Source organism: Leucobacter faecis (assembly GCF_054456695.2).
The window spans coordinates 286,514-379,120 of sequence record NZ_JBTJER020000002.1 but is presented as its reverse complement, the minus strand read 5'-3'; the positions used below and the strand labels follow the sequence as shown (position 1 = coordinate 379,120).

85 protein-coding genes (1 of these 85 running past the window's edge) are annotated in these 92,607 nt (G+C 65.5%); 62 read left to right on the top strand and 23 right to left on the bottom strand.

Translation table 11 applies throughout. From position 1 onward, the window contains the following. Positions 1–778: 778 nt before the first annotated feature. From ACXR2W_RS03760 to ACXR2W_RS03750, 3 genes are all read left to right on the top strand, one after another. Entirely contained in the window at positions 779–1,198 is a 420-nt protein-coding gene (locus ACXR2W_RS03760; protein ID WP_458812183.1) for an MFS transporter, read from the top strand. Between the two features lie 117 nt (positions 1,199–1,315). After that, positions 1,316–2,593 (top strand): aspartate kinase, encoded by a 1,278-nt coding sequence (locus ACXR2W_RS03755; protein ID WP_458812180.1) that lies wholly within the window; start codon positions 1,316–1,318, stop codon positions 2,591–2,593. Positions 2,594–2,706: 113 nt separating this feature from the next. Then, on the top strand, positions 2,707–3,768 hold the full coding sequence (locus tag ACXR2W_RS03750) for an aspartate-semialdehyde dehydrogenase (RefSeq protein WP_458812177.1): 1,062 nt from the start codon (positions 2,707–2,709) through the stop codon (positions 3,766–3,768). A gap of 71 nt (positions 3,769–3,839) precedes the next feature. Here the strand turns inward: ACXR2W_RS03750 and ACXR2W_RS03745 are convergent, their stop codons facing one another. Beyond that, positions 3,840–4,766: a metallophosphoesterase gene (locus ACXR2W_RS03745; RefSeq protein WP_458812174.1), complete on the bottom strand. Its 927-nt coding sequence runs from the start codon at positions 4,764–4,766 to the stop codon at positions 3,840–3,842. A gap of 3 nt (positions 4,767–4,769) precedes the next feature. Continuing rightward, positions 4,770–7,403 (bottom strand): transglycosylase domain-containing protein, encoded by a 2,634-nt coding sequence (locus ACXR2W_RS03740; protein WP_458812171.1) that lies wholly within the window; start codon positions 7,401–7,403, stop codon positions 4,770–4,772. A 112-nt stretch (positions 7,404–7,515) separates the two neighbouring features. Between ACXR2W_RS03740 and sp36 the strand changes: the two genes are divergently transcribed. After that, on the top strand, positions 7,516–7,683 hold the full coding sequence (gene sp36, locus ACXR2W_RS03735; RefSeq protein ID WP_458812168.1) for a Sp36 family protein: 168 nt from the start codon (positions 7,516–7,518) through the stop codon (positions 7,681–7,683). A gap of 1 nt (position 7,684) precedes the next feature. Continuing rightward, positions 7,685–8,161 carry a RidA family protein gene (locus ACXR2W_RS03730; RefSeq protein WP_458812165.1) on the top strand — a complete coding sequence of 159 codons (477 nt, stop codon included), beginning with the start codon at positions 7,685–7,687 and terminating at the stop codon, positions 8,159–8,161. A gap of 65 nt (positions 8,162–8,226) precedes the next feature. Here the strand turns inward: ACXR2W_RS03730 and acs are convergent, their stop codons facing one another. Next, a complete protein-coding gene (gene acs, locus ACXR2W_RS03725) occupies positions 8,227–10,209 on the bottom strand; it encodes an acetate--CoA ligase (RefSeq protein WP_458812162.1) in 1,983 nt (660 codons plus the stop codon). A 197-nt stretch (positions 10,210–10,406) separates the two neighbouring features. Here acs and ACXR2W_RS03720 point away from each other — a divergent pair, with 197 nt between their 5' ends. The 7 genes from ACXR2W_RS03720 to tmk all read left to right on the top strand — a co-directional run bounded on the left by ACXR2W_RS03720 (position 10,407) and on the right by tmk (position 17,881). Continuing rightward, positions 10,407–11,456, top strand: coding sequence for a TadA family conjugal transfer-associated ATPase (locus ACXR2W_RS03720; RefSeq protein WP_458812159.1), 1,050 nt, complete (start codon positions 10,407–10,409; stop codon positions 11,454–11,456). After that, positions 11,449–12,345 (top strand): type II secretion system F family protein, encoded by an 897-nt coding sequence (locus tag ACXR2W_RS03715; protein WP_458812156.1) that lies wholly within the window; start codon positions 11,449–11,451, stop codon positions 12,343–12,345. Before ACXR2W_RS03720 ends, ACXR2W_RS03715 begins: the two co-directional genes overlap by 8 nt. 205 nt (positions 12,346–12,550) lie before the next feature. After that, complete coding sequence (locus tag ACXR2W_RS03710) at positions 12,551–12,871, top strand: DUF4244 domain-containing protein (protein ID WP_458812153.1); 321 nt, start codon at positions 12,551–12,553, stop codon at positions 12,869–12,871. A 43-nt stretch (positions 12,872–12,914) separates the two neighbouring features. After that, entirely contained in the window at positions 12,915–13,358 is a 444-nt protein-coding gene (locus tag ACXR2W_RS03705) for a TadE/TadG family type IV pilus assembly protein (RefSeq protein ID WP_458812150.1), read from the top strand. A gap of 91 nt (positions 13,359–13,449) precedes the next feature. Next, entirely contained in the window at positions 13,450–14,235 is a 786-nt protein-coding gene (locus ACXR2W_RS03700) for a M23 family metallopeptidase (RefSeq protein WP_458812147.1), read from the top strand. Positions 14,236–14,387: 152 nt separating this feature from the next. Continuing rightward, complete coding sequence (topA, locus tag ACXR2W_RS03695; RefSeq protein ID WP_458812144.1) at positions 14,388–17,231, top strand: type I DNA topoisomerase; 2,844 nt, start codon at positions 14,388–14,390, stop codon at positions 17,229–17,231. After that, positions 17,228–17,881: a dTMP kinase gene (gene tmk / locus ACXR2W_RS03690; RefSeq protein WP_458812141.1), complete on the top strand. Its 654-nt coding sequence runs from the start codon at positions 17,228–17,230 to the stop codon at positions 17,879–17,881. Before topA ends, tmk begins: the two co-directional genes overlap by 4 nt. An 83-nt stretch (positions 17,882–17,964) precedes the next feature. Here the strand turns inward: tmk and purL are convergent, their stop codons facing one another. Further along, positions 17,965–20,298, bottom strand: a complete 2,334-nt coding sequence (purL, locus tag ACXR2W_RS03685) for a phosphoribosylformylglycinamidine synthase subunit PurL (protein WP_458812138.1) — start codon at positions 20,296–20,298, stop codon at positions 17,965–17,967. A gap of 148 nt (positions 20,299–20,446) precedes the next feature. On the opposite strand from purL, the gene ACXR2W_RS03680 reads away from it, so the two are divergent. From ACXR2W_RS03680 to ACXR2W_RS03650, 7 genes are all read left to right on the top strand, one after another. Beyond that, the gene (locus ACXR2W_RS03680) at positions 20,447–21,481 is read left to right on the top strand and encodes a hypothetical protein (protein ID WP_458812135.1); all 1,035 of its coding nucleotides are present in this window, start codon (positions 20,447–20,449) and stop codon (positions 21,479–21,481) included. Further along, positions 21,478–22,065: a GNAT family N-acetyltransferase gene (locus tag ACXR2W_RS03675; RefSeq protein ID WP_458812132.1), complete on the top strand. Its 588-nt coding sequence runs from the start codon at positions 21,478–21,480 to the stop codon at positions 22,063–22,065. The genes ACXR2W_RS03680 and ACXR2W_RS03675 overlap by 4 nt, the downstream gene beginning before the upstream one ends. A gap of 196 nt (positions 22,066–22,261) precedes the next feature. After that, positions 22,262–23,284: an iron-siderophore ABC transporter substrate-binding protein gene (locus tag ACXR2W_RS03670; RefSeq protein WP_458812129.1), complete on the top strand. Its 1,023-nt coding sequence runs from the start codon at positions 22,262–22,264 to the stop codon at positions 23,282–23,284. Beyond that, on the top strand, positions 23,284–24,288 hold the full coding sequence (locus ACXR2W_RS03665) for a FecCD family ABC transporter permease (RefSeq protein WP_458812126.1): 1,005 nt from the start codon (positions 23,284–23,286) through the stop codon (positions 24,286–24,288). Before ACXR2W_RS03670 ends, ACXR2W_RS03665 begins: the two co-directional genes overlap by 1 nt. Next, positions 24,285–25,358, top strand: coding sequence for a FecCD family ABC transporter permease (locus ACXR2W_RS03660; protein WP_458812123.1), 1,074 nt, complete (start codon positions 24,285–24,287; stop codon positions 25,356–25,358). Before ACXR2W_RS03665 ends, ACXR2W_RS03660 begins: the two co-directional genes overlap by 4 nt. Beyond that, a complete protein-coding gene (locus ACXR2W_RS03655; RefSeq protein ID WP_458812120.1) occupies positions 25,355–26,170 on the top strand; it encodes an ABC transporter ATP-binding protein in 816 nt (271 codons plus the stop codon). Before ACXR2W_RS03660 ends, ACXR2W_RS03655 begins: the two co-directional genes overlap by 4 nt. 116 nt (positions 26,171–26,286) lie before the next feature. Beyond that, the gene (locus ACXR2W_RS03650) at positions 26,287–27,372 is read left to right on the top strand and encodes a siderophore-interacting protein (RefSeq protein WP_458812117.1); all 1,086 of its coding nucleotides are present in this window, start codon (positions 26,287–26,289) and stop codon (positions 27,370–27,372) included. On the opposite strand, the gene ACXR2W_RS03645 is transcribed toward ACXR2W_RS03650, so the two are convergent. After that, positions 27,335–28,768, bottom strand: a complete 1,434-nt coding sequence (locus ACXR2W_RS03645; RefSeq protein ID WP_458812115.1) for a glutamyl-tRNA reductase — start codon at positions 28,766–28,768, stop codon at positions 27,335–27,337. The genes ACXR2W_RS03650 and ACXR2W_RS03645 overlap by 38 nt on opposite strands. Positions 28,769–28,771: 3 nt before the next feature. Here ACXR2W_RS03645 and hemE point away from each other — a divergent pair, with 3 nt between their 5' ends. The 8 genes from hemE to ACXR2W_RS03605 all read left to right on the top strand — a co-directional run bounded on the left by hemE (position 28,772) and on the right by ACXR2W_RS03605 (position 37,891). After that, positions 28,772–29,920 carry a uroporphyrinogen decarboxylase gene (gene hemE / locus ACXR2W_RS03640; RefSeq protein WP_489945508.1) on the top strand — a complete coding sequence of 383 codons (1,149 nt, stop codon included), beginning with the start codon at positions 28,772–28,774 and terminating at the stop codon, positions 29,918–29,920. Positions 29,921–29,931: 11 nt separating this feature from the next. Beyond that, complete coding sequence (locus ACXR2W_RS03635; RefSeq protein WP_458812109.1) at positions 29,932–31,497, top strand: protoporphyrinogen/coproporphyrinogen oxidase; 1,566 nt, start codon at positions 29,932–29,934, stop codon at positions 31,495–31,497. Between the two features lie 9 nt (positions 31,498–31,506). Continuing rightward, positions 31,507–32,322 (top strand): hydrogen peroxide-dependent heme synthase, encoded by an 816-nt coding sequence (gene hemQ, locus ACXR2W_RS03630; RefSeq protein ID WP_458812106.1) that lies wholly within the window; start codon positions 31,507–31,509, stop codon positions 32,320–32,322. 26 nt (positions 32,323–32,348) lie between these two features. Beyond that, positions 32,349–33,572, top strand: coding sequence for a ferrochelatase (locus tag ACXR2W_RS03625; RefSeq protein WP_458812103.1), 1,224 nt, complete (start codon positions 32,349–32,351; stop codon positions 33,570–33,572). Then, the gene (gene hemC / locus ACXR2W_RS03620) at positions 33,569–34,612 is read left to right on the top strand and encodes a hydroxymethylbilane synthase (RefSeq protein ID WP_458812100.1); all 1,044 of its coding nucleotides are present in this window, start codon (positions 33,569–33,571) and stop codon (positions 34,610–34,612) included. The genes ACXR2W_RS03625 and hemC overlap by 4 nt, the downstream gene beginning before the upstream one ends. Beyond that, the gene (locus ACXR2W_RS03615; protein ID WP_458812097.1) at positions 34,609–35,442 is read left to right on the top strand and encodes a uroporphyrinogen-III synthase; all 834 of its coding nucleotides are present in this window, start codon (positions 34,609–34,611) and stop codon (positions 35,440–35,442) included. Before hemC ends, ACXR2W_RS03615 begins: the two co-directional genes overlap by 4 nt. A 143-nt stretch (positions 35,443–35,585) precedes the next feature. Next, on the top strand, positions 35,586–36,530 hold the full coding sequence (hemB, locus tag ACXR2W_RS03610; RefSeq protein WP_458812209.1) for a porphobilinogen synthase: 945 nt from the start codon (positions 35,586–35,588) through the stop codon (positions 36,528–36,530). Next, the gene (locus tag ACXR2W_RS03605) at positions 36,527–37,891 is read left to right on the top strand and encodes an aspartate aminotransferase family protein (RefSeq protein WP_458812094.1); all 1,365 of its coding nucleotides are present in this window, start codon (positions 36,527–36,529) and stop codon (positions 37,889–37,891) included. The genes hemB and ACXR2W_RS03605 overlap by 4 nt, the downstream gene beginning before the upstream one ends. Positions 37,892–38,065: 174 nt before the next feature. On the opposite strand, the gene purQ is transcribed toward ACXR2W_RS03605, so the two are convergent. From purQ to ACXR2W_RS03590, 3 genes are all read right to left on the bottom strand, one after another. Next, a complete protein-coding gene (purQ, locus tag ACXR2W_RS03600; RefSeq protein WP_458812091.1) occupies positions 38,066–38,770 on the bottom strand; it encodes a phosphoribosylformylglycinamidine synthase subunit PurQ in 705 nt (234 codons plus the stop codon). Beyond that, complete coding sequence (purS, locus tag ACXR2W_RS03595) at positions 38,770–39,039, bottom strand: phosphoribosylformylglycinamidine synthase subunit PurS (RefSeq protein ID WP_458812088.1); 270 nt, start codon at positions 39,037–39,039, stop codon at positions 38,770–38,772. The genes purQ and purS overlap by 1 nt, the downstream gene beginning before the upstream one ends. A 119-nt stretch (positions 39,040–39,158) precedes the next feature. Beyond that, on the bottom strand, positions 39,159–40,076 hold the full coding sequence (locus ACXR2W_RS03590; protein WP_458812085.1) for a phosphoribosylaminoimidazolesuccinocarboxamide synthase: 918 nt from the start codon (positions 40,074–40,076) through the stop codon (positions 39,159–39,161). 194 nt (positions 40,077–40,270) lie between these two features. On the opposite strand from ACXR2W_RS03590, the gene ACXR2W_RS03585 reads away from it, so the two are divergent. Then, entirely contained in the window at positions 40,271–41,743 is a 1,473-nt protein-coding gene (locus ACXR2W_RS03585) for an SRPBCC family protein (RefSeq protein WP_458812082.1), read from the top strand. A gap of 453 nt (positions 41,744–42,196) precedes the next feature. On the opposite strand, the gene purD is transcribed toward ACXR2W_RS03585, so the two are convergent. Further along, positions 42,197–43,453 (bottom strand): phosphoribosylamine--glycine ligase, encoded by a 1,257-nt coding sequence (purD, locus tag ACXR2W_RS03580; protein WP_458812079.1) that lies wholly within the window; start codon positions 43,451–43,453, stop codon positions 42,197–42,199. Positions 43,454–43,476: 23 nt separating this feature from the next. On the opposite strand from purD, the gene ACXR2W_RS03575 reads away from it, so the two are divergent. The 4 genes from ACXR2W_RS03575 to ACXR2W_RS03560 all read left to right on the top strand — a co-directional run bounded on the left by ACXR2W_RS03575 (position 43,477) and on the right by ACXR2W_RS03560 (position 45,083). Next, positions 43,477–43,890 (top strand): sterol carrier family protein, encoded by a 414-nt coding sequence (locus ACXR2W_RS03575; protein ID WP_458812076.1) that lies wholly within the window; start codon positions 43,477–43,479, stop codon positions 43,888–43,890. 132 nt (positions 43,891–44,022) lie between these two features. Then, positions 44,023–44,481, top strand: coding sequence for a hypothetical protein (locus ACXR2W_RS03570; protein WP_458812073.1), 459 nt, complete (start codon positions 44,023–44,025; stop codon positions 44,479–44,481). A gap of 52 nt (positions 44,482–44,533) precedes the next feature. Continuing rightward, the gene (locus ACXR2W_RS03565; RefSeq protein ID WP_458812070.1) at positions 44,534–44,701 is read left to right on the top strand and encodes a twin-arginine translocase TatA/TatE family subunit; all 168 of its coding nucleotides are present in this window, start codon (positions 44,534–44,536) and stop codon (positions 44,699–44,701) included. 64 nt (positions 44,702–44,765) lie between these two features. Next, complete coding sequence (locus ACXR2W_RS03560) at positions 44,766–45,083, top strand: twin-arginine translocase TatA/TatE family subunit (RefSeq protein ID WP_458812067.1); 318 nt, start codon at positions 44,766–44,768, stop codon at positions 45,081–45,083. A 66-nt stretch (positions 45,084–45,149) separates the two neighbouring features. On the opposite strand, the gene purF is transcribed toward ACXR2W_RS03560, so the two are convergent. Then, on the bottom strand, positions 45,150–46,610 hold the full coding sequence (gene purF, locus ACXR2W_RS03555) for an amidophosphoribosyltransferase (RefSeq protein ID WP_458812064.1): 1,461 nt from the start codon (positions 46,608–46,610) through the stop codon (positions 45,150–45,152). A gap of 133 nt (positions 46,611–46,743) precedes the next feature. On the opposite strand from purF, the gene purM reads away from it, so the two are divergent. Then, positions 46,744–47,853, top strand: coding sequence for a phosphoribosylformylglycinamidine cyclo-ligase (gene purM / locus ACXR2W_RS03550; RefSeq protein ID WP_458812061.1), 1,110 nt, complete (start codon positions 46,744–46,746; stop codon positions 47,851–47,853). A gap of 183 nt (positions 47,854–48,036) precedes the next feature. Here the strand turns inward: purM and ACXR2W_RS03545 are convergent, their stop codons facing one another. The 4 genes from ACXR2W_RS03545 to ACXR2W_RS03530 form a co-directional block, all read right to left on the bottom strand. Further along, positions 48,037–48,636 (bottom strand): CG0192-related protein, encoded by a 600-nt coding sequence (locus ACXR2W_RS03545; RefSeq protein WP_458812058.1) that lies wholly within the window; start codon positions 48,634–48,636, stop codon positions 48,037–48,039. A gap of 57 nt (positions 48,637–48,693) precedes the next feature. Next, positions 48,694–49,161 carry a 2-C-methyl-D-erythritol 2,4-cyclodiphosphate synthase gene (gene ispF, locus ACXR2W_RS03540; protein ID WP_458812055.1) on the bottom strand — a complete coding sequence of 156 codons (468 nt, stop codon included), beginning with the start codon at positions 49,159–49,161 and terminating at the stop codon, positions 48,694–48,696. Continuing rightward, complete coding sequence (ispD, locus tag ACXR2W_RS03535; protein ID WP_458812052.1) at positions 49,158–49,925, bottom strand: 2-C-methyl-D-erythritol 4-phosphate cytidylyltransferase; 768 nt, start codon at positions 49,923–49,925, stop codon at positions 49,158–49,160. The genes ispF and ispD overlap by 4 nt, the downstream gene beginning before the upstream one ends. Before the next feature lie 128 nt (positions 49,926–50,053). Beyond that, complete coding sequence (locus ACXR2W_RS03530; protein WP_458812049.1) at positions 50,054–50,539, bottom strand: CarD family transcriptional regulator; 486 nt, start codon at positions 50,537–50,539, stop codon at positions 50,054–50,056. Positions 50,540–50,705: 166 nt separating this feature from the next. Between ACXR2W_RS03530 and ACXR2W_RS03525 the strand changes: the two genes are divergently transcribed. Then, positions 50,706–51,296 carry a DNA modification methylase gene (locus ACXR2W_RS03525; RefSeq protein ID WP_458812046.1) on the top strand — a complete coding sequence of 197 codons (591 nt, stop codon included), beginning with the start codon at positions 50,706–50,708 and terminating at the stop codon, positions 51,294–51,296. Positions 51,297–51,375: 79 nt separating this feature from the next. Here the strand turns inward: ACXR2W_RS03525 and ACXR2W_RS03520 are convergent, their stop codons facing one another. Beyond that, the gene (locus ACXR2W_RS03520; protein WP_458812043.1) at positions 51,376–52,071 is read right to left on the bottom strand and encodes a winged helix-turn-helix domain-containing protein; all 696 of its coding nucleotides are present in this window, start codon (positions 52,069–52,071) and stop codon (positions 51,376–51,378) included. Beyond that, a complete protein-coding gene (locus tag ACXR2W_RS03515; protein ID WP_458812040.1) occupies positions 52,071–53,258 on the bottom strand; it encodes a sensor histidine kinase in 1,188 nt (395 codons plus the stop codon). The genes ACXR2W_RS03520 and ACXR2W_RS03515 overlap by 1 nt, the downstream gene beginning before the upstream one ends. Before the next feature lie 161 nt (positions 53,259–53,419). Between ACXR2W_RS03515 and phoU the strand changes: the two genes are divergently transcribed. The 3 genes from phoU to rlmB all read left to right on the top strand — a co-directional run bounded on the left by phoU (position 53,420) and on the right by rlmB (position 56,654). Continuing rightward, positions 53,420–54,061, top strand: coding sequence for a phosphate signaling complex protein PhoU (gene phoU, locus ACXR2W_RS03510; RefSeq protein ID WP_458812037.1), 642 nt, complete (start codon positions 53,420–53,422; stop codon positions 54,059–54,061). An 86-nt stretch (positions 54,062–54,147) separates the two neighbouring features. Further along, entirely contained in the window at positions 54,148–55,641 is a 1,494-nt protein-coding gene (gene cysS / locus ACXR2W_RS03505) for a cysteine--tRNA ligase (protein WP_458812034.1), read from the top strand. Further along, entirely contained in the window at positions 55,638–56,654 is a 1,017-nt protein-coding gene (rlmB, locus tag ACXR2W_RS03500) for a 23S rRNA (guanosine(2251)-2'-O)-methyltransferase RlmB (RefSeq protein ID WP_458812031.1), read from the top strand. The genes cysS and rlmB overlap by 4 nt, the downstream gene beginning before the upstream one ends. An 8-nt stretch (positions 56,655–56,662) precedes the next feature. On the opposite strand, the gene ACXR2W_RS03495 is transcribed toward rlmB, so the two are convergent. Continuing rightward, complete coding sequence (locus tag ACXR2W_RS03495; RefSeq protein WP_458812028.1) at positions 56,663–57,139, bottom strand: Rv3235 family protein; 477 nt, start codon at positions 57,137–57,139, stop codon at positions 56,663–56,665. Between the two features lie 398 nt (positions 57,140–57,537). Between ACXR2W_RS03495 and ACXR2W_RS03490 the strand changes: the two genes are divergently transcribed. Next, the gene (locus tag ACXR2W_RS03490) at positions 57,538–59,046 is read left to right on the top strand and encodes a sensor histidine kinase (RefSeq protein ID WP_458812025.1); all 1,509 of its coding nucleotides are present in this window, start codon (positions 57,538–57,540) and stop codon (positions 59,044–59,046) included. Between the two features lie 16 nt (positions 59,047–59,062). Here the strand turns inward: ACXR2W_RS03490 and ACXR2W_RS03485 are convergent, their stop codons facing one another. Together ACXR2W_RS03485 and ACXR2W_RS03480 are read right to left on the bottom strand one after the other, a co-directional pair. Further along, positions 59,063–59,323, bottom strand: coding sequence for a hypothetical protein (locus ACXR2W_RS03485; RefSeq protein WP_458812023.1), 261 nt, complete (start codon positions 59,321–59,323; stop codon positions 59,063–59,065). Further along, the gene (locus ACXR2W_RS03480) at positions 59,323–60,735 is read right to left on the bottom strand and encodes a PspC domain-containing protein (protein WP_458812020.1); all 1,413 of its coding nucleotides are present in this window, start codon (positions 60,733–60,735) and stop codon (positions 59,323–59,325) included. Before ACXR2W_RS03480 ends, ACXR2W_RS03485 begins: the two co-directional genes overlap by 1 nt. A gap of 113 nt (positions 60,736–60,848) precedes the next feature. On the opposite strand from ACXR2W_RS03480, the gene ACXR2W_RS03475 reads away from it, so the two are divergent. The 10 genes from ACXR2W_RS03475 (at position 60,849) to infB (ending at position 72,861) form a co-directional block, all read left to right on the top strand. Then, positions 60,849–62,144, top strand: coding sequence for an ATP-binding protein (locus tag ACXR2W_RS03475; RefSeq protein WP_458812017.1), 1,296 nt, complete (start codon positions 60,849–60,851; stop codon positions 62,142–62,144). Next, positions 62,141–62,818: a LuxR C-terminal-related transcriptional regulator gene (locus tag ACXR2W_RS03470; RefSeq protein WP_458812015.1), complete on the top strand. Its 678-nt coding sequence runs from the start codon at positions 62,141–62,143 to the stop codon at positions 62,816–62,818. Before ACXR2W_RS03475 ends, ACXR2W_RS03470 begins: the two co-directional genes overlap by 4 nt. Before the next feature lie 133 nt (positions 62,819–62,951). Next, the gene (locus ACXR2W_RS03465) at positions 62,952–64,742 is read left to right on the top strand and encodes a proline--tRNA ligase (RefSeq protein WP_458812012.1); all 1,791 of its coding nucleotides are present in this window, start codon (positions 62,952–62,954) and stop codon (positions 64,740–64,742) included. A 307-nt stretch (positions 64,743–65,049) separates the two neighbouring features. Then, positions 65,050–65,343: a WXG100 family type VII secretion target gene (locus ACXR2W_RS03460; protein ID WP_458812009.1), complete on the top strand. Its 294-nt coding sequence runs from the start codon at positions 65,050–65,052 to the stop codon at positions 65,341–65,343. Between the two features lie 78 nt (positions 65,344–65,421). Beyond that, complete coding sequence (locus ACXR2W_RS03455) at positions 65,422–65,748, top strand: hypothetical protein (RefSeq protein ID WP_458812006.1); 327 nt, start codon at positions 65,422–65,424, stop codon at positions 65,746–65,748. A 254-nt stretch (positions 65,749–66,002) separates the two neighbouring features. Further along, positions 66,003–67,586, top strand: coding sequence for an alpha/beta hydrolase (locus tag ACXR2W_RS03450; RefSeq protein ID WP_458812003.1), 1,584 nt, complete (start codon positions 66,003–66,005; stop codon positions 67,584–67,586). Further along, entirely contained in the window at positions 67,583–68,371 is a 789-nt protein-coding gene (locus ACXR2W_RS03445; protein WP_458812000.1) for a hypothetical protein, read from the top strand. The genes ACXR2W_RS03450 and ACXR2W_RS03445 overlap by 4 nt, the downstream gene beginning before the upstream one ends. 116 nt (positions 68,372–68,487) lie before the next feature. Next, entirely contained in the window at positions 68,488–69,483 is a 996-nt protein-coding gene (gene nusA, locus ACXR2W_RS03440; RefSeq protein ID WP_458811997.1) for a transcription termination factor NusA, read from the top strand. 148 nt (positions 69,484–69,631) lie between these two features. Continuing rightward, positions 69,632–69,931 carry a YlxR family protein gene (locus tag ACXR2W_RS03435; RefSeq protein ID WP_458812206.1) on the top strand — a complete coding sequence of 100 codons (300 nt, stop codon included), beginning with the start codon at positions 69,632–69,634 and terminating at the stop codon, positions 69,929–69,931. A gap of 74 nt (positions 69,932–70,005) precedes the next feature. Beyond that, complete coding sequence (gene infB / locus ACXR2W_RS03430) at positions 70,006–72,861, top strand: translation initiation factor IF-2 (RefSeq protein WP_458811994.1); 2,856 nt, start codon at positions 70,006–70,008, stop codon at positions 72,859–72,861. A gap of 485 nt (positions 72,862–73,346) precedes the next feature. Here the strand turns inward: infB and ACXR2W_RS03425 are convergent, their stop codons facing one another. Together ACXR2W_RS03425 and ACXR2W_RS03420 are read right to left on the bottom strand one after the other, a co-directional pair. Further along, positions 73,347–74,234, bottom strand: coding sequence for a DUF805 domain-containing protein (locus tag ACXR2W_RS03425; RefSeq protein WP_458811991.1), 888 nt, complete (start codon positions 74,232–74,234; stop codon positions 73,347–73,349). Between the two features lie 118 nt (positions 74,235–74,352). Further along, positions 74,353–74,991, bottom strand: a complete 639-nt coding sequence (locus tag ACXR2W_RS03420; RefSeq protein ID WP_458811988.1) for a DUF805 domain-containing protein — start codon at positions 74,989–74,991, stop codon at positions 74,353–74,355. A 159-nt stretch (positions 74,992–75,150) separates the two neighbouring features. Here ACXR2W_RS03420 and rbfA point away from each other — a divergent pair, with 159 nt between their 5' ends. Further along, a complete protein-coding gene (gene rbfA / locus ACXR2W_RS03415; RefSeq protein ID WP_458811985.1) occupies positions 75,151–75,585 on the top strand; it encodes a 30S ribosome-binding factor RbfA in 435 nt (144 codons plus the stop codon). A gap of 16 nt (positions 75,586–75,601) precedes the next feature. Here the strand turns inward: rbfA and ACXR2W_RS03410 are convergent, their stop codons facing one another. Both ACXR2W_RS03410 and ACXR2W_RS03405 read right to left on the bottom strand, forming a co-directional pair. Further along, the gene (locus tag ACXR2W_RS03410; protein ID WP_458811982.1) at positions 75,602–76,486 is read right to left on the bottom strand and encodes an HhH-GPD family protein; all 885 of its coding nucleotides are present in this window, start codon (positions 76,484–76,486) and stop codon (positions 75,602–75,604) included. A 10-nt stretch (positions 76,487–76,496) separates the two neighbouring features. Next, a complete protein-coding gene (locus tag ACXR2W_RS03405) occupies positions 76,497–76,952 on the bottom strand; it encodes a DUF2871 domain-containing protein (protein ID WP_458811979.1) in 456 nt (151 codons plus the stop codon). A gap of 91 nt (positions 76,953–77,043) precedes the next feature. On the opposite strand from ACXR2W_RS03405, the gene truB reads away from it, so the two are divergent. The 13 genes from truB to secA all read left to right on the top strand — a co-directional run. Next, positions 77,044–78,000, top strand: a complete 957-nt coding sequence (truB, locus tag ACXR2W_RS03400) for a tRNA pseudouridine(55) synthase TruB (RefSeq protein WP_458811976.1) — start codon at positions 77,044–77,046, stop codon at positions 77,998–78,000. Next, positions 77,997–78,353, top strand: coding sequence for a hypothetical protein (locus ACXR2W_RS03395; protein ID WP_458811973.1), 357 nt, complete (start codon positions 77,997–77,999; stop codon positions 78,351–78,353). The genes truB and ACXR2W_RS03395 overlap by 4 nt, the downstream gene beginning before the upstream one ends. Positions 78,354–78,507: 154 nt before the next feature. Further along, positions 78,508–78,816: a WhiB family transcriptional regulator gene (locus ACXR2W_RS03390; RefSeq protein ID WP_458811970.1), complete on the top strand. Its 309-nt coding sequence runs from the start codon at positions 78,508–78,510 to the stop codon at positions 78,814–78,816. 129 nt (positions 78,817–78,945) lie between these two features. Beyond that, a complete protein-coding gene (locus ACXR2W_RS03385) occupies positions 78,946–81,843 on the top strand; it encodes a glycosyltransferase (protein ID WP_458811967.1) in 2,898 nt (965 codons plus the stop codon). Then, a complete protein-coding gene (locus tag ACXR2W_RS03380; RefSeq protein WP_458811964.1) occupies positions 81,840–83,231 on the top strand; it encodes a DUF5719 family protein in 1,392 nt (463 codons plus the stop codon). The genes ACXR2W_RS03385 and ACXR2W_RS03380 overlap by 4 nt, the downstream gene beginning before the upstream one ends. Before the next feature lie 18 nt (positions 83,232–83,249). Continuing rightward, on the top strand, positions 83,250–83,702 hold the full coding sequence (locus tag ACXR2W_RS03375) for a metallopeptidase family protein (RefSeq protein WP_458811961.1): 453 nt from the start codon (positions 83,250–83,252) through the stop codon (positions 83,700–83,702). Between the two features lie 58 nt (positions 83,703–83,760). Next, positions 83,761–84,444: an MtrAB system response regulator MtrA gene (mtrA, locus tag ACXR2W_RS03370; RefSeq protein WP_458811958.1), complete on the top strand. Its 684-nt coding sequence runs from the start codon at positions 83,761–83,763 to the stop codon at positions 84,442–84,444. A 5-nt stretch (positions 84,445–84,449) separates the two neighbouring features. Further along, the gene (mtrB, locus tag ACXR2W_RS03365) at positions 84,450–86,138 is read left to right on the top strand and encodes an MtrAB system histidine kinase MtrB (protein ID WP_458811955.1); all 1,689 of its coding nucleotides are present in this window, start codon (positions 84,450–84,452) and stop codon (positions 86,136–86,138) included. Beyond that, positions 86,135–87,811: an LpqB family beta-propeller domain-containing protein gene (locus tag ACXR2W_RS03360; RefSeq protein ID WP_458811952.1), complete on the top strand. Its 1,677-nt coding sequence runs from the start codon at positions 86,135–86,137 to the stop codon at positions 87,809–87,811. Before mtrB ends, ACXR2W_RS03360 begins: the two co-directional genes overlap by 4 nt. Before the next feature lie 66 nt (positions 87,812–87,877). After that, entirely contained in the window at positions 87,878–88,615 is a 738-nt protein-coding gene (locus ACXR2W_RS03355; RefSeq protein ID WP_458811949.1) for a ComF family protein, read from the top strand. Positions 88,616–88,709: 94 nt separating this feature from the next. Beyond that, a complete protein-coding gene (hpf, locus tag ACXR2W_RS03350) occupies positions 88,710–89,339 on the top strand; it encodes a ribosome hibernation-promoting factor, HPF/YfiA family (protein WP_458811946.1) in 630 nt (209 codons plus the stop codon). Between the two features lie 561 nt (positions 89,340–89,900). Then, positions 89,901–90,026, top strand: a complete 126-nt coding sequence (locus tag ACXR2W_RS03345; RefSeq protein ID WP_489948824.1) for a transposase — start codon at positions 89,901–89,903, stop codon at positions 90,024–90,026. Between the two features lie 384 nt (positions 90,027–90,410). Next, a protein-coding gene (gene secA / locus ACXR2W_RS03340) for a preprotein translocase subunit SecA (protein ID WP_458811943.1) crosses the window boundary here: on the top strand, positions 90,411–92,607 show its 5' portion. The gene runs 539 nt beyond the window's last position; 2,197 of the gene's 2,736 nt are visible here — the first part of the coding sequence; it begins with the start codon at positions 90,411–90,413; the stop codon falls past the right edge of the window.

The window sequence follows — 92,607 nt, the reverse complement described above, 5'->3', positions numbered from 1 at the left end:
CCGTCGAGACGCGGGAAGCTGGTGTTTACAAGGCCAATGCGCCCCGAGTCGGCATAATCCACCGGTCGTCATAATGCGCCACCCACCATTTGCAGCTCCACAACTACGGATGGAAGATCACCCGCGACGGGCGCGGCCCCTTCGTGCTCCATCCACCACCCGGACCTGAGGGGACAACTGCGCCCATTCCTCTCGGTGAACCAGCCCCACCGACCGGGCAGGCAGACCAAGCTACGACGCGACCTTCTGGTCTCGGAACAACACCCTCGGTACGAGAAACCACCCCGACCTTCGAACTCACACCGCGCGAGCTCACGACACCACTTCCCGTCACCTACGCGATGCGAGCTGGTGCCCCGAGATCCAGGCGCTTCAAGCCCGCCGAGCAGCGGGCTTACGCGGCAGCCAACGGTTACGTGTAACCGCGAGCAGGGTTGAACCCGAATGTCGTCACACGGATACAGCGTCTGGATCCTGCGAGTCGCAAGCTCCCGCAGGATGACGTGGGAGACCAACTCCCTCAGGATGACATAGGTGGGTAGCTCCCGCAGCATGACGTAGGAGCCCAGCTCCCGCAGGAGGACCTAGGTGGGTAGCTCCCGCAGGATGACGTAGGAGCCCAGCTCCCGCAGGATGACATAGGAACCCAGCTCCCACAGGATGACGTGAGAAAGCGTGCCAGATTGTTCATTTTAGTACCCATGGTCGGGTGACTCCAGGCCCTCCCCAAACGGGTCAGCCTCATCGAAACTAGATGACAACAGTGAGGAGGCGCGACATGCAGCAGCGGGACTCCAAAGGGCCGCAACCCAATGATCCGGATCATGCACACGAGCCCGGCGCGACCCGCGGGCGTTATGACCCTGCGCAAGATCCGATGCGCATGGGCAATCAGCCCGCGCTGCAGACCTCGACAGGAGCACTCTGGCTCGTGATGGGCGCGCTGTTTGCGATCATCACGATCGGCACGCTGGTGGCGATCGCGCTCACGACCGTGGGTGGCGCCGCGACTGTCGGCTGGAGCACCGCGGCGACCGTGCTCATGCTCTTCTTAGCGATGGTGATCGTGCGCATCGTGACTAAGCGGGGGCGCCGCCGCTTGATCTGGATGGCAGTGTTCTTTCTCGCGATGGCGGCGGTGGCCCTCGGAGGTATCTGGCTCACCGCCGTGTACAGCGCTGCGGGCCAGATGATGTGACGCAGTTTATGTGACGCGGTGTGACGGCTCGGCCCGGCAGGCGAGGCGATATGTACGAACCAGTCGAGCAGGTTCGCTAGACTAGACGCTGGCGTAGAAATTTGAGGAGGAACCCGCGTGGCTTTGATTGTGCAGAAGTTCGGGGGTTCGTCAGTTGCTGACGCCGAGAGCATTAAGCGCGTGGCGAAGCGCATCGTAGAAACCCGCCGTGCGGGCAACGATGTCGTCGTCGCAGTGAGTGCCATGGGCGACACCACCGACGAGCTGATGGATCTGGCGGCCGAGTGCACGCCCATTCCCGCCCCGCGTGAGCTTGACATGCTGCTCACCGCAGGCGAGCGTATTTCGATGGCGCTGCTCGCGATGACCATCAAGGGTATGGGCATTGAGGCGCTGTCGTTCACGGGCAGCCAGGCTGGCATGATTACGACGGCCGAGCACGGTGCGGCCAAGATCGTCGACGTCACGCCCGACCGTGTGCGAGAGGCGCTCGATCAGGGCGCTGTCGCGATCGTTGCGGGCTTTCAGGGCTTCAACCGAGATTCGCGCGACATCACGACGCTCGGACGCGGCGGCTCAGACACGACCGCGGTTGCCCTCGCTGCAGCACTCGGCGCCGACGTGTGCGAGATCTACACCGACGTCGACGGCATCTATACGACCGACCCCCGCGTCGTACCTAAAGCCCGCAAGATCGATGTGATCTCGGCCGAAGAGATGCTCGAGCTCGCGGCCTCGGGCGCCAAGATTTTGCACCTGCGCGCAGTTGAATACGCGCGTCGCCACGGCGTCGTGCTGCACGTACGCTCGTCGTTTTCAGGCGAAGAGGGAACAATCGTTTACGACCCCGCAAAGGGGCACCCGAAGGGAGATCAGGTGGAAGATCCGATCATCACAGGTATCGCCGCTGAGAAGAGCGAAGCGAAAATTACCGTCGGCGGGGTGCCAGATATTCCAGGCAAGGCCGCGCAGATCTTCGACATCGTCGCTAAGACGAAGGCAAACATCGACATGATCGTGCAGAACGTGTCAGCCGCCGACACGAACCTCACCGACATTTCGTTCACGCTGCCCGTCGGCGACGGCAAGCGCGTGATCGATGCGCTCGAAGCAGAGCGTGAGGCGCTCGAGTTCGAGGCGCTGCAGTACGACGACCAGATCGCCAAGGTCGCGGTTGTGGGCGCTGGCATGCGCACCAACTCGGGTGTCTCGGCCAAGCTGTTTCGCACCCTGTATGAAGCGGGCATCAACATCGAGATGATCTCGACCTCAGAGATTCGCATCTCGGTCGTGACGCGCGCCGACGTGATGGACAAGGCAGTGCAGGTGCTGCACACCGCGTTTGGGCTCGACTCAGACCACGACGCCACCGTGTACGCGGGCACCGGCCGGTAAGTCGGCTCATACCCGACCCCAACACACAAAACGTTCAGTGTGAGCGCGCGGTGCGCTTAACGTGCCGCGCGCTCGCGCATATCTAGACAGTTCAACAGAAACAGGAGCCCCACATGGCTGCACAGCAGGGTCTTTCAATCGGTATCGCCGGTGCCACCGGCCAGGTCGGCGCGGTGATGCGCCAGCTGCTTCTCGAGCGTGAATTTCCCGTCGCCTCGATTCGTTTCTTCGCGAGCGCTCGCTCCGCTGGCACGACGCTCGCGTTCGGTGACCAGCAGGTCACGGTCGAAGACATCGCGACGGCCGACAAGTCGGGCCTCGACATCGTGCTGTTCTCGGCGGGTGGCGCGGCGTCGCGTGAGTACGCTGAGGCATTCGCCGCTGCGGGCGCTACGGTGATCGACAACTCGAGCGCGTGGCGACTCGACCCCGAGGTGCCGCTCGTCGTCAGCGAGGTGAACCCGCACGCGATCGATGAGGCCGTTAAGGGCATCATCGCGAACCCCAACTGCACGACCATGGCCGCGATGCCGGTCATGAAGGCGCTCGACGCCGAGGCAGGCCTCGAACGACTCATCGTGACGACGTTCCAGGCGGTTTCGGGATCGGGCCTCGCTGGCGCTCGTGAGCTCGCGGGCCAGGCTGTCGCGGCGGTCGAAGCGGGCGGCATCGAGGGGCTCGTGCACGACGGTCGCGCCGTCAACTTTCCGGCCCCCCAGGTCTACACGAAGACCATCGCATTCGACGTGCTGCCGCTCGCCGGCTCAATCGTTGAGGACGGCGAGGGCGAAACCGACGAAGAGAAGAAGCTGCGCAACGAAAGCCGCAAGATTCTCGAGCTCCCAGAGCTGCTCGTCTCGGGCACCTGCGTGCGCGTGCCCGTCTTCACCGGCCACTCCCTGTCGATCAACGCCGAGTTCGCGAACCCGATCTCGGCCGACCGCGCACGTGAGGTGCTCGCCAGCGCCCCCGGCGTCGAACTGAGCGATGTGCCGACGCCGCTTGAGGCTGCAGGCCAGGATCCCTCGTTCGTGGGCCGGATCCGCGAAGACCAGTCGGCCCCCGCGGGCCGTGGCCTCACGTTCTTCATTTCAAACGACAACCTGCGCAAGGGCGCAGCGCTCAACACGGTGCAGCTCGCTGAGCTGGTCGCCGCGAAGAAGCTCGCTGCGTAAAGACCTAGACGTCAAAAATCTCGGGCCGGATCATGTTGATCCGGCCCGAGATTTTGTTTGCGCAGTTGGTACTACTGGGCAGCCTCGAGCGTGATGAGGCTTGCCTCTGGCCTGCACGCGAAGCGTACGGGCGCGTAGATCGAGTTGCCAAGGCCCGCGCTCACATTGAGGAAGGCCGCTCGGTGAGCGTCGTACCAGACGCTCATGCCGCGCGCCTGGTCGTTAGGTAGATCACAATTCGCGGTGAGCGCGCCGACACCCGGTAGCCGCACCTGGCCACCGTGTGTGTGGCCGGCGAGAATCAGGTCGGCGCCGTCATCCAAGAACGCGCCGAGCGGCTCCTGGTAGGGGGCATGTACTACTCCGAGGCGCAGCGATTGCTGCGCGGAGCGCTGGGCACTAAGCCCCGCGAGACCTTCGCGCATGTGGGCCACATTGTCGTAGCGAATATGCGGGTCGTTCAATCCCATCAGGTCGACCCTGGTGCCGCGCAGTTCAAGCGTGGTCGCCGTGTTGTTCAAGTTGATCGCACCGAGACCTTCGAGTCCCCGTGTGAGGGCAGCATTGTCGATGTCGGGTTTACGCGTCGAGAGCCGGCTGGGCTCAATGAGGTACTTGACGGGGTTCTTGAAGATCGGCCCGTAGTAGTCGTTGGAGCCGTGCACAAACACGGTGGGCGCGGCCTCAATCACGGGCTTCAGCGCATAGAGTAGTGCGCCACGGGCCTGCAGGTGGCCCATCAGATCACCGGTGAGTACGACGAGGTCGGGGGCGAGCTGTGCGAGGGAGCGCACCCAGTCAATCTTGCGGGCCTGCCAGGGGGCTAGATGCAGGTCAGACAGCTGCAGCACGCGCAGCGGGGCCTGGCCCGGCGCCAGAAGCGGCAGAGCATGGCGCCGTACGGTGAACAGCTGCCGCTCAATGACGGTCGACCAGACGGCGACGCCCGCCGCGGCAGCTGTGAGAGCTACCGCGGCGGGCTTTAGGCGTGATGCCACGGGTTAGTCGTCCTTCTTCTTGCCAGAGCAGTCGAGGGTGAGCGTCACGGTGGCGCTCATGCGCGCCTCGGTGCCGCTGCCAGGTTCGACCGAAGCGACCTTGTCCTTGCCCGGGTTTGCCTTGCCGTCTGCGCTGCACACGAAGTTTACGCTGTCGAAGCCTGCGCTACGCAACTTCGACTTCGCGCCGTCGCCGGTGTCACCGACGAGCCCGTCGGGGATCACCGCTCCCTCGCCGTTACTACGGTTGATGGTGATGCTGGAGCCCAGCCCCACCTTCTCGCCCGCGGCCGGATCGCTACCTGCAATCATGCCCTTGGGCATCGACGAATCGACCTCGCCACCCTCGGTGACGTCGAAGCCTGCGCTCGTGAGCAAGCTCACCGCGTCCTCGAATGACTTGCCCTTCACATCGGGCACGGGCACGAGTGTCTGCTTGACGGACGCCTCAGAAGGTTGCGGGAACGCCTCGCCACCGTACTTGGCGTCGGCCGCGTACATGACACCTCGCCAGAGGCGCTGGTCGTCGGTCATCAGGTCGCCGAAGTACTGGGTCGACACGCGACGGTATACGCCGTCGTCTTGCAGAATGGGGTCTGCGTTACCTACCCAGGTGGCAGTCGAGACGCGCGTCGAAGCGCCCACGGTCCAGTTATCGATGACATCATCACTCGTGCCGGTCTTGGCGAGGTGCGGCACACCGAACTCCGATTGTGCGTGCCTTGCAAGGCCGTTCGTGACGGCATACTGCAGGGCGTACGCGACACCCGCCGCTACTTCGGGGGAGACCCCCTCAGAACACTTGCTCTTCGTGAAGTTGACCGGTTTACCGTCGGAGTCGACGATGCTGTCGATGGGCACGGGGGTGCACACCGTGCCGTCGCCCGCGAACGCGCCGTAGGCCGAAGCCATGGTGATGGGCGCGATCTCATCAATACCGCCGTATACGTTTGACGGCACCATGGTGAGCTCGGTTGTGTCGTAGTTGGGCAGGTTCGGGTCGGTCTGCTTCGATGCGCGGTGAATGCCGAGCTTCTTAGCAGTGTCGAAGGTCTCGCAGAGATCCATCTTCTGCTGCATCGATACGAGGCCACCGTTGACCGAGTTTGCGATCGCAGTCAGGACAGGCTGGTTGCCGCGCGTACCCTCGTTATCGTTCGTGAATGGGAAGCTACCCCAGCCGTAGACACCGTCTGGCATACACGACGCGCGAATCGAGTTCTCTTGCACTGTGCGCGAGTTTACGTTCACGATGTCGCGCACCGAGTGGCCGGTACGAATCCATTCGGCAAGGGTGATGGCTTTGAACGTCGAAGCGACCTGGAAGCCGTTCGAGCCGCCGTACTCGAAATCGGTGTTGTAGTTAATGCCGGTGTACTCGGGGTTGGAATCGAGAAAGGCTTGCGCGTTACTGTACGGCCGGTTTTGCAGCATGGCGAGCACGCGGCCAGTACCAACTTCGACGCTCGATGTCGCGGCACCGACCTTGATTCCATCCATGAGCGCGGGCACGTTGTTGTGCATCGCCTCGAGGCCTGAGGCCTGCATATCGAGGTCAATCGTCGTCATGATCTTGTAGCCGCCACGGCTGAAGTTGAATTCGCGGTCCTCAGGGCTGTCACCGAAGTTGGGGTCCTGTTTGATGTACCGCTGCACGTAATCGCAGAAGTGGCCGACACCGTAGTTCTTCTCAGCGAGGAAGCAGCCTGCCTCACGCGGGGTGATCGTCGGTGTGACGGGAGTTGCAATCGCCTCTTCGTGCTGGGCCTCAGTGATCTTGCCGTGCCTGAGCATGCTGTCGAGAATCTTGTTGCGGCGCTCGGTGTTCGCCGGAATGTTCTCTTCGACGTCGATCTGGTATCTCGACGGGTTGTTGACGATCGCCACCAAGCTTGCTGACTCTGCGAGCGTCAGATCTTTGGCGTCTTTGTTGTAAAAGTAGTGCGCGGCCGACTGGATGCCATAGATCTGGCGACCGAAGAGCGCGATGTTGAGGTAGCCGAGCAGAATGTCGTCTTTCGCATACTGCTTTTCGATGCTGATTGCGTACCGCATCTCTTTCAGCTTGCGATCGGTCGTCTGCTCCATGGCCTTGTCATAGGCCTCGTCCTGCTTTTCCTTGTCGGGAATCGCGATCGCCTCTTGAATGAGCACGTTACGCACGTACTGCATCGTGATCGTCGAGGCACCCGACTTGTTGCCGCCCGCCGCGTTCTGCAGCACCGCGCGTGCGGTCGCGAGAACGTCGACACCACCGTGGGTGTAGTAGCGCGGGTCCTCCTCTGCCACAGCGGCGTCCTTGACGAACTGGGGAATTTCGTCCCAGGTGACCGTCTCACGGTCTTGGTCGTAGAAGTCGGCGAGCTTTACCTCGGTGCCGTCTGAGGCCAACGCGTACAACGTGGAGGGCTCGGCGAGACGGCCGGGGTTGAGGTGGTTCGGCAGCTTCTCGAAAATATCGATGGCAGTGTTGGCCGTAACGCCGCTAATCGCGACGACGGGGGTGACCGCTGCGGTGACAAGAACACCAGCAATGAGGCTCATTGCTACTGCTCCGAAAATGCCTCCGAGGGCGCCACCAGCGGTGCGCGGCTTCACTGAACGCACACGTGAAGACGGGTTTGTCTGACGGGTCATAGAATCTAGACTAGGCGACGTAGCTGGCAAAACAGTTCTTTGGCCCTGCAAAACGGGTCAAAACTCGTCGCTAATTCATGCCGGTACCGAAGCTAAACAGGGAGATCTGCACGTGAGCGATACCAACGAAACACCCAAGTGGGAGTACTTTGTGACCCCGCTGTTGCTGCACAATGAGGCCCAAATCCTCAACAACTGGGGCGCCCAGGGGTGGGAGCTCGTGCAGATCATTGAAGGACCTGCCGGTGGCAATGTTGCATATCTGAAGAGGAAGGCCTGAAATGTCTGCTGTGATTGATGAGCGGATCGCTGAACTGGGGTACGTGGTACCCGAGGTGGCGGCCCCCGTAGCTGCCTATGTTCCCGCTGTGCGCGAGGGAGACTACGTGTACACGAGCGGTCAGCTGCCGTTTGTAGACGGCAAGCTGCCTGTGACCGGCAAGGTGGGCGAGGGCGAAGGTCTCGTGTCCCTCGAAGACGCTGAAGAGATGGCGCGGCTGTGCGCACTTAACGGTCTCGCGGCCGCCCGCGGACTGCTGGGTTCGCTCGAGAAGATCTCGCAGGTGGTCAAGGTGACGGCGTTCGTGGCGTCAGACCCCTCGTTCACGGCGCAGCCCGCCGTCGCTAACGGCGCATCGGTCTTTCTCGGCCGTGTGTTCGGTGACCTGGGTATTCACGTGCGCTCGGCGGTAGGAGTGTCGGTGCTGCCGCTCGACGCGCCCGTCGAGATCGAGTTCACGTTTCGGGTCACCGACTAACGCGTGATTCGACGAAAACGGCCGGCGGTGGAACATTCCATCGCCGGCCGTTTTTGCGCAAGTGGCTACTTACCCGCCGCGATCGTGTCTTGAATCGCGGTCATCACGACCGTGTCTGCGAGGGTTGAGACATCGCCCACCTCGCGGCCCTCGGCGAGGTCCTTGAGAATGCGGCGCACGATCTTGCCCGATCGGGTCTTGGGCAGCTCGGTCACCACGTACACGTTGCGGGGGCGCGCGATCGCGCCGATGTGCGCGGCGACGTGCTTCTTCAGCTCGACCTCGGCGTTCTCATCATTCAGCGCGGTCTGCTGCGCCTTCAGCACGCAGTACGCGACGACGGCCTGGCCTGTTGTCTCGTCGCTCGCGCCGATCACGGCGGCCTCGGCGACCGACTCGTGCTCGACGAGCGCTGACTCGATCTCGGCGGTCGAAAGCCTGTGCCCCGACACGTTCATCACGTCATCGACGCGGCCGAGCAGCCACACATCGCCGTCTTCGTCGAGGCGCGCGCCGTCGCCCGCAAAGTAGCGGTCGCCAAACTTTTCCCAATAGGTGTCGATGAACCGCTGGTCGTCACCCCAAATGGTGCGCACCATCGCGGGCCACGGCCGCTGAATCACGAGCAGCCCGCCCTGGCCGTTCTCGACCGCGTTCCCGTCGTCATCGACGACGGTCGCGGCAATACCGGGCAGCGGCACCTGCGCACTGCCGGGCTTCAGGCTCGTGAGCCCGGGCAGGGGCGCGATCATAATCGCGCCGGTCTCGGTCTGCCACCACGTGTCAACGATGGGAGCTGATCCGGCGCCGATGACCTCGCGGTACCAGCGCCAAGCCTCGGGGTTGATCGGCTCGCCCACAGAGCCCAGCACGCGCACGCTCGAAAGATCGTGCTGATCTGGCAGCTCGCGCCCCAGTTTCATGAACGACCGGATCGCGGTGGGGGCGGTGTAGAAGATCGAGACACCGTACTTCTGAATGATCTCCCACCAGCGGCCCCAGTTGGGGGTGTCGGGGGTGCCCTCGTAGATCACCTGCGTGGCGGCGTTTGCGAGCGGGCCGTAGACGACATAGCTGTGGCCGGTGACCCAGCCGATATCGGCGGTGCACCAGTAGACATCGGTCTCGGGCTTCAGATCGAACACGTTGCGGTGCGTCGTGGCGACCTGCGTGAGGTAGCCACCCGAGGTGTGCAGAATGCCCTTGGGCTTGCCGGTCGTGCCTGAGGTGTAGAGAATGAACAGCGGGTTTTCGGCGGGGAAGCCCTGGGCGTCGTGCTCGCCGTCAAACGCCGTGATCTCTTCATGCCACCACAGGTCGCGGCCCTCGTGCATCGTGATGTCGTTCTTGGTGCGCTCGACGACGAGCACCTTTTCGACAGAGCTGCCGCCGTCGTGCAGCGCGAGGGCATCGTCGACGGTCGGCTTCAGCGCTGAGACGCGGCTCTTGCGGTAACCGCCGTCGGCCGTGATCACGAGCTTCGCCTCGGCGTCGTCAATGCGGGCGCGCAGGCTCTCGGCACTGAACCCGCCAAACACGACGGAGTGCGCAGCCCCCAGGCGGGCGACCGCGAGCATCGCGACCACGGTCTCGGGAATCATTGGCATGTAGATGGCGACGCGGTCGCCCGCGGTGACGCCAAGGCTGGTGAGCATGTTGGCGGCGCGCTTCACCTCGTGGGTGAGCTCTGCATAGGTGATGGAGCGGGAGTCGCCCGGTTCGCCCTCGAAGTGAATGGCGACACGGTCGCCGAGGCCCGCTGCGACGTGCCGGTCGAGGCAGTTCGCTGAGACGTTCAGCTCGCCGTCGGCGAACCACTTCGCGAAGGGCGGGTTCGTCCAGTCAAGAATTTCGGTGAACGGTTTCGTCCACTGCAGGTTCTGTGCCTCATCGGCCCAGTAGTTCTCGGGGTCTTGCGCCGCGCGCAGGTACACCGACGAATCGTTGACCGTGGCCTGCTGCGTGAACGCTGCCGACGGGGGGTACGTCTCTGCGTGGTCACCGTGCTGCACGGGGTGGCTCTCGATGGTTGCGGTCTGTTCAGTCATGGACGCCCTTATCCGATCATGTGGTGGTGCACACCGCGGGCTCTTGCAGGCTCCAGCGATGCTAGTGAATACCAATCCAGCGTATACCTTCGACAGCACTCCGCTCACAGGGGGCGTCAGGGAGCGAAACACAATGAGTTATACACAGATTATGTTTTGCGCCCCCGCGGGGGCTTGATCACTGCTTGGCTGGTGCTATGTCGGTGCTCGCAGCGGCGGCCAGCGGGTCGCGGGTGGCCCCGGTGCCCACGCGCAGCGTGGCCCTGGGGCTTGCGGCGCGTCGCGCGTTCGGCGGGCTGTTACCGCTGCTCGATGAACCCGAGCTGCGCGACATTATGGTGCAGGTGCGTGCCGGGCGCGGCGAGCTGTGGCTTGATCGCGGTGCGCGGCTCGAGCGCGTGTCTGACTGGGAGGCGACCCCCGCGGCGGTGCGCGGCCTCGCGACCGCACTCATCGCGGCCGGCGGCCGGCACCTCGACGAACTACAGCCCTGCGCAGATGTGCGGCTCGGCGACGGGATCCGCGTGCACGCGGTGCTGCCGCCCGTGAGCGTGGCGGGTGCTGCTGTGTCGATCCGGATCCCGAGCCTTACGGCCCCAGATTTTGCGGCGCTCGTGCGTGGCGGCCTCTGTGATGCCGAGACCGCGTGGCAGCTGGCGCGTCTCGTCGAGACGCGCCGCAACTTTTTGATCACGGGCGGCACCGCGAGCGGCAAGACGACGCTGCTCACCGCGTTGCTTGATCGCTGCGGGGCCGGAGAACGCATCGTGACGATAGAAGATGTGGCCGAGCTGCGGTTGCGTCACCCACACGTGGTCGCGCTGGAGGCCAGGCCCGCGAGCGCCGAGGGAGTCGGCGAAGTCGGGGTGGAGCGGCTGCTGCGCGAGGCACTGCGCATGCGGCCCGATCGGATCGTGCTGGGGGAGTGCCGCGGCGCCGAGATTGTGACGCTGCTGACCGCGCTCAATACGGGGCACGATGGCGGCGCGGGCACGCTGCACGCCTCGAATCTCGCCGATGTGCCCGCCAGGCTCGAAGCGCTCGGGTCGCTCGCGGGGTTTGCACCCGAGGCACTTGCGCGCCAGGCGGTGTCGGCGCTAAACGCCGTGGTGCACGTCGAGCGGGGCGTGCGGGGGCACCGGGTCGTCGCGATTGGCGAGCTACGGCTCGGGGCGGCGGGTGCGCTCGAAGTGGGTGTCTCGAATGGGCCGCGCAGCGCACACGGGGCGAGGGCGCCCCATGAGTGAACCCAGAGCAGGCGAAGACGTTGCACGCAGCGCCCGGCAGATGGGCACGCTCTTGGCGGGTGGCGTTGCCCCCGAGCGCATGTTCGAGCTGCTTGAGCAAGACGCTGGCAGCAGCCCAGAAACGAAGCGGATCGCGCGCCGAGTGATCGCGGGGCAAGCGCCAGCCGGGGCGCTCGCGCAGGGCCACGGGCCCGAGTGGCGCGTGCTCGCTGCGGCCTGGCAGCTCGCAGTGACGGGCGGCGCCCCGCTCGGTCCTGCCCTCTCTCGCATTAGTGACGCGCTGGCAACGCTCGAGCGTTTGCGTGAACGACGCAGCGTGATCCTGGCCGGCCCCAAAGCCACCGTGCTCACCGTGGCTGCGCTGCCGCCGCTCGCGCTTCTGCTGGGACTGCTGTTGGGGTTTGATCCGGCGCCGATTCTGGGGAGCGCAGTGGGGGCCGTCTTGTTGAGTGCAGGGGCCGTGCTGCTTGCGTGCGGAGTGGGGTGGGCGCGTATGTTGCAGCGGCAGGTTGAACAGGGCGACCACGTTGCCGGGCTTGAGTGCGAGCTCGCCTGGATCGTGGTGCGTGCCGGCAGCGACCCGGGCGATGCACCCAAGCTGCTCGCCGACGTGGTCGACCGGTTCGGCGTCGAGTGGGTGCCGTTCGATCGGTTTCTGGCGAGCGGGCCGCTCAGGCGCACCATCGGGGCGGCGCGAGAGGCAGGCGTGCCGCTTGCAGCGCTGCTCCTCGAAGAAGCCGAGACCGAACGCGCGGCCGCCCACACAAGGCTTGAGCGCGAGGCCGAGCAGCTCGGCATACGGGTGCTGATTCCGCTCGCGGTGTGCGTGCTGCCCTCGTTCATTCTGGTGGGGGTTGTGCCCGTCGTGCTGTCGATGCTGCGCGGGTGAAAACGTCGGGTCGAGCCGTTCGTTGGCCGTCGTTGGCCGTTTGTTGGCCGTTCGTTGATAGGTCGTCCACAGGCCACTGAATCGGACCAAAAGGTCCAGCTATCCACAGATACGTTTTTGCTGCCCCGTGACCGACTAATACGGGGCACCATGGTGACACCGGCAGCCGCCGGGCCGTGCACTGGATTGAATAGGGAGACTTCCCATGGAGACCAGACTGCAGCTCGTGCCGACACCGCACGACGACGGCATCGAGACCCCCGTGACAGCACAGGGTGACACGCTCCACTTCGTAACACCTAGGCGCCGCCGAGCGCGGTCGTGGTGGGGGCGGGGGCGTGCCAGCCTGCATTCACGTGTGGCGCGTGCCAGCCTCGACGACGATGGCGCGGTGACAGCCGAGTACGCGATTGTCATCATGGCGGCCGTGGCCTTTGCCGGGTTACTCGTAGCGATCTTACGGTCGGCCGAGATTCGCGCGATGCTTGTGCAGCTCGTTGAAGATGCTTTAGGGGCGGCCGGGTAGGTGCCTGCCGGGGGCAGTGGGCAAATGAGGCGGCGGTGATCACATGCGAGCACAGTGCACAGCAGCAACGCACAGCATCGGGCGTGCGTGGGGCTCAGCGCGTGCGTGGGGCTCAGAGCGTGCGCGGGGCGCCGGGCGTGCGCGGTGGCGCGACGACCACGGCACCGTAACAGCAGAGTTCGCGGTCGTCGTGCCCGCAGTGCTCGTTGTGCTCGGGCTAGTCATCGGTGGCATTGTCATCGCAACCAACAGGCTCACGCTTGCCGCCGCGGCGGCCGACATTGCCCGTCTCGAAGCGCGAGGTGACGACACCCTGGCAGCAGAACGAGTCACGGCGGCGGGGCCGGGCGTAGGCGTCGAGCGCGCACGAGACGGCGCGCTCCTGTGCATCACCCTGCGTGCGAGCCCCGTGGGTGGCCCCCTCGCTGCTCTCTCGCTTACCGGTACAGGCTGCGCGGCCGTGACCGATGAAGCTGAACGGTTCTAGCGAGTTAGTAGGAGTCAGGGGGTCACTCGAGGCGTAGCTGGCCTTATGTGGACTGCGCTACTTGTGAACCACTACACCGAAAGGAGACATCGTGAGCGCACCAGCACTTGTCGGATGCGTCGCTGCCGCACTGTGCCTCGGGCTCCCGGTGCTGGCGGCGGGCAGCCACCTCGTCAGCGCGCAGCGGGTGACCGGCGCAGCCGATGCGGCGGCGCTCGCCGCCGCCGACGCGATCACAGGGTGGCTTGACAGCGAGGCCTGTGACGCGGCGGCGGAGGTGGCGCGCAGCGCCGGCGCAACCGTCGAACGCTGCGACCTTGTGCCACAGCACGGTGAAGCCCGAATTGAGCTCTCGATCAACACCCCGATTGGCGCGGTCACCGCCCGCGCCCGAGCCGGAGGTGTCGTGATGGACCAAGGGCCAGCGTACGGCGCGGGAGCATGGGCTTGGCCCGCCGCGAGCGGTGGCGTCGCTCAGGGGTTCCACGACGGTTTCTCGATCGACCTCGCGGCCCCTGTTGGCACCCAATTACTTGCCCCCTACGACGGCGTCGTCATCGCGATGGGACCAGACGGGGGCGGGATGCCCCAGGTATGCCGCGAGAACCCGGGCTGGTGGCGCGGCACGAACGAGACGATCATCATGCGTCACGACTATGAGGGGAGAACTATCTTCAGTTCGCACAATCACATTGCCGCTGGGTCAGTGCGCGGGTTGGGGCTCACGGTGGGAGCACGGGTGGCCGCGGGCCAGCCGGTGGCGGCCGCCGGTATGAGCGGCTGTACATCGGGCCCGCACACCCACTTCACGCTCTCGACGCGCCCAGAAAACTCGTTTCCAGACCTCAATCCGTTCGTCTTTATAGGGCCGCCGTAACTCAAACCCGCAGATGGGGTCATAATGGAGAGGCCTGAGCCGCGTGCGGATTCTCGGGATGATATGTGTATCGTGGCGGTGCATAAGCAGTTGCAGACGCATCGGTCAGACCCCTGACGGTGTCACGAATGAGGTACGTACGAAGGAGACCCGTGAAGGGCACGAAGAAGCTCGTGATCGTCGAGTCGCCGACCAAGGCGAAGAAGATCGGCGAATACCTGGGCCCCGACTATGAAGTCATCGCATCGGTCGGGCACATTCGTGACCTCGCTGAACCGTCGCAGCTGCCCGCAGATCTCAAGAAGGGACCGTTTGGCAAGTTCGCGGTAGACGTCGATAACGGCTTCGCCCCCTACTACGCGGTCAACGACAACAAGAAGAAGACCGTCGCCGAACTCAAGCGAGCTCTGAAAGATGCGAATGAAGTATTGCTCGCAACTGATGAGGACCGCGAGGGCGAGGCCATCGCGTGGCACCTGCTTGAGGTGCTGAAGCCCAAGGTGCCCGTCAAGCGCATGGTGTTCCACGAGATCACCCGTGAGGCAATCGACGAGGCGAGCCGCAACACGCGCGACCTCGACATTGCGCTCGTCGACGCGCAAGAAACCAGGCGCATCCTTGACCGCCTATACGGCTATGACATCTCACCGGTGCTGTGGCGCAAGGTTGCCCCCAAGCTCTCGGCCGGCCGCGTACAGTCGGCGGCGACCCGCCTCGTAGTTGATCGCGAGCGTGAGCGGCAGGCGTTCAACGCGGCCGAGTACTGGTCGCTCTCGGCTACCTTTACCCCCGCAAACGCCACCCAGTTCGCGGCACGCCTCGTGCGGCTCGACGCGCAGCGCGTCGCCACAGGTAGTGATTTCGGCGATGACGGCGCGCTCAAGGCCAAGTCGGCGACGGCGGGCGTGATCCTGCTCGAGAAGCAGCGCGCCCAGGGCCTCGCGCAGCTGTGCGCGCAGGGCACACAGGCAGATGTCGTGTCGATCGAGACGAAGCCGCACACGCGGCGCCCGGCGGCTCCCTTCACCACGTCGACGCTGCAGCAGGAGGCGTCGCGTAAGCTGCGCTACAGCTCGCGGCAGACCATGTCGTACGCGCAGTCGCTGTACGAGAACGGTCACATCACGTATATGCGTACGGACTCGCCGATGCTGTCGAAGCAGGCGATCACGGCCGCCCGGTCACAGGCCGCGCAGCTGTATGGCGCCGATACGATTCCCGAGAAGCCGCGCGTCTACACCGGCAAGTCGAAGGGTGCGCAAGAGGCTCACGAAGCAATTCGCCCCGCGGGCGACGTGTTTGAGCGCCCAAGTTTGCTTAAAGGCAAGCTCACACAGGGCGAGTACGCGCTGTACGAGCTGATCTGGAAGCGCACGGTTGCGAGCCAGATGTCTGACGCGAAGGGTTCGACCGACACGGTTACCCTGGCCGTGAGCGTCACCGAAGCTGGCCGCGACGCGGCCACGCGCGCCGAGTTCACCGCGAGTGGCACCGTCATCACGTTCCCCGGGTTCTTGCTCGCATACGAGGAGGGACGCGACGAGAAGCGCGGCGACTCCGAGCAGAATGTGACCCTGCCGCAGCTCACGCAGGGTGAGAAGTTAGACGTCACCGACACCGAGGCGAAGGGGCACGAGACGAGCCCGCCGCCGCGCTACACCGAGGCGAGCCTCACGAAGCGGCTCGAAGAGCTCGGCATCGGACGCCCCTCAACCTATGCGGCGATCATTAGCACGATCATGGATCGCGGTTACGTGTCGAAGAAGGGGCAGGCACTCGTGCCAAGCTGGATCGCCTTCTCGGTGGTGCGCCTGCTCGAGACACACTTCTCGGCGCTCGTTGACTATGACTTCACCGCGTCAATGGAGAACGACCTCGACCGCATCGCGGCGGGCGACGCAGACCGCAGCAAGTGGCTCGGCGAGTTCTACTTCGGTAGCGATACTCACCCGGGCCTGCGCGGTGTCGTCGATAACCTCGGCGAAATCGATGCACGCGCCATCAACACCATCAAGATCGACGACAAGATCTCGCTGCGTAACGGCAAGTATGGGCCCTACCTCGAGGTGCTCGACGACAAGTGCGAGCCCGACGAAGAGGGCGTGCTGAAGCCCCGCAGCGTCAATATTCCAGACGGTTTGGCCCCCGACGAGCTCACTCCCGCGCGGGCGCACGAGCTTGCAGAAGCCGAGCCGCTCGAAGACCGCATCGTCGGCCTGCACCCGGTGACGGGTAAGCGCATCGCCGCTAAAAACGGTCGCTTTGGCCCGTACGTCACCGAGCTGCTCGAAGAGGGCGAAGAGCTTCCCAAGGGGCAGAAGGCGCGCACCGCTTCACTGTTCAAGAGCATGGACCCGGCGACGGTTGAACTCGAGACCGCTGTAGCGCTGCTCGATCTGCCGCGCGTGGTGGGGGTCGACGCAGAGTCGGGTGCCGAGATCACGGCGCAGAACGGCCGCTACGGTGCCTACATTAAGAAGGGTACCGACTCGCGTTCGCTCGCCAGCGAAGACGCCATCTTTACGATCGATCTCGCCGGCGCGCAGGAGCTGTTTGCGCAGCCCAAGTACGGCGGGCGCAAAGCAGCGAGCGCGCTCAAGGAGTTTGACGCAGACCCGGTGAGCGGCAAGCCTGTCAAGGTGAAAGACGGCCGCTTCGGCCCGTACGTCACCGACGGCGAGACCAACGCTACCGTGCCGCGCGGCGATAGCGTCGAAGACCTGACCTTTGAGCGCGCCGTGGAACTACTCGCGATTAAGCGCGCTAAGGGGCCGGCGAAGAAGAAAGCCCCGGCCAAGAAGGCTGCGGCGAAGAAGGCACCCGCCAAGAAGCCCGCCGCGAAGAAAGCTGCGAGCAAGACCGCGGCAGCCAAAACAGTCGACCCCGCACGTTCAGCAGCAGCAAAGAAGGCCGCCGAGACGCGCAAGGCGAACGCCGCGAAGAAAGCCGCTGAAGCTGCTGAAGCTGCTGCCGCTGCGGCGACGGCGGCAGAGTGAGCAGTGTGACGGAGCCCGGCCTCTTCATCACGTTTGAGGGGGGCGACGGCGCGGGTAAGACCACGCAGTCAGAGCTGCTCGCTACCTGGCTTGAAGCGCGCGGCCGCGAGGTCGTGCGCACCCGCGAACCGGGGGGTACGCCGCTCGGCGCGCGCGTGCGCGAGCTTCTGCTGCACGGCGGTGACGAGATCGGCGCGGTTGATGCTCGCGCCGAAGCGCTGCTCTACGCCGCCGATCGCGCGCAGCACATTGCGAAGCTGGTGCGCCCGGCGCTCGACCGCGGCGCGGTTGTCGTTCAGGATCGTTACATCGACTCTTCGCTGGCCTACCAGGGCGCGGGCCGCGTGCTCGACGTCGCTGAGGTGCGCGGCATCAGCGAGTGGGCGACCGGCGGGCTCTGGCCGCATCTCACGGTGCTGCTCGACGCGAGCACCGAGCTTGCGGCGGCCAGGCGCGCTGCGCGCGGCGGGGCCGCCGACCGGCTCGAGGCCGAGGCCGTGGAGTTTCACGCTGCGGTGCGGGCCGGGTTTCTGGCGCTTGCGCGCACTGATCCTGGTCGTTATCTCGTGCTTGACGCGTCGCTCGCCGCTGGTGAGTTGCACACGCGCGTGCTAGAGCGCGTGCGCGAGCTGCTCGCGGCCAGTAAGTAGCGATCGTCAAGCTCAAAACCACGGGCCAACACGCAAGAACGCCCCCTTCGAACCCGAAGGGGGCGTACTTGTGATGCGCTTTGTTACTCGCCCACGACGGGGCCGAAGCGTGACGGAAGCGTCGCGCGCGTGGCGGCGCTGAGCTCAGTAAGCGGCAGCGTGAAGCGATCCTGCACTTCGATGGCCGCGTTCTCGCCCAGGCCGTCGGTCACGCCGATGCGCAGCACGGGGTAGTCGCGCCCCTCGCACAGGCCGCGGAACTTCACGTCCTCCTCGTGCGGCACGGCCACGAGCACGCGGGCCTGCGACTCAGAGAACATCGCCGCGGTCTCGTCGACACCGTCGCGCGAGATGATCTCATCGATCCAGACGCGGGCGCCCACACCGAAGCGCAGCGCACCGTCGGCGAGAGCCTGTGCGAGGCCACCCTCAGACAGGTCGACCGCACCCGAGAGAATGCCGCCCTGCGAAGCCGCGTGCAGCAGCTCAGCGAGCTTACGCTCAGCAGGCAGATCGGCGACCGGCGGTGTGCCGCCCAAGTGCTCGTGGATCGTCTCTGCCCAGGCCGAGCCGTCGAGTTCGTCGCGGGTGACACCGAGCAGGTAGAGATGCTCGCCCTCGTCTTGCCAGCCCGAAGGCACGCGGCGCGCGACATTGTCGATGATGCCCATGACGCCGACCACGGGGGTCGGGTAGATCGCCGTGTCACCGGTCTGGTTGTACAGCGAGACGTTGCCGCCGGTGACGGGCACCTCGAGCTCGAGGCACGCGTCAGACAGGCCCTCGACGGTGCGCGAGAACTGCCACATCACCTCGGGGTCCTCGGGGCTGCCGAAGTTGAGGCAGTCGGTGATCGCGGTGGGCACGGCGCCAGTGGTGGCGACGTTGCGGTACGACTCGGCGAGCGCAAGCTGTGCGCCGACGTACGGGTCCAGGTAGCTGTAGCGACCGTTTGCGTCGGTCGAGATCGCGATGCCGAGGCCGCTCTCTTCATCCACGCGGATCATGCCCGCAGCATCGGGGAACGAGAGTGCCGTGTTGCCGAGCACGTACTTGTCGTACTGGTTGGTCACCCACGACACGTCTGCCTGGTTGGGCGACGCAGCGACCCGGATCAGCTGCTCGCGCAGCTGGTCACCCGAGATGGCGCGGGCGAGGCCCGATGCGCGCACGCCCGAGGCCTGCAGCTCATCCATCCACGTGGGGTACGCCACGGGGCGATCGTAGACGGGTCCGTCGACGGCAACGGTCGACGGGTCGACGTTGACGATCTCTTCGCCGCGCCAGTTGATGATGAGGCGGTTGGTGTCGGTGACCTCGCCGAGCACGCTCGTCTCAACGTCCCACTTCTTGGCAACAGCGAGGAACGCATCGAGCTTCTCAGGCTTCACGATCGCCATCATGCGCTCCTGGCTCTCCGACATGAGGATCTCCTCAGCGGTGAGCGACGGATCGCGCAGCAGCACGCTGTCGAGCGAGACGAACATGCCGCCGTCGCCGTTAGCTGCCAGCTCGCTCGTGGCACACGAGATACCGGCCGCGCCAAGATCCTGAATACCCTCAACGAGGTCGCCGTGGAACATTTCGAGGCAGCACTCGATGAGCACCTTCTCAGCGAAGGGGTCGCCCACCTGTACGGCGGGGCGCTTCGACGGGCCGTCTTCTTCGAAGCTGCTCGAAGAGAGGACCGAGGCACCACCGATGCCGTCGGCGCCGGTGCGCGCGCCAAAGAGGACAACCTTGTTGCCCAGGCCCGACGCGTTAGCGGTGTGGAGGTCTTCGTGGCGCAGTACGCCCACGCCGAGGGCGTTGACGAGGGGGTTGCCCTGATAGTTTGCGTCGAAGACCGTCTCGCCACCGATGTTGGGCAGGCCCAGGCAGTTGGCGTAGGACGAGATGCCGGCGACGACGCCGTGCACGACGCGGTGCGTGTCGGGGTGATCAATCGCACCAAAGCGCAGCTGATCCATCACGGCAACGGGACGCGCGCCCATCGAAATAATGTCCCGGATGATGCCGCCCACACCAGTGGCGGCGCCCTGGAAGGGCTCGATGTACGAGGGGCTGTTGTGGCTCTCGACCTTGAACGTGACGGCCCAGCCCTCACCGATGTCGACGACGCCGGCGTTCTCGCCCATGCCGACGAGCAGCCGCTCCTTCATCTTGTCGTTCACCTTCTGGCCGAACTGGCGCAGGTAGGGCTTCGACGACTTGTACGAGCAGTGCTCGGACCACATCACCGAGTACATCGCGAGCTCGCCCGACGTGGGGCGACGACCAAGGATCTCCTTGATCTGTTCGTACTCGTTGGGCTTGAGGCCCAGCGATTCGAACGGCTGCTCTTTCTCAGGCGTTGCAATGGCATCTGCAACAGTGTCGGGGCGGGGGCCGGTTACGGCCTCGTCGATGTCAGTCACGCTCGGGGTGCTCCGTTAATCGCTCTGTAGGATCGGCACCAAAATTTGGGCCGAAAGGTACACGAACAGTCTACCCCGCCGAGGCGCCCCCACACCGCAGGCTGACGCGCGGTAGATAATCACAGCAGAACGCGCGAAACTAGAAGACATGAGTGACACAAACGCGCGCCACGAGCCACCGGTGCAGACTTCGTCGAGCGGCCAGCACCAGGCGCAGGCGCCCGCACAGCCTCAAGCGCAGCCTCAGGCGCAGCAGCCTGCAGCTCCCACGAAACCAGCGAAGCCCGCCAAGCGCGGCAAGGTTCACGATGGCCCTCGCCTGAGTACGTTTCTCAAAGTCAGTATCGCGTTGCTCGCGGGGCTTACGATTGCGTCAATTTCGTTGCTGTTCATCGGCGATTTCGAGGGCAAGTTTGAGCGCGTCTTCTCTACGTTCGCGTTGTTTGCCGTGTTCGTGTTGTTTACGGCGCTCGACACGCGTCGCGGCCAGAAATCTGAGTGGTATGCGCCCGTCGCACTGATCGCCAATGCATACATTCTGGGCCTGCTGCTCATCGTTATCTGGATGACGCCGTATGCCTCTTTTGGGCTCATGTTTGAGATCTTCTGGAAGTCGGTGTTCGTCATTCTGGTCACGCGGCTCGTGATCGTGTGCTGCCAGCTGCTGCTCAAGACCGGTGATAGGTTGCCCGCGGTCGTCACGCGCTTCGCGTTTATTACCAGTGTGCTGGCGGTGCTGGCGGGCATTTTGTTTACCGCCCCGGTTGGTATTGAAGCGTTCGATCTTGTGATCCCCGACATCTACTGGAAGATCGCGACCGCGCTCTTGATTCTTACGGCGCTGGGCCTGTCGATCACACTTCTGCTGCGGTGGTCGTATGGCGCGCAGGATCGTGACGCCGCGCGCGCAGCACGGGCGCAGCAGGCACAGCAGCCCTACCCCACGCAACAGTCCTACGTCACCCCGCAGCCCTACCGCGCACAGCAGGGTGACGGTCAGCAGGGTTACGGTCAGCAGGGGTACCCGCAGCAGGGTTACCCCGCGTCGCAGCCCGCGTCGCAGAACGCGTCACAGTCAGGAGCACCACTGCTGCCGTGGCCGACGTTTGCTGATGGGCGGCCGCTGCCTGCGCGTGCCGACGGTCAGCCAGACTTCACGGTTCCGGGCGCACCCCGCCCGTGAACCAGGCGATCGTTTCAGAGGTTCACCAGTTCGACACGGCTTCAGCTCGCACCGCCCCAAAACGTGATGCGGGGGTCACGCTCAGGCTGATCCGGAGCGAAGAGACCGGTGAAGTGGGTGCGCTCGCCCGCCGCGCCTACGAGCAGGATTACCCGGGCCAGCCTGCCGAGTATCTTGCTGAGATCGAAGACGTTGCTGCGCGCGCCGAGGCGGCGCAGGTGTGGGTGGCCGTCGATGACGCGACCGGTGCGCTGTGCGGCACGGTGACGCTTCCCGAGCCGGGGCGCGTGCTGAGCGATGTTGCCGCGGTGGGTGAGTGCGACGTGCGGCTGCTCGCCGTGTCGCATGCGGCCCGCGGGCGCGGCATCGGTGCGCTCTTGATGCGGCACGCGATTGAGACGGCGCGCTCGCGCGGTGCGTCTCGCCTCGTGCTCAATACGACGAATGAGATGGCGGGTGCGTGCCGACTGTATGAGCGCATGGGGTTTGAGCGGCTGCGCGAGCGTGAGCTTGAACTCACCAGGCCCAGCGGTGCCCGGTTCACACTGCGCGCGTACGGGCTGAGCTTGCAGGAATACCCGTAGCTCGACCTGTCGATTACCGTGACTGACGGCCCGCGCCGTCGCCTTCCAGGGATCCCCGTGTAACAGCGTGTGCACGGGGATTTTTTGCACCTGAAACGCATCATCCGATGAATGTTAGGGTAGGCTAACTCACTGTAACATCAGATGAACTTTTGATGTGCGCAAAATCGAAGATTAGCCAACCGAAGGGAGCGCCATGCGCGCCTCACGCCTCCTTGCCCTCACCGCTGCACTCGTGCTTGCCGTACCGCTCGCAAGCTGTTCGAGCGGAACAGGCGAGGGCGGCGCGGCCGACGCCGCTGCCGCGGGTGACGGGTACCCCGTCGTCATCGAGCACGCGCTGGGGCAGACGACTGTCTCAGAAAAGCCCGAGCGCGTGGCAACCGTCGCATGGGCCAACCACGAGGTACCGCTCGCGCTGGGCATTGTGCCGGTGGGTATGAGCAAGGCCACGTGGGGCGATGACGATGCAGACGGTGTGCTGCCGTGGGTCGAGACCAAGCTTGACGAGCTGGGGGCCGAGACCCCGGTCTTGTTCGATGAGACCGACGGAATCGATTTCGAAGCCGTCGCCGCGACCGACCCCGACGTGATTCTGGCTGCGTACTCGGGCCTCACCCAAGAGGAATACAACACACTCTCGAAAATCGCGCCCGTCGTGGCCTACCCCGACGTGGCGTGGGGCACGTCGGTCGAGCAGATGATCGAACTCAATGCGCAAGCGCTCGGCATGCCAGACGAGGGAGCGCAACTAATCGCCGACATCGACGCAAACGTTGAATCGGCGCTTGCGAAGCACTCTGAGATGCGTGACACCAAGTTCTTGTTCTCATACCTCGACCCCGCCGATCTCAGCAAGATCGGGTTCTACACGTCGCACGACACGCGCCCCGGGTTTCTCGCCGAGCGCGGGCTGCCCATGCCCGAGGTGGTCACCGAAGAGTCAGCCAAATCACGCAGCTTCTACGCCGAGATTAGTGCCGAACAGGCCGATCGGCTTTCTGACGTCGACGTGCTCGTGACGTACGGTGACCCGGAGGGCGACCTCGTTGCGAAGCTCCAAGCTGACCCGCTGCTGTCGCAGATTCCGGCGGTGCAGGCCGGGCATATCGCGGTGCTGCCCGACGCAACACCGCTTGCTGCGTCGGCGAACCCCTCACCGCTCTCGATTGGCTGGGGCATCGAGCGCTACTTCGACGCGCTCGCCGCTGGCATCTAATGACCGCTGCCGCGATTCGCACCACGGCGGTGTCGGTGGCCGTCGCGGTACTCGTGCTCGCGATTGCGGCGCTCGCGTCGGTGACCATTGGAGCGCGCGGCGTGAGTCTCGACGACATTGGCGGTGCGCTCGCCGGTCAAACGGACACGATTGGCGAAGCCGCGATCGTTCAGCGGCTGCCCCGTACGGGGCTCGCGATGCTGGTGGGGGCTGCGCTCGCAGTGGCGGGTCTCGCGTTGCAAGCGGTGACCCGCAACCCGCTGGCCGACCCTGGGGTGATGGGTATCACAAGCGGCGCTGCGCTTGCTGTCGTGGTGACCCTCACGGTGATCGGCGCGCGTGAGCCCCTCGCGGTGACCGCGGCGGCCATTATCGGAGCCGCTGCCGCTGCCGCGCTGCTGTTCGTGTTGAGTGCGGTGGGTAGGGGCGGGGCGTCGCCGCTCAAGATCGTGCTGAGTGGCGCGGCGATCTCTGCCATGAGTGCGTCGGTGACGAGCGCGCTCATTTTGCCTCGGCCCGACGCGATGGAGTCGTTTCGTTCCTGGCAGATCGGTGGTGTGGGCGGTGCGAGCTGGGAACAGCTGCGGTGGAGCGCCCCCATCATTGGGCTTGGCCTCATCGCCGCCTACGCGCTGGCGCGGTCCATGAACGCGCTCGCACTGGGCGACGAATTGGCCGCCGGGCTTGGGGAGCGGCTGGGCCGCAGCCGCCTGTGTATCACGGCGGGAGCTATTGTGCTGGCGGGTCTTGCGACCGCGCTCGCCGGGCCCATCGGGTTCGTGGGGCTCATCGTGCCGCACGCGTGCAGGCTCTTTATCGGGCCGGATCACCGCCGGCTCGTACCGGTGGTTGCGGTTGCGGGCGCGGTGCTGCTCGTGAGCGCAGACGTGCTCGGCCGCGTGGTGATGCCGCCGGGCGAGGTTGAGGCGGGCATTGTGACGGCGATCATGGGTGCCCCCGTGCTGATCTGGATCGTGCGCAAGCGATCCGGGAGTGTGCGATGAACCGGGGCGTGGCCCTCGTGCTCGCCATCGTTTGCGCGGCGGGGTTCGCGGCGACGCTGGCGCTCGGCACGACTCCGGTGCCCCTCGCCGAAGTTGTGCGGGCACTCGGCGGCAGCGGTGAGGCCGTGTTCACCGTGCAAGAGCTGCGCCTGCCGCGCGCCGTACTCGGACTGCTCGCTGGCGCGGCATTTGGCCTTGCGGGTGCCGTGTTTCAATCGCTGTTGCGCAACCCGCTCGCCTCACCCGACGTCATCGGCATTAGCGCCGGTGCTGGTACGGCGGCGGCCTTTGGCATCGTCGTGCTCGGCGCGCAGGGCGGCACCGTGTCACTGTTGGCACTCGGAGGTGCCTTCGTCACAGCCGCGCTCATTACCTGGCTCGCGGCGGGGCCCGGCGCCGCCACGGCCCGCATGATCCTCATCGGTATTGGCGCGGCCGCGATCTTGAAGAGTCTGCTCGCGCTGATTCTGTCGCGCGCTTCGTCATGGGACATGCAGGGCGCCATGCAGTGGCTGGCTGGCAGCCTTAACGGGGCAACGTGGGAGGCGATTGCACCGCTTGCCGTTACGTGTGGCGTGGTGGTGCCCGTGCTGCTGCTGAGCTCTCGCACGCTCGGGGTGCTGCAGCTGGGGGATGACCTTGCGGCTGGCCTCGGCATGCGCCCCGCTGCTGCCCGGTGGGCGCTCATGGCGGTGGCGGTGGTGTTGCTTGCCGCGGCCACGGCGGCGGCTGGTCCTATCTCGTTCGTCGCGTTCCTGGCCGGTCCTGTGGCCGCCAGGCTGCACGGTCGCGGGCCGGCGCCGCTGTATAGCGCCGCGCTCGTGGGAGCCGCGCTCGTGCTCTGGGGCGACCTCGCGGGGCAGCTGCTTTTCGCCCACCGGTATCCGGTGGGCGTGATCACCGGGGCAGTAGGCGCTCCGGCGCTCATCTTGCTGCTGCTGGGCGCGGGGCGCCTTCGATCCGGATCCCCGGCGCAACGCCACAAACGCAGTAACCGGGGCTCGCTCAGCGAGCGAGGCCAGGCGAGCCAACCGGCCGCCCTCAACCCTGACAGAAGGCAGGCAACGTGAATCGTACAGTCGCTCAGGCGCGGGGCCACTCCCTCGCGGCGCACGCACTGACCGTGACCTACGGCGGTGCACCCGTGTTGCGTGAGCTTGAATATGCCGTCGAACCTGGCGTGATCACCGCGATCGTCGGGGCGAATGGCTGCGGTAAGTCAACGCTTCTGCGCACCCTGGCGCGGGTGCTAGCGCCGTCGAGCGGGCAGGTGCTGCTCGACGGTGATGTGCTGCACCGCAGCCCCGCGAAGGCCGTTGCCCGTGTGATTGGGTTGCTGCCGCAGAGCCCGATCGTGCCCGAGGGGGTGAGCGCCCGCGACCTGGTGCGTCGCGGCCGGCACCCGCACCTGAGCCTTGTGCGACGGTGGGGCGAGGGCGACGAGGCAGCCGTGCGAGAGGCGCTTGCCCTGACGGGGGTGGCGCAGCTCGCAGACCGACCGGTTGACGAGCTGTCGGGCGGGCAGCGGCAACGTGTCTGGCTCGCCATGGCGCTCGCGCAAGAGCCGAGCATACTGCTGCTCGATGAGCCCACCACCTACCTCGACATCGCGCACCAGGTCGAGGTGCTCGACCTGCTCACCGACATTAATCGGGCCCGCGGCACCACCGTCGTCATGGTGCTGCACGACCTCAACCTCGCGGCGCGCTACGCCGATCGGCTCGTCGCGGTTGTCGACGGCCAGATCCACTCGGTGGGCGAGCCACGCGAGGTCGTCACGCGTGATTACGTGCGCGAGGTGATCGGGTTGCGGGCCGAAATCATCACTGATCCGGTGGCCGGATCGCCCATCGTGGTGCCACTGGGTCGGCACCACACATGACACAACAGCAGTTGCGACAGCAGTTGCGACAGCATTCACGACAGCATTTGCGACAGAGTTCGCGACAGCATTCGCGACAGCATTCACGACAGCATTCGAGATAGAAGAGAGACACTATGAACTTCGAAGCATCCGCGCTCGAGCCAGCCGTGCTCGAGCCAGCCACCGTGGTCGCCAGGGCACGCGTGGCGCGGATCTGGCGCCCCTGCCCGACCTATGCGCGCATCGCTTTTCGGGGCCCGCAGCTCGCCTCCTTTGGCACGCCCGGGCACACGTTTGACCAGCGCATCAAAGTGTTGTTTCCACCGCTCGGTGGCGGCTTGCCAGAGCTCGGTGACGGGCAGAACTGGTATGCCGATTGGCTGGCTCTCCCCGAACACGAGCGGGGTGCCATGCGCACCTACTCGATTCGTGATCTGCGAACCGGTGAGCAGGGCACCGAGGTGATTGTTGATTTCGTGTTGCACACAGCCCCCGCCGGGGCTGACTTGGCCGAGGCTGAGTCGGGAGGCGCTGGATCGGGAGGCGCTGGCTCGAGTGGCGCCGGCCCGGCCGCGCTGTGGGCGAGCAGCGCTGCGCCCGGCGATGAGGTGTTACTCGTGGGCCCGCGTAGGGGCAGATTTGATGGGGGAGGCATCGAGTTCGCGCCAGGAGACGCCACGCGGGTGCTGCTCGCCGGTGATGAGACCGCGGCGCCCGCGATCGCGCGCATCCTCGAAGACGCCGCGCCGGATCTCACGGGTGACGCGTTCATTGAGTTGCCCGGGCCAGGCGCAACGCTATCGATTCAGGCCCCTCGAGGAGTGCGGGTGCACTGGCTCAGCCGGCAGAGCGCGGCCCCGGGTGAGATGCTCGTGCCGCGAGTGCTCAGCGGTCTCGGTGCTCCGTACGAAGCGCGAAAGCCCAGCACAGCGCAGGTGCCGGGCGCGGGTCTATCCAGCGGCGAGCTGGTGTGGGAGACGCCCGAGTACTCGGCGCTGGGGGAGCCGCTCAACGCTGCCCCGCCAGCGGCTGCGTACACGGGCGCCGCGCACTCCAACCCGTCGCAACCCGGCGCGGCGTTGGCAGAGCGATACTTCTGGATCGCGGGGGAGAGCGGCATGGTGACGCGGCTGCGCCGTCACCTCGTGCGTGACCTGGGGGTGCACCGCAGCCGCGTCGCATTCATGGGGTACTGGCGCGAAGGGGTGGCGATGCGCTGAGTGGTGCGGCCGGGCGCCCGCCGTCTGACCCCGTGCCCGGCATGGAGACGACGGGCCCGAACAGGGTGTGCGCTGCGGCTACGGCCTCGGAGGCGTGCCCGGCCCTGCCGAGGGCGCGTATGCGCACGGTCGGTTCGTGGAGTAGTCGGCCAGCGAAGTGCTTGAGCGCAGCCTGCACAGCAGCTGCGGTGGGCTCGGCGTCCGCTTGTGACGCGGTGCGTGCGCGCCTCGCGCGAGTGGCGCGTTCGAGCTCGGCTTCGAGTACGCCATGCACATAGTCGCGCAGGTACAAGACGGCGGGCACTGCTGCGAGTTCTGCCCCGGTCTCGGCAAACTCGCGCGCCGCGTCCAGTGTGATCTGGCGGGCCTCAGCCTCGGCGCTGAGCTCTTCGACGCTGGCGTGCGCAGCAATCACCTCAAGATCGAGCAGCTCGATGCCCGCGACCTGCGCGGCCGGGGGTGCTATGTTGCGCGGCACCCCGAGATCTATCAGCAGTCGTGGTTTGGGGCGAGATGCCACGGCTGGCCGGCCAGTAAAGCGGCCACAAAACGGGCTTGCGGCGGCCGTGACAGTGCGCGAGATGATCTCGGCGTCCAATAGCGGGTCTTGTGCGGCGCTGCAGGCAATAACGACATCTGCGATCGCGAGTTCGGCATCGAGATGAGCGCCGCTTACGGGGCGCACGTTGCGGGTGGCCGCGAATGCCTCGGCGCGACCCGAGGGTGAGTGCACAGCCACGTTTGTGGCGCCTCGATCGTGTAGCGCCGCGAGTGTTACGGCGGCGTACGCGCCAGTGCCAACGAGCAGCACGCGTGTCGTGCCCCAGTCGCCGATGCGACTTTCGGCGAGCAGTAGAGCGAGGCGCACGAGTGAGCGGCCCCGGGTTTGCACGCGGGTGCGCGCCTTCACCTTGCGCGAGACGCGGGCGGCCTGTTGAAACAGTCGTTCGAGGTCAGCGGTCGTGGCGCCCGCGTGGCGTGCAGCTGTGAAGGCGCGGCGCACCTGGCCGCTGATCTCACCTTCGCCGACGACGAGTGATTCGAGCCCGCTCGAAACGGAGAAGAGGTGCCCGGCGGCGTCAGATCCGTGGCGTATTTGCGCAGCTTGCGCAAGCTCGGGTTCAGGGATCCCTGTGATTTCTGAGATTGTGCGCAGCACGAGGGAGGTCGTGCCTGGCGGGGCATCGAAGTACGCCTCGAACCGGTTGCAGGTGGCGAGAACGACCGCGCCACCGGCGGTGCGTTCGAGCGCCGAGGTGAGTTCGGGGGTGTAGCGTTCGACGCGCTCAAGTAACGCGAGGGTCGCTTTTTTGTGGTCGAGTGACAGACACGACAGCCCCGATTGCATCGGTTCCACCGGGCCTGAGAGGTTGGTGTGCACGAGTGAAAAGTTCATCAGATGAATAAGCTAGCATTTCATCTGATGAATGAGCTTACCCCCACCCACCCCCTCGTGGACGGCCGCACAACGGCCGCCCCGCTCGTGCGCGCAACACAGGGCGAACGCGTTGATGTGACCCCCGTGTGGTTCATGCGGCAGGCTGGCCGGTCATTGCCCGAGTACCGGGCGCTGCGAGCAGGCCGCGACATGATCGAGTGTTGCCTGACCCCCGATCTCGCCACCGAGATCACCTGCCAGCCCGTGCGCCGCCACGGCGTTGACGCCGCAGTGTTCTTCAGCGACATCATCGTGCCGCTGTCGCTCGCCGGTGTGCCCGTCGAACTGGTGCCGGGGCGCGGGCCGGTCTTTTCGGCCCCCGCCCGTACCGCGTCTGACATCGCGAGGCTGCGCCGCGAACACCCGGTCGAACGGCTGCGCGAACAACTCGGTCCCATTTCCGAGGCCGTGCAGCTCACGACGCGTGAGCTCGGCAGCACCCCACTCATTGGGTTCGCGGGCGCCCCCTTCACGCTCGCCGCTTACCTGGTCGAAGGGGGGCCGTCGCGCGATCACCTGCGCGCTCGGGCGCTGATGCACCAAGACCCGGTCGCCTGGGCCGAGCTCACCGAGTGGGCCGCAGACCTGAGCGGCGCGTTTCTTGAAGCACAAGTGCGGGCGGGCGCGAGCGCCGTGCAGCTGTTCGACTCGTGGGCGGGCACGCTCTCGGTGGACGACTATCGCACGCACGTTGCGCCGGCCTCCCAGCGCACCCTGGCCGGAGTAAGCGCGATGACCTATCGCGACCAGACCCGTGAGGGATACTCGGCGAAGCCCCTCCCCATCCCAACAATCCACTTCGCAGTGGGCTCTGGTCACCTGCTCGAGGCGCTCGCCGATACGGCCGGTCACGCCATTGGCGTCGACTGGCGCACACCGCTCGACGAGGCCAACTCGCGACTGGGCGGCCGTTTCGCACTGCAGGGCAACATTGACCCCGCCTACCTGCAGGCACCCCAACGCGTACTCGATGCACACGTCGATGACGTGCTTGCGCGCGGTGCCGCCGCGCCCGCGCACATCGTTAACCTGGGTCACGGCGTGCCGCCAGACACCGATCCGGCCAGGCTCACCGGCATCGTCGAACGCGTTCACAGCGACCAACGGTAGTCACCCGCATCATGCACGATTCGGCATCGGAGCACCCCGCCCACGCGCACTCCGCCCACGCACACCCCGCCCAACCCTCCCATACGCAGGCGTACGATGCGGTCGTCATCGGGGGCGGTGTCGCCGGGCTCGTCACCGCCCGTGACTTGAGCGCGGCTGGGCTCGGTGTCTGCCTCATTGAGGCGGGCCGCACGCTGGGCGGCAGAGTGCAGCGCACGAGGCTAGCGGGGCTCCCCGTTGAGCTCGGGGCCGAGGCCTTCGCCACCCGTGACGGCTCGGTGCTGGCGCTTGCGCACGAGCTGGGTATGGGCGAGGCCGTCACGCGCCCGGCCGCGGCTTCGGCGTGGGTCGTGACCGCAGCGGCGGCGCACCCGCTGCCCGCATCGGGGGCGCTCGGCGTCCCGACGCGGCCGCTGCGCAACCGCGGTGCAATCGGCCTGCCCACCGCGCTGTGGGTCGCGACCGAGCCGTGGCGCCCGCGCACGAAGCACGCCCCGGGCGCGTCCGTCGCCGACGTCGCGCGTGCCCGCATCGGCGCGCGTGCAACGACGGCGTTCGTCGCCCCGGTCGTCGAGGGCGTCTACTCCGCGGCGCCAGAGAAGCTGCCGTTTGACGCCCAGCACGATCTCGCGCGGGCCTATGCGCGCACCGGATCCCTCGTGCGCGCCGCCCGCGAGGTGAGGCGCGCGAGCCTCGCCGCGGGTGGCGCGGTCGCAAGCTTTGTGGGCGGGCTCAGCCAGCTCGTGACGCGGCTCGAGACCGATCTGAGTGACCGCGGCGTCGCGCTGCGCACGAACAGCGAGGTGACGGGGCTCACCGCGCTGCCGCCCGCGGCCGCTGCGGCACTCGAGTACGAACCAGCTCCGGATCAGCCGAGCGCCGCCGGACCACAGCCCCGGTGGCGTGTGCAGTGGACGGGGGGCGAGTGCGTCGCACACACCGTGATCCTGGCCGTGCCGCCCGCCGTCATTGCAGACCTCACGGCACACCTCACGGCACACCTCAAACCCGGCGGCGCCGACTTCACCGCCGACTTCACCGCCGACTTCACCGCCGAAACGTGCGTTGAAACCGTCACGCTCGTGGTCGATTCGGCGGCCCTGAACGGCACAGCCGATCGCCCCGGCCCACGCGGCACGGGCGCACTGATCCGGCAGCCGCACCCGCGCATCGCCGCGAAGGCACTCACGCACGCGACAGCAAAGTGGCCGTGGCTACGCGAGATAACGCCCACCGGGCGGCACGTGCTGCGGCTGTCCTACGGATCCCGAGACGTGCCGCCTGCTACGAGCGGCCTCGACGACGAAACTGCAGCAGCGCTCGCATTGCGCGATGCCGCCGCCGCTTTGGGCGTTGAACTCGACCAGGCGCAGCTGGTGTCGCACGCTCGTGCCCGCTGGCGCATCCCCGCGAGCGCCCGGCCGTGCGCGCTACCGCCGGGGCTTCGGTGCACAGGTGAGGCCTACGCCGGCACCGGGCTCGCGAGCGTCATACCGCACGCCCGAGCCGTGGCGCGCGACGTCTCTCACGCTCACACCCACGCTCACTCGTCTACACCAACACCCAACGTCCACTAAGGAGCTCCCATGACCACTCCCGCCATATCCACGGACCTGTCTGCTGGATCCACTGACGCGACCCCGGTACCGGGCGACAGCAGCCCCGCCGGGTTTACGCTCTGGGCGGTGTTTCGCCGCGACCCAGCTCTCGCACGGGCTGCCGCGCAGCACGGGGCCGCCGCACGCCTAGATCGGGCAGCGCTCGCCGCCGAGCTGCAGCAGGCCGTCGACCGGGTCACCGGTCCAGATGCGGATACTGCACGGCCCGGCGCCTCCGCCGACAGCGCAGGCCGTGCGCGCGTGACACTGCGGGGTTGGTACGACGTGTCGGGCCTGCGCGCCGACGCCGACCTCATGGTCTGGCTGCACGGCGATAGCGCCAAAGACTTGCAGCACGCCCTGCGTGAGCTGCGCCGCACGACAGTGATCGCCGAGCTGCTGCCCACCTGGAACGCCCTCGGCGTGCACCGTGACGCCGAGTTTAATCGCGCGCACATACCGGGGTTTTTGAGCGGTAAGGCGCCACGCGACTGGCTCGTACTGTACCCGTTTGTGCGTGATGCCGAATGGTACCTGCTGCCCGACGCGGAGCGCGGCCGCATGCTCGCAGACCACGGGCGCAAGGGCGCCGAGTTTCGCGGCGTCGTTGCCAACACCGTGTCGGCATTCGCGCTGGGCGACTACGAGTGGCTGCTGCCGATGGAGTCCGACGACCTCACCGAGCTCGTCGACCTCATGCGCACACTGCGCGCTACCGACGCCCGCAGACACATGCGCGAAGAAACCCCGTTCTTCACGGGCCGTCGCATCTCGGCCGCCGAGGTACCGGGGGTGCTCCTGTGAACACCACACCCATGAACACCACACCCATGAACACCACACCCGCGAACGCGGCGCGCTTCGACACCGCGCCGCACCGCTACGACACCATTGTGCTGCTGGGCTTTGGCGGGCCCGAGGGGCAGAACGACGTGATCCCGTTTCTGCGCAACGTCACCCGTGGCCGCGGAATCCCCGACGAGCGCCTCGAAGAGGTCGCACACCACTACCGACACTTTGACGGAGTGAGCCCCATCAACGAGCAGAACCGGCACCTCAAGGCCGCACTCGAAGCCGAGCTCGCCCACCGTGACATCGACCTGCCCGTGCTCTGGGGCAACCGCAACTGGGCGCCGTACCTCACTGACGTGCTGCGCGACGCGGCCGACCGCGGCTTCGAACGCGTGCTCGTGCTACCCACCAGCGCCTTCGCCTCATATTCGGGCTGCAAGCAATACCAGGAGAACATCGACGAAGCGCTCGCGCAGCTGCACGCCGAGGGGCGCACGCTGACCGCCGACAAGGTACGGCCCTACTTTGATCACCCCGGGTTTCTCGACCCGTTCATTGCCAGCACGCGCAGAGCGGTCGCCGATCTGCTGGTACGCGACCCGGCACTCGACGCCCAGCGCGACCTGCGCATCGTCTTCACGACGCACTCGGTTCCCACCTCTTACTCGGGCACGTTTGGCCCGGATCACGCGGCGCTCGCCGCAGTGCTCGCTGCCGCGCCATCCGCGCCGCCCACGTCATCCGCGCCGCCCGCACCCGCACCCGCGGGCGCATACGAGGCGCAGCACCTTGCCGCGGCGGCCCAGATCGCTCGCGAAGCGTGCCCCGGCGTCACCTGGGAGCTCGCCTACCAGTCACGCAGCGGCCCGCCGCAGCAGCCGTGGCTTGAACCCGACATTAACGACGCGATTGCTGCGCTGCCCGCTCAGGGCGTGCGCGCCGTCGTCATCGTGCCCGTCGGGTTTGTGAGCGACCATATGGAGGTGCTCTGGGACTTAGACACCGAAGCCCTCGAAACCTGCGCCGAACACGGGCTCGCCGCTGCCCGGGTGCCCACGCCCGGCGTCGCACCCGCCTACGTCTCGGGCCTCATCGACCTCGTGCTCGAGCGCCGCGACGGCACGCCACCCGAAGCGCGGGCCTCGCGCACCACGCTTGGCCCGTGGTTTGACGTGTGCGGTGAGGGCTGCTGCGAGACCCCCGCGCGGGCCGCGGCAAGCCGAGCGCGCGCTGCCGAGCACGCCAGGGTGAGCGCCTCGTGACGACCCGGGTGCCGGTCGTGCGTGGCCCGGTTGCGGCCCGCAAGAATCTGATCCGGGTGGGTACTCGTGGCAGCGAGCTGGCAGTCACCCAGACGACCGGGGTCGCCCGCCAGATCGCGGCGGCAACCGGGTGTGACGTCGCGCTCGTGATCGTCACGACGAAGGGAGACACTTCGCCCGCACCGCTCGCGCAGCTTGGCGGCTCAGGCGTGTTTGTGAGCGCGCTGCGCGACGCGCTCATCGCGGGCCAGTGCGATGTAGCGGTGCACTCGCTCAAAGACCTGCCCACGGGCGAGTGCCCCGGCATCACACTCGGCGCGATTCCGGCCCGCGCCGACGCGCGCGACGCACTGTGCGCACGCGACGGGCTCACGCTCGCTGAGCTGCCCCGGGCCGCCCGTGTCGGCACCGGATCGCCGCGACGCAGCGCCCAGCTGCTGCGACGGCGGCCCGACCTCGATGTGCGTGACCTGCGCGGTAACGTCGACTCGCGGCTCGCGCGCGCGGGCCGCGACCTCGATGCGGTCGTGTTGGCGGCGGCGGGGCTGCTCCGGATCGGCCGTGACCCGGCCATCACCGAGCTTTTTGAGCTCGACGAGGCTCCCACCGCTCCCGGGCAGGGGGCGCTCGCGGTCGAGGTGCGCAGCGCGAACGAACCCGACCTTGCTGCCGCACTCGCGGCCGCGTTGACCGCTCTCGACGATGCCGAGGCGCGCGCGTGTGCGCTCGCCGAGCGCGCCGTGCTCGCGACGCTTGAGGCGGGGTGCCAGGCACCGGTGGGCGCGTGGGCGCGGTGTGACGGCGACACGCTGCGCCTCACGGGCGTCGTCTACGCGGTCGACGGTAGCGAGTACGTCGAAGCGACGGCCGAGGTCTCCCGTGACAGTGACACCTCACGCCTCGGGGCAGAGGTGGCCACACAACTGCTCGCAGGCGGTGCCGCCCGCATCGCGCCACTCACACTGCTCACACTGCTCACGCAGTCCTCCCAGTCCTCCCAGTCCTCCCAGAGTCCTACCCAGAATGGAGCGACGAGATGATCGCGCACGTACGTCCACCCAGGCTCTCCCTCGCCGGGCTACGCATCCTGATTCCCCGCGGTGGTGACCTGGGCGCTGCGCTGCACGAGAAAGTGCTTGACCGCGGGGGGAGCCCCCGTATCGCCAGGCTCCTCGAAACAGCCCCGCCGAGCGACCCGGCCGCGTTCACCACAGCGATCGAGCGCTGGAACTTGGGCGAATACGACTGGCTCGTCGTCACGAGCGCGACCACCGCTGCCGCGCTCGCGGCCGCGGGCGCGCAACCGCGTGCAAAAACGGCCGCGGTGGGCCCCGTCACGGCGGCCGCCATTCAGGCCCTCGGGTTTCGATTACACGTCATGCCGGGCCGCGACTTTTCGGGTCACGGCCTCGCGCAGTCACTGCTCGCGGCGCTCCCAGACCTCACCGTCGCTGAAAATAAGCCTGCACGTGTGCTGCTGCCCGTCTCAGAACTTGCAGACGTGACGGTCGAGCAGGCGCTTCGTGCAGCGGGTCACGTGGTGCATCGGGTCGCCGCCTACACGACTGTCACCACCCCAGAGATTGCGGGGCTGCGGGCCAGCGTGGCGGCGGGCGAGTTTGACGTGGTGCTTGCGACCAGCAGCTCAGCGGCCCGCGCGATTGCAGACCGGCTCACCCCGCTTCCTGCGACAACACGGGTCGCCGCCATCGGTGAACCCACCGCACGCACCCTTGCCAGCTGCGGGCTCGCGACCGACATCGTCGCCGAGATCTCGACCACCGACGGTCTACTCGACGCCGTCTCGATCGCGCTGATCGCCGGAGCCCGCGAAACCTACGAACACACGCGTCAAGGAGAAACCCGATGAACCAGCACACCACGCTTTCGATGCCAGCCGTCGTGGCGCCGACTGTGCGCCCCCCTCTCAGCGTGCACACCCAGCCCAGCGCGCCCACCCAGCCCAGCGCGCAGGCGCAGAGGGTGCCGGGCCCGCTGATCCGGCCTCGCAGAATGCGCCGTACGCCCGCGCTCAGGCGGCTCGCCGCCGAGACGCGCGTGCACCCGAGCGAACTGATCTTGCCGGTGTTTGTGCGCGAGGGCATCGCTGCGCCGCGACCGATCGTGGCGATGCCGGGTGTTGTGCAGCACACGCTCGATTCGGTGCGTGCCGTGGCGCATGATGCCGCCGCAGCGGGGCTCGGCGGCATCATGCTGTTTGGAGTGCCGGCCGTGCGCGATGACCGGGGGAGCGCGGCAGACGACCCCGAGGGGGTCTTAAACCGGGCGATAACGGCTGTGCGTGAGGAGACCGGCGACACGCTCGTGGTGCAGGCCGACCTGTGCCTCGACGAGTTCACCGACCACGGTCACTGCGGTGTGCTCGATGCGCGCGGCGACGTCGACAACGACGCCACGCTGGCACGCTACGTGCAAATGGCGCTCGCTCAGGCGGGCGCCGGGGCTGACGTGCTCGGACTGTCGGGCATGATGGACGGCCAGGTGGCGGCGGTGCGCGCCTCGCTCGATCGGGCCGGGCACACGGACACTGCGATTCTCGCGTACTCAGCGAAGTACGCGTCGGCGTTCTATGGCCCGTTTCGCGAGGCCGTCGACTCACAGCTCAGCGGTAACCGCCGCGGGTATCAGCAAGACCCAGCGAATAGGCGCGAGGGAGTGCGCGAAGCCGCGCTCGACGTGGCCGAAGGCGCCGACATTGTAATGGTGAAACCCGCGTCGAGCTACCTCGATGTGCTCGCAGAAGTGGCGGCGGCAAGCCCCGTTCCCACCTGGGCGTACCAGGTGTCGGGGGAAGCCGCGATGATTGAGGCCGCCGCGGCACACGGGTGGATCGACCGCCGAGCCGCCATCGAAGAATCGATTGTGAGTATTCGTCGGGCGGGCGCCGAAGCGGTGCTCAGCTACTTTGCGATCGAGCTCGCGGGGTGGTTGCGATGAGCGGGGTTGCCTCGATCGGGGGTGCTTTGGGCGGTGTTGCTTTGGGCGGTGTTGCGCCCGCGAGTGCAGCATTTGCGGCGCGTGCACGTCGCACGATCGTGGGCGGGGTGAACTCGCCCGTGCGTGACTTCTCATCGGTCGGCGGAACACCGAGGTTTTTTGTGCGCGGGCAGGGCGCTTGGCTCACCTGCGCCGACGGTCGTGACTACGTCGACCTGGTCGCTGCGTGGGGCCCGGCATTACTCGGGCACGCCGACGCCAGGGTAGTCGAAGCCGTACAGCGGGCCGCCGCCGCGGGGCTCGGCTTTGGCGCTTCGCACCCCGACGAGGCAGAACTCGCCGAGCTGATCACGCTGCGCGTGCCCCACGCCGAGCGACTGCGCTTTGTGTCGACGGGCACTGAAGCGACGATGACGGCGGTGCGCATAGCGCGGGCGGCCACGAACCGGCCACTTATCGTCAAGTTCGCGGGGCACTACCACGGGCACTCCGACGGGCTGCTGGCGGCCGCCGGCTCGGGGCTTGCCACGCTGGGCCTGCCCGCATCTGCCGGGGTCACCGCAGTAACGGCCGCGCAAACGATTGTGCTGCCCTACAACAACGTGGCAGCGCTCGAAGCCGCATTTGCCGCCCACCCGGGGCAGATTGCGGCGGTCATCACCGAGGCGGCTGCCTGCAATATGGGGGTCGTGCCGCCGGTGCCGGGGTTCACGGCGGCGCTCACCGCGGCCGCGCACCGCGACGGTGCGCTCGTGATCAGCGACGAGGTACTCACCGGCTTTCGGGCTGGCCCCGAGGGGTTCTGGGGCGTTGAACACGCCGAGGGCCGGGTGCCCGTCGCACCCGACCTGGTGACGTTTGGCAAAGTCACGGGCGGCGGGCTGCCGCTCGCCGCGGTGGGTGGACGCACTGAACTCATGCAGCTGCTGGCGCCCGTGGGGCCCGTCTACCAGGGCGGCACGCTCTCGGGAAACCCGGTCGCAGTGGCGGCCGGAATCGCGACGCTGCGCGGCGCCGACACCGACGCATACACGCGGCTTAGTCGCGCCGCCCAACAGGTGTCAGAGCTCGTTGCGGGGGCGCTCACCGACGCCGCCGTGCCGCATCGCATTCAGCGTGCCGGCACACTATTTAGTGTCTTCTTCGCCGATGCAGACGCACCGATCGTTGACTACGACGGCGCGACCCTACACAACGGTGCGCGGTACCGCGCATTCTTCAACGCGATGCTCGACGGCGGTGTGTCACTGCCACCGAGCCCGTACGAGGCATGGTTTGTGACGGCCGCGCATGATGACGTGGCCATTGCGCGCATCGCAGATGCGCTGCCCACCGCTGCGCGAGCCGCGCGGGAGGCCTAGCCCGCCGCGGCCGTGATCCGGCCCCGCCACACATCGCGCCAAACACAAATCGAGCTAGAAACACAAATCGAGCTTCACGCACAAGAATTCTGGGAATTCTTGTGCGTGAAGCTCGAAAGTGTGCGTGAAGCTCGATGCTCGAGCCGGCTAAGCGCGCGCCGTGCAGCGAGAGCGTTAGACGCGCGCCGCGATCGTCTCGATGGCTGCTTCGAAGAAGCGCAGCCCATCGAGGCCCGAGCGCATAGCCTCGGGGGTGTCGGGGCCAAAGCCCGCCTCAACCGCGTGCTCGGGGTGCGGCATGAGACCGACCACGTTGCCGCGCGCGTTGGAGAGACCCGCGATGTCGTTCACCGAACCGTTGGGGTTGACTCCGGCATAACGGAAAGCGATGAGCCCGTCACCCTCGAGCTGCTTGAGCGTCTCATCGTTCGCGATGTAGCCGCCGTCACCGTTCTTCAGGGGAATCACGATCTCTTCATCCTTGGCGAAGCGGTGAGTCCACGCGGTGTCGGCGTTCTCGACGATCAGCTTCTGGTCGCGACGCACAAACTGCTGGTTTGCGTTGCGAATCAGGCCGCCGGGCAGCAGATGCGACTCGACGAGCACCTGAAAGCCATTGCAAATGCCCAGCACAGGCATGCCCTTGTTCGCAGCGTCGATGACCTCGGTCATGATCGGCGAAATGGCGGCGATTGCGCCGGGGCGCAGGTAGTCGCCGTAGCTGAAGCCGCCGGGCAGCACGATCGCGTCGACGCCCTGCAGGTCGTGGTCGGCGTGCCACAGGGCTACCGGCTCGGCGCCAGCGATGCGAATCGCGCGCTGCGCGTCGCGATCATCGAGCGATCCAGGAAAGGTGACAACACCAATACGGGTCGCCATTATGCGGCCTCGTTCGCGGGCTCACCGTCGACGCTGATCGCGACGACATCCTCGATCACCGAGTTCGACAGGGTGTCTTCGGCGACCTTGCGCACCTCGGCGAGCACCTCTGCGGTGACGTCGCCCTCTACGGTGAGCTCAAAGCGCTTACCAACGCGCACGTTCTGGAACTTGCCGTGACCGAGGCGGTCAAGAGCACCAGTGATGGCCTTGCCCTGGGGATCAAGCAGTTCGGACTTGGGCATGACATCAACGACAATCGTGGGCACCCGGGATCTCCGTTTCTAGAGGTAAAGCTTGGTTCAATTCTCGCACACTGGCGGCGCTGCCAGCGCCCCTGTGCTCGGCAGTACGCGCAGCGGGGTTGCTGCGCTGGCTGCTTGGGTGGTTAGGCCGTTCCTTGATCCGGATCAGCCTGCCCCGAGAGCCGCTCGAGCAGTTGGCGGTACTGCCCCAGCGTGCGATCGACGATCTCCTGCGGCAGCACGGGCGGGCTGCCCTGCTTGTCCCAGTTGGCGCTGAGCCAGTTGCGCACGATCTGCTTGTCGAACGACGCGAGGCGCTCTGCGCGGGGAAGATGTTTGTCTGCGTACTTGGCGGCGTCCCAGTAGCGTGACGAGTCACTCGTGAGCACCTCGTCGGCGAGCACGAGCTCACCGGTTTTGGGGTCGCGACCAAACTCGAACTTCGTGTCAGCGAGTACGACTCCGCTTTGTGCTGCGAGGTCGCGGGCCTTGGTGAAGATGTCAATCGACGCGTCACGCAGCTGGCTCGCGAGTTCGGCGCCTACGAGCTCGACGCTCTTCTCATAGGTGATGTTCTCGTCGTGCTCGCCGAGGGGCGCCTTGTACGCGGGCGTGTAGATCGGGGGGTCGAGCAGGTCGCCGTCTTGCATGCCGGTGGGCAGCTCAATGCCGCAGACCGAGCCGAGGCGCTGGTACTCGGCAAAACCCGAGCCGGTCAGCGCGCCGCGTACAACGCATTCGATCGGGTACATCTCGAGCTTGCGGGTGAGCATCGCGCGCGCGGCGACGTCTGCGGGAATCTCGGGCAGGTCGGGTGTGTGAGGCACCAGGTGGTTGGGCATGTCGATGCGCTCAAACCACCAGTTTGAGAGCTCAGTGAGCACCGCGCCCTTGCCCTCGATGGGCGGCTCGAGCACAAAATCGAACGCGCTGATGCGGTTGCTGGCCACAACCAGCAAATAGCCGTCGGGGCCGCTCTCAGGCACGTACAGGTCGCGTACCTTGCCCGAGTAAATGTGGGTCCATCCGGGCAGAGTTGTTGGAGTGGGAAGCTTCGTCACCTTTCCATTCTCGCACTCGTTTGCATGCCGCGCGCCGCCTGGGGTGACTTTAGGGGCCATGGACTAAAGTTCTGTTATTAGGAACACCGCGGGCGCGGGCCCGTGGCGTTTGACGAAGGAGCACTATGATTCCGCTGGGTCCAGTCGTTGCGAGAAGCCGCACCAAAGCCTCACGGGCGTCTGTCTGGGCGCATTTGACCGACCCTGTACTGCGGTCGCAGTGGTGGCAGACGCTCGAGCTTGAGCCGGGTATCGGCGGAGCGGTGCGCCAGGCGGGTCGCGTTGTAGACGGTGCTGGTGATGCTGCTGGTGCTGGTGCTGCTGTTGACTCGGGCGCCAACGCCGTGTCACAGCCGGCGCAGTTACAGTCGGCACAGTTACAGTCGGCGCGCGAACTCGCGGGCACAGTTGACGTGTGGGTGAACGGTCACGCTCTCGGTTTCACCTGGAGCGTGCCCGGTGAGGAGCGTGGCTCGGCCGTGCTCATCACGCTGCGCTCGCAGGGGCACCACACAGGGGTAACGGTCACCGAGACAGGCTTCGACGCGCTGCCGGGCGGCGCGGTGCGCGCTGACGCGGCCGGCCGTGACTGGAACAGGTTCGTGACGGCGCTAGCAGAGGCAAGTCTCGATGAAGCCGCTGCCGCTACCGCTACCGCTACCGCCGCTACCGCCGCTGGCGCTACCGCCGCTGGCGCTGCTGGTGTTGGTGTTGCTGCTGGTGCTGGCGCTACTGCTACCACCGCGCCCGCTGTCGCGAGCGGCATCGCGACTGATGCGGCAAGCGCTGCCGACCTCGAGCGGGCTCCGCTTACGGTCGAGGGTGAACTCACTCACGAAGCAGAACTTGCGCCGATCGAGGTAGACGCAGAACCGAGCGTTGGCGATCGTCTCGAGCTGGTGACCGGCCCGATCGAGTTGCCACAGGGCGGGGAGTCGCTCGAGGGCGAAGCGTCAGTAGTTGAGGAGCAGTCGATCGCGGAGGAGCCTTCGATCGCGGAGGAGCCTTCGATCGCGGAGGAGGCATCGATCGCTGAGGAGTTTTCGATCTCTGAAGAGTTTTCGGCGACTGACGTGTCATCGGAGGCAGACGGCCGGTCGGCGACTGCAGAACCAGAACGCCAGGGTGATCAGAGCGACCAGAGCGACCAGAGTGCCGCTGACGCGCTTATGTTTCACGCCGCACGAAGGCGCGAGGTTATAGATCGCGATTTGATGGACCGCGAGTTTGGCGACTCTGACGAGGTCGAGCTTGACCCTAACCTCGTGCCGCTCGTGTTGCCCGGCCCCCCAGTCGAAGCCGCGTCGGGTGACGGCGCAGGTGCGGGCGGCGCCGGTGTGAGTGATGCCGGTATGAGTGATGCCGGTGCGGGCGGCGCCGGTGCGGGTGACGCCGGTGTGGGTGGCGCCGGTGTGAGTGATGCCGGTGCGAGCAGCGCCGAGGTGAGCGATGACACGGTGGCGCTGCCGCGCATCGAATTTGTGCCCGCCGTCAATGCCAAGAACGGTCGCGCCGAAGCCGAAGCCGAAGCCGAAGCTGCAGCTGCAGCCGCAACCGCAGCCGACAGCGACAGCGGTAACGGCAACGGCAGCGATAGTGACAGAGATAGTGACAGCGACGACGAGCCAGAAGAGCCAGACTTCGATTCGCTGCTGCGCGGACTATAGCGCCAGCACGCTGGCGAGGCGGCACACTGTCGAACCAGCAACATTAAGCTCGCGGCCGCGCCGCGCTCGCACCCCTGCCACAGCTGAGGCAACGTGCCCTATCAAACGGACATCTCTGCAGCAGATTCGCTCTTTCACCCACTGAAGTGTATGAGTTCGAGTGAAGCGTACGGGATCGCGGCACCGCGAGGCCACGAACTCATACATCTGACTCGAACTCATACACTTCAGTGGACAGCGCCGAGCAGGCTCACAGGGCCAGCTTGAGTCGGGTGAGAGCCAAACGGCATCGAAATGACGAGACGCCATCGAAAACACGTGTTTTCGATGCCGTCTCGTCATTTCGACGCCGACTCGCCACTTTGTGTGGGGAGTTACCGTAAAACGGGGTACCCGCTGGCCTGGCTGGGCGACACTCGCGACTTCGCGCGGGGAGGTACCTGTCAGCCCGCGCTAGTGTGCGACGCGAGCGGCGATGTCGGTGCGGTGCTGGGACCCCTCGAGTGAGATCTCGCCGACCGCCTCGTAGGCGCGGGCGCGAGCCTCAGCAAAGTCGGCGCCGCGTGCAACGACACCCAGTACGCGGCCGCCGGTCGACACCCACGAACCATCGTCGCCGCGCTCGGTCGCAGCGTGCACGACGTGCACACCGGCCACCGCCTCGGCGGCAGCAAGCCCCGTAATCTCGCGGCCGGTAACGGCGGTCTCGGGGTAGCCCTCGCTCGCGACCACAACGATCACTGCGGGGTCGGGCGAGAAGGTCGGCGCGGGCAGAGCAGCCAGGCGCCCCTCGGCCGTCGCGAGCAGGTACTCGCTCAGCGGCGACTCCATGCGTGCAAGCACGACCTGGGTCTCAGGGTCACCAAAACGAGCATTGAACTCGATGACACGCACGCCCTTCGACGTGACGATCAGGCCGCAGTACAGCAGCCCGACAAACGGTGTGCCCTCGGCTTCGAGCTGGCGCACGGTGGGAATTGCGACGTCGCGGGTGATCTCTTCGACAAAGCCATCTGCGACCCAGGGCAGCGGCGAGTATGCGCCCATACCGCCCGTGTTGGGGCCCTCATCACCGTCAAAGATGCGCTTGTAGTCCTGCGCGGGCGACAGCGGCAGCACGTCGTGACCGTCGGCCAAGAAGAACAGCGACACCTCTTGCCCGTCCAAGAACTCCTCGACGAGCACGTCACCCTTCGGTGCCCAAGTGGCAACATGCTCGAGCGCAGCGTCGCGGTCGCTCGTCACGAGCACCCCCTTACCCGCGGCGAGACCGTCAGCCTTCACCACGTAGGGCGCGCCAAACTCATCGAGCACCGCGGCAGCATCGTCGACCGAGGTCACCTGCACGGCGCGCCCGGTCGGCACGCCCGCCTCATCCATGATGCGCTTGGCGAATGCTTTCGAACCCTCGAGAGCGGCGGCGGCCTGATCCGGACCAAACACCGCGATGCCCGCGGCCCGCAGCGGATCGGCCACGCCGGCGACCAGCGGCGCCTCGGGGCCGATGATCACGAGATCGAACCCGCGCTCAGCCACGAAGGGCGTGACCGCGGCGGGGCTTGTGTAATCGAGCTCAGCGACCTCGACACCGCTCGCGGCGACGCCCGCGTTTCCGGGTGCGCAGACGATCTCATGGTCGGCAGATTCAGCGAGGAGGGCAAGGACGATGGCGTGTTCGCGGGCACCCGGCCCCAAGACGAGGATTTTCACGGTGCCCAGCTTATCCTGGGGGTGTGGCACGACGAAGAATTTCAGACGAAGATGGGCTCGCGGCGCTCGCAATCGTGCGGGCTGCGGGCAGCGCAAGCTCGGCAACCGGTGCTGTCGGAGCAGGCAGCGCCGGTGGGGCGCCGCGGGCCACGGTAGCGACCGCGGTGCGATATCTGCTCGAGGAGCTCGCGGCGATCGCGCCGGGAAACACGGTTGAGGTGCGCGTGCCGCCGTTCGGCGCGACCCAGTGTGTCGAAGGTCCCAGGCACACCCGCGGCACACCGCCGAATGTGATCGAGATGAGCCCAGACACCTGGCTGGGGCTCGCAACCGGCTCACTCAGCTGGGACGACGCCGTGAGCGCGGCTCGCGTCGTGGCGTCCGGATCGCGCGCCACCCTCGAAGGGCTTCTGCCCGTCATGCGCGCCCAAGATTAGGGTCTGGGGCTTGAGGGCGTGGGCGGTTTAGCCGCAGCGCTTGTGCAGGAGATCAGCGCTCCTGCATGAGTGCAAACGCTCGGACGCTGAAACCCGCCAGATGCACAGGCAGAGCCTGCGAGAATGGAGACCATGAACACCCCAGAGCCCGTGGCCGACGCGCCGCGCGACGAGAACGGCAACCCGGTTGAAACTGACGCTGCGGTGACGGGGCACCCTGATCCGGCAGTAGATACTGCCGCCGAGGGCGTTACGACTGAGGATGCTGCCGAGGGTGAGGAGCACGCCGAAGCGCCGCACGAGCCGATCGTGCACCAGGTCGAACGCGAGGTGACGCTCGTGCGCGGGGTGCGATACGGCCGTATTGTTGTGACGCTCGGCATCGTGGGTGCGATCGTCGCCATGATGGTGAGCGCGTTGATGCCCGTCGCACCCGACGCGAACTACACGCTTGGCCAGGCAGTAGGGTTTATGGCGCTCATCGGCGGCGTGATCGGCCTGGGCGTGGGGGGCCTCCTCGGCGTCGTGCTGGGATTCGTTGCAAAGCGCCGTACTGGCAGTGGTGTGGCGATCCAGACTGACGTGCGATAATCGCGTTACCTACGTTGAGCGGAGCCCACTGATGCTTGGAAACCTGACCGGAATGCACTTGTTTGCCATTCTGTTTGTCGTGCTGTTGATGTTCGGGGCTCCCAAGCTGCCGGGGCTCGCGAAAAGCCTGGGCCAGTCAATGCGCATTCTGAAGAAAGAAGTGAGCGGCGACACCGACGAGACGAAACCCGCCTCGCACGACGCAACGCCCCAGAGCTAAGCCAGCCTGTCATACTGGCCAGACTGAGTTACTGGCCTGACGCCTACGATCGGAGTTCACCCGAATGTTCGGAAATCTTTCCGGCCCCACGATGTTTGTCATCCTCTTCATCGTTCTGCTGTTGTTCGGCGCTCCCAAGCTGCCCGGGCTTGCGAAGAGCCTCGGCCAGTCGATGAAGATTCTCAAGAAGGAGGTGCGCGGCGACGACGCTGGCGCAACCACTTCGAATGCGTCTGATGCGCAGGCCACGGGGCCCGCGACGACCACTGCGACCGCGCCTGCTGCTGAGGCCGCGCCTGCTCAGCCCGCTGCGCCAGAGCCGGCAGAGCCCGCTGAGCCTTCTACGCCAAAGGCGCCCGACGCCGACGACAAGAAGGCCTAGCTCGCACGAGCTGCAATAAGAAACCCTCGGCGCCCGGCGCCGAGGGTTTCTTATTTGTGCTGGGGACTAGCTGACCTGCGTTGCCTCAACCCAGGCGAGGTACTCGGCGTCGATGCTGCCGGTGACGTATTCACCCGTGAAGCAGCTCTCCTCGAGCTTTGTTACGGCCTCCTGGCCGGAAAGAATTGCGCGGTTCATGCCTTCGACCGTCTGGTAGAGCAGTCGATCGCTGCCCATGGCTGCGTTGATCTCGTCGTTGCTGCGGTTATGCGCAATCAGCTCGGCGCGGGTGGGCATGTTGATGCCGTACACGTGCGGGTAGAGCACGGGCGGGGCAGCCGACGCAAAGGTGACGCTGTTAGCGCCCGCGGCGCGCGCCATCTCGATGATTTCCTTCGACGTGGTGCCGCGCACGATTGAGTCGTCAACGAGCATCACGTTCTTGCCCTTAAACTCGACACCGAGTGTGTTGAGCTTCTGGCGTACGCTGCGCTTGCGTACGGCCTGGCCGGGCATGATGAAGGTGCGGCCGACGTAGTGGTTCTTGAAGAAGCCCTCGCGGTAGTCAATGCCTAGCTTGTGGGCGAGCTGCATGGCGCTCGGCCTACCCGACTCGGGAATCGGCATGACCACGTCAATATCGCCCATGGGGATCTCGCGCGCAACCTGCTCTGCGAGGGTTTCGCCCAGGCGCAGCCGGCTGTCGTACACCGAAATACCGCTGAGCACCGAGTCGGGGCGAGCGAGGTAGATGTATTCGAACGCACACGGAATCAGCTGCGGGTTCTCAGCGCACTGCCGCGATGCCATCGTGCCGTCTTGCGAGATGAAAATCGCCTCGCCTGGGGCGACGTCGCGTACTACCTCGTAGCCACCCGATTCGAGTACGAGCGACTCTGAGGCGACGATCCACTCGTCTTTGCCGTTCGCTGAGTCGCGGCGGCCCAATACGAGCGGGCGAATGCCAAACGGGTCGCGAAACGCGAGTAGGCCGTACCCCGCGATCATCGCGATCGACGCGTATGAACCTTCGACGCGCTTGTGCAGGCGCGACACAGCCGAGAACACCTGCTCTTCATCAAGCTGCGGCCCGGTCATGCCGTCCTGCAGCTCGTGCGCGAGCACGTTGAGCAGCAGTTCGGTGTCAGAGTGCGTGTTGAGATGGCGGCGGTCGACGTTGTAGAGCTCTGCCGTGAGCTCACGCGTGTTCGTGAGGTTGCCGTTGTGCACCAGGATGATGCCGTACGGCGCGCCCACGTAAAACGGTTGGGCTTCTTCTTCGCGTTCTGCGTCGCCGCGAGTGGCGTAGCGCACGTGGCCGAGACCAACCGATCCGGTGAGGCTGCGCATATCGCGGGTGCGGTACGCCTCGCGCACCTGGCCCTTCGCCTTCACCATGTGAAAGAAGTCACCGTCGAGTGTGGCGATGCCTGTGGAGTCTTGACCCCGGTGTTGCAGAAGCAGCAGGCTGTCGTAGACCTGCTGGTTGACGTGCTCAGTGGAAACGATGCCGACGATGCCGCACATGCTGTGGTGTTTGCTCCCTGCGAGATGGGTGATGCGGCAAGTTTGCGCGCAGGTTCTAGTTTCGCACACGTAACCATGACGTGAACACTCACAGGGGCACGCACTCGGCGTACGGGCAGGGTATCCTTGACGGGTGACCGAAAACACGTCGATTTATGCCCAATCCGGAGTGGACACCCAGGCGGGTGACCTCGCCGTCGAGCTCATGAAGTCGGCCGTGGCGCGCACGCACGGCCCCGAGGTGCTGGGGGGTGTCGGTGGCTTTGCAGGCATGTTCGACGCGTCCGCGCTCCTTGGCTACAAGCGTCCGCTGCTGGCCAGCTCCACCGACGGCGTCGGGACCAAGGTGGCGATCGCGCAGGCGATCGACAAGCACGACACGATCGGCCAAGACCTTGTGGCCATGGTCGTCGATGACATCGTCGTGGTGGGCGCGAAACCGCTCTTCATGACCGATTACATCGCGTGCGGCAAGGTGGTGCCGCAGCGCATCGCCGATATCGTGCGCGGTATTGCTGAGGCGTGCGAGGCTACGGGCACCGCGCTCACGGGCGGCGAGACCGCCGAGCACCCCGGGCTTCTCGGCGTCGACGACTACGACGTGGCGGGCGCCGCGACGGGCGTGGTCGAGGCCGACAAGATGCTGCACCCCGGCCGGGTGCAGGACGGCGATGTGGTGCTCGCGATGGGGGCGTCGGGCCTGCACTCGAACGGCTACTCGCTCGTGCGCCACATCCTCTCGCAGAAGGGCATCGGCTACGAGCAGCACTCGAACGAGCTCGGCGCGACCTACGGCGAGGCGCTTCTTACTCCGACAGCGCTGTACACGAGCCCGCTGCTGCGCGTGCTCGAGGATCCCGCGCTCGACGGCGCGATTCACGCCCTCAGCCACGTCACCGGCGGTGGCATCGCTGCGAACCTGGCCCGCGTGCTGCCGCAGGGCGCCTGGGTCGAGGTCGAGCGCGCGAGCTGGTCGCCGCTGCCGGTGTTCCGCCACCTGGCTGAGCTGGGCGGGCACTCGCTCGAGTCGCTCGAGGGTGCCTGGAACCTTGGAGTCGGCATGTTCGCCGTCGTCGACGGCGCGAAGGCGCAGCACGTCGCCGCGGCGCTGACCGCCGAGGGGCTCGACACCTGGGTCGCCGGTCAGATCTCGACCTCTGAGCGCGACTTCACCGGCTTCGAGCAGGGTGCCAAGGGCGTCGACGGAGGCGCAGTGCGTCTCGTCGGCTCCTACGCTGCCTAGCTCGCTCGGCAGTAATTCAAAAGATCCGGATCCCTGGCGTACGCCCGGGGCCCGGATCTTTTGTATCTGGGGTATGTCGTTCGTTACCAAAATATGCGCGACTATTTCCGTTTAACCCGGGGTCAGAAGCGGAAGTAGTCGCGCATATTTTCGGCGCGCAGGGGCCAGAGTGCGACCGCGAAGCTAACCCTCGTGGATGACTGCGAAGAGGGCCGGCAGTTTGAGGCCGGGCCACGTGCCGCGCAGCACCCACCCGTAGGGGGACTCGGGGGTGGCGCTGCCGAGTTCGCGCAGCACCTCAAGTCTGCCCGCATTGGGAAGCGCGGCTCCGAGCGTCGAACCAGCAGAGCCCGAACCCCACACCTTAGTCACTGTTTCACGGGGCGATGCTTCGGCCTCGGGGGAGTCGACGACGAACTCCTGCGCTTCGCGCCCGCCGCCCGTGATCGTGTCGGTCAGCACCGCTGCGTAGACGGGGTCGGCCGTGGCATCGTAGAACCAGCGGGTACCGAGCACGCCGTGCTGGACGGTACCGAGCAGTGCCGCCTCGGCACCCGCCAGCGGTGCTCCACGGTAAGTGAGCGGCACGTGATAGACGGTGTCATCGCCTGCCCGCAGCAGGTGCCCCTCTATGCCAACCTCACCCTCGGGGTCGTCGAAGCGATAAGCGCCGACGGCCTCGATAAGTGAAACGTCACCGTGAAACCAGTCTTGGCCAGGCAGCCAACTCGCGATGAGTTCGAGCTTTGAGGGGCGCAAGGTCGTGGAATAGATCAGAGCCATACGGCGATCCTACGGCCCATCAGCGTAACGCTCGCCGGGTGAGCGCTGATCCGGAGCCTAAGCGCGCTCGATGAGCGCGTTGGCGATCACCGCGATGCCCAGGCCTTGGCCAGTGAACCCGAGGCCGTCGGTCGTGGTCGCGGCGAGCGACACGGGCGCGCCGACGAGCTCAGACATGACGGCCTGGGCCTCGCCCTGGCGCGGCGCGAACTTGGGCCGCTTGCCGATGATCTGCACCGAGACGTTGACCGGACGCCAACCATCAGCGGCGAGGCGTTCGAGGGCGAGCCGCACGAACCCGGTGCTTGCGGCGCCAGCGGTTTCAGGCTGGTCGACCCCCACGAGACCGCCGATGTCGCCGAGACCTGCGGCAGACAGCAGCGCGTCGACGACAGCGTGGCACACCGCATCGCCGTCGCTGTGGCCCGACAGGCCAGGCTCACCGGGCCACTCGAGGCCCGCCAGCCACAGCGGCGCCGCTGGGTCGAACGCGTGGGTGTCGAACCCCGTGCCCACGCGGATCACGCATCGCTCCCGAGGCCCGCTGCGTTTGCCGAGAGAAAATGTTCGAGCACCGGCAGGTCTGCCGGCGACGTGAGCTTGTGCGCCTGCATCTCGCCGGGCACGGTGCGCACGATGCCGCCGTCGCGCTGCACAAGCTCGGCGTCGTCGGTCGGGAGGTCGCCGTGTAGCTGCGCGGTGGCGTGTGCCGACTCGAGCACGTCGCGCGGAAAGCCCTGCGGGGTCTGCACAGCGACCAGCGCCGAGCGGTCGACGGTCTCGTGGACGACGCCCGAGGAGTCGATGCGCTTGATCGTGTCAACGACGGGCAGTGCGGGGATAACGCCCGCCCCGCTCTTATGTACTTCGGCGATGACGCGCTCGAACAGGGCGGCGCTCGCAAACGGCCTCGCCGCATCGTGCACGAGAACGGTGTCGACGGACTCACCGAGCGCGGCGAGCCCAAACCGCACGGATTCGTGTCGCTCGCGTCCCCCAGGCACCACAGACACCTCCCACAACGAGCCTTCGGGTAGCACCGCGTCGATAATGTCGAGGGCGTCTGCCGCGTGAGACTCGGGAGCGACGATCACGAGCTGACCGGGGTGCGGCAGCGAGGTGATGACCGCCGTGCTGAATTCGAGTAGGGCGCGCCCGTGCAGCTCGAAGAACGCCTTGGGTACCTCGGCGCCGAGGCGTTCGCCGCGCCCGGCTGCCACAAGCACCACGCCGAGTGACGCGAGCGTGTGGGGCTGAGTTTCGTTGGGGGAGTGCGCAGAGCTGCTCATAGCTCAAGGGTACTCGCGTGGCCGCTGCAGTGGCAGCGGCGCAAGCAGAGACAGCAAAAGGCGCCCTGCACAAGTGCGGGGCGCCTTTTAATATTGCGGTGCGGCTGCGATGCAGCCTGTTGCTCAGCCTACGAGGTGAGAACCTGGTCGAGAACCTCGCCAGCCTTCTCTTCGTCGGTCTTCTCGGCGAGCGCGAGCTCTGACACGAGAATCTGACGAGCCTTCGCGAGCATGCGTTTCTCGCCAGCCGACAGCGAGCGCACCTCTTGGTCGCGGCGCCACAGGTCGCGCACAACCTCGGACACCTTGATCACGTCGCCAGAGGCGAGTTTCTCAAGGTTTGCCTTGTAGCGGCGTGACCAGTTTGTAGGCTCCTCGGTGAACGGGGCGCGCAGCACCTCGAACACCTCCTCGAGACCGGCCTTATCGATGACGTCACGAACGCCAACCAGATCACAGTTCTCAGCCGGAACCTCAATCGTCAGGTCGCCCTGGTTGACCTGCAGCTTTAGGAAGAGCTTCTCTTCTCCGCCGAGCTTGCGCTTCTTTACCTCGATGATCTTGGCGGCACCGTGGTGGGGGTAGACAACAGTCTCTCCGACCTCAAATTGCATTGAGTGGCTCCTTTACAGTCCAACCACTAGAATACCACATTCGCTGCGGGTGGGTTAGGCTTGCCTAAGCTGCGCCACGTCGGTGGACGCGGTTATGATGGATTCAAACCGTGCTTGCGGCTCGCCGCGCACGATGTCGAATCGACCCACGGCTCGGAGGACCACCTTGAAGATTCGGATCGCCTCATCCATTGCTCTTGCTGCAGCGCTTGCGCTGGGCGCAACAGGATGCAGCCTGATCGCGCCCCAGGGCACGCTTGAGCCATACGCACCCAGTGACGGTGTTGACGTGAACGTCGAGGGCATTGATGTGCGCAACATCTTGCTCGTCGCCGACGAGACCGGTGAGAACTTCAACGTGGTGTACACCGCGATGAACCGCACCGGCCAGGAACAGGTCATCACTATGAGCTTCGTTGCCGAGAACGGTGACAAGGCGATCGCCGAGTTCACTGTTCCCGTCGGCACGACCGCTTTCGGTAACCCCGCAGGCGAGGTCGCACCCGTGCTCGTGAGCATGCCCGGCCTCATGGTCGGTTCGACCGTGAGCACGTACTTCCAGCTCGCTGGCGCGCCCGAGGTGGAGCACAACGTGCCCGTGCTCGATGGCACGCTCGCGGAGTACCGCGACTACGTGTTGCCGGCAAACTTCTCGCAGAAGGCCGATGAGACGGCCGACGACAAGAAGGTTGTCGCAGAAGACGATGCAGCTTCGCAGTCGAAGGTCGGCGACGACATCGAAGAAGACGAGAAGTAGCTTTCGCGTCAGCGCGAACAGCGCTCACACACAAGAACGCCCCGGGCCGCGGCCAGGGGCGTTCTTGTGTGTGAGCGGGTTACCCGAAGCGATAGCCCACGCCGCGCACCGTTGAGATGAGTCGCGGCTTCGAAGGCTCTTCTTCAATGCGGGCGCGAATACGTTTAATGTGCACGTCGAGAGTCTTCGTGTCACCGTAGTAGTTACTGCCCCACACGCGGTCGATCAGTTGCCCGCGTGTGAGTACGCGACCAGCGTGACGCATGAGAATCTCGAGCAGTTCAAACTCGCGCAGCGGCATGGCGGTCTCGTCACCGCGTACGAGCACCGTGTGCCGCTCGACGTCGAGCTTGATGCCCAGCTCGTCGATCACGAGCGAGTCCTCTGGCTCTGCCGGCTCGGGAGCGGCAGCGGCGCCGCGGCGCAGCGCAGCGCGTACGCGCGCGAGCAGCTCACGGGTCGAGTAGGGCTTCGTGACATAGTCGTCTGCGCCTAACTCGAGCCCCACGACAATGTCGATCTCACTGTCTTTCGCGGTGAGCATGATGATGGGTACCTGCGACGTCTGGCGAATCGTGCGGCATACCTCGGTGCCCGGCACGTTGGGCAACATCAGGTCGAGCAATACGAGGCCTGGTGAGACTTCGGCGAACGCGGTGATCGCGGCCGCACCGTCACCAGCGACTGTCACCTGGTACCCCTCGCGCTCAAGCAGAAAGGCGAGCGGGCGCGAGATCGACTCTTCGTCCTCGACGAGCAGAATGTGCTGGGGCACTACTTGGGGTCCTTTCGATCAAGAGCGCGTTTGACCTTTTTCTTGGCGCGCTTACGGCGGTCGTCTGAGTCTTCGTGCAGCGGAAATGTGAGGGTGAAACTCGACCCCACGCCCGGCTGTGACCACACGTCGACGTCGCCCCCGTGGGCGCGCATCGTGTGCCGTGTGATGCTTAGGCCGAGCCCCGTGCCGCCGCCATCGCGGCTGCGTGCCTCATCGACGCGGTAAAAACGCTCGAAAATGCGCGACAAATGCTCACCGGCAATTCCTTCGCCCTGATCGGTCACGGTCACCACGAACCGCTTCTTCTCGAACGTCATGCCGATGCCCACGCGCTCGCCCTCGTTCGAGTGCCGGATCGCGTTGCTCAAGAGGTTTGCCACCGCGGCTGCAAGCGCCGCGGGCCGTCCCATCAGGCTCGCATCGCGCTCGCGGTCGTCTGCGTCGGTGATGACGAGCGTGATGCCGCTTTGTGTGGCGAGGGCGCGGTGCGCGTCGACCTCGCCACGCACGAGCAGGCGAATGTCGACGCGCTCGCGGTCCTCGGGGCGCAGCGCTGACTGCGCCTCTGATAGCTGAATGATGTCGCGCGAGAGCGAGCCCAAACGGCGTGATTCCTTGACGAGCGTCTTTGAGAACTCGCGTACGAGTTCAGGGTCATCTGCGGCTTGCTGCACTGCCTCTGCGAGCAGCCCGATGGCGGCGATGGGGGTTTTGAGTTCGTGACTCACGTTGGCGATGAAATCGCGACGCATCGCGTTTACGCGCTGTTCTTCGCCGAGGTCCTCTGCAAGGACGACGACGAAGCGTCTCTGCAATCGAAACAGGTGCGTGCGCACGTTGTCGGTGTGGTCGGCGGGATCGGGCTCGTGGGTGTCGGGAACGCCCGAAGACATCACACGCCGCACGCGCGCCAAAAACGAGGGGGCGCCGAGCTCATCGTCACTCATGTTGCGTTCTTCACGAGCAGTGGGGTTCGCGTATACAGTTGCGAGCGATGAGTCGAGAATCACGGCAAACGCGTCGATCTCGTCGAGCAGGGTGGTCACGACCTCGGGCAGCTCGGGGCGCATCTCGGCCGATCGCAGCCGGCCTGCGCGACGTGCACCGATGATGCCGAGCGTCGCGCCTGTGCCGGCCGTGGCCCCGAGTGCGGTGGCAGCGAGCACGAGGGCGGTGGGTTCCATGTCTCTCATCGTAGGGGGCGCGGTGAGCACGAAAGGTGAAGTTCAACCGTTGTTCACCTGCCGGTGCGGTACGGTTTACCCAGCCCGTTCACACTTGTGAGGTGGCGTGCGCCTGCGATCGATCGCAGTTTCGGCCGCCACGCAACTTGAAAGGAATCTGAATGCGCGAAGTATTTCAGCAGTCGCTGCGTGAGGTGCAAGAGCGGCTCGTGAAGATCGCTGAGCTCGTTGAAGAGTCGATCGGCGACGCCACCGGCGCGTTTGGTGAGTCTGACGTGGCGCGTGCTGAGCGCGTGATCGACGGCAGCGATCAGATTGAGCTGCTCACAGCAGAGCTGGATCAGCTCGCAATCGACATTCTGGCGAGGCAACAGCCCGTCGCGTCAGACCTGCGGCTTGTCGTGGGCGCTCTGCGCATGGGCTCCTCGCTTGAGCGCATGGCAGACCTTGCGCAGCACATCGCTCAGCTTGCGCGATACCGTTACCCCGAAAGCGCGATCCCGGCCGGCTTGTCGAAGACGTTTGTGCGCATGGGTGCGCTCGACGTGCAAATGGCGGGGCTGATCGTGGAGCTATTGCGCACGCAAGAGCCGCACGTGATCGACCAGGTGCGGGACCTCGACGATGACCTTGACGAGCTGCACGCCAAGGTGTTCGAGAAGGTGCTCAGCGACAAACTGGTGGGTAACCCCACTGGCGTGGTTGACGCGACCCTCGCGAGCCGGTACCACGAGCGATTCGGCGATCACGCCGTGAGCGTTGCGAAGCAAATGCAGTTCTTCTTGAGCGGGTCGATCGATTGACTCGCGTGCGGGCCCGGAGCGCGGGCCCGCACGCCCTCGCGGTTTCTTGCATCCAAGCCCACACCGACGCAAGGTAGGCTGTCAGGGTGAAACAACGCATCTATGACTCGCGCGCGGGGGCGCTCGTCGACTTTGCCCCCCGCGAAGCCGGCAAGGTGGGCCTGTACGTGTGTGGCCCCACGGTTCAGTCGGCGCCTCACATCGGGCACCTGCGCAGCGCGCTTGTCTATGACCAGATGCGTCGCTGGTTTGCCGCGACAGGACATGATGTGACGCTGATTCGCAACGTCACCGATATCGACGACAAGATTCTTGACAATGCCCGCCTCGGCCAGCGAGAGGGCAGCTCTGAAGAATGGTGGGCGCTCGCGTACCGTGTGGAGCGTGAGTTCACGGCGGCGTATGATGCACTCGGTGTGCTGGCGCCGACCTACGAGCCGCGTGCCACTGCCAACATCGCAGAGATGATCGGGTTGATCGAACTGCTCATCGCCCGTGGTCATGCGTACCAGGCAGACGACGGCACCGCGAACGTGTATTTCGACACGCTCAGCTGGGACGCGTACGGCGAGCTCACGCGCCAGCGTCGTGATGACATGGAAGACGCGGCAGACGCCGAACCTAAGGGTAAGCGTGACCCGCGCGACTTCGCGTTGTGGAAGGCGTACCGAGAGACCGAGCCCGAGTCGGCAGCGTGGGCATCGCCGTGGGGCGCGGGCCGCCCTGGTTGGCACATCGAGTGCTCGGCGATGGCAACCCGGTACCTCGGCACGGCGTTCGACATTCACGGCGGCGGGCTCGACCTCCGGTTTCCGCACCACGAGAATGAGCTTGCTCAGTCGCGCGCGGCCGGGCACGAGTTTGCGCGGCACTGGGTGCACAACGGACTCGTGAACACGGGCGGACAAAAAATGTCGAAGTCGCTCGGCAACTCGCTCTTCGCGAGTGACCTGCTCGAGGCGGCCAGGCCCATCGTGCTGCGCTACTTTCTGGGGTCTGCCCACTACCGCTCGGTGCTCGAATTCTCTGACACATCGCTCACCGAGGCGGCCGCCGCGTTCGAACGCATCGAGGGCTTTCTTGAGCGGGCATGGGAGGCCGTGGCCGCGACTCACGCAGACCGGCACGAGGGCGAAGCCCGCGCGGCACTCTACTTAAGTCCCGCTGCGGGCACAGCGACAGTAGGCAGCCTGCCCGAGGCATTCACCGCGGCGATGCTCGACGACTTCGGTGTGCCGCAAGCTCTGGCCGCGGTGCACGAGGCTGTGCGGGCGGGCAACACCGCGATCGACGGCGGCGACATCGACACCGTGTTGGCCCGGGCGAGCGAGGTCGTTGCGATGCTCGACGTACTGGGCCTCGACCCTCGCGCTACGCCGTGGGCAGCGGGATCCGGAACTGACGCAGCAGACGCGGCGAGCGACGCGCTGGGCGCGCTCATTGAGACACTTATCGCGCAGCGCACCGAGGCGCGCGCACAGAAAGACTTCGCTACGAGCGATGCGATTCGCGACCGTCTGCTTGACGCAGGAATCGCGCTGGAAGACACGCCACATCAAACCCGTTGGAGCCTGACATGAGTAACAAGAGTAATCGCACGGGCGCCGTGCGCAAGAAGGGCCTGGGCAAGGCAGTCGGCTCCGGCGGTCAAGGGCGCCAGGGGCTTGAAGGCCGCGGCCCCACCCCTAAAGCGGTAGACCGCGAGTACCACCCGGCACACAAGGCCAAGGCCTCACGCGATCGCTACGAGGCAGCCAAGAAGCGGCACGCCGAGCGCACCGGGCGCGCGCCCGAACGCGGTCGCGGACAGCGCAGTAAAGACGAGAACGAGCTGGTCACGGGCCGCAATGCTGTGCTCGAGGCGCTGCGCGCGAAGATTCCTGCCAAAACGCTCTACATCGCGGCGCGCGTCGAGATGGACGACCGCATGCGTGAGATTCTGCGTCTTGCGACGAACCGTCAGATCGCGGTGCTCGAGATCATGCGCCCTGAAATGGACCGCATGGTCGAGCGCGATTCAGTGCACCAGGGCGTCGTGCTGAAGGTGCCGCCGATGGAGTACTCGAACCCCCTCGAAGTGCTTGACGAGGTCATTGCAAACAACAAGACCCCGCTGTTTGTAGCGCTCGACGGCATTACCGATCCGCGCAACCTGGGCGCGATCATTCGCTCGGTGGGTGCGTTTGGTGGCCAGGCTGTCATCGTGCCGCAGCGCCGCTCAGCCAGCCTCAACTCTGCGGCATGGAAGACCTCGGCCGGCGCGGCCGCGCGTATTCCCGTCGCGATGGCGTCGAACCTAACGCAGACCATCAAGGAGTTCAAGAAGCAGGGTGTTTTCGTTGTCGGTCTCGACGGCGGCGGTGACCTTGAACTACCCGGGCTTGAGCTGGCCGATCGCCCGCTGCTGCTCGTGATTGGCAGCGAGGGCAAGGGGCTGTCGCGTCTCGTCACCGAGACGTGTGACGCGATTGTGTCGATTCCGATTCAGGCGGTCACCGAGTCCCTCAACGCAGGTATCGCGGCGAGCGTCGCACTGTACGAGGTGGCGAAGCTGCGCGCTGAGCGCAGCCCCGCCGAAGCGCCCGCAAACTAGTTCAGCTGTCACATCACCACCAATTCGGTGATCTGCCACTGCCGGTTGCGATGTTCAAGCCGCATCGCAACCGGCAGTGTGCGTGGAACGGCATGTAGTGACAGCGCTGCCTCGATGACATGCGGCACAGGTCGGTCTATGTGTACCGGGCCGGGAGTCGCAACGACTCGCCGGTGGTCGCTGTACAGTGTGCGCCGCTCGGTGCGAGCCGCGCGACGGTTTTGAAGCGCGGTGGCAACAGCCGGAGTGACCCAGCCCGCCAGCTGCGCGACCGAGCGCACACCCTCGAGCGCTTCGAACGCGTAGAGCGCCAGCTTTTGAATCACCTTCGGCTCTGGCGCGGGCACGTCGGTGGACTCACTCGTGTCGAACGCGACCTCGTTGAAGTGCAGGTCTGGGTTTTCGGCGCGGCGGAGGTGGCGCGGCGGAGGTTGAGCCGCGGCGGGCGACGCTGCGGGCGACGCTGCGGGCGAAGAAGCGGGCATTGTCGTTTCTTCTGGTTTGTGAGCTGACTCGCGAGCTAACTCGCGAGTGGGCCGTGTTGGCCGAGTTGTGCGCAGGGCCTGCGACATGGTTTCCCCCTTGAATTCGAGACCCCTTGTGCTTCCTCCGCGCGATCGCTCGTTGATCTTGAAGCGGCGGGGTGTGGTGTGGGAACCAACCATAGAATTCGTTTACTTACACTCGTCAAGCAAACACGGCGCACTCACCAATTTTGACGTGTTTTGTTGATCGAAATCCAGTCCGATACGACGTATGATGTCGAACCTCGTAGTCCTAGGCGGCCCATACGGCCCAGCCGGGAGGCACAAGCCGCGACACAAGCCGCGACACGAACGCAGGATTGCTCTCCGCTGTAAGCGGGGTGCTCTACGCTTAAGCTGTGGCGACTTTGCGTAACCTTGCGACCAAGTATTCGACCCTCGACGAGCCAGAAATCGAGTGGCTTGAAACGCTCTCGCTTGATCTGCAATTGCTCGCAGATCTGGCCCTGAGTGACGTCGTGCTGTGGGCGCCGACCAAAGACGGCGACTACCTCGCGATCGCACACTCGCGCCCAGCCGGCTCGGTAACACTGTTCTACCGCGATGTGATCGGTGATTTCTTGCGCCCCGACTGGCGCGAACTGGTCGATGAAGCGATGGTCACGGGGGAGCCGGTCGAATCAACGTCACCCGCGTGGTTCGAAGAAAACCCGATGCGCCTCACCGCCTACTCTGTGAGCCGCACCGACGACACGGGGATTCGAGGCCCGTTCGCCGTCGTCACGCGTCACTCCAGCGTTGTTGACACACAGAAGGCGTCACGCATCGGCGCGGCGTTCTACGAGGTGTCGAGCGAGCTGTTCGCAATGATTCGCACGGGGCTCTTCCCCGCCCACCTTGATTCGCGCGGCGGCGAACAGGGCGCACCACGAGCTTCAGACGGTCTCGTACGACTCGACCTCAAGGGCGTCGCCACGTTCGCGAGCCCCAACACTCAGACCACGTTCAACGCGCTCGGGTTTCGCGACGAGATCGAAGGCGAGAACTTTAGCGAGGTCATCGCCGAAATCGTCAAGGGCCAGTTCGACACGAACGAGTCACTGCCGCTCGTTGCGCAGGGCAAGATCTCGAAGCGCGTCGAGATCGATGCGCGCGGCCGCACGGTCGCGCTGCGTTCGATTCCGGTGATCGAAGACGGCACCAGGGTCGGCGGTATCGTGCTCACCCGCGACGTCACTGACCTGCGACTGCAGGCGCAGGAGCTCATCACCAAAGACGCGACGATTCGCGAGATTCACCACCGCGTGAAGAACAACCTGCAGACCGTGGCGTCGCTCTTGCGCGTGCAGGCGCGGCGTGCGCGCAGCGAGGAGGCCAAAGAAGTGCTCGGGCAGGCGATGCGTCGCGTCGCCGCGATCGCGGTCGTGCACGACACGCTCTCGACGGGCCTGTCGCAGATCGTCGACTTTGACGTCGTATTTGACCGGGTGCTGGGGCTCGCCGCCGAGGTGGCGAGCCTGCACGGCACGACTGTGCACCCCCACAAGGAGGGCTCCTTTGGTGAGCTGCCCTCTGAATACGCGACCCCGCTCGCGCTCGCGCTCACCGAGATCGTCACGAACGCGGTCGAGCACGGCCTCGCGGGCCGCGAGGGCGATGTCTACATCACAGCCGATCGTACCGAAGATCGCCTCGTTGTCGAGGTGATCGACACAGGCACGGGCCTGCCCGGCGGCACCGTCGGTGACGGCCTCGGCACGCAGATCGTGCGCACCCTCATCGAGGGAGAGCTCGGCGGCAGCATCACCTGGGGCCCGGATGCCCGCGGCGGTACGCGCGTCGCGATCCAGATCCCGCTGCACTGGATCGCCGCCCAAACGCGCGAGATTCCGCGTATTCCGCAGTAGCGTTTTTCGCTCCGGATTAGCGGCCGCGGCCGCGCAAGATCACCGTGAGGCCGACTCCGAGCAGCAGCAGGCCGAGGCCTACAACGGTGGCGATGATCCACCAGCTGCCGTCGAGGCCAGCTCCGCCGAAGCTGCGCTGGGCGATATAGCCGCAGAACGCGAGTATCAGCGCGCCCCAGATGATGGGGCTTGTGCGCGGGCCAGTGTGTGCGGCGGGCTGAGTGGGCTCTGCTGATGCGGGTGAGGGGGCCTGGTCTGGCTGCTGCGGTGCGGTCATTAGTTCGTCTCCTGGCGCAGCCACTGCTGCATCTGTGACAGTTCAGGGTGAGTGACATCGACGGTGCCCGCGAGCACCGTCACGGTCACGCGGCTCGCGTTGCCCGGGGAATCTACGGTTGCTCGGGGAGCGAGATTCACTCCGATTCTGCGGCTAATAAAGGGGCCTGAAGTGCTGCGATCTTGCACGTCAGAGCCGTTAGACGTGGCGGTCTGCTCGTTGATGCGGCCGGCGAGCATGCGCACCTCGAGCACTGTGGGCATGCTCGCAGGCAGCGTCACATTGACGTCTCCAGCGACCTGCCACACGTCGAGATTGACGCGGTGTTGAGTGTGGCGGTCGAGGTCGCTGAGACCCAGTTCGACGTTGCCCACGATGTTGACCGCGCCGGGGGCGCTGCGGCCGTCAACGAGCATTTCTCCGACCGGCTGAAACCTGGTGCCCCACGGCAGCACCGCGGTGATGAGCAGCGCGACGACACCACAGAATGACAAGAATCCAAGCACGCCCACGTGCCTACCGCGCAGGCCAGCCACGATGAGCGAGAGCGCGAGTACCGCGAGCGCCGCGATGATCGCGGCAACCAGGGGGGCGGCGAACGCGGCCACCGTGGAGCCGGAGGCAGTGAACTGGAACCCGGTTTGCAGCGTGAGAAACGCGGCGAGGCCCGCCGCCAACAGCGCGAACGCGAGAGTGATCAAGACGTGGCCCGCGCCAATCTTTCGTGCATCGTGCTCGGTGGCAAGGCGGGCACTCCACGCGTCGACTCGCTCGCCCGCCTCCTGGCTCCAGCGCCCGGCCTGATCGCCGATCTTGCTCGCTTGGGCGCTAAATCGTTCTGCGTGGTGATTGATGTTGTCACTGAGGCTCTCGGCCGATCCGGTAGCCTGTGCCCGCCCGCGCTGGATGAGCCAGTGCCGCAGCCAGAACCCGCCCGCGATCACTACGGCGAGCCAAAACAGCCAGGCGAAGGTAGCCGTGAGCCAGCCGGGCAGACCGAAGACGTCCCCCAGACCGCCCGCTCCCAAGTTGAGACCGAGACCGAGCACGCCGCCGACAGAAGTAATGCCGAAGAGAATAACCGGCAGTACGATGACGGCGCCAGCGATGATGGCCGCGGTGATGACACCCGAACTGGCGCGACCGCGCACAATATCTTCGAGGTGAATCTTGCCCGTGCTGTCGGGTAGCAGCAGCCAACCCGCCACGTACGCCAACACGGCGGGGCCGCCAAAGATGCCGAGCACGACGAAGATGCCGCGCACAATGAGCGGGTCGATGCCCGCGCGAGTGGCTAGGCCGCTCGCCACGCCCGCGAGCCACCGGTCACCCCCGCGTTGCACGCCGAGGTCGCGCAGCCAGCCGAAGAATCCGGTGCCCTGCTGCGATGAGGGGTCGGGTTGAGAAGTCATGGTTCAAGTCTCGTTGAGTGTTGGCCCCGGCACCATCGGGGTTCACCCTGACCCGCCCCTGAGATTTACGGCGCGGGGCCGCCGGTGTCGGTAGATGCTGCTTTGATGGAAACATGAACAGACCCCCGCTCGTGCGCCCGAAGCAAGAGAGCTTGCTTGCCGGCGTGTGCGCAGGGCTTGCCGCGCACCTGGGGGTGTCGCTCACGACCGTGCGCGCGATCATGGTCGGGCTCGCGCTCTGTGGCGGGTTTGGGGTGCTGCTGTACGCCTGGTTCTGGGTGACAGTGCCTGCCGCAGCATCCGAAAGCCCACCGCCGATGAAGCGAGCGCTCACGCCGAGCGCTGCCGTGGTCGCAGGCGACGTGGCACCCGCAAGCCCATTGAGCAGCGAGACCACGGGGCCGGCTCGGCCGGCTCAGCGCGCAGCGACGGTACGGCGTCGCTGGCCCGTCGCCGAGCTACTGCTCGGGGTGAGCTTGCTCATTGCGGGGCTCGGGTTGGTGCTCGATCGCGCCGGGGTGAGCATCAACCTTGAGCTCGTGCTGCCGGCGCTTGCGGTGCTCGTGGGCGTCGGGCTCGCGTGGTGGCAGATTGCCGACCGTGGGCACCCTGACCGGCACGTATTGCCGCGTGTGCTCGGTGCGCTCACGCTCGTTGCGGTCGGTGTACTCATGTTCTTCGTGACCGCGCGGCAACCCAGCGCGTGGACGGTGATCGCCGCAGCGTTGGCGGTGCTTACCGGCGTTGCGCTAGCGCTTGCACCCTGGGCGCTGCGGCTCAACCGAGAACTGATCGCAGAGCGCGCGGCGAACGCCCGTGAAGCCGAGCGCGCCGACATCGCCGCCCACCTGCACGACTCGGTGCTGCAAACGCTCGCGCTCATTCAGCAGCGGTCAGCTCCGAGTAGCGAGGTTGCTCGACTCGCCAGGCGCCAGGAGCGTGAGCTGCGCGAGTGGTTGTTTCGCGGCGCGGACGGCGGCACAGCTGCGCCGCGCGAGAGCGCAGAAACCGAGCTGCGTACGCACGCTGCAGCGCTCGAGGCCACGTTCGCGGCCCAATTCGAGGTGATCACGGTCGGTGAGACGGTGATCGCGCCCGAGCCGCTCATCGCTGCGGCGCGCGAAGCCATGCTCAACGCAGCACGTCACGCGGGCGGTAGCGTCACCGTCTACCTCGAGACCACCCGAGAGCGCATCTCAATCGATGTCACCGATCGCGGCCCGGGGGTCGACGTCGGAGCTCTACCCGAGGGACGCATGGGCGTACGCGAGTCAATTCTGGGGCGCATCGAGCGGGCGTCTGGCACCGCCTCGATCAGACCGGGGCCCGGGGGCGCTGGTACGACAGTGCGACTGTCGGTGGCGCGCGATCCGGCACACACCACACACGACAGCGAGGAGCATGCATGAGCGAGCACACAGAGGCTACCCCCATAAGCGTCGTGATCGTTGACGATCACGAGATCTTCAGAACCGGGCTTCGAGCATCGCTCGGTGACGAGCTCGACGTGGTGGGCGAAGCAGCCACGGTTGACGAGGCCATCGCCTCTATCACCGCACTTGGGCCCGATGTCGTTCTGCTCGACGTGCACCTGCCCGGTGGTGACGGCGGCGGCGGGGCCGAAGTAGCGCGCGCGTTCGCCACGGGGTCGACCCACAGCGTGACGCGGTTTCTCGCGCTGAGCGTTTCAGACGCGGCCGACGACGTCGTGAGCGTGATTCGTGCCGGTGCCCGCGGGTACCTCACGAAAACCTCGTCTGGCGCCGAGGTGACGAGCGCCGTGCAGCGCGTACACGGCGGCGACGCGGTGTTTTCGCCGAGGCTCGCGGGGTTCGTGCTCGACGCGTTTGGTGTGGGCGGTGGCGAAACCGCTGCGGCAGACGACGAACTCGACCGGCTGTCTGCCCGAGAACAAGAGGTGATGCGCATGATCGCGCGTGGTTACGCGTACAAAGAAGTAGCAGCAGAGCTTTTTCTTTCGGTCAAGACTGTCGAAACGCACGTGTCAAAGGTGCTGCGCAAGCTGCAGCTTTCGAACAGGCACGAACTCACGGCGTGGGCGCTGTCGCGGCGCCTGTTGTAAGTGAGCGCGCGGGCACTCGCGCGGGCACTCGCGCGGGCACTCGCACGGGGGCTCGACCGCGGGCGAGTATGAGCTTCGACCGCGGGGTGAGACGTGAGCTGGTGACTGATCCGGCGCGCGCTACGATGGTGGGGTGATTACACGGCTCAGCAACTACTTCCTGAAGACTCTTCGTGAGGACCCCTCAGACGCCGAGGTCGCCAGCCACCGGCTGCTGGTGCGCGCCGGCTACATTCGACGGCAGTCGCCGGGCGTCTTCGGCTGGATGCCGCTGGGCCTGCGTGTGAAGGGCAAACTTGAGCAGATTGTGCGCGAGGAGATGCTCGCGGCGGGCGCACACGAGGTGCACTTCCCGGCGATGCTGCCGCGCGAGCCCTACGAAGCGACGGGCCGCTGGGAGGAGTACGGAGACGCGCTCTTCCGCCTACAAGATCGTCACGGGGCCGATCACCTGCTCGCACCGACCCACGAGGAGGCCTTCACCGTGATGGTGAAGGATATTGTCACCTCGTACAAGGACCTGCCGCTGTCGCTGTTTCAGATTCAAGACAAGTACCGCGACGAGGCGCGCCCCCGCGCCGGCCTGCTGCGTGGTCGCGAGTTCACGATGAAAGACGCGTACTCGTTCGATGTGACCGACGAGGGACTGGCCGCTAGTTACCAGAAACAGCGTGATGCCTACGAGCGCATCTTCGCGCGCCTGGGGCTCGAATACGTCATTGTGTCGGCCGACGCCGGTGCCATGGGCGGCTCGCGCAGCGAAGAGTTCTTGCTGCCGACCGCGATCGGTGAAGACACGTTTGTGCGCTCGGCGGGCGGCTATGCCGCCAACGTCGAGGCCTATGTGACGCCCGTTCCCGAGGCGCTGCCGATCGAGGGACAGCCCGCCGCAGTTGTCTACGATTCGCCCGACACCCCCACGATCGACACGCTCGTCGCGCACACGAACGCAGTGCTGCCGCGCGTGGACGGTCGCGCGTGGAACGCCGCAGACACGCTCAAAAACGTGGTGCTCGCCATCACGCCCACCGCGGGGGAGCACGCGGGTGAGCGCGAGATCGTTGTCGTCGGCATACCTGGCGATCGTGACGCAGACCTGAAGCGCGCTGAAGTCGCGTTCCCGGGCTGTGACATTGAGCCCGCGAATGCTGGCGACCTGGCCAAGCACCCCGGTCTCGTCGCTGGCTACATTGGTGCCGCGCGCGTCGCAGCCGACGGATCAACGACTGCGGTACTCGGTGTCGAGTCTGAGACCGGCGTGCGCTACCTGCTCGACCCTCGCATCGTGCCGGGCACGAGCTGGGTCACGGGCGCCAATGTCGCCGAGAAGCACGTTGCCTACCTCGTGGCAGGCCGCGACTTCACCGCCGACGGCGTGATCGATATCGCTTCGGTGCGCGACGGCGACCCCGCCCCCGACGGGTCTGGCCCCATCGAAACAGCACGCGGCATGGAAATCGGACACGTGTTTCAGCTCGGCCGCAAGTACGCCGAGGCGCTCGGTCTCAAGGTGCTCGACGAGAACGGCAAGCTTGTTACCGTCACGATGGGCTCGTACGGCATCGGTGTCACTCGCATCATGGCGATTCTCGCCGAACTGAACCACGACGACCGCGGCCTAATCTGGCCCAAGTCGGTGGCGCCGTTTGATGTGCACCTGGTGGCCACGGGCAAGGACCCGGCGATCTTCGAGGCCGCTGAGACGCTTGCAGCAACGCTCGAGGGCTCGGGTGTCGAGGTGTTGTTCGACGACCGTCCCAAGGTTTCGCCCGGCGTTAAGTTTGGCGATGCTGAGCTGATTGGTGTGCCTCGCGTGGTTGTCGTGGGGCGTGACGCTGCTGAGGGCCTCGCCGAGGTGTGGGACCGCAGCACCGGGGTCAAGGAGAAGGTTGCGATCGCCGAAATTCCGGCGTTGTTTGCGTAGGCGCTAGGCGCTAGGCGCTAGGCGCTGTTCGCCGTTCTTCAGACGGCGTGTGGACGGGGGCCCGGGCTCATAATGAGCCCGGGCCCCCGTATCGCGTTTGGGGCCCAGTGGCTCGCTCTCGAGTCATCTTCCGTTCGAGGCGTCCACAGGGGCTCCGGATCGGCGACACCTGCGAAGTTATCCACAGATTGGTGCCCGGTCGGTTTTGCAGGTGTTTATCGGGCTATGGTGCTTGCTACGCGGCCAGTTCGGCCGCGACCACCGCGGGCGAAGAGGCCCAGCGGGAGCGAATCGAGGGGGATTCACCATGGCTAATATCAACGTTTCGTATGCCGAGATGGAGCAAGCAAGCACACAGCTCGGCACCGGTCGCGATGAGATCACGCAAAAACTCCAGCAGATGCAGCAGCTCATTAGCACGCTGGTGGGGTCAGGATTTGTGACGGATCAAGCGTCGGGCAGGTTCAACGAGGCGTACACCGAATACACGACAAGCGCGAACACGGTGATCGCTAAGCTGACCGAAATTCAGACTTTTCTCACGCAGACCGCTACTGCAATGCGTGACATGGACGCACAGATTGCCGCGCGCATCAACTAGGGCTTTACAGCTTGTGGGTGGGGTGCGTGCTTTCTCCGCTGGCGCTCGCCTCACCCACGAAAGGTGTTTGGGGATGACATGGAATACAACTTGGCGCTCAGTGACGCAGCGTTCGATGCGTGTACCAGTGCTTGTGACACCGCGGCCGAAGCGCTCGCAGGGCCCGCGCGCGCCGCGGCTCCCACTGTTTCGGGGCTGACAGAGATGCCCGCGCGATTGGCAGAGTTCATGTCATCGCTCGCTGTGTCTTGCACAGTGCTCACCGAGGCTGTCGAAGGGGTGCGTGCGGGCGCGTCTGCGTGCCGAGACTCGAGCGATGCCATTGAACATGAAGTGGCTGGGTCGCTCTCGGCGCTCATTACGGTGCAGGCTTCGCTGGCGTCCGTTGGCGGTGGTTCTCGATGACTGCCGTACCGATCTCGGCGGCTGGAGTGCTGCCCACACCATCACCCGTTTGCGCGGGTGACACCGACGCGGTGGCCGGCCTCATTTCAGACACGAGTAACGCCACTAGCACGTGTCAGTCTCAGGCTGCCTTGGCCTCGCGAGCGCTCTCGGCGGCGCGGGGCGGCGCTGTGCAGGCAGTCAAGGGTCGGCTCGGGCATCTACAGACGAGTGCCTCTCTGGTTGAACAGTCTGCGGCCTCGGCACTTCTCGCGATGAAGACGTATGCGCAAAGTGTGGCGGCGATCCACTCAGGGGCACTGCTCACTGAGCAAGACGTAGCCGAGCTGCTCGCGCAAGTGCGCATGAACGCAAACACAATTGAATCGATCGCGCTGCGCAAAGGGCTGCCACTTATCAGCGATTGGCGGGTCGCACCACCGACGTTTATGCCGGCTTCTGCCGGTGAACCCGTGACCGTGCTGAGCGGCGACGCAGATTCGTTTAACTGGTCGCAGGCAGCGGGGGCATGGGCTGGTGCGTTAGCTCTGATCGAACACGCATGCACGCGGTGGCGGGAACTCGTGACGCAGCGGGAATCCGCGGAACGAGCGCTGCTCGGTGCACTCACGCGAACGGCTGTGACAGCGTTGGGGCCGGGGGTTGGCGCTTCGAATGGCGCTATCGTTGAGGCTTTGACGAGAGCACTTTCGCAGAACCGCCCCTGGGAGTCGCCCGAGGTGCAACGGCTGCTTAATGGAATGCTCACACCCGCTGACGTAGCAAAACTGTGGGAATCTCTTGTGGCCTCTGAAACCGACACGAATGCTCTCATCGAGCGCTACTGCGTCGAATTGGCCGGGCTGGACGGGCTTCCGTTCAGCGTGCGAGACCGTGCAGCACGCGCCGCTATCGACTACGCGTTGCAGGGTAATGCCGAGCTGGTAGACGTGTTTGCGCGGCTCGGGTTGTCGCCCGACGACATGACTCTCACCGACTTTCGGAGCGACCTAGTGGCTGTGAAGGACGCAGCCAAGGAAGCGCGCAAATCAGTCACTGCCAAAGATGCCATTGTGCAGATTGCCATGCTCGGCAGTCACGACGGTGTGGTCACCGCCGCCATCTCGGTGGGCGATCTGGACGCGGCTAGCAGGGTGGGCGTGCTCGTGTCGGGCATGAACTCATCGGTGCGCACCATGCGTGATGGGCTGGATGGGCTCCGCGAGGTACACGACAAAAGCGTAGGCGTCGCGATGGTGTCGTGGATTGGATACAGGGCACCAGGGATCGCTGCAGAAGCTACACAGAACCGGGCCGAACGGGGCAGCTGGCCCCTCGCCACCTTCCTCGACGGCCTCTCAGCGACCCGCGCTGCGCGTCCACTCACCCGATTTGCCGTGATCGGCCATTCCTACGGTACTAACACCGCCGCCGAGGCGCTCAAGCTAGGTGGGCACTCGGTAGACGCCTACATCACGATGGGGTCGGCTGGGCTCACGGTTGGCACAAAAGCAGAAGAGCTCGGGGTTAGCGAGATTCACGCGACGCATGCGCGGGGCGACAACATTGCGCCCATCGGCAAGTTTGCCCACTTCAGGTCCGCATCGGTTGACGCGCCTGGATACCGCTCACGGGTGGACCCGAGGGACCTCGAGGGCGCGATCGTCTTCTCATCGGAGGAGAGCGAAGAGGGTAAACGCGTCACCATGCATAACCTCACCGAGGCTATCGACTGGGGCCCAGCACAGTGGGTCGCAGACGGGCTCGACGGAGTGGCGAAAGACGACGAGATTGGGTACCTCAACCCGTCGTCGACCACCGTGAACAACGTCATCGAAATCATGGGAGGAAAGCGATGAACCACAAGAATTGGTACATCGGGGCCGGGGTCTGTTTGGTGTCGGCCGTGCTCTTCGCAGGGTGTACTGCTTGGGCTGCCAAAGGGCCCGCCCCTGTGCTGGACGCGGCCGGGCTCACCTTTGAAGAAGCGGTAGAACCTTCGCTGCCCGAGCAGTTTGCAAACGTCGCTGAGCGATACCGAGCACTCAATGATCTCGTAGCAGATACGCAGAAGCAGCTAGAGCCGGGTGAGTGGATTGATGCGAGTACAACAAACCCCTTCATGACCCTCGCGGGCGATGAAATAGGCGGAAATCTGGGCGCCAAAGCCAAGAAAGACAATAGCTACTACATCCGCCGGTCTTGGGACCTTGCACCCGTACTTGACTCAGACGCCCGAATCGACCGTGCGCGAGCATTTTGGGAGAGTAACGGATGGTCATCGGCGCGCACCGACAGTGAGATCACACCAGGAAACTACAGGGTCACTACAACGACGCCTGACGGCACTTGGCTCGCCCTAGACCTAATGGACGGAGAAATTACCCTTACGGCATTTTCAGGGGTCTACTGGGGTGACCGAGAAGCCCTGTCAAACGCGATCTGGAACATCCAACAGAACGAGCGCAACGAGGGCATTGAATGGTGGCCAGAACGCGTCAACGAAGACGGCAACGGGCTGATCCGGCCCGGAGAATACCCGCCGTACCCTGCCTGGAACGAGGTTGCGTACGAAGAACATCTTGAGATGTCGCCCCATTGGGACAGACGGGGCGAGCAAGCTGCCCAGAACACTGATGATTGAGGCCAGCGTCAAGTGGGTGCGTAAGCCTTGGGGAGTTGAAGTAGGCTAGATGCTTCGATCCGTGTAACGCGGGTCGCACAGCTGAATAGACATTTCAATACCTGAAGGAGAGCACTGTGAAGATTGAACTCGTCACCCTGCGACAGATTGAGCGCGAGAAGGAGATTCCCTTCGACGAGCTGGTCGAGATTATCGAGCAGGCAATTCAGTCGGCATACCTGCGCCACGCAGAGAACCAGAACCTTCCGGTACCCCGTGAGAGCGACGTGCGCGTGACGCTCGACCGCAAGTCGGGGCAGATTTCCGTGCGGATCCCTGAGATCAACGAAGAAGGCCAGACCGTCGGCGAAGCCTTCGTTACGACCGATGAGTTTGGTCGAGTCGCATCGAGCGCCGCGAAGCAGGTCATCAACCAGCGTCTGCGCGACCTGAGCGATGATGCCGTGCTCGGCGCCTTCAAAGACAAAGAAGGCCAGATCGTTTCGGGTGTGGTGCAGCAGGGCACTAACAAGCGCATGGTGCACGTCGACCTGGGCGATCTCGAGGCGATCCTGCCTCCTGAAGAGCAGGTGCCGGGCGAGGCGTATCCACACGGTATGCGCGTACGCGTCTACGTAACCAGCGTGTCGAAGGGGCTCAAGGGGCCCCAGGTAGTCGTATCGCGAACTCACCCCGGGCTCGTGCGCAAGCTCTTTGAACGTGAGGTACCCGAACTCGCCGAGGGTCTCGTTGAGATTGTTTCGCTCGCACGCGAAGCGGGCCACCGCACCAAGGTAGCCGTGCGTGCGAAGAAGGCTGGCATTAACGCAAAGGGCACCTGCATCGGCGAGATGGGCAGCCGCGTGCGCGCCGTCATGAGCGAGCTGGGTGACGAGAAGATCGACATTGTCGATTACTCGCCCGAGCTGCCCGCGTTCGTTGCGAATGCTCTGTCGCCCGCGAAGGTGACCGATGTGTTCATGCTCAATGAGTCCCTCAAGCAAGTACGAGCGCTCGTCCCCGATTTTCAACTCTCGCTCGCGATCGGCAAGGAAGGGCAGAACGCCCGACTCGCCGCCAAGCTCACGGGCGCGAAGATCGACATCCAGCCCGATTCGATCATGAACGACTAGTAGGTTTGGGCTGGAGGTCGATCTGAGCGCGTTTCGTGGAGTGGCGAAGCCCGACACGGAACGTCCGGATCACAGCATCCAGCCCGATTCGATCATGAACGACTAGTTCGCGCGTGCGGCACTGGCGGCTGGGCCGCCGGTGCCGCGGATGCGACGCGCCTGTGAGTGGATATTTAAGGGAGCTGGTAGGATGGTTCCGGTTCGGACCTGTGTTGCGTGTCGCAAACGTGCCTCACGCACAGATCTGCTCAGAGTGGTTCTGAGCGAAAATCAACTCACTGTTGATGATCGCGCAGTACTCCCTGGGCGCGGCGCTTGGGTGCACCCCAGCCTCAAGTGCTTCGAACAAGCAGTCACGCGTTCAGCATTTGCGCGTGCGCTGCGCGTATCGGGGAAACCCGATGCTGGCCCTATAGAGAACAGGCTGAAAACACTTATGGACAACTAATGAGCGGCTCACGATGAGACCCGTCCGTTAATTTTGGTTCCCGCCTGTCTGGCGTGAACCCAGACAGGAGAAAAGTGGCTAACCCACGCGTACACGAGATCGCAGCTGAGATCGGTGTCGATAGCAAGGTCGTTCTGGCCAAGCTGAAAGAAATGGGCGAGTTCGTGAAAGCGTCCTCGTCAAGCGTTGCACCTCCGGTAGCACGCAAGGTGAAGGCAGCCCTCGCTGCTGAAGCAACCCCCCAGTCCTCAGACGCCCCCGCAGCTGCAAAGCCCGCGGCAGGCGCTCCCAAGCCCGGTGCTACCCCGAAGCCCGGTGCTGCTCCGAAGCCCGGTGCTGCTCCGAAGCCCGGCGCAAAGCCGGCTCCTAAGCCCGGCGCAGCTGCAGCTCCCGCCGCGGAAGCACCCGCTGCGAAGCCCGCAGCAGCGAAACCCGCAGCAGCGAAGCCTGCTGCCGAGAAGCCTGCAGCTGAAGCATCGGCAAAGCCCGCTGCGGCTCCTAAGCCTGCCGCTGCTAAGCCTGCCGCTGCTAAGCCCGGTGCTGCTAAGCCTGGTGCTGCGAAGCCTGGCGCTAAGCCTGGTGCCGCTAAGCCCGGTGCAGGCGCGCCGAAGCCCGGCGCGAAGCCCGCTCCCAAGCCCGGTGGGCCCCGTCCCGGGAACAACCCCTTTGCCACGAGCCAGGGCATGGGCATTCCCCGTCCGCCCCGTCCAGGTAACAACCCCTTCTCGTCGAACCAGGGCATGCCTCGCCCGGGTGGCGGCGCAGGTCGACCCAACCCGGGTAACATCCCGCGTCCCGCTCCGCGCCCGCAGGGTGCAGGAGCCGGTGCAGGTCGTCCCGGCGGTGCAGGTCGTCCCGGCGGTGGCGGCGGTCGCCCCGGTGGCTTCACTCGCCCCGGCGGAGGCCCCGGTGCAGGCACGGGTGGTCCCGGTGGCTTCGGCGGTCCCCGTCCCGGTGGTGGATTCGCTGGCCGTGGTCGTGGCGGCCGTGGCGCAGGCACCGCTGGCGCATTCGGCCGTGGTGGCTCCAAGAGCAAGGCACGCAAGTCGAAGCGGGCGAAACGCGCAGAGTTCGAGATGCGCGAGGCACCGTCACTTGGCGGCGTAAGCGTACCTCGCGGTGACGGCACGACGCTGATTCGTCTGCGTCGTGGCGCTTCGCTCTCTGATTTTGCAGACAAGATCAACACGAGTGCGTCGAACCTCATCACCGTGCTGTTCCACCTCGGTGAGATGGCGACTGCAACCGAGTCGCTCGACGAGGCAACGTTCGAGATTCTCGGCGACGAGCTGGGCTACAAGATCCAGGTCGTCTCGCCCGAGGACGAAGACCGCGAGCTGCTCGAAGGCTTCGACATCGATATCGAAGCAGAGCTCGAAGAAGAGGGCGACGATGTTCTGCAGCCCCGCCCGCCCGTTGTTACCGTTATGGGTCACGTTGACCACGGTAAGACCAGCCTGCTCGACGCGATCCGTAAGGCAAACGTCGGCGGTGGCGAGGCTGGCGGCATCACGCAGCACATCGGTGCCTACCAGGTACACACCGAGCACGACGGTGTTGACCGCGCACTGACCTTCATCGATACCCCCGGTCACGAGGCGTTCACCGCCATGCGTGCCCGTGGTGCGCAGGTCACCGACATTGCGATCCTCGTGGTCGCGGCAGACGACGGCATCATGCCACAGACGATTGAAGCGCTTAACCACGCTCAGTCGGCCGGCGTGCCGATTGTTGTTGCGGTCAACAAGATTGACAAAGAGGGTGCAAACCCCGACAAGGTGCGTCAGCAGCTCACCGAGTTTGGTCTGCTCTCTGAGGAGTGGGGCGGCGACGTCATGTTCCGTGACGTCTCGGCGAAGGGCAACATCGGTATCACCGAGCTCCTCGACGCAGTGCTTCTCACGGCAGACGCTGGTCTCGACATGCGTGCAAACCCCAACAAGGGTGCTCGCGGTGTTGCGATTGAGGCAAAGCTCGACAAGGGTCGCGGCTCGGTCGCTACCGTGCTCATCCAGTCGGGTACGCTGCGCGTTGGCGATGCGATCGTGGCGGGCACGGCCTACGGCCGCGTGCGTGCGATGAGTGACGAGAACGGCGATCCTGTCCTGGAAGCCACGCCGTCGCGTCCAGTGTCGGTGCAGGGTCTGTCGAGCGTACCTCGTGCAGGCGACACCTTCCTCGTCACCGACGAAGACCGCACCGCGCGACAGATCGCTGAGAAGCGTGAGGCTGCACAGCGCAACGCGATGCTTGCGAAGGCACGCAAGCGCATCAGCCTCGAAGAGTTCACGAAGGCGCTTGAAGATGGCAAGGTTGAGTCGCTCAACCTCATCATCAAGGGTGACGTGTCGGGTGCTGTTGAGGCGCTCGAGGAATCGCTCATGAAGATCGAGGTCGACGAGTCGGTCCAGCTGCGTATTCTGCACCGTGGTGTGGGCGCGATCACCGAGTCCGACGTGGATCTTGCCACGATCGACAACGCCATCGTCATCGGCTTCAACGTGCGCCCCGACGTCAAGGCTCGCGAGCGCGCAGCGCGTGAGGGCATCGACATCCGCTTCTACAACGTCATCTACAACGCGCTTGATGACATTGAGGCTTCGCTCACGGGCATGCTCAAGCCCGAGTACGAAGAGGTCCAGTCGGGCGTCGCCGAGATCCGCGAGGTTTTCCGCTCCTCGAAGTTCGGCAACATCGCCGGTGTTATCGTGCGCAGCGGTACCATCACGCGTAACGCCAAGGCTCGCGTTATCCGCGACGGTGTCGTGCTCGCCGATGGCCTGGCCATCGAGTCGCTGCGCCGCTTCAAGGACGACGTCACCGAGGTCAAGACTGACTTCGAGTGCGGCATCGGTCTCGGCAAGTTCAACGACATCCAGCCGGGTGACGAGATCGAGACCACCGAGATGGTTGAGAAGCCCCGCGGCTAACTCTCAAGTGCGGCGCCGGATCGGCTCCCACTCACGCTGAAGGCCCGGTCAGTTCTTGCGAACTGGCCGGGCCTTTGCCGTGTCCTCACGGCATCGCTGCTTCGAACCGTGCTCGGGTCGACTTCACTCCTGACTCGTGCCACGTTAATGCTGGCGTGCAGTGCACATGTCGAGGCTTTGGGGCAATATCCCAGGCGAATGAGGCTTTCCCCCGCATCCGTTGCACCGAAGATCGATTCATCTGGCAAAGAGGGCGTGCGGCTAAAAGTGGGTGTTATCAGACCTGATAACACCCACTTTTGGCCGCACGATGTTTTTGGCTCCTGCGTGTGACCTGGTTCGTGCCGTTTGAATGCCGGCAGACAGCTCATCTCGTAACGAGCAACGTCAGCGCCCGCACGGCAAACGCAAAGGCCGGTCAGTTTATGTAAAACTGACCGGCCTTCACGTTGCACCGCGGCTTCGTGGCGGTGAGACGCTACGCGTTAGTAGCGCACGATGTTGACCTCGTCGAACCGGCGCCCCTCGGGCTTTGACGGGAGAATCATGAAGACGATCATAATCAGACTCCCAACATAAGGAATGAACGACAAGAAGTACATTGGGCCGGCGAAGTTGCCGTCGTGCAGCCTGCGCCACGCGAGCCCGAGTGCCGGCAACAGAATAGCCAAACTGAAGCCGAAGAAGAGAATGCCGCTAATGAGTAACATCACGAAGCCGATGCCCGAAGGCCCGCCGTAGAACGCGTATGGGTCACTAACGACCATAAGCAGACCAATAAAATAGAAGATCCCAGGCACGAGCATAACGAGGCCGTAGAACAGCTGAACCCACCAGTACTCACTGCGTGAGGCTCGGCCCTTGAAGTTCACGTAGTTCTTGAAGAAGCGTCGAATGGCTTGGCCAAAGCTCGCACCGTAAAGCGGACGAGTGAGATCTTCTGGGTCGGTTGCTCCGTCAAACGGCTCGCCGGGGCCCGGCGCACCGTAGGCAAACCCCTGCGGCTGCTGCGCCTGGTACTGCGGCTGCTGCGCCTGGTACTGCGGGTACTGCTGCTGGTACGCTGCCTGCTGGTACTGCGGCTGAGCCGGTTGCTGATACTGCTGCTGGTACTGCGGCGCCTGCGGCTGTGTGGGCTGCTGCTGGTACTGGGGCGGCTGCTGCGGCTGCTGGTATTGCGGCTGGGCGGGCTGTTGGTACTGCGGCGCTGCCGGCTGCTGAGGCTCGGCACCCTGGCCGTTGTATTGAGCCTCAAGCTGCTCTCGCGACAGCTGCGGAGGACCTTGGGGAGCCTGAGACGTGGGGGGCTGCTGCGGGGTCCCGTGCTCGGGCTGCCCAGGCACGCTCCCCTCGGGCGGCTGTGGGATGGTCATGTGTTTCTCCGTTCCAGGCCCAACACCGCTGCTCGGTGTAGTTGAGCCACGTTATCTTGCGGTGACTACCTCTAAGCGTACGGGCTTTGGCTTTGACGCTAAAGCGATCCGACGTGACTTAGATGCGGTCGAACCTCCGCCCCTCAGGCTTCGAGGGAAGCAGCAGGAACACGAGCACCACAATCGAGCCGATGTACGTGAGGCTCAAGAAGTAGAACGGACCAGCGAAGTTGGCATCGTGTAGACGACGCCAGGTGATCGCGAGGCTTGGAATGATGGTTCCGAGGCCAACAATGACGAGCAAGATGATGCCAACGATGGGCAGTGCTGCGGCGAGAATCGACGGGACGATGGCGATGAGCGCAGTGAAGAGTGCAGCCCACCAGTACTCGCTGCGCGATGCGCGACCCGAGAAGGTGGCGTAGTTCTTGAAGAACCGCGAGATGGCTTGCCCGAATGATGCGCCGTACAGCGGGCGGCCAAGGTCATCTACTGTGCTTGCGCCGTTGAAGGGTTCGCCGGGGCCAGCAGCGCCGTAGGGGCCCGCCTGTTGGTACTGCTGCTGGAACTGGGGTGCCTGCTGCTGGTACCCGGGAGCCGCCTGATACTGAGGCGCTGCAGGAGCCTGCGGCTGAACGGGAGCCTGCGGCTGAACGGGGGCCGCCTGGTACTGCGGCGCTTGCGGTGCCTGCGGCTGCACGGGCGGCTGCGGCTGCTGGGGTCCTTCGTTGCCTTCGGGCGGTACAGGAATCGTCATTCGCTTCTCCTTGTAGAGGACTCGCGCCCTCGCGTGTGCGAAAAACTTGAGCCGATGGTGTCTAACTGTGCTGAGTGCAGTTAACTACAAGCGTAGGGGGTGGGGGTAGTGCGCCGCGAAGAAAATATAAACCGGGGCGCGGCACGGTAACCTTGGGGTATGAGTAATCCACGGGCCGGAAAGGTCGCCGAGCGCATTCAGCAGATCATTGCGAGGCGTCTCGATAAGGGGCTGCGCGATCCGCGGCTCGGCTTTGTCACAATCACCGAGGTTCGCGTCACGGGCGATCTGCAGCACGCGAGCGTGTTCTACACCGTCTATGGCGACGAAGAAGCCCAAGCCGGTTCAGCTGCCGCGCTCAAGGCCGCCACTGGCATGATGCGTAGCGAGGTTGGCAAACAGCTCGGCACGCGGCTCACGCCCACGCTCGAGTTCATTCACGACGAGCTGCCCGAGACAGCGCAGCACATGAACGACCTACTCGCAGAGGCTAAACGTCGTGACGAGGCCGCTGCCGCACTGGCTTCAAACGCCAACTACGCTGGCGAGGCCGACCCATACGTGAAGCCCCGCGACGAAGAGTTGGGCGAATAGCGCACGTAGCCAAGAACTACGGCAGCCTTGCGGTGCCTTCGAACTCGATCAGCAGCCCGTCGGCTTTGAGCGAGTCGTAGGCGCGGCGGGGCTGTTTCTCGTCGCGCACGCCGCCTTCGCGTGCCGCGTCGAGCACGGCCGCCACGGTCACCGCGCCCGCCCGCTCGCGCAGGAGTGCCATGATGCGCCCGCGCACCTGCCGATCGCTGCCCTCGAACTTCGCCTGTCGTGGGCGCTTCAAAGGCGCGTTATCGGGGTACCCGGCACCGCGCCACTCGCACCAGGCCGCCACGGGGCAGCCTGCGCAACCCGGCGCGCGGGCGGTGCAGATCACGGCTCCCAGCTCCATCGCGGCCGCATTAAATACGGCCGCTCGCTCCGGATCAACGGGTAGTAAGGCCGCCATATCCTCGAGATCAGCGGGGGCGGGCATCCCGGCCGCGGCGCGGCCGTGCACGGTGCGTGCGATTACCCTGCGCGTGTTCGTATCGACGACGGGATGCCTGTCACCGAACGCGAACGCGGCGACGGCGCGCGCTGTGTACGGACCGATCCCGGTCAGTGACAGGAGCGCGTCGACGTCGGCGGGAACCTCGTCGTCGTACTCCGAAGCGATCTGACAGGCGGCGCGGTGTAACCAGAGCGCGCGACGCGGGTACCCGAGTCGCCCCCACGCGCGTACTGCGTCACCGGGTTCGGCGGCAGCAAGCGCAGAGGGGGTCGGCCAGCGCGCCATCCACTCGAGCCACCTGGGTCTTACACGGTCGACCTGGGTTTGCTGCAGCATGAACTCCGACACCAGCACGCCCCACGCCGTGGTGTCAGGGCTGCGCCACGGCAGGTCGCGGGCCGAAGCCGTGAACCAGCCGTTCAGTGCGCCCGCAAACTCGTTTTGATCCATCCAGGCCAGTCTACGAGGCCTGCGAGGCTGCAGCAGGTGCGGGAGCCCGCTTCACCGCCGCTCGCAGCACCACGAACAGCATCACGAACGCGGCGGTGAGCAAAATGTGTCCAATGCCTGCGATGCCCGCGATCATTGCGTTTGACTCGAGTCCGAGCACGGTGAGCGTGCCGTGGGTGATCAACATGCCCGCTGTAACAATGAGTCCCGCGTGGTAGAGCCCCAAGAACCAGCGATAGCTGGTACGTGCATGCGACATCGTGAAGAGACGCTCAAGGGCCAAGAAGATTAAGAAAGGAATGAAACCGAGCACGAGCAGGTGAGTGTGGGCGAGTCCGAGCTGGGTGAATGCACCCTCAGGGAAGCCGACGGCTTTCGTGAGTTCGCGATAAAACAGTCCAGACAAGACGCCCACGATCGCGTAGGCGAAGGCTGAGCCGAGCAAATGGTTGAGTGGATTCTTCATGGTTCTAGACTCCGACACACCGCGGCAGCGGGCATCGCCCAAAAGGGTGAGATCCACGGGTTCGCAAGTTTTGCCCGGGTAGGCTGGAGGGGTGCTGAATGACCCCGTAAAACTGCCGCCGCAGGGCGCGATCGTGTTCGTAGACAAGGCCCCCGACTGGACGAGCCACGACGTCGTCGCGAAGGCTCGGCGCACGCTGGGCACGCGCAAGGTGGGTCACGCGGGCACGCTCGACCCGATGGCGACGGGCCTGCTCGTGCTCGGTGCGGGGCCCGCGACGCGACTGCTCACGCACCTCGTTGGGCTCGACAAGACCTACACGACGACGATCCGGCTCGGCATCACGACCGTCACCGACGACCGCGAGGGCGACCGGCTCGAAACCGCGGGCGCGGCCGATGTAGCCCGGGTCGCGGCTGATCCGGATCTCATTGCCGCGGCGATCGCGCGCCTGACGGGCCCCATCGAGCAGTCACCGAGCGCGGTGAGTGCGATTAAGGTCGATGGGCAGCGAGCCTACGATCGGGTGCGAGCGGGGGAGAACGTAGAGCTGAAGGCGCGGCCCGTCACGATTCACGCTTTTGAGGCGGGGCCGGCAAGGCTCTCACAAACCGATGATGGCGTCGCCGTGATCGATATTGATGCGACCGTGCGGTGCTCGACGGGCACGTATATTCGCGCGCTGGCACGCGACCTGGGCGCAGATCTGGGCATCGGGGGGCACCTCATCGCGCTCAGGCGCACCGAGGTGGGCCCGTTTCAGGTTGAGGGAAGCACGCCGATTGCTGAGCTCGTGGAAGGCAGTGTACGGGTGCTCGAGTCGCCCGCCGATATTGCTCGCAAACTGTTTCCCGTGCTCGAGATGACAGCAGACGAGACGCGCGACCTGGGGCACGGCAAGCGCTTTGAGGTTGAGGCGTCACGCTGCGCCGACGCCGGGCTCGTGGCGGCTATCGCGCCCGACGGGCGCCTCGTCGGGCTGATTGAGGTTAAGCGCGGCCGCACCCGCGTCGTCACCAACTTTCCGTGGCAGGAGGAGCGCGCGTGATCACCTGGTTTGCGATTGCCATCATCGCGGTTGCGGCGCTGGGCGCCGCGGTGTGCGGTGTGCAGGCGGCAGGAAAGCGCGCCCCCAATGACTACACAATGGGGGCGACGCTCGTCGTGGGGCTGCTGCTAGTCGCCCAGATTGTCATTAGTATTGTGGCGCCTTTCACGGGTAATACCGCAGTGGGGGACCCGCTCGAGTTCTGGATGTACCTGATCGTCGCGGCTGCGCTACCGTTTGGCGGCGGGTTTTGGGCGCTCGTGGACCGCACTCGCTGGGCGAATATTGTGCTGGCTGTGCTGCACCTGTCGGTGGCTGTGATGACCTATCGCATGCTCGTAATTTGGGGGTAGCTTTACCTGCTCAATACACGTTTCAGACACGATGGTGTGTCTTGCGCTCTCAATCAATCCTTGAGGGTTTACAATTCTCGGCTTGACTTGCGCGAATCACACCGGTGTAATTATGGGGTGTGACGCATTGCGCCGAACCAGAAAGGAGCGCCCGTTGAGTGAATCACCGCACGCGCCGGTTCCCAGTAACTGGTTTGTAGACCCCGTGTACCTCGGTGTTCCGGGGGTGCCGCAGGCCGATGAAGCACTCGCGTGGCAGGCCGACGCGCTGTGCGCGCAGACCGACCCCGAAGCCTTCTTCCCTGAAAAGGGTGGGTCGACGCGCGAAGCTAAGCGCATCTGCGACAGTTGCGAAGTGCGCTCTGAGTGCCTCACGTACGCCCTTGAGAACGACGAGCGGTTTGGCATCTGGGGCGGGCTGTCTGAGCGAGAGCGTCGCAAACTGCGCCGCGACGCGGTGTGACCGCGTCAACCGCACCGATCACGTCGATCGCACCGAGCGCGACGTGACGGTCGCGTGAACACATTCGAAGCACATGACGGCATGGCTTCAGCACGCACACACCAAGATCCCCCTAGACTGGGCCCGACTATGCGCACGAGAGTAACCGCCATTCTGGTCGCCCAGCGGGGCGGTACATGGCTCGAAGAGACCATCGCTGGGATAGCCGCGCAACAAGCGGCCCCCGCAGCGATCATTGCGGTGAATAACGGCGGCGGCAGTGAACTCGCCGCACAGCTGCTTGATAGCGGCGCAGACCGGGTGATCGGCATCAACCAGCGGGTATCGTTTGGGCGCGCCATCGCGCAGGCGGTCACTTCGATCGGGGAGGGTCCCACGCTGCCGGTGTCTGACGGCACCGCGATCGAGCCGATTCACGGCGGCCTGCAGCCAGACGAGCAGCCAGGCACAGCCGCGAACGGCGACCCCAATGTCGCTAACGAATGGTTCTGGTTCTTGAGTGAAGACTCATGCCCCGAGCCAGAAGCGCTGCAGGCGATGCTGGGTCGCGTGCAGCGTGCACCCTCAGTGGTGGTCGCCGGCCCCAAGATCGTCGACTGGGACGCCCCAGATCGCATCATCGAGCTTGGCCAGAGCCTCACCCGCTACGGTGCGCGCTGGATGCTGCGGCGGCAAGAACTTGATCAACAGCAGTACGATCACCTCCAAGACGTCATGGGCGTGGGCCCAGTGGGCATGCTTGTGCGCCGCGACGTGTGGGCCGAGCTTGGCGGTTTTGACGCAGCGCTACCCGTGTATGACGACGGACTTGACTTTTGCGTGCGCGCGCGGCTCGCGGGTCACCGCGTTGAAGTCGCACCCGAGGCGCGGGTACGGTTTGCGCGCAGCGGCGTCGCGGGCCCCCGCATTGACCGCAGTGCGGGCGTGATGCGCGCGGCGCATCGACAGGCGCGCGCCTCGCACCTGCACCGACGCATCACGTACGCACCCGCACCCGTCGCGTTTCTCGAGTGGCTGGGCCTACCGTTGTATGGGCTCGTGCGCGTGCTGTGGGCGCTGATTCGTGAACAGCCGGGCCACATGTTGGGCGAGTTCGTGGCCGCGTTCACCGTGTTTTTCAAGCCCCACGCGCTCATCGCTTCACGTCGCAGGCTGGGGCGCGGGTCGAAGGTGGGCTGGGGTGCGATACGCGGGCTGCGTATCGACCCAAAGTCCGTGCGCACCGCGCGCATGATCGACCGCGAAGCCGTGCTCGCCTCAACCGGTCGGCTGCGGCGAGAGCTGCACTTCATCTCCTCGGGAGGGCTTGCCGTCGTAACGGCCGCCGTGGTGGCTGCGATCGCGCTCACCTGGTGGGCGCTGCCCCGCACGAGTCTCGTGGGTGGCGGACTGCTGCCGCTCAGCTCGTTTGGCGAGTTGTGGTGGAACACGCGCATTGTCGACGGCGTCGCCGCAGACCCGTTCACGTGGGTGCTCGCCCTCGTGGGGACGCTCACGTTCTGGACCCCTTCACACGCGGTCGTGCTGCTGCTCATTGTGGCGGTGCCGCTTGCTGCGCTGGGCGCTTGGATTTGGGCTGCCGGGCTTACTGAGTCGAAGGCGGGCCGCGCGCTCGTAGCGCTGGGGTACGCGTTGAGCCCTGTCGTGCTCGGCGCGCTCGCCTCGGGACGACTGCCCAGCCTGATTCTCGCGATCGTGCTGCCCTGGCTGCTGCTCGCGGCGTCGCGCTGCAGGGAATCGTGGAGCTGGGCGGGCACGGCTTCTATGCTCGCTGGCATCGCGCTTGCGGCAGCGCCCACGCTACTGCCCGCCGCGGTGGTCATGCTTGTCGCCGGGCTTGTGATCTCGGCGCGCGGGATCGCACGCGTGCTCACGACAGCGATCGTGCCGCTCGTACTGTTCGCCCCCAAAATCGCGATCTGCGTGATCGAGGGGCGCGCGCTCGACCTGCTCATTGACCCGGGTGTCACACAGAACTACACCCCGGGCACGACCTGGCACATGTTGCTCGGTTTCGCCCAGTTTGGGCTCGAGGGCTGGGGTGAACTGCTCGACGGCTTTGGCTTTGGCGGGCCCCCCGCAACGCTGCTTGTCGGGCTCATGCTCGCCCCCATCGCGGTGCTCGCGGTCGCGGGCGCCGTCACCGCACAGGTCAAATCGACCGTGTTTCTTACGCTCACGGGCGGCCTCGGCATGATCACCGCGCTCGCGGCTGACCACCTCCGGCTCGTCGTGCTGGGCGACACCGCGGTCGCGCTGTGGGCGGGATCTGGCCTCACGGTCTACTGGCTGTCGGTGCTCGGTCTCGCGGGCCTCGGCGCTACGGCGCTGCGCCGCGCCGCAACTCCCGCGGCTTCGCTCGCGCTCGTGGGAGCGGTCATTGCGATCCTGCCGCTCGGCGCGCAGCTCACGACAGGCCAGGTGCCTTTCGCTGCCGGATCAACCCAGATGCCGGCCATCGTGCGCGCCGCGGGCGAAACCGACCCCGGCGTGCGCACGCTCGTGCTCAAAGCGAAGGCCCCGCACACGGTGCAGGCTGCGCTCGTGACCGGATCGGGGGAGCGGCTCGACCAGATTCGATCGGCCCCCGAAGCGCCCGAGGCAACCGAAGAGGATCTGGCCGTGGCAGACATCACCGCCGGGCTTGCGAGCGAGGGGGGCGCCGACATGAGCGACGCCCTGCGCGAAGCACACATCGGGTTTGTGCTGCTTGGGAACGGTGGCGACGACGTGGAGCGCGCACAACTCCAGCGCGTGTTCGACCAAAATGCGGCGCTTGCCACGTCGAATCTTACCGATCAGGGGCTGCTGTGGCGGGTGACGGACTCGCGTGCAGCGGGCGAGGTGCCGGGCGACAGCACCGAGCAGCTCGACGGCACCTCGATCAGCGGCCACACCATCTGGCTCGGCCAGATCGTCGTGCTGCTGGGTATGCTGCTGCTCGCCCTGCCCACAGGTGAGGTTACGTGGCGGCCCGAGAAGCGCCGCAAACAACCGCGCGCCGCCAAAGTGAGGAAGCGCTCATGACGCACGCAAAGACCCGGCTCGCCGTAGGAATTCGGGCGTCGGTGGGGGCCCTCGTGGTTGCTGCCGCCGCGGGTGCGGTCGTGCTCGTGGGGCTGTACGACGCTCCCACGGTGGAGCGACAGCCGCTCGCGCTCACGGCAGACACGACACACAATACGGCCCGCACTCTCGTGTGCGATGGCGGTTTTGCTGAGCTTGGTGCTGATCCGGCGCAGCCAGATGTCGCGCTGCCCACCGGGGCTCCCGAGATCGCGTATGCGGGGGCCGAAGCAGAGGGCCGTACGCTCGCTCGCGCCGTGGGTGAGCCGGGGCTGCCGCAGGTGTTTACCGCGAGCGGAGAGGCTTCGATCGCGGCCGCGCAGCTGCAGCAGGTATCGACCGAAACCCTGCGTGGAGCCGTCGCGAGCGCGTGCGCCGAACCGCTCAATGAACAGTGGCTCATAGGGGGTGCGACGAACCTGGGCGTAACAACCACGCTCACAATCGGCAACCCCGGTCTGGTGCCCGCGACCGTGCAAGTGACCGTGTTTGACGAGGCAGGCGAGGTCGACGCGGTGCAGACGGCGGGCGTGATCGTGGCGCCGGGCACGCAGCACACGGTGTCGCTCAACGGGTACGCCCCCGACCGCGCCCGGCTCGCGGTGCGCGTCACAAGCACGGGTGCGCCCGTCACCGCCGCGCTCAGCGTGGGGCACCGCGTGGGACTCGAGTCGTTTGGCGTGTCTTCTGTCGACCGGCAGGCGGTACCCGACACCGAACTTGTGATCGTGGGCGTGGCGAACGCGCCGGCAGACCCCGACGTGCCGAGCGATGCGGGCGAGGGCGACCCGTACCCGGTTACCGTGCGCGCGTTCGCGCCGGGCGGTGAAAGCGGCACCGCCTCGGTGCGCGCGCTCGACGCGAAGGGCCACCTGACCGCGCTCGGCGAGATCGAACTGCAGGCGGGCGCCGTGGGCGAGCTGCTCGTGACGACCTGGCCCGAGGGGGCTGCTGCCATCGAGGTGACATCATCCGTGCCCGTCGTGGCGGCTGCGCTCGGGGCCGCGCAAAAGGGCGCAGACCACGACTACGAATGGTTTACCCCCGCCCCGCGAATCGCCGAGGGCGAGCAAGTCGCCGTTCCCGTCGTCTCTGGCGGCGAAGTGTTCGTGGTGCACCCGGGGGAGGGATCGGTCGAGGTGACCGTCACCGATGCAAAGGGTAAGGAGTCGGTGAGCAAACTGTCTGCCGGCCAAGCGAAGGCCGTCAAGGTGCCCGCGGGCGCCGAGCTCAGCGCTACGGGTGACGTGTACGCCGGTGTGCGGTATCTCGAGGGCGCAAACATTGCCGCCTACCCTGTGCTGCCGCCGAGCCAGCGCGACGGCACGCTGACCGTATACACCAGGTAGCGGCGTAGACTGCAACATATGTTTGGTCGCAAGAAATCTGGGAGCGAGCGCGCCAGCGCATCGCGTTCGTCGGTGAGCAGACGGCATGAACGAAGGCCCATTAGGTCGTCAATTACCGGCCCCACGCTGCCGAACCCGCACAGCCGGTTCAACCGATTCGAGGCCGACGCGCGCGGTGCGGTGCACCTGCTGCAGTCCCACTTTCCTGAAGAACTACGCGGGGTGCGCATCGGATTTCAGACGGCTCCCGGGCAAAAGGGCGAGAGCAAGTTTCCTTTGCTCTACTCCATCGACCGCAGCACAAGCACGATCATGATGTTTCGGATGCCCATTCAGCGGGCTCGCGGGCTGCACGTGAACGACGACGAACACCGCCGGTATTTTGTGCAGCACTGCGTGTATCAGGCCGTGTGCGAGTACCTCGGGCGCGAGCCGTGGGAGCTCTTGCCCGGCCACTTCGAGCACTACTGAGCCGCGCCCACGCGCTCACGTTCACCGGTTTCACTGGATTACAGCCATAATGGGACTCATGAGCGCGCGCATCTTGGTGGTTGATGACGACAGGGCACTCGCCGAAATGCTGAGCATGGCGTTGCAGGCCGAGGGTTTCGAAACCGAGCACGCTGCAGACGGCACCGACGCGGTCGAGCTGTTTCGCAGCATGAAACCCGACCTGGTGTTGCTCGACGTGATGCTGCCCGGGCTAGACGGCATTGAAGTGTGCGAGCGCATTCGCACAGAGTCGGGTGTGCCCATCATCATGCTCACGGCGCGCACCGACACCCGCGACGTGGTGCGCGGGCTCGAAGCGGGCGCCGACGATTATGTCGTGAAGCCGTTCAAGTCGGTCGAGCTGATCGCCCGCATACGTGCGCGGCTGCGTGAACCGCAGCAAGAAGCGAGCGAGACGCTGCGCATTGGTGATCTCACGATCGACGTGTCAGCACACGAGGTACGCCGGGGTAACCAACCGATTTCGCTGACTCCGCTCGAGTTTGATCTGCTCGCCATTCTCGCGCGCAAACCGCAGCAGGTGTTCACGCGTGAGGTGCTGCTCGAAAAGGTGTGGGGCTACCAGTACAAAGCCGACACGCGGCTCGTCAACGTGCACGTGCAGCGCCTGCGCGCCAAGATCGAGCAAGACCCCGATCACCCCACCATCGTGGCCACGGTGCGCGGCGTCGGCTACCGCGCCGGCGCCCAAACGGCGTAGTCGTCGTGCCCGCGAGCCGCAACCGCGTGCAACGCACGCTGCGCAGGTGGCGGCTGCGCTGGGTGAAGCTGACACACCCGGTGCTCGGCCCGTTTCGAGCGAAGTGGCGCAGGTCGTTGATGCTGCGCACGATGACGGTGACGGGGCTTGTAACCGGGTTCACGATTCTCGTGGCGGGCGTGTTCATTGTGACGAGCGTGAGCGACGACCTGTACTCGTCGCGCCGCGACCAAGCGCTACAGGACTCGGCTCGCGCCACACTCGCGGCGCAGCGGCAGATCGACGCCTCAGACCGGGGCAGCCTGTCGACGCTGTCTGCGACGGTACGCCGTACGGTGCAAGACACCTCCTCGAGTCAGCTGGTCTACCTGCGCAGGCAGCCCGGGCAGCCAGCGTTTCCCGACGCCCCCACCGCGTCACGCACCAACGACATGCTGCCCGACGCGGTCACGAGCGAACTATCGGCCGCCGTCGCGAACGGTGACGAACCGCAGCTGTGGCAAGCGGTCACGTTTGTGGGCGAAAATGGCGTACCCGCGCCGGGCATCATTGTGGCGTCGACGCTCACGTTTCCGGCCGGGGCAGGCGACTACGACCTGTTCATCGGGTACAGCCTCGCCGACACCCAAGACACGCTCGATTTCGTGCAGCGCACGCTGCTCGCAACCGCCGCAGTAATGATGGCATTCATCGGCATTCTCGTGTGGATCATTTCACGCATCGTGTTTCGCCCGATCAGAGCGGCGGCCGACACGAGCCGCCGGCTGGCCGCGGGCGAGGCGCGGGCGCGCATGCCGCGGCAGAACGACGAGCACTTCGACGTGCTGTCTGAAGGCTTCAACAACATGGCAGACACACTGCAGTCGCGCATCCACGAACTCGATCAACTGTCTGAGATGCAGCAGCGATTCGTGTCAGACGTGTCGCACGAACTACGCACGCCGCTCACCACCATCAGGCTCGCGAGTGAAGTGCTCGAGGCCGGATCGGGCGGGCTCGCGCCCGGGCAGCAGCGGGCAATTGAGGTGCTCGGCACGCAGGTTGAACGCTTCGAATCGCTGCTGGAAGACCTGCTCGAAATCTCGCGCTATGACGCGGGGCGGGTGACGGTCGAAACGGAACCCACTAACCTCGTGAAACTGGTCGAAGGAGTCGCTGACGCGCTGCGCCCACTCTCGCCCGGCGAGATCACGGTGAACGCGGTCGGCGGCTACGCGCCCATCGACGTTGACCCGCGCCGCATGCATCGCATCGTGTCAAACCTGATCGGCAATGCGATTGAACACGGCGAGGGCGAGCCGATCATCGTGACCATGGACTCAAACGCGACCGCTGTCGCGGTGACCGTGCGCGACACCGGCATCGGCATGTCTGAAGAACAGACCGTGCACGTGTTTGACCGGTTCTGGCGCGCTGACCCGTCACGCAAACGTACGCTCGGCGGCACGGGGCTCGGGCTCGCGATCGCACAAGAAGACGCTGCCGTGCACGGCGGGCTGCTCGAGGTCTGGTCACGACTGGGCGAGGGCACAACCTTTAGGCTGACCCTGCCCCGCGGCGACGCCGTCAACAGCTTCGTCTCGCCGCTCCCGCTGATACCTGAGGGCTACATCGCCACAGAAACCGATTCGACGGTCACGAGCCGCTGGCTCAAACGCCCGGCACGCCTGATCCGAAGGGAGAAGCGACAGTGAGCACGAAACGACAGCTTCGAAAGATCCGGATCATGTGCCTCGCGGCGGTCGCGGCGCTTACGACCGCGCTTGCCGGGTGCGCAGCGATCCCGGGAGCTGGGAAGGTCGAGGTGGGCCTCACCGACCTCGAACAGGCCGAGCAGTACTACCAGTTCACAGCGGCCGGGCCAGAGATCGACGCGAGTCAAGAGGACGTGGCGCGCGGGTTTGTAGCGGCCGCGGTGTCGAGCGCAGACAACTACGCGGTGGCGCGGGAATTTCTCGCCAACGACTACGCTGCGCAGTGGGACCCGTATTACGGGGTGCTGGTCGATGAGGGCGCGCGAACGTTTCGTGCAGACGGGGACACGGCGGGGGTGCTGTCGCTGAGCGCGACCGCGAAGATCGATGCTGCCGGTCAGATGCTGCCGGTCGAACCGGGGCCCGCAACGGGCATGCGGTTTGAGTTTGAACGGGTCGGTGGTCAGTGGCGTATCTCGTCGGCACCGAGCGGCATCATTCTCGACAAGAGCACGTTTTTGTCGATCTGGACTGAACAGCAGCTGTACTTCGTGGGCGCGAGCCGGGTGCTGGTGCCGCAGACGCGATGGTTCATCGCGCGAGCCGCGCTGCCGACCGAGGTGGTCACCGCGCTCGTGGCGGGGCCGACGGAGGGAATGCGTGAGAGCTTTAAGAGCGGGTTTCCCGCCGGTACGTCGCTGATCTCAAAGTCAGTGCCCGTCGTCGACGGTCGTGCACGTATTGATATGAGCCCCGAGCTACTCGAAGCGAACCCGCAAGAAATTGCGGCGATACGCCAGCAGCTCAAGTACAGCCTGCAGGGCATACCCGGCGTGAACGGCTTTGAGCTGCTGGTAGAAGGCACGCCGCTGCGCGAACGAGGCGGCGGCATCGACCCCAGACAGGTGAAAGAAGTCGGTGTTCCCGCGGTGCTTGTGGACGGCGAGCTGGGTGAGCTTTCGGCGGGTGAGTTTGTGCCGATGCAGGGGTTCGCCGACCGCGTTGAAGCGCTGCGCCCGCGCGCCATCAGTCTGTCTCTCGACGGCACGCGGGTGGCCGTGCTCGGCGATCAGGGGGTGACACTGCTCGACGTCGACAGTGCTGAGCTGGCTGACGGCCGAGCGAAGCAACTCGCCCCGTCGATCGATCTGTTCGGGTACCTGTGGACAGCCACGCCCAAGGGGCAGCTGCTGGCCACGGGAGCAGACGGTACTCCCATCTCGATTGTGACGCCGTGGCTTGAGGGGCTCGAGGTCACGGCGGTGCGGCTCGCCCCCGACGGTGCGCGCATCGCAGCGCTCGTGGACAGCGAGCACGGTGCGCAACTGCTGCTCGCCGGTATTGTGCGTGACGAAGCCGGGGCGCCCGTGCGCACGACAGACACCGCTGAGACCGCGATGTGGGTGACCGGTGACCCCGTCGACTTCGACTGGGTGGGTGGGGCACGCTGGGCGGTGCTGTCACGCGACAGCTCGACAACTAAGGTGACCAGTGGCGGCCCGGGGCGGTTCGACGAAGCGCAGGGATCTGTGCCGGGAGGCGTGCTGGTCTCGGGTGGCGGCGCCCGCCCGCAGCTGCGCGTGCTCAGCGACAGCGGCGAGCTGTATGCCCCACAGGCGGCCGGGTGGCAGCGGGGCGACGACGAGATCGAACTGCTCGCAAAGCGGGGGTAGCGACAGGTTATCCACAGATTTCTCGAGTGCGCCCCGCTCGCGTCACGTGCTGGGCACACTGGGAACATGAGGAGAGCGCTTGAGGCCTGGGCACGCGCTCGGGCACGCTTCGCGGCAAGCTGGGTCGCACACGACCTGCTGCCCGACCTTGCCGCGCTCGTGTGGCCTGTCGCCTGCGCAGGCTGCGGAGCGGCCGATCGCGCGCTGTGTCATACCTGCCGAGAAGCGCTCGCGAGCGCGCGGCCGTTCACTATTGAAAGTACGCTCGCGCGGGTGCCTGCCTACGCGCGTGGGCCCTACCTTGGCGTGCTGCGCGAGACGCTGGTCGCCTACAAGCACGGTGGCCGGGCCGGTTTTGCGCGGCCCCTGGGTGCGCAACTTGCGCACCCGCTCGCGGCCGCCCTGCGGCACGCGTCATCGCCCCCGCTCATCGTCGCGGCGCCCTCACGCGCGGCGCGGGTGCGAGCGCGTGGATTTCGCCACGTCGAGACGGCACTCAAGGTCGCCCTGCAATCTGTTCCGGATCCGGCGAGACACGTGCGTGCGCTGCGGTCGACCCGCGGGCGACGCGGGCAGGTGGGCCTCGAAGCGGCCGCACGCGTGCAAAACGCGGCGCGCGTGGCCGTGCGGCACGAGTTTCTTGACGTCGTGCGCGGCAGAGACGTGATCGTGGTCGACGACATCTTGACGACGGGAGCGACGGTGCGGGCGGCGTGCGACGTGCTCACGGCCGCAGGGGCGCGGGTAGTCGCGGTCGCAGTGTTGGCCGCCGTGGCGTACGAGGGAACGCCCGAGAATACTTAGGGTGGCACGCGGTGCGTCTGGTGGAGTAGCATTCGTGAAAGGCGTAACGGTGCGCTAGATCGGCCCACCCGCCTGAGTCATTTGGGAGGTCACCATGGACGTGCACATCCGCGGCAAGAACGTCGGCATCACGGATCGTTTTGAAGACTATGTCGGCACAAAGTCGGAGAAGGTGGCTGGCCTGCTGCCCAAGGCTCAGAAGTTCGAGGTGCGCGTGTCGCGCCAGAGCGATCGCAGCCCGCAGCACGGTGATGTCGTTGAGATCACGCTCATCGGACCGGGACCGGTGATTCGCGCAGAGTCGGTCGGCGGCGACAAGTACACCGCCTTCGATATCGCGTATGGCCGAGTGCTCGAGCGCATTCGTCGACTCAAGGACCGTCGAGCAGATCGCCGCGGCCGCGGCCGCACCTCACTGGGTGACGCAGCTACGGCAGGGTTCGACATGGTCGACGTTACGCCGGCGCCGCTTGAAGTCCTCGAAGCGGTGGCGACGGGCGCCGTGCCTGTCGTAACGGGCGAGGCCCCCGACGAGCAGTACAACCCCGTCGTGATTCGCTCAAAGGAGTTTCCGGCCGAGCGCCTCACTACCGAGGACGCGGTCGACCAGATGGAGCTCGTCGGCCACGACTTCTTCCTCTTCATCGAGGTCGAGACGGGCAAGCCGAGCGTTGTCTACCGCCGCAAGGGGTGGAACTACGGCGTGATCTCGCTCAGCGAGTAGCAGATGTGAACGTGCCCGGGTTGTGACGCGCGTCCAACCCCGGGGCGGGGGCGGTCTTCGGACCGCCCCCGTTTTTTATGCCCAGGCGAATGCGGCTTTTGCCCCGCATCCGTTGCACCGAAGATCGACTCCTCTGGCAAAGGGGGCGTGCGGCCAAAAGTGGGTGTTATCGGTCCTGATAACACCCACTTTTGGCCGCACGATGTCTTGGCGCCTGTGTGTGGCCTGGTTCGTGCCGTTTGAATGCCGGCAGACAGCTCATTTAGGTGTGTGGGGCGGTAATGCGTTCTGCCCTGTAGCCGCATCCGAGAGCAAGTAGGACTATGCATCGAAATGACGAGTCGCCACGATAAGTACGCTTTTACCGTGGCGACTCGTCATTTCGATGCCGACTCGTGAGTAATGAAAGACTCGGGCAGCCTGCACCCACTGACACCAGCCGGCCCGCGGGGGCAGACAAGCGGTTCCGTCTCTACGATCAGCAACAACACCTCCTCCCACCTAGCCTGGACGACTGGCTAGGCGAAGACGAAGGAGCCCGTTTCATTTCCGAGCTCGTTGATGGCTCCCTCGACCTCTTCTCTCGTGTACGCGTCATACGAGAACCGGAAAGGGCGCGCCCCGTATGACCCAGCGATGTTGATGAAAGTGCTGCTGTACGCCTACTTGACTGGGGTGACCAGTTAGAACGGCGATGCCGGCGTGATCTCGCGTTCCGGTGGCTGCTCTGCTCGTTCCAAGCGCGGTGCTGCTGGGCATGTTGGCGGCGCGACATCGTTGGCTCGAACGTCCCGTGACACGCGTCAGGCCAGCGTTGGTGGCCCGGCCGAGACGTTACTGCGGCGTCTGATGTACGGCCCGGATCCGGAGCGATGTGCATAAAGCAACGAGCACGCGCAGGCTACGAGCGAGCGCACCCAATTTCACTCTTGGCGCAACTTCTGCAGATTGGGGCGTATCCAGCTGTACTGCGGCCAGGCATTGCTAAGCTGAGGTGTTGTCACGATTCGGCAACGAACGTGACCTAGCGATGCGGCTCGAATCCCGGGCACAACCTACAGGAGTGACAACGTGGCAACAGTTCTCGAGAAGCTGCTTCGCGTCGGCGAAGGCCGCACGCTTCGAAAGCTTGAGCGTCAGGCGAAGCTCGTCAATGAGCTTGAATCTTCGTTCGCTGATTTGAGCGACGAAGAGCTGCGCGAAGAGACCACCGAATTTCGGGCACGCCTCGCGGCGGGCGAGACCCTAGACGACCTGCTGCCCGAGGCGTTTGCCGCGGTACGCGAAGCAGCGCGGCGCACGATCGGCCTGCACCCCTTCCCTGTGCAGGTGATGGGTGGCGCGAACCTGCACATGGGCAACATCTCTGAGATGAAGACCGGTGAGGGTAAGACGCTCGTAGCAACTATGCCCGCATACCTGAACGCGCTCGCCGGCAAGGGCGTGCACGTCATTACGGTCAACGACTACCTGGCGAACTACCAGAGCGAACTGATGGGCCGCATCTTCCGTGCGCTCGGCATGACCACCGGGTGCATCGTGTCGGGGCAGGATCCCACTGTGCGCCGCCAGCAGTACGAGGCCGACATCACCTACGGCACCAACAACGAATTTGGGTTCGACTACCTGCGCGACAACATGGCGTCGACGGCAGAAGAACGTGTGCAGCGCGGCCACTTCTTCGCCATCATCGATGAGGTCGACTCGATTCTGATCGATGAGGCGCGTACCCCGCTCATCATCTCGGGCCCGGCATCGGGTGACGCGAACCGCTGGTTTGGTGAGTTTGCGCGCATCGCGAAGAAGCTGAAGGCCGGCGAGGATTTCGAGGTTGACGAGAAGAAGCGCACGATCGGTGTGCTTGAGCCCGGCATCGAGAAGGTCGAAGATTACCTCGGCATTACGAACCTGTATGAGTCGGTGAACACGCCGCTGATCTCGTTCTTGAACAACTCGATTAAGGCGAACGCGCTGTTCACGCGCGACAAGGACTACGTCGTGCTCAACGGCGAGGTCATGATCGTTGATGAGCACACGGGTCGTATTCTCGCGGGCCGCCGCTACAACGAGGGCATGCACCAGGCTATTGAGGCGAAGGAGGGCGTGCAGGTTAAGGCAGAGAACCAGATGCTCGCCACCGTGACGCTGCAGAACTACTTCCGCCTCTACGAGAAGCTGTCGGGCATGACGGGTACCGCCGAGACCGAGGCGAGCGAGTTCATGTCGACGTACAAGCTGGGCGTCGTGCCGATTCCGACGAACAAGCCACTGCTGCGCAAGGACCAGTCCGACTTCGTTTTCAAGAACGAGCAGGCAAAGTTTCAAGCGGCCGTCGACGATATCGCCGAGCGCCACGAAAAGGGCCAGCCCGTGCTCGTCGGTACCACCAGCGTCGAGAAGAGCGAGTACCTCTCGCGTCTGCTCGCGAAGGCGGGCGTGCGACACGAGGTATTGAACGCGAAGAACCACGCACGTGAAGCTGCGATCATCGCGCAGGCAGGCCGACTGGGCGGCGTCACCGTCGCAACGAACATGGCAGGCCGTGGTACAGACATTATGCTCGGCGGCAACGCCGAGTTCTTGGCCGTGCAGGAGATGGCCGCTCGCGGGCTGTCGCCCGAGGAAGACGCCGAAGCCTACGAAGAGGCCTGGGATGGCGTCTTTGAAGCGGTGAAGGAGACCGTCTCGGTGGAAGCCGAGAAGGTGGCCGCGGCTGGCGGGCTTTACGTGCTCGGCACCGAGCGTCACGAGTCGCGCCGTATCGATAACCAGCTGCGCGGTCGTTCGGGCCGTCAGGGTGACCCCGGCGAGAGCCGCTTCTACCTGTCACTCGCAGATGACCTGATGCGCCTGTTCAACTCGGGTGCGGCAGCGGCCCTCATGAACCGCGATAGCTTCCCCGACGATCTCGCGATCGAGTCAAAGGTGGTGACGCGCGCGATTCAGAGCGCGCAGAGCCAGGTAGAGGCGCGCAACGCCGAGATCCGCAAGAACGTGCTCAAGTATGACGATGTGCTCGACCGCCAGCGCAAGTCGATCTATGGCTCGCGCCAGCAGATCCTTGACGGCGAAGAGATCGAGAGCCGCATCTCGTCGTTCCGTGAGGCAACGATCGACGCGATCCTCGACTCGCACGGTGCTGGTGAAGACTGGGACTTTGACGCTCTCTGGGCCGACCTGAAGCAGGTGTACCCCGTCGGCATCACCGTCGATGAGCTGATGGCCGAGGCTGGCACGAGCCGCGTCGACAAAGCATTCTTGCGCACCG

What these genes read in the sequence shown, in the direction of transcription:
- ACXR2W_RS03515 (WP_458812040.1), bottom strand. Translation starts at nt 53,258, where the DNA reads ATGGAACCCACCGCCCTCGTGCTCGCTGCCACCGCACTCGGGGCCACG.
- ACXR2W_RS03475 (WP_458812017.1), top strand. Translation starts at nt 60,849, where the DNA reads ATGAACAGACCCCCGCTCGTGCGCCCGAAGCAAGAGAGCTTGCTTGCC.
- ACXR2W_RS03715 (WP_458812156.1), top strand. Translation starts at nt 11,449, where the DNA reads ATGAGTGAACCCAGAGCAGGCGAAGACGTTGCACGCAGCGCCCGGCAG.
- hemQ (WP_458812106.1), top strand. Translation starts at nt 31,507, where the DNA reads ATGACCACTCCCGCCATATCCACGGACCTGTCTGCTGGATCCACTGAC.
- ACXR2W_RS03485 (WP_458812023.1), bottom strand. Translation starts at nt 59,323, where the DNA reads ATGACCGCACCGCAGCAGCCAGACCAGGCCCCCTCACCCGCATCAGCA.
- ACXR2W_RS03470 (WP_458812015.1), top strand. Translation starts at nt 62,141, where the DNA reads ATGAGCGAGCACACAGAGGCTACCCCCATAAGCGTCGTGATCGTTGAC.
- ACXR2W_RS03410 (WP_458811982.1), bottom strand. Translation starts at nt 76,486, where the DNA reads ATGGATCAAAACGAGTTTGCGGGCGCACTGAACGGCTGGTTCACGGCT.
- ispD (WP_458812052.1), bottom strand. Translation starts at nt 49,925, where the DNA reads ATGAGCAGCTCTGCGCACTCCCCCAACGAAACTCAGCCCCACACGCTC.
- rbfA (WP_458811985.1), top strand. Translation starts at nt 75,151, where the DNA reads ATGAGTAATCCACGGGCCGGAAAGGTCGCCGAGCGCATTCAGCAGATC.
- ACXR2W_RS03435 (WP_458812206.1), top strand. Translation starts at nt 69,632, where the DNA reads ATGCGACGCGCCTGTGAGTGGATATTTAAGGGAGCTGGTAGGATGGTT.
- hpf (WP_458811946.1), top strand. Translation starts at nt 88,710, where the DNA reads ATGGACGTGCACATCCGCGGCAAGAACGTCGGCATCACGGATCGTTTT.
- ACXR2W_RS03355 (WP_458811949.1), top strand. Translation starts at nt 87,878, where the DNA reads ATGAGGAGAGCGCTTGAGGCCTGGGCACGCGCTCGGGCACGCTTCGCG.
- ACXR2W_RS03545 (WP_458812058.1), bottom strand. Translation starts at nt 48,636, where the DNA reads ATGGCTCTGATCTATTCCACGACCTTGCGCCCCTCAAAGCTCGAACTC.
- ACXR2W_RS03705 (WP_458812150.1), top strand. Translation starts at nt 12,915, where the DNA reads ATGCGAGCACAGTGCACAGCAGCAACGCACAGCATCGGGCGTGCGTGG.
- hemB (WP_458812209.1), top strand. Translation starts at nt 35,586, where the DNA reads ATGCGCCGTACGCCCGCGCTCAGGCGGCTCGCCGCCGAGACGCGCGTG.
- ACXR2W_RS03420 (WP_458811988.1), bottom strand. Translation starts at nt 74,991, where the DNA reads ATGACGATTCCTGTACCGCCCGAAGGCAACGAAGGACCCCAGCAGCCG.
- ACXR2W_RS03730 (WP_458812165.1), top strand. Translation starts at nt 7,685, where the DNA reads ATGTCTGCTGTGATTGATGAGCGGATCGCTGAACTGGGGTACGTGGTA.
- ACXR2W_RS03740 (WP_458812171.1), bottom strand. Translation starts at nt 7,403, where the DNA reads ATGACCCGTCAGACAAACCCGTCTTCACGTGTGCGTTCAGTGAAGCCG.
- ACXR2W_RS03480 (WP_458812020.1), bottom strand. Translation starts at nt 60,735, where the DNA reads ATGACTTCTCAACCCGACCCCTCATCGCAGCAGGGCACCGGATTCTTC.
- ACXR2W_RS03625 (WP_458812103.1), top strand. Translation starts at nt 32,349, where the DNA reads ATGAACACCACACCCGCGAACGCGGCGCGCTTCGACACCGCGCCGCAC.
- ACXR2W_RS03645 (WP_458812115.1), bottom strand. Translation starts at nt 28,768, where the DNA reads ATGAACTTTTCACTCGTGCACACCAACCTCTCAGGCCCGGTGGAACCG.
- rlmB (WP_458812031.1), top strand. Translation starts at nt 55,638, where the DNA reads ATGAGTAACAAGAGTAATCGCACGGGCGCCGTGCGCAAGAAGGGCCTG.
- ACXR2W_RS03405 (WP_458811979.1), bottom strand. Translation starts at nt 76,952, where the DNA reads ATGAAGAATCCACTCAACCATTTGCTCGGCTCAGCCTTCGCCTACGCG.
- hemE (WP_489945508.1), top strand. Translation starts at nt 28,772, where the DNA reads ATGAATAAGCTAGCATTTCATCTGATGAATGAGCTTACCCCCACCCAC.
- ACXR2W_RS03495 (WP_458812028.1), bottom strand. Translation starts at nt 57,139, where the DNA reads ATGCCCGCTTCTTCGCCCGCAGCGTCGCCCGCAGCGTCGCCCGCCGCG.
- ACXR2W_RS03660 (WP_458812123.1), top strand. Translation starts at nt 24,285, where the DNA reads ATGAACCGGGGCGTGGCCCTCGTGCTCGCCATCGTTTGCGCGGCGGGG.
- ACXR2W_RS03680 (WP_458812135.1), top strand. Translation starts at nt 20,447, where the DNA reads ATGAGTGACACAAACGCGCGCCACGAGCCACCGGTGCAGACTTCGTCG.
- ACXR2W_RS03375 (WP_458811961.1), top strand. Translation starts at nt 83,250, where the DNA reads ATGTTTGGTCGCAAGAAATCTGGGAGCGAGCGCGCCAGCGCATCGCGT.
- ACXR2W_RS03565 (WP_458812070.1), top strand. Translation starts at nt 44,534, where the DNA reads ATGCACTTGTTTGCCATTCTGTTTGTCGTGCTGTTGATGTTCGGGGCT.
- ACXR2W_RS03345 (WP_489948824.1), top strand. Translation starts at nt 89,901, where the DNA reads ATGGCTCCCTCGACCTCTTCTCTCGTGTACGCGTCATACGAGAACCGG.
- ACXR2W_RS03605 (WP_458812094.1), top strand. Translation starts at nt 36,527, where the DNA reads ATGAGCGGGGTTGCCTCGATCGGGGGTGCTTTGGGCGGTGTTGCTTTG.
- ACXR2W_RS03635 (WP_458812109.1), top strand. Translation starts at nt 29,932, where the DNA reads ATGCACGATTCGGCATCGGAGCACCCCGCCCACGCGCACTCCGCCCAC.
- purF (WP_458812064.1), bottom strand. Translation starts at nt 46,610, where the DNA reads ATGTGCGGCATCGTCGGCATCGTTTCCACTGAGCACGTCAACCAGCAG.
- ACXR2W_RS03710 (WP_458812153.1), top strand. Translation starts at nt 12,551, where the DNA reads ATGGAGACCAGACTGCAGCTCGTGCCGACACCGCACGACGACGGCATC.
- ACXR2W_RS03560 (WP_458812067.1), top strand. Translation starts at nt 44,766, where the DNA reads ATGTTCGGAAATCTTTCCGGCCCCACGATGTTTGTCATCCTCTTCATC.
- ACXR2W_RS03750 (WP_458812177.1), top strand. Translation starts at nt 2,707, where the DNA reads ATGGCTGCACAGCAGGGTCTTTCAATCGGTATCGCCGGTGCCACCGGC.
- mtrA (WP_458811958.1), top strand. Translation starts at nt 83,761, where the DNA reads ATGAGCGCGCGCATCTTGGTGGTTGATGACGACAGGGCACTCGCCGAA.
- ACXR2W_RS03570 (WP_458812073.1), top strand. Translation starts at nt 44,023, where the DNA reads ATGAACACCCCAGAGCCCGTGGCCGACGCGCCGCGCGACGAGAACGGC.
- ACXR2W_RS03615 (WP_458812097.1), top strand. Translation starts at nt 34,609, where the DNA reads ATGATCGCGCACGTACGTCCACCCAGGCTCTCCCTCGCCGGGCTACGC.
- ACXR2W_RS03720 (WP_458812159.1), top strand. Translation starts at nt 10,407, where the DNA reads ATGTCGGTGCTCGCAGCGGCGGCCAGCGGGTCGCGGGTGGCCCCGGTG.
- phoU (WP_458812037.1), top strand. Translation starts at nt 53,420, where the DNA reads ATGCGCGAAGTATTTCAGCAGTCGCTGCGTGAGGTGCAAGAGCGGCTC.
- ACXR2W_RS03460 (WP_458812009.1), top strand. Translation starts at nt 65,050, where the DNA reads ATGGCTAATATCAACGTTTCGTATGCCGAGATGGAGCAAGCAAGCACA.
- ACXR2W_RS03670 (WP_458812129.1), top strand. Translation starts at nt 22,262, where the DNA reads ATGCGCGCCTCACGCCTCCTTGCCCTCACCGCTGCACTCGTGCTTGCC.
- ACXR2W_RS03450 (WP_458812003.1), top strand. Translation starts at nt 66,003, where the DNA reads ATGAAGACGTATGCGCAAAGTGTGGCGGCGATCCACTCAGGGGCACTG.
- ACXR2W_RS03760 (WP_458812183.1), top strand. Translation starts at nt 779, where the DNA reads ATGCAGCAGCGGGACTCCAAAGGGCCGCAACCCAATGATCCGGATCAT.
- ACXR2W_RS03650 (WP_458812117.1), top strand. Translation starts at nt 26,287, where the DNA reads ATGAACTTCGAAGCATCCGCGCTCGAGCCAGCCGTGCTCGAGCCAGCC.
- ACXR2W_RS03665 (WP_458812126.1), top strand. Translation starts at nt 23,284, where the DNA reads ATGACCGCTGCCGCGATTCGCACCACGGCGGTGTCGGTGGCCGTCGCG.
- ACXR2W_RS03530 (WP_458812049.1), bottom strand. Translation starts at nt 50,539, where the DNA reads ATGCAATTTGAGGTCGGAGAGACTGTTGTCTACCCCCACCACGGTGCC.
- ACXR2W_RS03425 (WP_458811991.1), bottom strand. Translation starts at nt 74,234, where the DNA reads ATGACCATCCCACAGCCGCCCGAGGGGAGCGTGCCTGGGCAGCCCGAG.
- acs (WP_458812162.1), bottom strand. Translation starts at nt 10,209, where the DNA reads ATGACTGAACAGACCGCAACCATCGAGAGCCACCCCGTGCAGCACGGT.
- ACXR2W_RS03455 (WP_458812006.1), top strand. Translation starts at nt 65,422, where the DNA reads ATGGAATACAACTTGGCGCTCAGTGACGCAGCGTTCGATGCGTGTACC.
- ACXR2W_RS03385 (WP_458811967.1), top strand. Translation starts at nt 78,946, where the DNA reads ATGCGCACGAGAGTAACCGCCATTCTGGTCGCCCAGCGGGGCGGTACA.
- purQ (WP_458812091.1), bottom strand. Translation starts at nt 38,770, where the DNA reads ATGGCGACCCGTATTGGTGTTGTCACCTTTCCTGGATCGCTCGATGAT.
- ACXR2W_RS03445 (WP_458812000.1), top strand. Translation starts at nt 67,583, where the DNA reads ATGAACCACAAGAATTGGTACATCGGGGCCGGGGTCTGTTTGGTGTCG.
- ACXR2W_RS03380 (WP_458811964.1), top strand. Translation starts at nt 81,840, where the DNA reads ATGACGCACGCAAAGACCCGGCTCGCCGTAGGAATTCGGGCGTCGGTG.